This is a genomic window from Nonomuraea sp. NPDC003707 (assembly GCF_053587055.1).
The window spans coordinates 561,335-654,378 of record NZ_JBSFNK010000004.1 but is presented as its reverse complement, the minus strand read 5'-3'; the positions used below and the strand labels follow the sequence as shown (position 1 = coordinate 654,378).

Annotated in this window: 88 protein-coding genes (1 of these 88 cut by a window edge); 42 read left to right on the top strand and 46 right to left on the bottom strand. The window is 70.8% G+C overall.

Going from position 1 to position 93,044, the window contains the following annotated elements; translation table 11 throughout:
* The first annotated feature begins 386 nt into the window (after window positions 1–386).
* Together ACWDRB_RS13860 and ACWDRB_RS13855 are read left to right on the top strand one after the other, a co-directional pair.
* Window positions 387–1,976, top strand: a complete 1,590-nt coding sequence (locus ACWDRB_RS13860) for a hypothetical protein (protein ID WP_449893687.1) — start codon at window positions 387–389, stop codon at window positions 1,974–1,976.
* A 56-nt stretch (window positions 1,977–2,032) separates the two neighbouring features.
* Window positions 2,033–3,373 (top strand): ABC1 kinase family protein, encoded by a 1,341-nt coding sequence (locus tag ACWDRB_RS13855; protein ID WP_449893685.1) that lies wholly within the window; start codon window positions 2,033–2,035, stop codon window positions 3,371–3,373.
* Window positions 3,374–4,558: 1,185 nt separating this feature from the next.
* On the opposite strand, the gene ACWDRB_RS13850 is transcribed toward ACWDRB_RS13855, so the two are convergent.
* Window positions 4,559–5,278, bottom strand: coding sequence for an SDR family NAD(P)-dependent oxidoreductase (locus ACWDRB_RS13850; RefSeq protein WP_449893683.1), 720 nt, complete (start codon window positions 5,276–5,278; stop codon window positions 4,559–4,561).
* Between the two features lie 227 nt (window positions 5,279–5,505).
* Here ACWDRB_RS13850 and ACWDRB_RS13845 point away from each other — a divergent pair, with 227 nt between their 5' ends.
* From ACWDRB_RS13845 to ACWDRB_RS13835, 3 genes are all read left to right on the top strand, one after another.
* A complete protein-coding gene (locus ACWDRB_RS13845; RefSeq protein WP_449893680.1) occupies window positions 5,506–5,889 on the top strand; it encodes a DoxX family protein in 384 nt (127 codons plus the stop codon).
* A gap of 155 nt (window positions 5,890–6,044) precedes the next feature.
* Window positions 6,045–6,200, top strand: coding sequence for a hypothetical protein (locus ACWDRB_RS13840; protein WP_449893678.1), 156 nt, complete (start codon window positions 6,045–6,047; stop codon window positions 6,198–6,200).
* The gene (locus tag ACWDRB_RS13835) at window positions 6,197–7,120 is read left to right on the top strand and encodes an RNA polymerase sigma-70 factor (protein ID WP_449893676.1); all 924 of its coding nucleotides are present in this window, start codon (window positions 6,197–6,199) and stop codon (window positions 7,118–7,120) included. Before ACWDRB_RS13840 ends, ACWDRB_RS13835 begins: the two co-directional genes overlap by 4 nt.
* A 114-nt stretch (window positions 7,121–7,234) precedes the next feature.
* Here ACWDRB_RS13835 and ACWDRB_RS13830 read toward each other — a convergent pair whose 3' ends face one another.
* Complete coding sequence (locus ACWDRB_RS13830; RefSeq protein WP_449893674.1) at window positions 7,235–7,864, bottom strand: TetR/AcrR family transcriptional regulator; 630 nt, start codon at window positions 7,862–7,864, stop codon at window positions 7,235–7,237.
* 78 nt (window positions 7,865–7,942) lie between these two features.
* On the opposite strand from ACWDRB_RS13830, the gene ACWDRB_RS13825 reads away from it, so the two are divergent.
* Complete coding sequence (locus ACWDRB_RS13825) at window positions 7,943–8,542, top strand: hypothetical protein (RefSeq protein WP_449893672.1); 600 nt, start codon at window positions 7,943–7,945, stop codon at window positions 8,540–8,542.
* A 238-nt stretch (window positions 8,543–8,780) separates the two neighbouring features.
* On the opposite strand, the gene ACWDRB_RS13820 is transcribed toward ACWDRB_RS13825, so the two are convergent.
* From ACWDRB_RS13820 to ACWDRB_RS13805, 4 genes are all read right to left on the bottom strand, one after another.
* Window positions 8,781–8,945: a hypothetical protein gene (locus ACWDRB_RS13820; protein ID WP_449893670.1), complete on the bottom strand. Its 165-nt coding sequence runs from the start codon at window positions 8,943–8,945 to the stop codon at window positions 8,781–8,783.
* Between the two features lie 64 nt (window positions 8,946–9,009).
* Window positions 9,010–9,279, bottom strand: a complete 270-nt coding sequence (locus ACWDRB_RS13815) for a WhiB family transcriptional regulator (RefSeq protein ID WP_350725390.1) — start codon at window positions 9,277–9,279, stop codon at window positions 9,010–9,012.
* Between the two features lie 553 nt (window positions 9,280–9,832).
* A complete protein-coding gene (gene tesB / locus ACWDRB_RS13810; RefSeq protein ID WP_449893667.1) occupies window positions 9,833–10,702 on the bottom strand; it encodes an acyl-CoA thioesterase II in 870 nt (289 codons plus the stop codon).
* A 76-nt stretch (window positions 10,703–10,778) separates the two neighbouring features.
* Window positions 10,779–12,815 carry an ATP-dependent DNA helicase UvrD2 gene (locus ACWDRB_RS13805; RefSeq protein WP_449893665.1) on the bottom strand — a complete coding sequence of 679 codons (2,037 nt, stop codon included), beginning with the start codon at window positions 12,813–12,815 and terminating at the stop codon, window positions 10,779–10,781.
* Window positions 12,816–12,966: 151 nt separating this feature from the next.
* On the opposite strand from ACWDRB_RS13805, the gene ACWDRB_RS13800 reads away from it, so the two are divergent.
* Both ACWDRB_RS13800 and ACWDRB_RS13795 read left to right on the top strand, forming a co-directional pair.
* Window positions 12,967–13,863, top strand: coding sequence for an alpha/beta hydrolase (locus ACWDRB_RS13800; RefSeq protein ID WP_449893663.1), 897 nt, complete (start codon window positions 12,967–12,969; stop codon window positions 13,861–13,863).
* Window positions 13,864–13,962: 99 nt separating this feature from the next.
* Entirely contained in the window at window positions 13,963–14,211 is a 249-nt protein-coding gene (locus tag ACWDRB_RS13795) for a mycoredoxin (RefSeq protein WP_185068413.1), read from the top strand.
* Here ACWDRB_RS13795 and nudC read toward each other — a convergent pair whose 3' ends face one another.
* Window positions 14,212–15,186 carry an NAD(+) diphosphatase gene (gene nudC / locus ACWDRB_RS13790; RefSeq protein WP_449893661.1) on the bottom strand — a complete coding sequence of 325 codons (975 nt, stop codon included), beginning with the start codon at window positions 15,184–15,186 and terminating at the stop codon, window positions 14,212–14,214.
* 146 nt (window positions 15,187–15,332) lie between these two features.
* On the opposite strand from nudC, the gene ACWDRB_RS13785 reads away from it, so the two are divergent.
* From ACWDRB_RS13785 to ACWDRB_RS13770, 4 genes are read left to right on the top strand one after another with little or no spacing between them, the layout of a single operon-like run.
* Window positions 15,333–16,472: a siderophore biosynthesis protein gene (locus ACWDRB_RS13785; RefSeq protein WP_449893659.1), complete on the top strand. Its 1,140-nt coding sequence runs from the start codon at window positions 15,333–15,335 to the stop codon at window positions 16,470–16,472.
* The gene (locus ACWDRB_RS13780; RefSeq protein WP_449893657.1) at window positions 16,469–17,953 is read left to right on the top strand and encodes an IucA/IucC family protein; all 1,485 of its coding nucleotides are present in this window, start codon (window positions 16,469–16,471) and stop codon (window positions 17,951–17,953) included. Before ACWDRB_RS13785 ends, ACWDRB_RS13780 begins: the two co-directional genes overlap by 4 nt.
* On the top strand, window positions 17,954–19,498 hold the full coding sequence (locus ACWDRB_RS13775) for an IucA/IucC family protein (protein ID WP_449893655.1): 1,545 nt from the start codon (window positions 17,954–17,956) through the stop codon (window positions 19,496–19,498).
* Window positions 19,495–20,565, top strand: coding sequence for a type III PLP-dependent enzyme (locus ACWDRB_RS13770; protein WP_449893652.1), 1,071 nt, complete (start codon window positions 19,495–19,497; stop codon window positions 20,563–20,565). Before ACWDRB_RS13775 ends, ACWDRB_RS13770 begins: the two co-directional genes overlap by 4 nt.
* Here the strand turns inward: ACWDRB_RS13770 and ACWDRB_RS13765 are convergent.
* Entirely contained in the window at window positions 20,525–23,812 is a 3,288-nt protein-coding gene (locus ACWDRB_RS13765; protein WP_350725405.1) for an ATP-dependent helicase, read from the bottom strand. The genes ACWDRB_RS13770 and ACWDRB_RS13765 overlap by 41 nt on opposite strands.
* Window positions 23,806–26,913, bottom strand: coding sequence for an ATP-dependent helicase (locus ACWDRB_RS13760; RefSeq protein WP_449893650.1), 3,108 nt, complete (start codon window positions 26,911–26,913; stop codon window positions 23,806–23,808). Before ACWDRB_RS13760 ends, ACWDRB_RS13765 begins: the two co-directional genes overlap by 7 nt.
* A 242-nt stretch (window positions 26,914–27,155) precedes the next feature.
* Between ACWDRB_RS13760 and ACWDRB_RS13755 the strand changes: the two genes are divergently transcribed.
* Window positions 27,156–27,812 (top strand): methyltransferase domain-containing protein, encoded by a 657-nt coding sequence (locus tag ACWDRB_RS13755; protein ID WP_449893648.1) that lies wholly within the window; start codon window positions 27,156–27,158, stop codon window positions 27,810–27,812.
* A 76-nt stretch (window positions 27,813–27,888) separates the two neighbouring features.
* Window positions 27,889–28,506, top strand: a complete 618-nt coding sequence (locus ACWDRB_RS13750) for an NUDIX hydrolase (RefSeq protein WP_350725411.1) — start codon at window positions 27,889–27,891, stop codon at window positions 28,504–28,506.
* A gap of 376 nt (window positions 28,507–28,882) precedes the next feature.
* Here the strand turns inward: ACWDRB_RS13750 and ACWDRB_RS13745 are convergent, their stop codons facing one another.
* The 9 genes from ACWDRB_RS13745 to ACWDRB_RS13705 all read right to left on the bottom strand — a co-directional run bounded on the left by ACWDRB_RS13745 (window position 28,883) and on the right by ACWDRB_RS13705 (window position 38,801).
* Complete coding sequence (locus ACWDRB_RS13745; RefSeq protein WP_449893645.1) at window positions 28,883–31,630, bottom strand: CDP-glycerol glycerophosphotransferase family protein; 2,748 nt, start codon at window positions 31,628–31,630, stop codon at window positions 28,883–28,885.
* Between the two features lie 209 nt (window positions 31,631–31,839).
* Window positions 31,840–32,154 carry an MGMT family protein gene (locus tag ACWDRB_RS13740; RefSeq protein WP_449893643.1) on the bottom strand — a complete coding sequence of 105 codons (315 nt, stop codon included), beginning with the start codon at window positions 32,152–32,154 and terminating at the stop codon, window positions 31,840–31,842.
* Window positions 32,142–32,501: a hypothetical protein gene (locus ACWDRB_RS13735; RefSeq protein ID WP_350725418.1), complete on the bottom strand. Its 360-nt coding sequence runs from the start codon at window positions 32,499–32,501 to the stop codon at window positions 32,142–32,144. Before ACWDRB_RS13735 ends, ACWDRB_RS13740 begins: the two co-directional genes overlap by 13 nt.
* A gap of 22 nt (window positions 32,502–32,523) precedes the next feature.
* On the bottom strand, window positions 32,524–33,678 hold the full coding sequence (locus ACWDRB_RS13730) for a S8 family serine peptidase (RefSeq protein ID WP_449893641.1): 1,155 nt from the start codon (window positions 33,676–33,678) through the stop codon (window positions 32,524–32,526).
* The gene (locus ACWDRB_RS13725; RefSeq protein ID WP_350725422.1) at window positions 33,672–34,472 is read right to left on the bottom strand and encodes a hypothetical protein; all 801 of its coding nucleotides are present in this window, start codon (window positions 34,470–34,472) and stop codon (window positions 33,672–33,674) included. The genes ACWDRB_RS13730 and ACWDRB_RS13725 overlap by 7 nt, the downstream gene beginning before the upstream one ends.
* 207 nt (window positions 34,473–34,679) lie before the next feature.
* A complete protein-coding gene (locus ACWDRB_RS13720; protein ID WP_355197137.1) occupies window positions 34,680–35,915 on the bottom strand; it encodes a S8 family serine peptidase in 1,236 nt (411 codons plus the stop codon).
* Window positions 35,909–36,625, bottom strand: a complete 717-nt coding sequence (locus ACWDRB_RS13715) for a hypothetical protein (protein ID WP_449893638.1) — start codon at window positions 36,623–36,625, stop codon at window positions 35,909–35,911. The genes ACWDRB_RS13720 and ACWDRB_RS13715 overlap by 7 nt, the downstream gene beginning before the upstream one ends.
* A 45-nt stretch (window positions 36,626–36,670) precedes the next feature.
* A complete protein-coding gene (gene moeZ, locus ACWDRB_RS13710) occupies window positions 36,671–37,852 on the bottom strand; it encodes an adenylyltransferase/sulfurtransferase MoeZ (protein ID WP_350725428.1) in 1,182 nt (393 codons plus the stop codon).
* Window positions 37,853–37,895: 43 nt separating this feature from the next.
* Complete coding sequence (locus tag ACWDRB_RS13705; RefSeq protein ID WP_449893636.1) at window positions 37,896–38,801, bottom strand: alpha/beta fold hydrolase; 906 nt, start codon at window positions 38,799–38,801, stop codon at window positions 37,896–37,898.
* 884 nt (window positions 38,802–39,685) lie between these two features.
* Here ACWDRB_RS13705 and ACWDRB_RS13700 point away from each other — a divergent pair.
* A complete protein-coding gene (locus ACWDRB_RS13700) occupies window positions 39,686–40,063 on the top strand; it encodes a hypothetical protein (RefSeq protein WP_449893634.1) in 378 nt (125 codons plus the stop codon).
* A gap of 395 nt (window positions 40,064–40,458) precedes the next feature.
* A complete protein-coding gene (locus ACWDRB_RS13695) occupies window positions 40,459–40,785 on the top strand; it encodes a hypothetical protein (protein ID WP_449893632.1) in 327 nt (108 codons plus the stop codon).
* Window positions 40,786–41,294: 509 nt separating this feature from the next.
* Here the strand turns inward: ACWDRB_RS13695 and ACWDRB_RS13690 are convergent.
* From ACWDRB_RS13690 to ku, 3 genes are all read right to left on the bottom strand, one after another.
* Window positions 41,295–41,639: a hypothetical protein gene (locus tag ACWDRB_RS13690; RefSeq protein WP_449893630.1), complete on the bottom strand. Its 345-nt coding sequence runs from the start codon at window positions 41,637–41,639 to the stop codon at window positions 41,295–41,297.
* 339 nt (window positions 41,640–41,978) lie between these two features.
* Window positions 41,979–42,314, bottom strand: coding sequence for a hypothetical protein (locus ACWDRB_RS13685; RefSeq protein WP_449893628.1), 336 nt, complete (start codon window positions 42,312–42,314; stop codon window positions 41,979–41,981).
* Window positions 42,315–42,692: 378 nt separating this feature from the next.
* Window positions 42,693–43,559 (bottom strand): non-homologous end joining protein Ku, encoded by an 867-nt coding sequence (ku, locus tag ACWDRB_RS13680; RefSeq protein ID WP_350725439.1) that lies wholly within the window; start codon window positions 43,557–43,559, stop codon window positions 42,693–42,695.
* Between the two features lie 59 nt (window positions 43,560–43,618).
* Here ku and ligD (ACWDRB_RS13675) point away from each other — a divergent pair, with 59 nt between their 5' ends.
* The 5 genes from ligD (ACWDRB_RS13675) (at window position 43,619) to ACWDRB_RS13655 (ending at window position 46,737) form a co-directional block, all read left to right on the top strand.
* Complete coding sequence (ligD, locus tag ACWDRB_RS13675) at window positions 43,619–44,521, top strand: non-homologous end-joining DNA ligase (RefSeq protein ID WP_449893625.1); 903 nt, start codon at window positions 43,619–43,621, stop codon at window positions 44,519–44,521.
* The gene (gene ligD, locus ACWDRB_RS13670; RefSeq protein WP_449893623.1) at window positions 44,518–45,402 is read left to right on the top strand and encodes a non-homologous end-joining DNA ligase; all 885 of its coding nucleotides are present in this window, start codon (window positions 44,518–44,520) and stop codon (window positions 45,400–45,402) included. Before ligD (ACWDRB_RS13675) ends, ligD (ACWDRB_RS13670) begins: the two co-directional genes overlap by 4 nt.
* A 44-nt stretch (window positions 45,403–45,446) precedes the next feature.
* Window positions 45,447–45,653: a hypothetical protein gene (locus ACWDRB_RS13665; protein ID WP_449893621.1), complete on the top strand. Its 207-nt coding sequence runs from the start codon at window positions 45,447–45,449 to the stop codon at window positions 45,651–45,653.
* A gap of 145 nt (window positions 45,654–45,798) precedes the next feature.
* A complete protein-coding gene (locus ACWDRB_RS13660; RefSeq protein WP_313043020.1) occupies window positions 45,799–46,419 on the top strand; it encodes a TetR/AcrR family transcriptional regulator in 621 nt (206 codons plus the stop codon).
* Between the two features lie 87 nt (window positions 46,420–46,506).
* On the top strand, window positions 46,507–46,737 hold the full coding sequence (locus ACWDRB_RS13655) for a DUF3107 domain-containing protein (RefSeq protein WP_364241964.1): 231 nt from the start codon (window positions 46,507–46,509) through the stop codon (window positions 46,735–46,737).
* 341 nt (window positions 46,738–47,078) lie between these two features.
* Here the strand turns inward: ACWDRB_RS13655 and ACWDRB_RS13650 are convergent, their stop codons facing one another.
* Window positions 47,079–47,717 (bottom strand): ferritin-like fold-containing protein, encoded by a 639-nt coding sequence (locus tag ACWDRB_RS13650; protein ID WP_449893618.1) that lies wholly within the window; start codon window positions 47,715–47,717, stop codon window positions 47,079–47,081.
* Between the two features lie 137 nt (window positions 47,718–47,854).
* Between ACWDRB_RS13650 and ACWDRB_RS13645 the strand changes: the two genes are divergently transcribed.
* The 4 genes from ACWDRB_RS13645 to ACWDRB_RS13630 all read left to right on the top strand — a co-directional run bounded on the left by ACWDRB_RS13645 (window position 47,855) and on the right by ACWDRB_RS13630 (window position 53,303).
* On the top strand, window positions 47,855–49,084 hold the full coding sequence (locus ACWDRB_RS13645) for an RNA-guided endonuclease TnpB family protein (protein ID WP_449893616.1): 1,230 nt from the start codon (window positions 47,855–47,857) through the stop codon (window positions 49,082–49,084).
* 351 nt (window positions 49,085–49,435) lie between these two features.
* The gene (locus ACWDRB_RS13640; protein WP_449893614.1) at window positions 49,436–51,301 is read left to right on the top strand and encodes a DEAD/DEAH box helicase; all 1,866 of its coding nucleotides are present in this window, start codon (window positions 49,436–49,438) and stop codon (window positions 51,299–51,301) included.
* Window positions 51,302–51,487: 186 nt separating this feature from the next.
* Window positions 51,488–52,378, top strand: a complete 891-nt coding sequence (locus ACWDRB_RS13635; RefSeq protein ID WP_449893612.1) for an alpha/beta fold hydrolase — start codon at window positions 51,488–51,490, stop codon at window positions 52,376–52,378.
* 13 nt (window positions 52,379–52,391) lie between these two features.
* Window positions 52,392–53,303, top strand: coding sequence for an oxygenase MpaB family protein (locus ACWDRB_RS13630; protein WP_449893610.1), 912 nt, complete (start codon window positions 52,392–52,394; stop codon window positions 53,301–53,303).
* On the opposite strand, the gene ACWDRB_RS13625 is transcribed toward ACWDRB_RS13630, so the two are convergent.
* From ACWDRB_RS13625 to ACWDRB_RS13610, 4 genes are all read right to left on the bottom strand, one after another.
* Window positions 53,254–54,438: an MFS transporter gene (locus ACWDRB_RS13625; protein WP_449893608.1), complete on the bottom strand. Its 1,185-nt coding sequence runs from the start codon at window positions 54,436–54,438 to the stop codon at window positions 53,254–53,256. The genes ACWDRB_RS13630 and ACWDRB_RS13625 overlap by 50 nt on opposite strands.
* Before the next feature lie 104 nt (window positions 54,439–54,542).
* Window positions 54,543–55,469 carry a RecB family exonuclease gene (locus ACWDRB_RS13620; RefSeq protein WP_364241977.1) on the bottom strand — a complete coding sequence of 309 codons (927 nt, stop codon included), beginning with the start codon at window positions 55,467–55,469 and terminating at the stop codon, window positions 54,543–54,545.
* A 151-nt stretch (window positions 55,470–55,620) separates the two neighbouring features.
* A complete protein-coding gene (locus ACWDRB_RS13615) occupies window positions 55,621–56,331 on the bottom strand; it encodes an MBL fold metallo-hydrolase (protein ID WP_355197161.1) in 711 nt (236 codons plus the stop codon).
* Between the two features lie 57 nt (window positions 56,332–56,388).
* On the bottom strand, window positions 56,389–57,015 hold the full coding sequence (locus ACWDRB_RS13610) for a DUF6758 family protein (protein WP_449893604.1): 627 nt from the start codon (window positions 57,013–57,015) through the stop codon (window positions 56,389–56,391).
* A gap of 74 nt (window positions 57,016–57,089) precedes the next feature.
* On the opposite strand from ACWDRB_RS13610, the gene ACWDRB_RS13605 reads away from it, so the two are divergent.
* The gene (locus ACWDRB_RS13605; protein WP_355197165.1) at window positions 57,090–57,485 is read left to right on the top strand and encodes an NUDIX hydrolase; all 396 of its coding nucleotides are present in this window, start codon (window positions 57,090–57,092) and stop codon (window positions 57,483–57,485) included.
* A gap of 58 nt (window positions 57,486–57,543) precedes the next feature.
* Here ACWDRB_RS13605 and ACWDRB_RS13600 read toward each other — a convergent pair whose 3' ends face one another.
* Together ACWDRB_RS13600 and ACWDRB_RS13595 are read right to left on the bottom strand one after the other, a co-directional pair.
* On the bottom strand, window positions 57,544–60,312 hold the full coding sequence (locus ACWDRB_RS13600) for a hypothetical protein (RefSeq protein WP_449893601.1): 2,769 nt from the start codon (window positions 60,310–60,312) through the stop codon (window positions 57,544–57,546).
* A 304-nt stretch (window positions 60,313–60,616) separates the two neighbouring features.
* Window positions 60,617–61,600 carry a CPBP family intramembrane glutamic endopeptidase gene (locus tag ACWDRB_RS13595; protein WP_449893599.1) on the bottom strand — a complete coding sequence of 328 codons (984 nt, stop codon included), beginning with the start codon at window positions 61,598–61,600 and terminating at the stop codon, window positions 60,617–60,619.
* Between the two features lie 100 nt (window positions 61,601–61,700).
* On the opposite strand from ACWDRB_RS13595, the gene ACWDRB_RS13590 reads away from it, so the two are divergent.
* A complete protein-coding gene (locus ACWDRB_RS13590; protein WP_397373183.1) occupies window positions 61,701–62,414 on the top strand; it encodes a hypothetical protein in 714 nt (237 codons plus the stop codon).
* Window positions 62,411–62,953 carry a DUF6529 family protein gene (locus tag ACWDRB_RS13585; RefSeq protein ID WP_350725471.1) on the top strand — a complete coding sequence of 181 codons (543 nt, stop codon included), beginning with the start codon at window positions 62,411–62,413 and terminating at the stop codon, window positions 62,951–62,953. Before ACWDRB_RS13590 ends, ACWDRB_RS13585 begins: the two co-directional genes overlap by 4 nt.
* On the opposite strand, the gene ACWDRB_RS13580 is transcribed toward ACWDRB_RS13585, so the two are convergent.
* The gene (locus ACWDRB_RS13580) at window positions 62,943–63,875 is read right to left on the bottom strand and encodes an HpcH/HpaI aldolase/citrate lyase family protein (RefSeq protein ID WP_449893596.1); all 933 of its coding nucleotides are present in this window, start codon (window positions 63,873–63,875) and stop codon (window positions 62,943–62,945) included. The genes ACWDRB_RS13585 and ACWDRB_RS13580 overlap by 11 nt on opposite strands.
* 128 nt (window positions 63,876–64,003) lie before the next feature.
* Between ACWDRB_RS13580 and ACWDRB_RS13575 the strand changes: the two genes are divergently transcribed.
* The gene (locus ACWDRB_RS13575; protein ID WP_449893594.1) at window positions 64,004–64,375 is read left to right on the top strand and encodes a hypothetical protein; all 372 of its coding nucleotides are present in this window, start codon (window positions 64,004–64,006) and stop codon (window positions 64,373–64,375) included.
* A gap of 30 nt (window positions 64,376–64,405) precedes the next feature.
* On the opposite strand, the gene ACWDRB_RS13570 is transcribed toward ACWDRB_RS13575, so the two are convergent.
* Window positions 64,406–65,359: an EamA family transporter gene (locus ACWDRB_RS13570; protein ID WP_449893592.1), complete on the bottom strand. Its 954-nt coding sequence runs from the start codon at window positions 65,357–65,359 to the stop codon at window positions 64,406–64,408.
* A 96-nt stretch (window positions 65,360–65,455) separates the two neighbouring features.
* Here ACWDRB_RS13570 and ACWDRB_RS13565 point away from each other — a divergent pair, with 96 nt between their 5' ends.
* Both ACWDRB_RS13565 and ACWDRB_RS13560 read left to right on the top strand, forming a co-directional pair.
* Complete coding sequence (locus ACWDRB_RS13565; protein ID WP_355197175.1) at window positions 65,456–66,676, top strand: magnesium transporter MgtE N-terminal domain-containing protein; 1,221 nt, start codon at window positions 65,456–65,458, stop codon at window positions 66,674–66,676.
* Window positions 66,657–67,124, top strand: a complete 468-nt coding sequence (locus ACWDRB_RS13560; RefSeq protein ID WP_355197177.1) for a DUF1003 domain-containing protein — start codon at window positions 66,657–66,659, stop codon at window positions 67,122–67,124. The genes ACWDRB_RS13565 and ACWDRB_RS13560 overlap by 20 nt, the downstream gene beginning before the upstream one ends.
* Here the strand turns inward: ACWDRB_RS13560 and ACWDRB_RS13555 are convergent.
* Window positions 67,108–67,569: a MarR family winged helix-turn-helix transcriptional regulator gene (locus ACWDRB_RS13555; protein WP_449893589.1), complete on the bottom strand. Its 462-nt coding sequence runs from the start codon at window positions 67,567–67,569 to the stop codon at window positions 67,108–67,110. The two genes, ACWDRB_RS13560 and ACWDRB_RS13555, sit on opposite strands and share 17 nt — an antisense overlap.
* A gap of 160 nt (window positions 67,570–67,729) precedes the next feature.
* Between ACWDRB_RS13555 and ACWDRB_RS13550 the strand changes: the two genes are divergently transcribed.
* Window positions 67,730–68,866, top strand: coding sequence for an Mrp/NBP35 family ATP-binding protein (locus tag ACWDRB_RS13550; protein WP_449893587.1), 1,137 nt, complete (start codon window positions 67,730–67,732; stop codon window positions 68,864–68,866).
* Window positions 68,867–69,288: 422 nt separating this feature from the next.
* On the opposite strand, the gene ACWDRB_RS13545 is transcribed toward ACWDRB_RS13550, so the two are convergent.
* The 4 genes from ACWDRB_RS13545 to sigE all read right to left on the bottom strand — a co-directional run bounded on the left by ACWDRB_RS13545 (window position 69,289) and on the right by sigE (window position 73,091).
* Window positions 69,289–69,657: a sec-independent translocase gene (locus ACWDRB_RS13545; RefSeq protein WP_350725486.1), complete on the bottom strand. Its 369-nt coding sequence runs from the start codon at window positions 69,655–69,657 to the stop codon at window positions 69,289–69,291.
* 361 nt (window positions 69,658–70,018) lie between these two features.
* Window positions 70,019–71,755 carry a trypsin-like peptidase domain-containing protein gene (locus tag ACWDRB_RS13540; protein WP_449893585.1) on the bottom strand — a complete coding sequence of 579 codons (1,737 nt, stop codon included), beginning with the start codon at window positions 71,753–71,755 and terminating at the stop codon, window positions 70,019–70,021.
* A gap of 179 nt (window positions 71,756–71,934) precedes the next feature.
* Window positions 71,935–72,459, bottom strand: coding sequence for an anti-sigma factor family protein (locus tag ACWDRB_RS13535; RefSeq protein ID WP_357733431.1), 525 nt, complete (start codon window positions 72,457–72,459; stop codon window positions 71,935–71,937).
* A complete protein-coding gene (gene sigE, locus ACWDRB_RS13530; RefSeq protein ID WP_350725491.1) occupies window positions 72,459–73,091 on the bottom strand; it encodes an RNA polymerase sigma factor SigE in 633 nt (210 codons plus the stop codon). The genes ACWDRB_RS13535 and sigE overlap by 1 nt, the downstream gene beginning before the upstream one ends.
* A gap of 172 nt (window positions 73,092–73,263) precedes the next feature.
* On the opposite strand from sigE, the gene ACWDRB_RS13525 reads away from it, so the two are divergent.
* Entirely contained in the window at window positions 73,264–73,902 is a 639-nt protein-coding gene (locus ACWDRB_RS13525) for an O-methyltransferase (protein ID WP_449893582.1), read from the top strand.
* Between the two features lie 84 nt (window positions 73,903–73,986).
* On the opposite strand, the gene ACWDRB_RS13520 is transcribed toward ACWDRB_RS13525, so the two are convergent.
* Together ACWDRB_RS13520 and ACWDRB_RS13515 are read right to left on the bottom strand one after the other, a co-directional pair.
* Complete coding sequence (locus ACWDRB_RS13520; protein WP_449893580.1) at window positions 73,987–75,390, bottom strand: leucyl aminopeptidase; 1,404 nt, start codon at window positions 75,388–75,390, stop codon at window positions 73,987–73,989.
* Between the two features lie 78 nt (window positions 75,391–75,468).
* Window positions 75,469–75,636 (bottom strand): DUF3117 domain-containing protein, encoded by a 168-nt coding sequence (locus tag ACWDRB_RS13515; RefSeq protein WP_020545024.1) that lies wholly within the window; start codon window positions 75,634–75,636, stop codon window positions 75,469–75,471.
* 160 nt (window positions 75,637–75,796) lie between these two features.
* Here ACWDRB_RS13515 and ACWDRB_RS13510 point away from each other — a divergent pair, with 160 nt between their 5' ends.
* The 3 genes from ACWDRB_RS13510 to ACWDRB_RS13500 are packed head-to-tail and all read left to right on the top strand — an operon-like array spanning window position 75,797 to window position 79,676.
* A complete protein-coding gene (locus tag ACWDRB_RS13510) occupies window positions 75,797–76,594 on the top strand; it encodes a PaaX family transcriptional regulator (protein ID WP_355197185.1) in 798 nt (265 codons plus the stop codon).
* Complete coding sequence (locus tag ACWDRB_RS13505; RefSeq protein ID WP_449893578.1) at window positions 76,591–77,367, top strand: enoyl-CoA hydratase-related protein; 777 nt, start codon at window positions 76,591–76,593, stop codon at window positions 77,365–77,367. Before ACWDRB_RS13510 ends, ACWDRB_RS13505 begins: the two co-directional genes overlap by 4 nt.
* On the top strand, window positions 77,364–79,676 hold the full coding sequence (locus ACWDRB_RS13500) for a polysaccharide lyase 8 family protein (protein WP_449893576.1): 2,313 nt from the start codon (window positions 77,364–77,366) through the stop codon (window positions 79,674–79,676). The genes ACWDRB_RS13505 and ACWDRB_RS13500 overlap by 4 nt, the downstream gene beginning before the upstream one ends.
* Here ACWDRB_RS13500 and ACWDRB_RS13495 read toward each other — a convergent pair.
* The 6 genes from ACWDRB_RS13495 to ACWDRB_RS13470 all read right to left on the bottom strand — a co-directional run bounded on the left by ACWDRB_RS13495 (window position 79,636) and on the right by ACWDRB_RS13470 (window position 84,532).
* The gene (locus ACWDRB_RS13495; RefSeq protein ID WP_449893737.1) at window positions 79,636–80,157 is read right to left on the bottom strand and encodes a DNA-3-methyladenine glycosylase I; all 522 of its coding nucleotides are present in this window, start codon (window positions 80,155–80,157) and stop codon (window positions 79,636–79,638) included. The genes ACWDRB_RS13500 and ACWDRB_RS13495 overlap by 41 nt on opposite strands.
* A 29-nt stretch (window positions 80,158–80,186) precedes the next feature.
* Window positions 80,187–80,966, bottom strand: coding sequence for a hypothetical protein (locus ACWDRB_RS13490; protein ID WP_449893574.1), 780 nt, complete (start codon window positions 80,964–80,966; stop codon window positions 80,187–80,189).
* A gap of 82 nt (window positions 80,967–81,048) precedes the next feature.
* Window positions 81,049–81,633 (bottom strand): LOG family protein, encoded by a 585-nt coding sequence (locus tag ACWDRB_RS13485; protein ID WP_350725504.1) that lies wholly within the window; start codon window positions 81,631–81,633, stop codon window positions 81,049–81,051.
* A gap of 11 nt (window positions 81,634–81,644) precedes the next feature.
* Window positions 81,645–82,442: an LOG family protein gene (locus ACWDRB_RS13480; RefSeq protein ID WP_355197193.1), complete on the bottom strand. Its 798-nt coding sequence runs from the start codon at window positions 82,440–82,442 to the stop codon at window positions 81,645–81,647.
* A 201-nt stretch (window positions 82,443–82,643) separates the two neighbouring features.
* Window positions 82,644–83,699 carry a succinyl-diaminopimelate desuccinylase gene (gene dapE / locus ACWDRB_RS13475; RefSeq protein WP_449893571.1) on the bottom strand — a complete coding sequence of 352 codons (1,056 nt, stop codon included), beginning with the start codon at window positions 83,697–83,699 and terminating at the stop codon, window positions 82,644–82,646.
* Complete coding sequence (locus tag ACWDRB_RS13470; RefSeq protein WP_449893569.1) at window positions 83,699–84,532, bottom strand: 2,3,4,5-tetrahydropyridine-2,6-dicarboxylate N-succinyltransferase; 834 nt, start codon at window positions 84,530–84,532, stop codon at window positions 83,699–83,701. The genes dapE and ACWDRB_RS13470 overlap by 1 nt, the downstream gene beginning before the upstream one ends.
* A 38-nt stretch (window positions 84,533–84,570) precedes the next feature.
* On the opposite strand from ACWDRB_RS13470, the gene ACWDRB_RS13465 reads away from it, so the two are divergent.
* The gene (locus ACWDRB_RS13465) at window positions 84,571–85,392 is read left to right on the top strand and encodes a hypothetical protein (RefSeq protein ID WP_449893567.1); all 822 of its coding nucleotides are present in this window, start codon (window positions 84,571–84,573) and stop codon (window positions 85,390–85,392) included.
* 6 nt (window positions 85,393–85,398) lie between these two features.
* On the opposite strand, the gene ACWDRB_RS13460 is transcribed toward ACWDRB_RS13465, so the two are convergent.
* The 3 genes from ACWDRB_RS13460 to fdxA all read right to left on the bottom strand — a co-directional run bounded on the left by ACWDRB_RS13460 (window position 85,399) and on the right by fdxA (window position 87,638).
* On the bottom strand, window positions 85,399–86,055 hold the full coding sequence (locus ACWDRB_RS13460; RefSeq protein WP_449893564.1) for a DUF4178 domain-containing protein: 657 nt from the start codon (window positions 86,053–86,055) through the stop codon (window positions 85,399–85,401).
* Window positions 86,056–86,146: 91 nt separating this feature from the next.
* A complete protein-coding gene (dapC, locus tag ACWDRB_RS13455) occupies window positions 86,147–87,217 on the bottom strand; it encodes a succinyldiaminopimelate transaminase (protein ID WP_449893562.1) in 1,071 nt (356 codons plus the stop codon).
* Between the two features lie 94 nt (window positions 87,218–87,311).
* Entirely contained in the window at window positions 87,312–87,638 is a 327-nt protein-coding gene (fdxA, locus tag ACWDRB_RS13450; protein ID WP_080047500.1) for a ferredoxin, read from the bottom strand.
* A 105-nt stretch (window positions 87,639–87,743) separates the two neighbouring features.
* On the opposite strand from fdxA, the gene ACWDRB_RS13445 reads away from it, so the two are divergent.
* From ACWDRB_RS13445 to ACWDRB_RS13425, 5 genes are all read left to right on the top strand, one after another.
* A complete protein-coding gene (locus ACWDRB_RS13445; RefSeq protein WP_192787934.1) occupies window positions 87,744–87,974 on the top strand; it encodes a putative acetyltransferase in 231 nt (76 codons plus the stop codon).
* A 17-nt stretch (window positions 87,975–87,991) separates the two neighbouring features.
* Window positions 87,992–89,062 (top strand): ABC transporter substrate-binding protein, encoded by a 1,071-nt coding sequence (locus ACWDRB_RS13440; protein ID WP_449893559.1) that lies wholly within the window; start codon window positions 87,992–87,994, stop codon window positions 89,060–89,062.
* A 102-nt stretch (window positions 89,063–89,164) separates the two neighbouring features.
* The gene (locus tag ACWDRB_RS13435; RefSeq protein ID WP_449893556.1) at window positions 89,165–89,941 is read left to right on the top strand and encodes a class I SAM-dependent methyltransferase; all 777 of its coding nucleotides are present in this window, start codon (window positions 89,165–89,167) and stop codon (window positions 89,939–89,941) included.
* 115 nt (window positions 89,942–90,056) lie between these two features.
* On the top strand, window positions 90,057–92,351 hold the full coding sequence (locus tag ACWDRB_RS13430; protein WP_449893554.1) for a hypothetical protein: 2,295 nt from the start codon (window positions 90,057–90,059) through the stop codon (window positions 92,349–92,351).
* 4 nt (window positions 92,352–92,355) lie between these two features.
* Window positions 92,356–93,044, top strand: the start of a protein-coding gene (locus ACWDRB_RS13425; RefSeq protein ID WP_449893552.1) for a UvrD-helicase domain-containing protein. Its footprint extends 1,129 nt past the window's final position; 689 of the gene's 1,818 nt are visible here — the first part of the coding sequence; it begins with the start codon at window positions 92,356–92,358; its stop codon lies beyond the right edge, outside the window.

Below are 93,044 nucleotides of genomic sequence, written 5' to 3'. Positions count from 1 at the left end.
CCGCCCGAGACCACGTTCCGACCTCCAAGAGCTCCTCCCACACCCCAACCACCCACACCACACCATCCGACAGCCACCGCCCGAGACCACGTTCCGACCTCCAAGAGCCCCTCCCACACCCCAACCACCCACACCACACCATCCGACAGCCACCGCCCGAGACCACGTTCCCACCCCCTCCACACGGCTCACCCGCAACCGCCCCAGCCCTCCCTGGCCAACCGGGTGGGTGACCTTGCCCGTCATCAACCGGATATGCCGCCCATCGGTGCTCTGACCTGCTTGCTTCCACAGGCGCCTTCACGACCCGTAGTTATCCACAGCCATCACCGAACCCCCTTGGGATCTTGCTCCGGCATGGAACCCTTCCCGCCATGAGGCCACGTGTGAAGCCCGCCCTCCGGCGCATCATCCGCGACAAGCACACACTCCAGTACGGCGCGCACCCTCTCCGGGCCGTCATGTTGAGCGGCCTGACCGAGGCCGTCCGTCGATGGATAGAGGGCCTCGACGGCACCCGCGACCTGGAGTGCGTCCTGAGCGACGCGGCCGCCGCCGGCCTGGACGAGATCCGCGCCCGATCCCTGCTGGATCAGCTCGCCGCCCAAGGCGCTCTCCACGACGCCGCCACCAGCCCCGCGCCGATCGCCGACCTCTCCCTGGCCGAACGGGACCGCCTGCGACCGGACCTCGACGCCCTCGACCTCGCCTCGACCGCCCCCGACGGCGCGATCGGCCTCATCGCCCGCCGCCGCGAGCGGCGGGTGCGCGTCTATGGGACAGGCCGGGTGGGCGCCCAGGTGGCCGCCCTGCTCGCCGCCTCCGGAGTCGGCACCATCCGGATCCTCGACCCGGCCACGGCACGCCCGTGCGACATCACACCGGGCGGCCTGACGTGGGCGGAGGTGGGCCTCCCTCGTGAGGTCGGCGCCGCGATGGTCGCCCGGCGACTCACCTCAGGCGGCCGCACCCCCACGGCGCGGCGCAGTCCGGCCGCCTCCACCGACACCGCACCTCCCGCCCTCTTCCACACCGCCCAACCCCAGCCCACCGCCACCGCCCCACCCCAACCCACCATCGGCACCGCCACGGCCCAGCCCATGGCTACCGCCGCCACCGTCCCACCCCAGCCCACCGCCGGCACCACCACGGCCCAGCCCATGGCCACCGCCGGCGCTAATCCACCCCAGAGCATCGCCACCACCGGCACCGCCACGCCCAAACCCATCGCCACCACCGGCACCAACCCAGGCAAGCCCATCGCCATCGCCATCGCCGGCACTGGTTCCACCCGCGCAAGCGACAACCCCCGCGCCACCGCAAACGGCGCCCGCGCCGAAGGAACCCCGACCGCCCAGCCCGCCCAACCCCAACGCCCGCAAGCCGGGAAAGGTCCTCGCACCACCCGAGCTACGCAAGGCACCCGCATCCCCCGAACCGAGGAAGACGAGAGCGTGCGGCGGCCGTCCGTCAACGCGATGGCGGGAGGCCCCTACCTCGGGGATCAGTCGGACCGCCCCGACCTCGTCATACTCACACCCGTCGCCCCTCTCGACGGGGTGCTGGTCAACGAGTTGACCTCGCTCGGCATCCCGCACCTCCTGGCCTCGGCCTTCGAAGGGCACGGGACTGTGGGCCCGCTGGTCATCCCGGGGAAGACGGCGTGCCTGCACTGCCTGGACCTGACGCGGCGGGATCGCGACCCGATGTGGCCGATCGTCACCGCCCGGTTGGGCGGATATCCGCCGGGCGAGATCGCCTGCGACGTCACCCTGGCGGCGCTGGTCGCGGCGGCGGTGGCGGGCCATGCGCTTGCCTACCTTGATGGCAGAGAGTCGGCTGTGACCAACGGCACAATGGACGTAACACCTGATTGGCGCTGGAAAAGACGGTCGTGGACCATACATCCGCAATGTCGTTGTATGCGAAACAATCCATATTCGCTAAGAATGGTCATGTCTCCTAACCGCGACTGACGTGCTCAGAGGATGACCATGAAGGGGGGAAGCGGTATCTCGTCGAGGTTCCGCGCATGAGGGTGAGCGATCTTCCGCGCCGTGCTGTCACGCGTTCCGCCAAGCTGGCCGCCCTTCCACTCGGTTTCGCCGGCCGCGCCGCTCTCGGGCTGGGCAAGCGGCTCGGCGGCAAGTCTGCGGAGATCGTGGCTCAGGAGGTTCAGCAGCGTACGGCCGAGCAGATCTTCAAGGTGCTCGGCGAGCTCAAGGGCGGCGCGATGAAGCTCGGGCAGGCGCTGTCCATCTTCGAGGCGGCGCTGCCGCAGGAGATCGTCGGTCCCTATCGAGCCACGCTGACCAAGCTTCAGGACGCCGCTCCCCCGCTGCCCGTGTCCACCGTCCACAAGGTGCTCACCGAGCAGTTGGGTGACGGCTGGCGAGAAAACTTCCTGTCGTTCGACGACCAACCGACGGCCGCGGCGTCCATCGGCCAGGTGCACAAGGCCGTGTGGCACGACGGCAGGGAGGTGGCCGTCAAGATCCAGTATCCGGGGGCGGGCAAGGCCCTGCTCGGCGACTTCGCGCAGCTGGCGCGGCTGGGCAAACTGTTCGGCGTGCTGCTGCCCGGCCTCGACGTGAAGGCCGTGCTGGCGGAGCTGCGCGAACGGGTCGCGGAGGAGCTCGACTATCTCCGGGAGGCCGAGGCCCAGCACGCCTTCGCGCTGGAGTTCAACGATGATCCCGACTTCCACGTCCCCGATGTGGTCGCGGCCAACGAGCTGGTACTGGTCAGTGAGTGGATGGACGGCACCCCGCTGTCCCGCGTCATCACCGAGGGCACCAAGGAGCAGCGCGACCGGGCGGGATTACTCTTCGTACGCTTCCTCTTCTGCTCCCCCGCGCGGGTCGGGATGCTCCACGCCGACCCGCACCCGGGCAACTTCCGCATGCTGGCCAACGGCAAGCTCGGAGCCCTCGACTTCGGCGCGGTCAATCGCCTGCCCGGGGGCTACCCCAAGGCGTTCGGGCGGCTGACGAGGATCTTCAACGAGGGCGACATGGAGACCGTCACGGCGGGCCTGCGCCGGGAAGGCTTCATCCGCAGCGACATCGAGATCGATCCGGACGCACTCCGGGCCTTTCTCGCGCCGTACGTGGAGCCCACGGCGGTGGAGGAGTTCACGTTCAGCCGGGAGTGGCTGCAGGCCCAGGCCGCGAGCGTGACGGATCTGCGGCCCACCAACGTGGTCCGCCAGCTCAACCTGCCTACCTCGTACGTGCTCATCCACCGGGTCCACGCGGCGGGCATCGGCGTCCTGTGCCAGCTAGGCACCACGGCGCGCTTCCGCGACGAGGTGATCCGCTGGGTCCCCGGCTTCGCCGACGATCCCAACGACGAGGCCCTGGCCATCGGTTGATCGTCCCGGCCCTTGGGGCTGATCCGGCGGCTTGTTGGCGGGCCGCAGGGATTTTACTGAACATCAGGTTAACTTCTGACTTCGCTGTGTAATGATACGAGTGCAAGCCGTTACCAACGCGAAAGGATCCACATGCGCCGATCCGCGCGCCTGCTCACCACCTCCGCGGACCCACTCGCTCCCCCACCCCCCATGGCGCGGGTAGCACGAACGCGGTCAGGCCGGCATGAGCTCGCGCACGGTTCGGCGTCATGGTGCCTGAAGTGAGTGCGGCGCCCCGATGTCCGTGACCGATCCGGCTTCCGGAACGGCCCGTCCGGGTCCGTGACCTCCGGCCGGCTCGGTCCACAAGGCCCGTGCATGTGCCCGTGCCATGCTCGGTGATCCCACCGGCGCTGATGGTCAGCACACCCCCTCCAGGGTGCTGAGCCGGCGCCGGTGGGTGAGCAATACGGCACATCCCCCGGCGGTGTCGAACCGACGCCGAGAGCCGAGCACCAGGGCACATCTTCCGGCAGCGTCGAGCCGAGGCCAGGAGCCACGCACCAGGACACGCCTTCCGACAACACCGAGCCGAGGCCAGGAGCCACGCACCAGGACACGCCTTCCGACAACACCGAGCCGAGGCCAGGAGCCACGCACCAAGACACGTCCCCGTCTTTCGGTGCGGACATCAGGGTCAGTGGACGGGCAGCAGTAGGGCACGTCGTCCGACGATTCCGAACCCATAGCGACGAGCGGCCCGCCCAGGGCTCGATCTCCCGGACGGGCCGTTCGTGTCTTGGTGTCGTCTATGAGCGGTCGAAAGCGAGTGTGTGGGTGAGGGGGCCGCCGGTCGGCGCCTAAGATGACTTTCTCGCAGGTCAGGGCACCGGAACCGTTATGGCAATGCGAGGCGTGGCCTGTAGGCGTCACGGGCGACCGTGCCCGCGGACGCTACCTGCCGGTGGGTACCGGTGCCCGAGTCCCGGGCCGTCACCAGGCAGCCGGCACCCGAGCCCCGGCCAGTCACCACGCAGCCGTTACCCGAGTTCCGGCCAGTCACCACGCGAGGCCGCGCAGCTCCTCCGACCGGGCCCGCACGTACAGCTCGCCGACCAGCGCCCGAGCCTCGGGCAGTCACCACGCGACCGGTGCCCGAGTCCCGGTTGGTCACCACGCGACCAGCGCCCGAGTCCTGGGCAATCACCAGGCAACGGGGCCAAGGCGGTCGATGAAGATGCCGGTTGGCCCGTCGGCGTCGATCATCGCGAGCTTGACGATCGGGTCGGTGCCCTCGGTGACCGTCAGCTGGCCGGTGTGATGGTTCATGTCGGTGGCGGCGAACTTGCGGTTGGCGACTTCTCCGGGAGTGACCAGGTTGAATTTGATCTCTGGGAGCGCCTGGGCGTACCGGACGGTGATCATGTTCAGTGCTGCCTTCGACGAGCTGTAGGCGAGCTCGTGCATCTTCGAGGCGGGCTGCTCCGGATCGGTCACGACCGCGAAGGCGCCGACGGCGCTGGACACCATCACCACCCGCGGATTGTCCGCCGCCTGCAGCAAGGGAAGGAACGCGTGCGTGACCCTGATCGGTCCGTACACGTTGGTGTCGTAGACGGAGTGAATCTCGTCAGCCGTCGCGTCCGCGGGTGGGACGACGCTTCCCGGCGCGCCGGCGTTGTTGATCAGCACATCCAGTCGGTCGGTGTGCTCGCGAACGAGCCGTACCGCGTCCTTCACCGACTCGTCCGAGGTCACGTCCAGGGGGACCATGACCACGTTCGCGCCGCCATCGGTCAGCTTGGCGGCGGCCGCCCGCCCTCGCTCTTCGTCGCGCGAGCCGAGGAAGATCCTCCAGCCCTGCTCCCCGAGCCGCCTGGCCGCCTCAAAACCGAGCCCCTTGTTGGCGCCGGTGATCAGCACTGTGGTCTGTTCCGAATTCGTCATGCCCTCTGAGACGAGACACCCCGCTGAGCTGTGACACGGTGTGAGCGTCCTCACGATCGGGAGCCCTTTGCGGGCCGGTAGCGGGTATCAGCGTGCCGGCGGGGTGAGGACGTGCCCGAGATGGCCGTACGCACGCGATGTCACTGGCGGGGGTTGCTGTCTCGTCTAGGGGGTGCAGGCAATTCTCTGTCAAGGAGTGGACGATGAACCTCGCGTTGTGGATCGCTGCCGGGCTGCTGGCCACGGTGGCGGTGAGCGGCGGGATCAGCAAGACGTTCGTGCCCAGGGAGAAGCTGGCTGTGCTCCGTGGTGGGGGATGGACCGCGGACGCCAGTGCCGGCTTCGTCAGGACCCTGGGCGTCCTTGAGCTCCTGGCAGCGGTGGGCTTGGTCGTGCCCGCCGTGCTCGGCATCGCACCGGTTCTGGTGGCGGTGACCGCGGTGTGCTGGGTCCTGCTGATGGTCGGCGCGATGATCACCCACGGCCGACGTGGGGAAGCCGCGTTCGTGGTACTGAATCTGATCTATCTCGCGGTTGCGACGTTCGTCGCGTGGGGCCGCTTCGGTCCCTGGGCCTTCACCGGCTGACAGGCGACGACGCACAGTTTCCGATCTTCCGACCCCGGTCCGCAGAGGGGCCGGTGGTCGTTCACATGGGGAGATGATCATGCGAGTGTTCGTGGCAGGCGGGAGCGGAGCTGCCCCAGCTGGCGGAGCGTGCGGGAGCGAAGTGGCCGAAGTGGGTGCCCGTATGGCCGACCCGGCTGCTGGGCGGGCAGGTGGTGGTGACGATGATGGGCGAGGGGCGCGGCTTGTCCGACGCCGAGGCCAAGCGGGAGCTCGGCCGGCAGCTGCGCTGCCCCTCGTGGCGGCAGGGTTTCAAGGAGGAGTTGGCATGAGCAGGGCCGAGGAGTTTCAGGAGCTGCGGCCGCTGTTGTTCTCGCTCGCCTACCGGATTCTGGGCAGCGTGAGCGAGGCCGAGGACGCGGTTCAGGAGACCTGGCTGCGCTTCGAGGCCACCCCGACCGAGCCCAGGTCGACCAAGGCGTTCCTGTCGGCCACGGTGACCCGGATCTCCATCGATGTGCTGCGCTCGGCCCGCGTCCGGCGGGAGGAGTACGTCGGGCCATGGCTTCCCGAGCCGCTGCTCGCCGACCCGTACCAGGACCCGGAACGGTCGGCGGAGCTGGCCGACTCGTTGTCGATGGCGGCCTTGGTGCTGTTGGAGCGGCTGTCCCCGCTTGAGCGGGCGGTCTTCGTGCTGCGGGAGGTGTTCGACTTCGGCTTTCCCGAGGTCGCGTCGGCCGTGGGGCGCTCGGAGGCGGCGTGCCGCCAGCTGGCGGTACGGGCGCGGCGCCACATGGCCGCAGGCCGGCCCCGCTTCGAGGCGGACCGCAAAGAGCGGGACGAGCTGGCGTCGCGGTTCTTCGACGCCCTCCGCGAAGGCGACGTCGTCGGCCTGCAGAACCTGCTGGCTGCCGACGTGTCGATGGTCGGCGACGGCGGCGGAAAGGCCCCACAGCTGGCCAAGGCCGTCGTCGGCGCCCAGAACGTGGCCCGGCTGCTCGCCTCTGCCTTCCCTCGGATGGCTCTGATCGGCGTGACGGGCGAGCCGCACGAGGTCAACGGCCAGCCGGGGGCGATCTTCCGCGACCGGGACGGCAAGGTGCTCCACACCCTGACGCTCGACGTACTCGACGGGCAGATCCAGACGATCCGCGCGGTGATCAACCCCGACAAGCTCGGGCACCTGGGCACAGTGGCGGACGCCTGGGCAATCGACCGGGAAGTAAGACAGGCACGCCGGCCCACGGAGTAGCCGCGACCACCGACTGCACGTCGAGTGGGTCGTGAATTGTCAGCCCGCTGTGGATTTCTTGGCTGTGGCGGTCTGAGTCTTGGCCGGCCGGTAGGAGTCGGTGCCGGGGGTCGTTCAGGTGAGGCCCGCGAGGAGGGCGTGGACGCCTTCGGTGAGTACGCGTTCGCCTTCCTCGCGCGAGTTCAGGAACCAGCCCGGTAGCGGGCTGCGGAGTGAGCAGGTCAGCTCGATGCTGACGATGCCGTGGATCGTGGTCCACACCAGGTATGCCGCACGTATCGGGTCGTTCGACTGGATGAGCCCGGCCTGGGCCGCGGCCGAGGTGGCTTGGGTGAGGAGGTCGAAGGTGAGGTTGAGGGCGTCGTTCCGGCGCTGGGGTGACGGGTCGAAGTCGGGAAGCGGGCGCTCGAACATCAGCGCATAGAGAGCGGGATCCGCCAGCGCGAACTCCCGGTAGCCGCGTGCCACCGCCCTGATCCGGGCCAGCGGGTCGGCGTGGCCGTTCAGTGACGAGGTCATGGCATCGTGGAGGAGGCTGAAGCCGTACTCGTAGATCGCTTCCAAGAGGCCGGAGCGGCTGCCGAAGCAGGTGTAGATGCCCATGGTGGAGGTGCCCGCGACGTCCGCGACACGGCGGAGGGTGAGGTGGAGGGCGCCCTGTTCGCGGAGAACGCGCATGGCCGCGTCGAGCAGGCCCTGGCGCAGCGCGCCGAGTTCTTTCGGGGTGCTTACATCTCTCGGCACGCTCTCACCATATCCGGCGATAACGCGCATCATAACGAGCGTTATCGCTTGATATCACCGAGAGAAAGGGCTCCAGAGATGGGTGTCTACCGGGTCACGGCGGCGGCCGGGTTCGTGTGCGCCGTCCTGCTCGTGGTGAACTCGGCCCGGCGCGCCGGGCTGCTGCCTGAGACGGCGTTCACGCACGCCATCGCGCCGTTCGGGGCGCTGACGGGTCTCCTCGCGATCACCGGCATCTACCTGATCGTTCGGGGTACGGCAGGCGGTCTCGGACTCATCGGGTACGTGCTCAACTCGGCCGGACTGGCCGGGGCGTTCGCCATCGAGTACATCCTGCACTTCGTCTTCCCCTACCTAGGCGGGGGCACGGTCAGCGAACTGCTGGCGGGGAGCACGGGGCGGGCATTCCTCGTCACGTCGGCCGTGCTGTTGGCGGGGGTGCTGACCTTCAGCGTGGCGGCGATCAGGAGCGGGGCCATGCCTGCGGTCGGGGTGGTGCTCTATGCGGTGGGGATGGTTCCGGGGTCGTTGCGGAACGTGGTGCCGGTGCCGGTGTACCTGGCCGGGCTCGTGGTGGCGGCGGTCGGGGTCGCCTGGATGGCGGCCCGGCTGTGGCGGGCGGAGGAGGAGTTCGTCGCGCATCCGTCACGGACGATGGGTGTAGGGCCGACGGCCTGAGCGATCACCGGCGGCGGCTCCGGGGATGCGACATCCGAAGGCGATGGCGTCCGACGGGCCCCGCACTGCGGGCGCGGCCTGCGGGGTCCGGGGTGCGGGGTCCGGGATCCGGGGCGGCGAGGTTCGGGCGGCGCGGTTCGGGGCGTAGCTATACGCGGAGAGCCGGGCGCTTCGGGCGCCCGGCTCTCTGAAAAGGGATCTGCGGGGAGATCCTGCGCCGGCGGCAGGATCTCCCCGGTCAGATCTGGCGGCTCAGGGCTTGGCGGAGGCGGTCGTTCGCCCGCTGGACCTTGCGCCGCGCACGCTGCACACGGGTGACGCGCGCGATGAGGCGTTGCTCCTCCGCCTCGCGGTGGAGGGTTTGTATTCGGTCATTCACCAGGTCATGGATGAGATCCGGCACTGCTCGGCTCCTCGTGATCTGAGCGCTCATTGGTTTGTTCGCTTTCTGGTTGAAGGTGCGGTGTTCAGGCAGCGACCGGGTGCTTGCGGGGACGCCCGCGCGGACGCTTACGGGGAACGATCGCTCCCCTGAGGATGAGTTCGCCGCCCCAGACGCCCCACGGCTCCTCGCGCTCGAGCGCGCGGGCCAGGCAGGCCTTCTGGATCGGGCAGCCGCCGCAGAGAGCCTTGGCGAACTCGACGTCCTCCGGCGACTCGGCGAACCACAGGTCGGGGTCGGTACGGCAGGGGATCTTGGCTTCGTCGATCAGGTCCATGATCGTCTTCGCCCCCATCTGCTTTCTCCTTTTGTCAGATCTTTTTGATCTTGGTCGGACACCTCGTAGGTGGTCGGGAATCACGGACAAATAAGTAAGGCCGCGGATCCGTCTGCAGGATCCGCGGCCTGGGGGCTGTATACGCCGGTCAGGTTATGACCGGTGTATCCCTCCAGGGTTGCGGACCCCACAGTCCACCATTGGTGAGCTGGTAAGCCGGCAGTTCGATACGTGCGGTGTAGACAGGAGCAGCTGGCGTGGCAGCGCCGAAGTGGGCGCGCGCGCCGTAGGCGGCAGCCTGGCTACGGGCAGACTTCTCCTGGCGCAGCTTGGTGGGACCGTCAACGAGTCTCACCGAGTTACGGCATGCGGAAGCGAGCCATTGCGTGGCTGGCATCTGAATGCTGATCACGGTGACTCACCTCCACTCTCTGGATCGTCGGAACAGTAGTGTCCGACTCGCTTGACCATGACCCTAAACCGGGAAGCCGGGAAGGGGCAACATATTTTCTACCTGCGATTTTGTTACATTGACCGCGCCTGGCGGCCTATTGCACGCGGCGTGTCGGCACTATTTCGTCAGGCGGATCATGGCCTCTTGGACGACCGAGACCACGAGCTCGCCCGAGGCAGTGAACATCTCGCCGCGTGCGAGTCCCCGAGCTCCCCCCGACCAGGGGGATTCCTGAGCATAGAGCAACCAGTCGTCGGCCCTGAAGGGGCGGTGGAACCACATGGCGTGGTCCAGCGAGGCGCCGGAGACGTTGGAGGCGCCCCAGGCCATGCCGTGGGCCAGCAGGATCGTGTCGACCAGCGTGAAGTCGGACGCGTACGCGGCCAGCACCACGTGCAGGAGCGGGTCGTCCGGCAGGTCGGCGTGGTAGCGGAACCACACGTTGGTCTCGGCGCTGCGCAGGTCGGGGTTCTTGAACGCCTCCCAGGTGAGCGGCGAGACGTACCTGGCGTCCACCGGGCGGGGGCGCGAGAACCACTCGCGGAGCTCGGGGTGGTCGCCGACCGCCTCGAACATCCGGTCCCGGAACGTGGGGAGCGTCTCGGGGTCGGGCACCTGCGGCATGACGGACGCCTGATGCGTCACGCCCTCCTCGGCGATGTGGAACGACGCCGACATCGTGAAGATCGCCTTGCCGTGCTGGACGGCGACGATCCTGCGGGTGGTGAACGAACGGCCGTCGCGGAGGCGGTCGACGTTGTAGATGATCGGTATGGAGGGATCGCCCGGGCGGATGAAGTAGGCGTGCAGAGAGTGGACGTGACGGTCCTTCGGCACCGTACGGCCGGCCGCCACGAGGGCCTGGGCCGCCACCTGACCACCGAAGACGCGCTGGATGCGTTCCTCCGGGCTCCGTCCCCGGAAGATGTCGAGCTCGATCTGCTCCAGGTCGAGCAGATCCAGCAGCTCCTTCAGCGCCTCGTTCACGTGTCCGTCCCCCTTGGGCTCTCGGGTGTTGGGGACAAGTCTGACGTGCCCCTTATATGGGACTAAAGCGGGGCTGTCAGTCGGCGCGACAGAGAGACAGGACGGCCTCGCCGTACCGGTCCACCTTGATCTTGCCGATGCCCGCTATCGACAGCAGCTCCTGCTCCGTGGAAGGCGCGTGCTCCGCGATGGCCTGGAGGGTCACGTCCGTGAAGACGACGTACGGCGGGACCTTGGCCTCCTTCGCGGTGGCGGTGCGCCAGGCCTTCAGGCGTTCGAGGAGGGCCTCGTCGTAGTCCGCCGGGCACGTGGAGCAGCGCCCCAGCTTCTGCTCGGCGGCCGCCACCAGCGTCTTCGCGCACACCCGGCAGCTCACCGGCGCCGCCACCGCACGCCGTTCGCGGGGGGCGGTCGAGACGCGGGGCGGGGACGCGGAGGAGGCGCGGGAGCCGAGACCGTCGAGGAAACGGGAGGGACGGCGGGTCCTGCGGGCCCCGGGGGCGCGGGCGCCGGCCCAGGAGAGGGAGAGGTGCTCCCGGGCTCGGGTGACGCCCACGTAGAGGAGGCGGCGCTCCTCCTCGATCTGCTCCGGGGACTCGGCGTAGATGATCGGGAGCATGCCGTCGGTCAGGCCGACCAGGAAGACGGCGTCCCACTCCAGGCCCTTGGCGGCGTGGAGCGAGGCCAGGGTGACGCCCTCCACGGGCGGGGCGTGCTGCTCGGAGGCCCGGCGCTCCAGCTCGGCCACGAACGCGGGCAGGTCGGCGCCCTCGGCCGCCATGTCCTCCGCCAGGTCCGCCAGCGCCTTCAGGGACTCCCACTTCTCCCTGGCCTTGCCGCCGCCCGGCGGGGACGGGGTCAGGCCGATGCCGGTCAGGATGTGGTGGACCTCGGCGGCCAGCGGCTCCCCGGCATAGGCGCGGGCCGCGCCGCGCAGGAGGACGACCGCCTGCCGGACCTCCGGGCGGTCGAAGAAGCGCTCGGCGCCGCGCAGCATGTACGGGATCTCGGCCTTGGACAGGGCCTCCTCGTACGCCTCCGACTGCGAGTTGACGCGGAACAGGATCGCGATCTCCCGCGAGGGCACGCCCTTGTCCAGCAGCTTCCTGATCGCGCGGGCCGCCCCCGCCGCCTCGGCGGGCTCGTCGTCGTAGTCGGAGATCGACGGCTTGGGGCCGTCGGGGCGCTGGGCCACCAGGTCGAGCCGGTGCGGGGATCTGACGATCAGCCGGTTGGCCAGCTCGACCACCTGCGGGGTCGAGCGGTAGTCGCGCACCAGCTTGATGACGGCGGCGTCGGGGTGCTCGACCGCGAAGCCCGTCAGGTAGCGCGGGGTGGCGCCGGTGAAGGAGTAAATCGTCTGGTTGGGGTCGCCGACCACGCAGAGGTCGTCGCGGCCCCCGAGCCAGGTGTCGAGCAGGAGCTTCTGCAGCGGGTTGACGTCCTGGTACTCGTCCACCACGAAATAGCGGTACTGCTGGCGGATCTGCCCCGCGACCTCCTTGTGCTCGGTCATCACGGCGGCGGTCAGCTCGAGGATGGTCTCGAAGTCGACCAGGTGGCGTTCGCGCCTGATCTGCTCGTACGCCTCATAAAGGCGAGCGACCTCCTCCGGCGGGACCGGCGGCGTGCGGTGGTATTTCGCCGCGGCCGTCACGTAGTCCTCCGGCCCGATCTGGGTGACCTTGGCCCATTCGAGCTCGGCCGCGATGTCCCGCAACTCGGACCGATCCGGAGTTTTCCGGACCTGGCGGCAGGCCTCCGCCAGCACCGGGAGCTTGGACTCGATCACCGAGGGCGCCGCGCCGCCGATGACCCTCGGCCAGAAGTAGGTGAGCTGCCGCAGCGCCGCCGCGTGGAACGTACGGGCCTGCACGCCGGGCGCCCCGAGCGCGCGCAGCCGCTGGCGCAGCTCCCCCGCCGCCCGAGTGGTGAACGTCACAGCGAGCACGCTCTGCGCGTCAACCACCCCGCTGCGGACCGCGTGCGCGATGCGATGGGTGATCGCCCTGGTCTTGCCGGTGCCCGCGCCGGCCAGCACACACACCGGACCGCGCACCGCCTCGGCCACCGCGCGCTGCTCGGGGTCGAGACCGGCCAGGACGTCATCCATATTGTTCACCCGTACATACTCGCAGGTGTAGCGGACAGCCCCTTTATTCTGGCAACATGCGGGCCGACGTATGTTCATAGCCACCAGATGCAAAGAACCGGTCTCTTCCCTCACAATGGGTCCGACCATCTGCATGGGGGAAAGGAAGGCCGTGCGAACTGCGGTTTTCGCGGGCGTGCTCGCGCTCGCTGCCGTCGTGCTCACACCCGTGGCCGCCAGCGCCAACAAGGAGCCGACGCCCGGCCCCACCGATGTCATCGACCAGTACGGGCTCGGCGACTTCGCCTCCGAGACCGTCTCGTACGGCCCCCAGGCACGTCAAGCCATGGACGTCTGGTGGACGCCCGACGGCCAGCAGCGCCCCGGCGTGTTCCTGATCCACGGCGGCTGGTGGTCGGGGGGTGACAAGCGCTACATGAAGGAGATCGTCCGCCAGTACGCCGAGCTGGGCTACACGGTCTTCAACCTCAACTACCGGCTCTCCGGCGACGCGGTGTGGCCCGCGCAGCGCTCGGACGCGCTGGCCGCCATCGCGCTGGCCCGCAAGCACGCCGAGCGGTGGGCGTTCGACCCGAGCAACTACGTGGTGGTGGGCTTCTCCGCCGGCGGCCACATCGCGGCGGCCGTGGGCACGTACGGCGACGGCATCTCCGGCCTCAAGGGCGTCGTGGGCCTGTCGCCGATCATCTCGCCGCTGCGCGCCTACTCCGACGGCGAGAAGTCCGACGACCCCAACAAGCGCAAGCTCCGTACGGCCGCCATCCGCCTGGCCGGAGGCTGCGCGCCCAAGGGCAAGTGCTCGCGGGTCTGGGCCAGCATGGAGGTGGCCTGGCACGCCAGCCGCAAGGACGCGCCGATGCTGACCGTGCACTCCAAGGACGAGTTCGTGCCGCCGCTGCAGAGCCAGGTGCTCAAGACGATGCTGGGGCAGGTGGGCGTGCCCGTGACGGTGATCACCCAGCCGGGCATCAACCACAGCAACCCGCTCTATCGCGAGCCCGGGGTGGCCGAGCAGGTGCAGGCCTGGATCGCCGAGCGCATCGGCTGAGCGCCCGAGTCGGGACACCCCCGCCTCAGGAATGAACTTGCACAGTCCGGTTGTTGCATGGAGCGCCTATTTTCCTGATCTCCGGAGGGATCTCCCGACATGGCGCTCACCGTCTACAGCACCACCTGGTGCGGCCCCTGCAAGCGGCTCAAGTCCCAGCTCACCCGCGAGGGCATCAGCTTCAAGGACATCGACATCGAGCGCGACCCGTCGGCGGCAGAGTTCGTGATGAGCGTCAACAACGGCAACCAGGTGGTGCCGACCGTGGTGATCGACACCCCCGACGGCCGCGTCGTGCGCACGAACCCTTCAGCTCTCGAGGTCAAGGCCCTGCTCGGGGCAGCCTGATCACCAGTCGCCGGTCAGCTCGCCGCCGTACCAGGTCTCGATCAGGCGGCGGGCGATCGACACCGGCGGGGGCAGGCGCAGCTCGCCGGACTCCAGCGCTCGCGCCAGCTCCTCGCGCGAGAACCAGCGGGCCTCGGCGATCTCCTCGGCGTCCGGCGTGAGCTCGGTCGAGATCGCCTCGGCGAAGAAGCCCAGCATGAGGCTGCGCGGGAACGGCCAGGGCTGGCTGCCGAGATAGCGCGGGCGGACGACGGTGACGCCGACCTCCTCCGCCACCTCACGGGCGACGGCGTGCTCCAGCGACTCCCCCGGCTCCACGAACCCCGCCAGGATCGACAGCCGCCCCTCCGGCCACTGCGGGCCGCGGGCGAGCAGGCAGCGGTCGTCCTCGTCGCGGACCAGCATGATCACCGCGGGGTCGACGCGGGGGAAGTGCTGGCTGCCGTCCTGCGGGCAGACGCGGATGTGCCCGCCGGCCCGCACGTCGGTGCGGGTGCCGCAGCGCGGACAGTATTCGTGGGTCGTGTGCCAGGCCTCCAGCGCCACCGCGTAGACCAGCAGGCCGGCGTCGCGGTCGCCGAGCAGGCCCCCGACCTGGCGCAGCCCGGCCGCCACCGCCTCGCCCTCGGGCGTGTCGCGCAGGCTCATGGGCACCGTCACGCGCCCGTTGACATCGCCTCCGGGGCCGCTGGGCAGCGGCGCCGCCACCGCGAAGTAGGCCACACCGTCCTCGACCCCGAGCAGGTAGCGCTCGCCCGGCGGCGCGTCGGCCGGCGCGTAGAGCACCGCCTGCACCGTGTCTCCCGACCGCCGCACCAGCGTGTGACCGTCGTCGATCACCAGCACCCTGGTCGACGGATCGGTCCACGCCTGCTCCAGCCACTGCTCGTTGACCCGCAGCGCCGAGGATCTGTCGATGGTGCCGCGTGCCAGAAGCAGAGGCCCGATGAGTTGCTCTTCCGCGGTCGTCTCCACAGGCCGTCCCCTCCCGAAATCCCCTGTCATCCTATGACCTCGCAGTTAGCCGGCGATTACGGTATCCGGGCCCCGGGGTGATCTCTCTCGGGCTAAGATCGACGAGTTAGGTTAGCCTTACCTGATCCTTCGGGGGTGCCTTCGCGTTGCGGCTCTACCTGACCGCGCTCAAATCAACCGATTCCGTGACGGACGGCTTCCTGCCCGCGGCCGAGGCCCTGGGGCTGGAGGTCACGGTCCTGACGGATCGGCCGGAGCGGCATCCGTACGCGGTGGCGTGCGACGTGCGCGACCCGCGGGCCCTCATCGACGCCGTCGAGAGCCTCGGCAGGCCGGACGCGATCTTCACCAACTCCGACCACCTGCAGGCGGAGACGGCGCTCGCGGCAGCCTACTTCGGGCTGCCCGGGAAGGACTGGCGGGCCTGCGTGGCCGCCAAGAACAAGTTCCTGACGCGTCGCAGGCTCCTCGAGGCCGGGGTCGAGCAGGTGTGGTCGATCCGGCTCGCCCCCGGCGATCCGGTGCCCGAGCGCCTCCCCTACCCTGTCGTGCTGAAACCGCGTGAGGGCGTGGCCAGCGAGGACGTCATGCTCGTCGAACGCGACCTGGCCGGCGCGGTGGCCCTGGTCAGGAAGCGGCGGCCGGGCGAGACGCTGGTCGTCGAGGAGTACCTGGAAGGGCCGCTGCGGACGCTGGAGACGCTGGGGGACGCGTCCGCGACGCGGGTGCTCGGCGGGTTCGAGACGACGCTGGGGGCGCTGCCGTACTTCATCGAGGAACGGCTCGACTGGGCGCCGCGGGACGGGACGCACGAGCACGTGCTGGCGGCGCTGCGGGCGCTGGGGGTCGGGTTCGGGGCCTGTCACACCGAGTACGTGGTCACTCCGCGAGGGCCCCGGATCGTCGAGGTGAACTACCGGGTGATCGGCGACCATTGCGACTTCCTGCTCGGTGATGTGCTCGGGGTGCCGCTGTTCGAGTGGATCCTGCGGGTGCATCTCGGGGAGGCGGTGCCCGACATTCCGGAAATTTCGTTGTACGGGAGCGCGGTCAGCCTCGTCGCCGACCGGGCCGGGACCGTCAAGGATGCCCCCGGTGCCGAGACCTTCGTCGAAGGGGACGTCCGGCTGTGGCACCGGCCGCTGCGGGCCGTCGGGGACGTCATCTCGCTCACGCACACGAACCGGGACTATCTGGGCGTCGTACGTGCCGTCGGGCCCTCCCGGGCCACCGTGGACGCGGCCGTCGAGGCCTACCGGGCCGCGCGGCCGTGGGTGGTCGAATGAGCGATCGGGAGGCCTATCTGGCCGCCCGGGTCCTGAACGCGTTGCTGCGCGAGGACTACGGCGGGCTGTCCTCCCGGATCAGCCGGACCAAGGACGGCGCGGGGCTGCTTCTGGCGGACGGCCGGTGGGTACGCCTGGAGCCCGGCGCGCTGTTCCAGGACTTCGTGGTGGCCTCGGAGGAGCGGCTCGGGCTGGAGCAGGTGCTGGAGACGCTGGTCGAGGTGGCGGACCCGGCGGACTCGGAGGGGGTCGCGGCCTTCTTCGAGGAGTGCCTGGCGGCGCTGACCGCTCTGGAGCTGCACGACTCCCATGCCGGCGAGGTGCTCGCGCGAGGGCCGTCCTATGAGGCGCTGGCCGCCTTCGTGGACCATCCCGTCTATCCGACGTCCCGGGCGCGGGTGGGGTTGTCGGAGGAGGAGCTGCTGGCGTATGCGCCGGAGTTCGCGCCGTCGTTCGAGCTGCGGTGGGCTGCCGTGCCCCGCCGGGCGCTCGCGCCGGGCTCCGCCGAGCGTTTCCCCGCCGACGCGGGCGGGTGGGAGGTGGGGCCGGACGAGGTGCTGTTCCCCGTCCACCCGCTGACGGCCGGCGAGGTGCGGAAGATCGACGGGGTACGGCTGCTCGACGAGGCGCGGTTGACCGTGCGGCCCACCCTGTCCATGCGGACCGTCGAGATCGACCCCCGTACCCATCTCAAGCTGCCCCTCCCCATCAGCACCCTGGGCGCCCGGAACAGACGGTCGATCAAGCCGGGCACGCTGGGCGACGGGGCGAAGGCCGAGCTGCTGCTCCGGGAGCTGGCCGGCCCGGACGTGGTGCTGGCCGACGAGCAGGTCCACGCGCACGCCGGGCACGAGTACCTGGCCTGGATGCTCAGGCGGCTGCCCGAGGGCAAGATCGTGCCGGTGGCCGCGCTGGGCGCGCCCGGGGTGCTCGACGAGGTGGGCGACGTCGTCCCCGCCTACCTGCGGCTGCTGCTGCGCTGGAACGTACGGCTCTTCGTGCGCTACGGCGTCGCCCTCGAAGCCCACCAGCAGAACCTCGCCCTCGTCTTCCAAGGCGACCGGACGCGGCTGCTCGTCAAGGACAACGACGGGCTGCTGGCCTCACCCGCGAGGCTGCGGGCGGCCGGGATCGACGTGCCCGGGTTCGCCGACGAGCGGATGCTGAACGACGATCCGCACGCGCTGGCCGACGTGTTCGTGACCATCACGCTGCATCTGGCCGCCGCCGCCGTGGCGTTCGGGGCGATGCCGCACGCCGAGGCCGCGGCGCTGCTGCGCGGCACGCTGGCCGAGGCCCTCGACGAGTACGGCGAGGACCCCATGGCCAGGATCCTGCGCGCCAGGACTCTGGACGCGGCCAGGCTCACCGGCAAGTCCATGATCACCGCTGGGACGCTCGTCGCGAAGGAGCGCTCCGGCGCCCGCGACGTCAACAAGTTCTACGGCACCAGCGGGCCCAACTACCTGAGGAGAGCTTGAATGCACGCTCCGGCCCTCGACGCGCCCTCTGCCCCGGCTGAGGAAACAGCCGAGGAGGCGACGCTGGCGGCCCTGCTGCGCTGCTGCGTGCGGGAGGTGGCCGGGCCGCGCGGTCTGGTCTGGCCCGCGCCGCCGTACCTGCTGCTGCGGGTGGCGGGCACGCTGCTGCGGGTCCGCACCCACGGCGGCGCTGCGCTGCGCTTCGACGGCCGGCCTGAGCGCCTGGAGGAGGGCGCCTGGCAGCCGCTGACGACCGGCGAGCTGGTACGGATGGTCGAGTCCGACCTCCATGGGGCGAACGGCGAGTTCGCCGAGCAGGTGGCGGCCAGCCGCGAGGCGGTGGCCATGATCCTGCGCGCGCGGGAGGACGCCGTCCCGCCCGCCGATCCGTGGCTGGCCTCGGAGCAGTCGCTGGTGTTCGGCCATCCCTTCCACCCCAGCCCCAAGGCGCGCGGCGGGGACGGCTGGCTGCGCTACGCGCCCGAGGCGCACGCCGAGTTCCCCGTCCGGCTGCTCGGCGTGCGCGAGGACGTGCTGGCCGAGGGCGGCGACGCGTCGGTGCTCGACACGATGGGCGAGGCGCCGCGCGGCTACCGGCTGCTTCCGGCGCATCCGTGGCAGGTGGAGCTGCTGAGGCCCGCGTTCGGGGCCGAGCTGATCGACCTGGGGCAGGGGCCGGTGGTCCTGCCGACCTCGTCCGTGCGGACCGTGTACGCGCCCGGGGCGGAGGCGTGCCTGAAGTTCTCCCTGGACGTCCGGATCACGAACTGCGTGCGCAAGAACGCCTGGTACGAGCTGGCCGGCGCCGTGGAGCTCACCTCCCGCCTGGGCCCGATCCTCAAGGAGGTCGCCAACAGGCACCCCGCCACCCGCTGGCTCCCCGAGCCCGGCTACCGCTCGGCGGCCCTCGGCACCCGGCTCCACGAGGGCCTGGGCGTGATCGTCCGGCAGAGCCCCTGGACCGCCTGCTCCCCCGGCGTGACCCCGGTGCTGGCCGCCGCGCTCGCCCTCGGCGCGCCGGTCAAGGACCCGCTCGCCTGGTGGCGGGCGTACGTGGCGGCGGTCGCGCTGCCCGTCCTGGAGCTGTATTTCGCGTACGGCGTCGTTCTGGAGCCCCACCTGCAGAACGTCCTGGTCGGCCTGGACGCGGACGGGCTCCCCGCGGAGGCCGTCTTCCGTGACCTGGAGGGCACCAAGCTCGTCGCCGGCCGCCACGACCTCGCCGGCCTGCACCCCGAGGTGGCCGCGGCCCTCACCTACGACGCCGAGCGCGGCTGGGCCCGCGTGGCGTACTGCCTGCTCGTCAACCACCTCACCGAGATCGCCGCCACCGTCGCGGGAGCGGACGACGGGCTGCTGCGCGAGCTGTGGCGGATCGCCCGCGACCTGCTCGCCGGCCAGGCGGACGAGCTCGGCCGGCCGCTGCCCCTGTCGGACCTGCTGGCCGGCGCGCCGCTGCCCGCCAAGGCGAACCTGGGCGTCCGCTGGGCGCGGGCGGCCGACCGCGCAGCCGGTTACGTCCCGATCGCGAACCCGCTCGCATGATCACCGACCGCGTCCGGGACGCCGCGCTGCGCCTCGGTGAGGCCCCCGCCTACCTGTACGACCTGCCCGCGCTGGACGAGCACGCCGCCTCCGTACGGCGGGCGCTCGGCGGGGTCGAGCTCTACTACGCCGTCAAGGCCAATCCGGACGCCGAGCTGCTGCGCGTGCTGGCCGGGCACGTGGCCGGGTTCGAGGCGTCGTCGGCGGGCGAGCACGCGCACGTCACGACGCTGTTCCCGGGCAAGCCGGTCGCGCTCGGGGGCCCCGGCAAGACCGACGCCGAGCTGCGCCTGCCGCACCACCGCATCCACGTCGAGTCCCCGAACGAGCTGCGCCGCCTCCTCGCCACCGGCCTGGAGGCCGACGTGCTGCTCAGGCTCAACCCCGACCTGCCGGTCGAGGGCGCCGCGCTCACGATGAGCGGGCCGTTCGGCATGGACGAGCAGGGCATGGCGGAGTGCCTGCCGCTGTTCACCGAGCGGGTACGCCTGCGCGGCCTGCACACCCACCTGGCCAGCGGCCTGGACGCCCCTCAGCTCCTGACCCTCGCCAAGGCCCTGCTGGACAACGAGCACGAGGAGGTCAACCTGGGCGGCGGCATGGCGGTGTCGTACGCGGCGCCGGAGTCCAGGTTCGACTGGGCGGCGTACGGGGCGGGCCTCGCGGCCGTCCGGGGCGGGAAACGCCTGCGGATCGAGCCCGGCCGGGCGCTGACGGCGTACTGCGGCTCCTACGTGACCAGGGTCGTGGACGTGAAGCGGGTGCGCGGCGAGGCGTACGCGATCCTGCTGGGCGGCACCCACCACCTGCGGACGCCGGCGACCAAGGGCCACGACCAGCCGTTCACGATCCTGCCCACGGGCAAGGGGCCGGGCCTGGCGGACGAGCCGATCACGTTCGTCGGCCAGCTATGCACCCCAAAGGACGTTTTTTCCCGAAAAATCGTGACCTCGGCTCGCGTCGGGGACACCGTGGTCTTCGAGATGGCCGGCGCCTACGCCTGGAACATCTCCCACCACGACTTCCTCATGCATCCGAAGCCGGCTTTCCACCATCTACGAGCCTGACCCCCTCGATGAGCGCGACCAGGCCGTCGGCGTCGAGCAGGTCGACCGGGCGCACGGTGCGGTTGGCGCGTACGAAGTGGAAGGCCGCCCGCACCTTCTCCAGCGGCACCCCCGCCAGGTGCGACCAGGCCAGCCGGTACGCCGCGAGCTGCACCGCCGCCACCCGGGTGGCCTTCTTCCCCCTGGGCGGCTCGCCGGTCTTCCAGTCGACGACCTCGTAGCCGCCGTCGGGCAGCTCGAAGACCGCGTCCATCCGCCCGCGCACGAGCCGGTCGGCGATCATGGTCTCGAACGGCACCTCCAGATCGACCGGGCGACGATCGGCCCACTCGCTCTGCTCGAACCGCTCCTGCAGCTCGGCGAGGCGCACATCCGCCTCTTCGAGCTCCTCGTCGTACAGCTCCAGGTCGTCGATCAGCCGCTGCTGGTCCCACCGCGTCTCCAGCCACTTGTGGAACGACGTGCCCCGGCGCGCCAGCGGCGCGGGCTTGACCGGGACGGGGCGGCGGATCCTGCGGGCCAGCTCGCGCGGGTCGCCGGCCAGCGTGACCAGCGACGACACGGTCAGCTTGACCGGCAGCTCGACGATCGTGGCGGGCCGGCGCCGGTGCAGCTCCCGCTCGCGCAGCAGCAGGTCGGTGTCGCGCTCCCAGGCCCGCAGCCGCTCCTCCTCGAACGCCCGCAGCTGCTCGTCGTCCTCCTCGTCGTCGGCGAGCGCCCCGGCCAGGGCGTCCTCGACCAGGCGGGCGCCGTCGAGCACGGACTCGTAGCGCAGGCCCTCGGGCGTGACCGGCCAGATGGCCTCGGCGGGCTCGGCGAGCAGCGGGTTGGTGGCGCCGTCGGCCAGGTCGCCGGCCCAGACCGAGACGCGGTCGGCGGTGTCGCGGATCTCCAGCAGGAAGTCGGACGGCTCCAGCGGCTTGGTGGCGCTCCCCCAGCGGTAGCCGGAGGCGATCAGGTGGTAGTGGGCGCGGGTCACGGCCACGTACGCCAGCCTGCGCTCCTCCATCAGGTCGCGCTCGCGGCAGTGCTCGTCGAACGCGCCGAGCTCCTCCTTGCTCAGCCCGCTCAGCCTCGGCAGGTCGGCGGCGTCGCCGCGGAGCGGGTAGGGGAGCTTGCGCGGGTTTTCGGTCCAGCGGCTGTTCATGACCGGCGTGGCGGGGAAGATGCTGCCCGTCGCGATCGTCCCCTTCGAGCTGACGAGCTGCGACAGGCCCGGCACGACCACGATCGGCCACTCCAGCCCCTTGGAGGCGTGCACGGTCATGAGCTTGACGCTGTTGCTGTCGCCGACCCGGCCCGCCTCCAGCCCGAACTCCTCGCTCTCCGCCGCCTGGAGGTAGGCCAGGAAGGCGCCCAGCGTCGGGTCTTCCGCGTCGCCCGCGAACCTGGACGCGGCGTCGAGGAACGCGTCGAGGTCGGCCCGCGCCGCGAACGTGCTCGTCGTGCCGCTGCGCGCGGCCACCTCGACGTCGAGGCCGATCGTGCGCTCGACCTCGCTGATCAGGTCGGGGAGCGGCTGCGCGGTGTGCGCTCTGAGCCGGCGCAGCTCCTGGGCGAGCGCCACCAGCCTGGTGCGGGCCAGCGGCGAGAACGCCTCCAGCCACTCCTCCCGGTCGGGCAGCTCGTCCAGCGCGTCCACCAGGCTGCCGCGCTCCTCGGCGAGGTCGGCCACCACCTGGTCGAGTGGGTCCTCCTCCCGGCCGCTCTCGCTCAGCTCGCGGGCCAGCAGCCTGGCGTGCTCGCCCAGCACGCGCAGGTCGGCGGGCCCGATCCGCCAGCGGGGCCCGGCCAGCAGCCTGGCCAGCGCGTCGCCGGCCGTCGCGTCGTACAGGACGCGCAGGGTGGCCACGATGTCGGTCACCTCGGGCACGGTCAGCAGGCCGCCGAGACCGACCACCTCGACCGGGATGTCGCGCTCCTCCAGCGCCCTGCGCAGCGCGGGGAACTGCGAGCGCTTGCGCGCCAGGATCGCGACGTCCTGGGGCTGCACGGCGAGCGTCTTCTTGCGCTCCTTCTCGCCCCAGGGCAGGCCGTCGGGCGCCGTCTCCGCGCCGAGGATCCTGGCGATGCCGTCGGCGACCCACTTCGCCTCATCCTCGGCCGTCTCGTGGAAGGCGCAGGTGACCCGGCCGCGGTCGACCCGGTTGGGGCCCGGGACCAGGACCGGCACCTCGCGGGCCTCCATGCGTAGCGGGAGCTGGACGCGGGCGGCGACGTCGAGCACCCGGTCGCCGTTGCGGAAGCTGACGCTGAGCTGGCGGACCTCGGCGGGGTCGCCGGAGCTGTCGCGGAAGTCCTGGGGGAAGCGGCGGAGGTTGCCCGCGGAGGCGCCGCGCCAGCCGTAGATGGACTGGCAGGGGTCGCCCACGGCGGTGACCGGGTGGCCGCCGCCGTAAAGGGAGCGCAGCAGGACGAGCTGGGCGTGGCTGGTGTCCTGGTATTCGTCGAGCAGGACCACGGAGTAGCGGCCTCGCTCGATCTCGCCGACCTCCTTGTGGTTGGCGGCGATCCTGGCGGCCAGCGACATCTGGTCGCCGTAGTCGATGACCTCCCGGCCGCGCTTGAGCCGTTCGTACGCCTCCACCATCGGCAGCAGCTGCTCCCTGGCGGACTGGACGCCGAGCGGCTTGCGCTGGGCCACGGTCGTCCTGCCGGGCAGGAGGTCGAGCCTGCCCCGCAGCCACTCCCCCATCCGCCGCACGTCGCCGGCCGAGCGCAGGTGCTCCGACAGCTCGCCGGCCAGCTCCAGCACCGCGGCGGTGACCGACGGCGGGCCCAGCTCGATCCGGTCCATCGGCCCGTCGTACATCGCCACCACCCGCGACGCGAGCTGCCACGACACCGCCGGCGTGACCAGGCGCATGGTGGGCTCCAGCCCTTCGCGCAGGGCGTGGTCGGTGACCAGGCGAGCCGCGTAGGCGTGGTAGGTGGACACGGTCGGCTCGTTGTCGAGCGCGCCCGGCTCCACGAGGCCCGCCTCGGCCAGGCCGTTCAGCCGCTCCCTGACCCGGTTGGCCAGCTCGGCGGCGGCCTTGCGGGTGAAGGTCAGGCCCAGCACGTTTTCCGGTTTGACCAGGCCGTTGGCGACCAGCCAGACCACGCGACCGGCCATGGTCTCGCTCTTGCCCGAGCCCGCGCCGGCCATGACGACCATGGGCTCCAGCGGGGACTCGATGACCGTGGCCTGCTCACGGGTGGGGGGCAGGATGCCGAGCTTGCCGGCGAGTTCGGCGGGGGTCAGCACACCTGGCCCCCGTTGTCGTTGACCGGGCAGCTCGCCCTGGCCGCGCACGTGCGGCAGCCGTCGTTGACCTTGGCCTGGAAGAACGGGCCCGACATGCCGGTCGCCACCGTGTCGACCAGGTCCTTGGCCCAGCCCGGGTCCTTGTCGTCGGCCAGCGGGGGCTGCGCCTGCTCCAGCGCGTCGTTCTTGCCCGCCGCCTTGCCGACCTGGACGAGCGCGGCGCCGCCCGGCTCGGTCATGCCGTGGCGCGCGAAGGCCCCGAGCAGCGCGGCGAGCTGGTAGACGCCGAGCTGGGGATGGCGGTCGAGGTCGCCGGCCTTGGGCTTGGAGCCGCCGGTCTTGAGGTCGATGATCACGGCGCGGTTGTCGGAGTCGCGCTCGACCCGGTCGACGCGGCCCTTGATCTGGACGCCCTCGGTGACCATCGCCGTGAACGCCTCCTCCATGGCCACCAGCTCGCGCGGATTTTCCTTGTGCCAGCGCAGGAACTTGCCGATCATCTGCTCGGCGACCTGGCGCTGCTTGCGGTTGTACCAGACGCCGCCGAAGTCGAGGTCGTTCCAGACCTGGTCGAGGCGGTCGCCCAGGAGGTCCTCGCTGGGCAGGTCGGTGGCCGCCAGGACGGCCAGGGCGTGGATGATGTTGCCCAGGCCCTGGGCGGTGCTGGTGCCCGCGGCGCCGACGGCCGTCTCCAGCAGCCAGCGCAGGCCGCACTTGGTGAAGCTCTCGACCGCTGAGGGCGAGATGCTGACGACGTCGTCGGGCCAGCTCAGCGGGCGGTCGTCGGAGATGGGCGTGAGGGCGTACCAGTCGTTGGGGTGGGCCCCCTGGACTCCCGCGGCGGCGAGGCGGGCGAGCTGCCTGGCCGCCTTCTGCCGCATCTTCCTGGGCTTGGTGGGGTCGGTCACCGCGCTGCGCAGGTCGGCCACCAGGGCGGACATGTTCAGCCAGCGGGCCCGGTCGTCCACCGTGGCCGACTCCACCGCTCCCGGCATCAGCTCCGACAGGAACCTGGACGGGCGCTCGTCGGTGTCCTCGCCGCCCACCGCGGTCACCACCAGCCTGCGCCTGGCCCTGGTGGCGGCCACGTAGAACAGCCTGCGCTCCTCGGCCAGCAGCTTGGAGACCAGCGAGGCGGCGTTGGGCTTGGTGCCCTCGACCACCTCGACGAGGTCTTCCACGCCGAGCAGCGACCCGCGCAGCCGCAGGTCCGGCCAGACGCCCTCCTGCACGCCCGCGACGACCACGACGTCCCATTCGAGGCCCTTGGAGCGGTGGGCGGTCAGCACGCGTACGGCGTCGCCGTCGGGGGCCCGGTCGGCCAGCGTGTCGCCGGGGATCTCCTGGGCGGCCAGGTCGTCGATGAACACCTCGGGGCCCGCCTTGGGCATCCGGTCCACGAATCGGGCCGCGTGGTCGAACAGGGCCACCACGGCGTCGAGATCGCGGTCGGCCTGCGCGCCCCTGGGGCCGCCCTGCAGGCTCTGCTCGGACCAGCGCCCGGCCAGGCCGCTGGCGTGCCACACGGCCCACAGGAGGTCCTCCGCCGTCCCCTCCTGCTGCGCGGCCTCGCGGGCGGCGGCCAGGAGCTTGGCCACGCGCTCGGCGGGGACGGCGACGTGGTCTTCGACGCGGATGAGCTCCCTGACGTCCTGCACGGCCGCGACCAGCAGCTCGCCGGACGAGCGCGTGCCCTGCGCCTCGTTCTCGGCGATCTTGAGTGCGCGGCGGAGGCGGCGTACGCCGATCATGTCCGTGCCGCCGAGCGGCCCCGTCAGCAGCTCCTCGGCCACGCCCTCGTCGAGCTGGGCGGGGTCCATGGCCACGCGGAGCATGGTGAGCAGCGGCCGCACGCCGGGCTCCTGCGCGATCGGCACCTCGTCGCCCGCGATCATCGTCGGCACGCCCGCGTTGACCAGCGCCCGGCGCAGCAGCGGCACCTGGCGCTTGGCCGAACGGACCAGCACCGCCATCCGGTGCCACGGCACCCCGTCGATCAGGTGCGCGCGCCGCAGCGTGTCGGCCACGATCGCCGCCTCCTGGCTGGTGCTGTCGGCCAGCAGCACCCGCGCGTCGCCGGCGTCCGCGTCGGGCAGCGGCGCCAGGTCGCGGTGGTCGTGCTCGTGCCCGTACGCGTGGTCGGGCATGGGCGCCACCGGCAGCCTGGCCGCCAACCGGCGGGAGGCCTCCAGCAGGTCGGCCCCGCTCCTGCGGCACACCCGCAGCGCCAGCACCGGCGCCTCGCGGCCGTCCCTGGTCTTGAACCGCTCGGGGAACTTCATGATGCCCTGCACGTCGGCGCCCCTGAAGCCGTAGATCGACTGGTCGGGGTCGCCGACGGCGACCAGGTCGGCCCCGTCGCCGGCGAGCTGGGCCAGCAGGAACTCCTGTGCCGGGTCGGTGTCCTGGTATTCGTCCACGAACACCACGTCGTGCGCCGCCCGCTCCCGCTCGCGCACCTCCGGCCGGGCCAGTAACGCCGAGGCGGCCCCGATCAGCTCGGCGTAGTCGTAGGTCTCCTCCGGGTCGAGGTCGAACCTGTCCTGGTAGCGCTCGGCGAACCTGCCCGCCGCCGCCCAGTCGCCCCTGCCGTGCAGCCTGCCGAGGGCGATCAGCCGCTCGGGGTCGAGCCCGCGCTCACTGGCCCTGGACAGGAAGTCGCGCAGCTCCTCGGCGAAGCCCCGCGTCTTGAGCGGCTCGCGCAGCGACACCGGCCAGTCGAGCGCGCCGCTCTCCAGCTCGCCGTGGAGCAGCCGCCGGATCTCCAGGAGCTGCTCGGGGCCGGTCAGCAGGCGCGGCGGGGCCTTGCCCTCGAGCACGGCCTCGCGGCGCAGGAGCGCGTACGCGTAGGAGTGGAAGGTGAGGGCCAGCGGGGTGCGGGTGGTGCGGCGCAGGCGGGCGGTGACCCGCTGGCGCAGCTCCTCGGCGGCCTTGCGGCTGAAGGTGAGGATGAGCACGCGCTCGGGGTCGACGCCGCGGCGCTCGATCCTGTCGACGATGCTCTCGACTATCGTGGTGGTCTTGCCGGTGCCCGGACCTGCGAGGACGAGCAGCGGGCCGCTCCGGTGGGCGACCACGGCACGCTGGTGCTCATCGAGCACAGGGGGCGCAACAGGTCCACTGTTGCCGCGTCGCACCAACCGCCAGGTCTGACCACTCACAGCACTAGATTCCACCAGACCACAGGGACAGATCGTGCCGACTTGCCCGGTCTCCCCACGCGATCCGCCTACCGTATCGGGGCGAATCTCCACTTTCTCGCGCGACACGCCGCCCTCATGTTCGCCGACGGCGTTGCCGCGATATATCTTGACTTCTCTTAGACGCGACATATCGTGTTTCTATGACTGACAAGGGATACAAGGGCGTCGGCATGGAGGGCGCGATCGCCCGCTGGTACGCCGCGAGCAACGACAGGTCGCCCGACCGGTTCTCCGACCAGGTCGAACGCGTGCGCGAGCTGGCCGAGCCGGGCAGCGAGGTGTTAGAGGTGGCCCCCGGGCCCGGCAACCTGTCGATCGCCCTGGCCGCGACCGGCGACTACACGGTCACGGGGCTCGACATCAGCCAGACGTTCGTCGAGATCGCCCGCGCGAAGGCCGCCGAGGCCGGGGTCCGGGTGGACTTCCGCCGCGGGAACGCCTCCGCGATGCCGTTCGAGGACGGGAGCTTCGACTTCGTCGTCTGCTGCGCCGCGTTCAAGAACTTCTCCGACCCCGTCGGGGCGCTCCACGAGATGCACCGGGTGCTGCGGCCCGGCGGCCACGCCCTCGTCATCGATCTGCGCAGGGACGTGCCCAAGGACGCCGTGGACGCCGACGTGGCCCGGATGGGGATCAGCGGCCTGTCCAGGCTCTTCACGAAGTTCGCCCTGCGGTCCTTCCTGCCTCGGCGGGCGTACACCAAGCCGGAGTTCGAGGACTTCATCGCGCGGACGCGCTTCCGTACGTACGACATCCACACGTCGCCTCTGGCGCTCGACATCGAACTGCGGAAGTGATCGACAACCTCGCCCACGGAGCGTTCCGGCTTGTAACGTAGGGTCAACATTTCGCCTCGGTGTGGGGGTTGATCGCATGCGGTGGCAGGTCCACTCCGAGAGGTCGCTGTACGCGGACCCGTGGCTGGACATCCGGGTGGCGGATGTGGAGCTGCCCGACGGGCGCCGCCTCGACCACCGGCTCGTACGCATCGCACCCGGCGCGGGGGCGGTCGTCACCGACGACCAGGACCGGGTGCTGCTGATCTGGCGGCATCGCTTCATCACCGACACGTGGGGCTGGGAGATCCCGCTGGGCCAGGTGGACGAGGGCGAGATGCCTCAGGCGGCGGCCGCGCGCGAGGTCGAGGAGGAGACGGGCTGGCGTCCCGGCCCCCTGCGCCCGCTGCTGTCGATCCAGCCGACCAACGGCTTCACCGACAGCCTGCACCACATCTACCGCGCCGACTCGGCCACCCGCATCGGCCCGCCGTCGGACCCGTACGAGGCGGAGCGGGTGGAGTGGGTGCACGCCTCGCGCCTCCGCAAGCTCATCGAGAGCGGCGAGATCGTCTGCGGCACCACCATGTCATCCCTTCTCTACCTCCTGGTGGAGAACCTCCCGAACGGCGGATTCCACCGCACCGAAGACCTCACCTCCGACTACGACCCCAACCGCCGCTTCCTCCTCCCCGACCTCCCAAACCTCTTCTGACGCCACCGCCCAGGACGGCCAGGACGGGGTGAGGCGCCGTACGGAGAGCTCGCGTTGAAGGGGCTGGACTCCGTATGGCGAACGGGCGCTGACGGGGACGGTCCCCGGGCGGGCGTCCGGACGGGGCCGCGTGCCACGCGATGGGTCCGACGGCGGGCGGGTGGTGCGGGGCGGCGGGTGAGTGGGGGCGGAGAGCGGCGCGTCCTTGACCATGGAGCCGGTCAAGGATGCGCGTCGTCACGGCGAGCAGCCCGTGAGCCTTCACGACCGGCCATGACGGACGGCCACCGACGTCGGCGCGTGCGGCCCACCGTGCGCAGCCGTAAAGGATGAAGGCCTTAACGGGCGGGGAAGCGACCCGCCCGTTAAGCGGCGACTAGGAAAAGAGGTGATCGACCACGCGCGCCGTGGCCTTGCCGTCGTCGCGGGGGGCGAAGGTGGCGCGGAAGGCTTCGTAGCGGTCGGCGTGGGCCGCCGACACGGAGTCGATGTCGCGCAGGGCCTCGATCACGTCGGCCGACGTCGACAGCACCGGCCCCGGCGCCTGCTCGGCCAGGTCCAGATAGAGCCCCCGCTTGGTCGAGTATTTGGCCAGGTCGTAGCCGTAGAACACGATCGGCCGGCCGGTGCACACGAAGTCGAACATGACCGACGAGTAGTCCGTCACCAGCACATCCGTCACCAACAGCAAGTCAGCAATATCGGGATAAGTGGTGACGTCGTGGGCGATGTCCGGGACGGCCGGGACCGCCTGCATCGGATGCGCCCGCACCAGGATCTCGTGATCGGCCCCGAGGGCCTCGCGCGCCTTGGCGAGGTCGAGCTTGACCATGGCGTTCTTGCGGTCGTAGTCCCGCCACGTGGGCGCGTACAGGATCACCCGCTTGCCCTCCACGAGCCCCAGTCGCTCGCGCACGGCGGCGGCCAGCGCCTCGCGGTCGGGCGAGTTGAGGACGTCGTTGCGCGGCAGCCCGCTCTCCAGGATCTCGCCCTTGTAGCCGAACGCCTTGCGCAGCACCGGCGTGGCCCACGGCGACTGCGAGAGCAGCAGGTCCCAGCCGCGCACCTCCGCCGCCTGGCGGTGCCAGATCGGCGGCCTCGGGTCGCGCGCCATGTGGGACTGGTCGTTGCCGATGTGCTTGGCCGGGGTGCCGTGCCAGGTCTGCAGCACGACCTGGTCCTCGCGGGCCCTGAACCAGACCGGCAGGAACGAGTTGGTCACGATGTGGCGGGACCTGGCCAGCGCGGCGTGGTGCTCGCGGCTGCCCGCGCGGATCACGGTCGCGCCGCCGGGCGGCACGAAGGCGCCGTCCTTGACGACCCAGATGTGCTCGCGGTCGTCGCCCCGCCGCAGCCGCTCCTCGTAGATGGCGCGGACGCTGTCGGCGTAGAGGCGGCCGTCGTTGACGACGTAGACGGTCGCGTCGTTCAGCGGCTCGGTGCGCTGGGCCGGGTAGAACACGCGGCGCAGCACGTGGGTGCCGGCCACGCCCCGCTCGTCGGCGGGCCGGGCCTCCTCGACCGTCACGACCGGCACGTCGAAGCGGGTGGAGATCATCCGGTACGTGTGCCCGTCGAGCGTGCGCGGCTCCTCGTCGAGCCCCGGCAGGGCCGCGTGGTCCATGCGCAACGGCACGATCTCGCCCGACGGGTGCCGGATCGACATGTTCCAGGTGCCGGAGGCGAGCGGCACGGGCTCGCCGAAGCGGTCCATGGCCGAGGGCTCGACGCGTACGGAGAACTCCTCGCCGGAGCGCTCCATAGGAAGCAGATAGGACAGCCCGGAGCGGTGCCGCAGCGTCAGCGTGCGGGAGCCCGGGGCGTCGGGATAGTGGCCGCGCAGCAGGAGCGCGGAGCCCTCCCAGACGGCCGAGGTGATCACCGGCCGGATGCGGTGGGCGGAGACGACCACGCGGTCACGGCGGTCGCCGAGCACGGTGATCTCGCGGTCGCCCACCGGCGTGCGGGTCTCCACGAGGTCGGCGAGCATGACGGAGGCCGCCGGGTCGCCCTTGGGCTCGACCCAGAGCCGCCGCCCGTCCTTCTCCTGCAGCAGGGTGGGCACGGCCAGCCCCACCGTGACCTCCGTGCCGTCGCCGGCCGGGGTGAAGTCGGCGGCGATGCGGTGGCCGCCCAGGCGGGCGTGACCCTTGGTCACCGTGCGGCCGGGCAGGGAGATCTTCAGCTCCAGGCGCTCGCCCTCGACGGACACGCCCTTCAGCTCGGCCCGGTTGGGCTGGAGCACGATCTGCAGCGCCCGGTCGGACGTCCACACCGGCCGGATCCACAGGCCCGGCTTCAGCTTGAGCCCGGTGGGACGCTCGGGACGGCCGACCGAGGAGCCGCGCAGCAGGCCCGTGGCCCGCGCGCCCCGGCTCCAGAACACGATCTCGGCCCGCCAGGTGGTCGTGTCGGGCACGGACGGGCGGTGCCGCATCCGCCGCCGCACGGCGGACACCACATCGCGTACGGCGCCGCGCCAGCGCAGCGGCCACGGGCTCAGTTCGGCGCTGAACCCGGACCAGTCGTAGTTGCAGCCGGGCTCGCGCGCGCCATGGGTGGCCTCGGGCGCGAGCACGCGCCGCGTGCGCATGCGGATGGGCGGCAGCCAGCGCGGCCCGCGCAGCACCACGGTCGCCCAGTTGAACCTGCGGCTGCGGACGGAGAGCCCCGCCAGGTACGCGAACCCGGTGACGCGCAGCTTGCCGTCGACCCAGACGATGTCGTCGATGTGGGTCACCGGCACCATGTCGGCACGCCGCAGCCGGTAGAGGTCAGGTGAGAGCTCGTCGCGGAAGGGCAGGTCCGCGTACCAGCGCAGGCCCTTGCGGATGCGCTTGGACGGTTCGGCGGCGGCCGTCACGACTTTGGCGAGCGTCTCGCCCTCGACGAGTTCCTCGTCGGGCCGGTGCTCGATCAGGTGACATATGACACGCCGCGCGACCGGCAGGTCGTGCTTGACGCGCGCGTCCACGGCCGCGAGGTAGGGCCGGACGAGGTCGAGCATCTCGCGCCGCCGTGCCGCGCCGCGCTTGACCGCGAGGTCCATGCGGGACCCGAGTGGGCCGCTCAGCACCTCGGTGTCGTACGCCGCGTCGCGACCGCCGGGGCCGACGGCTCGCATGACCGCTTCGAGGGGCTCTCCACGATCGCAAAGATCCTGGACAGCCTTGAGGCGGTCGGCGAGCGAATCGCCGCCCTGGCTCTGGGCTGTGACGCCGGTGGCCATTGGGGTGGCACCGCCTTTCGGGCCGCCATTCAGTGTTCTGCCCATGGTAATGCGAGTCACATGTCACAAATTCGCCGGTTCGGCGAAACGGCAGGTCATGACCCTTACTGAAAATCCGCTGAAGGCCCGTCCCAGCGAGCTTCTCTCATGTTCACCCGTTCGCCCCGTAACGGGGTGCCTTCCTCGCGCCAATGGGCCAGGCAGCGTTGCAGGTGGTCAGGGGCCGCGCAGGTGCCGTCGGCGTGGACGACGCGCCACCACGGCACGCCGCCGCCCCACGTCGACATCACCTTGCCGACCTGGCGGGGGCCGCCCTCGCCGAGGCATTCGGCGATGTCGCCGTAGGCCATGACCTTGCCGGGCGGGATGCGCTCGACGAGGTCGAGCACCCGCTCGGCGAAGGGGTTCAGGGGGTCCATGCCGCCGGGCCCGCTTCGATGATCTCTTCGAACTTGCCGATCTCCATCGCGCTGCCGCCCGTCACGACCTCGATGACGCCGTCGCGCAGCGCGTAGACCTCGCCGTCCTCGCCCACGAGCCGGGCGCCGAGCGCGGCCGAGAGCCGGACGAGTTGCGCGACCTGCCAGTCGGAGCCGGGCTCGCCGACCAGGTGGCCCTGCCAGCGCGCCACCGCGTGCGTGCCGCCCCTGTGCGCGGCCACGATCTCATCATCTCCGCGCAGCCCGAAACCGGCCGGTGCGATGGCCCTCGCGAGCTCCGCGAAGGCGAGTGGCGACTCGCGCACCACCCGCAGCTCGTATCCCATGACGCGGGACCATAGCGGATCTTTACTGTTCCTTGCGCTGATTGAGCACGATGATCGCGCCGCAGAACATGACCAGCGCGACCAGCACGCCTCCCCCGTACAACCACAGCCGCAGCGGATCGGGCCCCGGCCTGGTCGGCACGGGTGAGTCCTCGCCCTGCCCGAAGTGGTCCTGACCTGACATGACGCTGCGCTGTTCCCCGGTCAGCCGCTCGGCGGCGTTGAGCGCCGCGGCCGCGTCGACCACCCCGAACCCGGTCTGGTCGTCGTATCCCGGGGCGGGCCGGCCCCGCGCGCTGGAGGCCAGCGCCTGGGCGACCTGTTCGGGCGGCAGGTCCGGATAGCGCGACTTGACGAGCGCGGCCACGCCCGCCACGAGCGCGGCGGCCGAGCTGGTGCCCTCGGAGAGCTCGTAGCCGCTCTTGCGCTTGACCACCGGCACGCCCACGCCGGGCGCGGCGACCAGCACGGAGAGGTTGTCGCTGCTGAACGTGGCCCGTTTGCCCTGCTTGTCGGTGGCCGCCACGCCGATGACCCCCGGATAGCCGGCCGGGAAGCTCCAGTAGGAGGTGCCGTTCTCCCTGGCGTAGTTGGTCAGGCCGTCGTTGCCCACGGCGGCGACCAGGACGACGCCCTTGCCGAGCGCGTACGAGACGGCCTCGCGCTCGGACCTGAGCGGGCCGTAGGAGCCGATGGACATGCTGATGACCTTGGCGCCGTGGTTGGCCGCGTACCGCAGGGCCCGCGCGAGGGGGCTCTCCGAGGTCTGCTCCTCGTCGTCCAGCGGCGGGACGCCCAGCTCGGGGTTGTCGTCGGTGACCATGGGCAGCGACAGGATGCGTGACCCGGGGGCGACGCCGACCAGCCCGTCGTCCTGCCCCGATGCCGCGATCAGCCCGGCCATGGCGGTGCCGTGCCGGCCCGGCGCCGTCTCCTTGGCCACCGCGCCCGCGGTCATGTCGGGGCCCGCGGTCACCCGGCCCTTCAGCTCCTTGACCTGGTCGTCCACGCCGCTGTCCACGACGGCGACGGTGACGCCCTCGCCCTTGGTGACGGTCCAGGCCTGTTCGACGTTGAGGGCGTCGAGCACCCACTGCTGCTGCTCCCGCACGGGGTCGGCGGTGGGTCCCACCAGTACGAGGAGGGCCGCGGTGAGCGCGCGTACGGTCGCTAGCACACGTTCCCCTGGGTGCAGGGCGGCACCTTGGGCGGGTCCGCGAGGAAGTAGGCGATCTGGTTGCCGACGGACTTCGCGGCCGGCCACAGCTCGGAGTGCAGGATCTCCTCCGGCGGGATCGCGGCCCTGGTCCGGCCGTCGGCGTAGCCGGCCGTGGAGAACACGATGTACGGCCCGGCGCCCACCCAGCCGGTGCGCTGGCGCTGGTCGGGGCCGAAGCGTTCGGTCACCGTGCCGGGGAAGGCGACGGGCAGCACGCCCACGCGGTCGTCCTGGGTGAGCTCCTCGCTCGCCGAGACCCTGGACGCCTCGTCCTTCAGCACGGCCACCCCGACCGTGATCACGAACGAGGCCGTCTGGTCGACGTACGTGGCCCGCAGCACCGTGACGCAGCCGTGGTTCTCCAGGACCCCGGCCACGGAGGCGTCCACGCCCTTGCCGCACTCGGTCTCGGGGGCGATGCCGACGCGCCTGGCGTACTGCTGGGCCCGGTCGAGCCCGAGGTACTTGACCTCTTCCGGGAAGACGCCCGTCGCCGGCCACGCCTGCCAGCGCCTGGCGATCTCCTCCTGTTTGTACTGGTTCTGCTCGGAGGGAGTCAGGGGGCGCGAGCGGGTCTCGGCGAACAGGCCGACCGTGCCGAGCAGCACGACCACGGACGACACGACCACGATGACGCTCAGCAGCATCACGAAGATGCGCCGGTACCGGACGCCCTGCTGGAGCGCCTCCCTCTCGACACGGTCCCTGGCGGCCGCACGCGTACGTGAACCCGCGGCCGGCCACGTACGCACACGCGACCGCCGGCCGGTGGTGGCGCCGAGCGGATTCCTCCGTTCCGGCGTGGCCCCGCCCTCGGAACGCGGTAGCCCTGAAGTCGACCTACGAGCCCTCACCACCGCCTCATCCTCGCCGTCCTCCCTGCCCGTTGCCTCACTGCGTGGGGCGGGCTGGGGAGCCGTTGGCGTCCCGTGTCTATTTCGTCCCCCTTAGTAGGCGGATCATGCGTCTTGTGAGCTGTACACCCGACGTACGCGCCTGACCAGGATGAATATGACGCCCAGGGAAGCGAACGCGCCGACGGCCGCCGCGGCGGCGACGGCCGCGTAGACGGTGACACGCCTCTCGTCCCTGACGATGACCTGGATGGGGGCCGTCCGGCCGCCGGCCAGCGGCGCGGCCGGGTCGTGGGCCTGGTCGCCCGCGGCGGTCTCGGTGTAGCCGGCCAGCTTGCGGGCCTCGGACAGGGCTCTGGCCGCGTTCACGACGCCGAAGCCGGTGCCGGTGTCATACCCGCCCGGGGGCCTGTCGGTGGCGCTGGCCGTCAGGGCGCGAGCCACCAGCGGCGGCGACATGCCCGGATATTTGGCTTTGATGAGGGCGGCTATGCCCGAGACCAGCGCGGTCGCCTGCGAGGTGCCCCTGCCGACCCAGTACTCGTCGCCCGGACCCGCGCCCATGATGTCCACGCCCGGGGCGGCCACCAGCACGGAGGAGTTCCAGTTGGAGAACGTGGCCCGCCGCAGCCGCCGGTCCGTCGCCCCCACCGAGACCACCCCGGGGAACGCGGCCGGATAGGAGTAGGGGGCGAAGTCGCCGTCGATCTTCCGGTCGCCGTCGTTGCCGGCGGCGGCCACGAGCACGACGCCCTTGGAGATGGCGTAGCGGATGGCCGCCCGCTCCTCCCTGGTCGCCAGCTCTTTGGAGATCGACATGTTGATCACGTCCGCACCCTCGTCCACCGCGTAGCGAATGCCCTGGGCCACCACGTCCTCGAAGCGCTCCGCCGAGTTGAACTCCCGGAAACCCGGCTCCTCGTCCTCAAGGATGACTCTTACTGACAGTACGTCCGCTTCGGGCGCAACGCCGATGATCCCCAGATTTCCCCCATCGCCGTGGCCGTGCCCGGCGATCAGAGAGGCCATGTACGTGCCGTGCAGGCGGCTCGGGGCGACCCCCGGCGGGTTCGCGCCCTCGGTGAAGTCCTTGCCCACCCGCACCGAGCCGGCCAGGTCGCGATGGTGCGGATCGACGCCGGAGTCGAGCACCGCCACCGTCACGCCGCCGCCCTTGCTGGTGCGCCACGCCTGGGTCAGCGCCAGCGTCTTGATGACCGGCCGCTGCCCGCCGCGTACGTCGTCCGCCCACGCCGGCGCGGCGGCGTACAGCAGCATCCCGGCCGCCACGGCCGCCGTTCCCCGCCTGAGCATGACCCCCGTACTGCCCCGGCTCAGCACCGCCACTCCTCGGCCGTGCAGTCGGGCATCCGCGGCGTGCTCAGGTCGGTCAGCACCCGCTCGGAGATCTCGGTCGCGAAGGCGAAGATCGAGGGCCGCTGCTCGTCCGCCGCGTCCGCGGGCCGGCCGTCCACCTGGCCCGCCGTGGTCAGCACCAGGTACGGCCCCGCCTGCCGCACCGAGCCGGCCTGGCGCACGCCGAGGGTGAAGCGGTCGGCGACCGTGCCGCTGAAGGCCAGCGGGTACAGGCCCGGCACGGGTTTGCCGCTGTCGGAGAAGGCGGCTTTCGCGCGTACGGCATCCGGCTCGTCGCGCAGCGCGACCACGCCGATCGTGACGAGCACGCCGCGCAGCGCGTCGATGTAGGTGGCCCGCAGCAGGCCCTTGCAGCCCGCCTTGCGCAGGGCCCTGACCGCCTTGGGGTCGACCGGGTCGCAGGCGGTCCCGGGCGAGATGCCGATCCGGCTGGCACGTTCCCGGCCGCCCTGCTCGGCGGAGTACGGCAATGTGGCGGGGAAGATACGTCCGCCGGGCCAGGTGCGCCAGCGCTCGGCGACCTCGCGTCTGGCCGCCGCCTGGAGCTCGGCGGCGCTGGGGCCCCGGGTGAGCTCCGTGCCCGCCGCGCTGCCCGACACCCCGGCGGCCACCGCGCAGACCAGGGTCAGCGCGGAGGCCACCACGAGCGTCGGCCACGGACGGGCAGTGTTCACGCCACCGACCTTAACCGGGCCTTCCGGATAACACTCCGGAAACCATCAGTAGGAGGGCAGGCTCGGGTCCACGGTCTTGACCCAGCTCAGAACGCCGCCGCCGACGTGCACGGCGTCGGAGAACCCGGCGTTCTTGACGATGGCCAGGGCCTCGGCCGAGCGCGCGCCGGACTTGCAGTGGAGCACGATGCGCTTGTCCTGCGGCAGCTTCTCCAGGGCGGAGCCGTTGAGGAACTCACCCTTGGGGATCAGCGTGGCGCCGGGGATCGAGACGATCTCGTACTCGTTGGGCTCGCGGACGTCGACGAGGAAGATGCTCTCGCCGCGGTCCTGCATGCCCTTGAGCTCCGCCGCGGTGATCGTGGAGCCGCTGGCCGCCTCGGCGGCCTCGTCCGAGATGGCGCCGCAGAAGGCCTCGTAGTCGTCGAGGAGCTGCGTGACCGTCGGGTTCTTGCCGCACAGGACGCACTCGGGGTCCTTGCGGACCTTGACGTCGCGGTACTTCATCTCCAGTGCGTCGTAGATCATCAGCCGCCCGACCAGCGGGTCGCCGATGCCCGTCAGCAGCTTGATGGCCTCGTTGACCTGGATGGAGCCGATCGACGCGCACAGCACGCCGAGCACGCCGCCCTCGGCGCACGACGGCACCATGCCGGGAGGCGGGGGCTCCGGGTAGAGGCAGCGGTAGCAGGGCCCGTGCTCGGCCCAGAACACGCTGGCCTGGCCGTCGAACCGGTAGATCGAGCCCCAGACGTACGGCTTGCCGAGCAGCACCGCGGCGTCGTTCACCATGTAGCGCGTGGCGAAGTTGTCGGTGCCGTCGACGATGAGGTCGTAGCCGGAGAAGATCTCCATGACGTTTTCCGTGGTCAGCGCCGTGTTGTGGATGACGACGTCGACCAGGGGGTTGATCTCGCGGACGGACGCCGCGGCGCTCTCGGCCTTCAGCCTGCCCACGTCGGACTGGCCGTGGATGATCTGGCGCTGCAGGTTGGACTCATCGACCACGTCGAAGTCGATGATGCCGAGGGTGCCGACGCCCGCCGCCGCGAGGTACATCAGCGCGGGCGAGCCCAGGCCCCCGGCGCCCACACACAGCACCTTGGCGTTCTTCAGCCGCTTCTGCCCCGCCATACCCACATCGGGGATGATCAGGTGGCGCGAGTAGCGGCGCACTTCGTCGACGGTCAGCTCTGCGGCCGGCTCGACCAGCGGTGGCAACGACACTTTCTACGCTCCCGTTCCAGGGGGTCCTATCTCACCTTGAAACCTAGCTGGCGAGTGGGGCATTCCCCAATCGAGTCTCACGGATCAGACGGCGTGCTTCCGCCGCCACGACCTGCGGCATCTCCATCATCGCCACGTGACCCGCCGTCGGCAGCAAGACAAGCCGGACCTGCGGGAACGTACGGTATGCCTTCGCGGCCATGGCGGGCCGGACCAGCCGGTCATGCCTGCCGTGCACGATCAGGGTCGGGGCCTTGACGTTGGCCGCCTGGCGCCACAGGTTGTCCTCGCCGCGGCGGAAGTATTCGGCCACGATGCCCCTGGCCGACCCGATCATGGCCTCGCCGGAGTAGGGGAGGTCGTCGCGCCTGCGGAGCTCGTCGATCGCGTCGCGCAGGCGTACGGGATGGACGGAGTCGGTGTCGGCCCAGACCATGGCCACGGAGGCGTTGACGCGGTGCTCGGCGGGCACCAGGCGGAGCCTGCTCGCCACCCATTCGCCCAGTACGGGCACCGCGGCGGCGGCCACCCGGACGGGGCCGTACCTGGGGAGCAGGTCGGGCAGGGCCGGGGAGACGAGGGTGAGCGAGTGGACCAGGTCGGGGCGGGTGGCGGCCACCCGGACGGCGACCGCGCCCCCGAGCGAGTTGCCGAACAGGTGGGCCGGGCCCGTGTGCTCCATCAGCTCGGCCACGGCCCTGGCGTGGCCGGCGACGGTGTAGTCGCCGTCGGCCGGGGCGGGCGAGAAGCCCGCGCCCGGAAGGTCGAGGGCGTGGCCGGTGACCGTGTCCTTGAGCTCGTCCATGAGGTCGGTCCAGTTGGTGGCCGACCCGGCCAGGCCGTGCACGAAGACGGCCTGCTCGCGTTGTCCCCTGTGGTCACTCGTCGATCGGACGTGCACCGAGCCGATCATGCGACCCGGCCAGTCCGGGACCGGCTTCGCCATCATGCGTCCTCCCCCCCGTTCCTTCTCGTTCTCTCAACGATAACCACCCCGTCTGGGTGAGGTCTGTATTCCGTACAGAAGCCCGCTTACATCACCTTTTCCGGCATCAGGTACACACCGTCACACATGCCTCAAACACCCCGCTGATGCGATCCCCGGCGGCGGCGATGGCGTCTCGGGGCCCGGCGCGGCACCCGGATCCGGGCCGGCGGGCGGATCGGTGGCGATCATCGCCGTGTTCGGACATATCGCCATATATCGCGGCTTAGAGGTCTAATCGATCTCATCGCATGCCAAGAGTGTGGCAAAAGGCACCGTTCATCGTTTATGGCGCACCAAGGTCGGAAAGCATGACAACCAGCAGCACTTAGCGTGACGGTCGAGGAACGCACCGTTAATGGCGGGACAGACCAGCCTCGAACGCACCACCGCCGGGTGCCGCAAAAAGCGGGAGACATTTTCGGAGGACGCACAATGGCGTCCTCCGAACAATGACGCCGGGCGTCGGCGAAGCGTCCGGGGTAATGGCCATCGATATGTTCGCGGACTTTCATCGGTCCGGGGGCGGCACCGCAGCAGGCAAATCACCACTCGCAGAACCGGCATGGCCGATGACGACAGGCCAGGCCGGCGCGCGAGCATTGCCATGCGTGGCCGCCTTATCAATTGCGCCACAATCGGACATATCATGCCATTTCATTGGATAGATCTTTAATGCGAGCAATAAGATTGTTAATGCATAGCAAAATAGGGTCTCTCCAGTTTGCCCGCCCGTCGCCCCGGAAATGACATTCAATGGATGACTCTTCAGCAGCCGTCCAAGACCTGTTTTCAGGTACCCGGAAACGTCGAGAACGGGGCAATCGATCCTTTAGGGGGAAAACGCAATGCCCAAGCTCAAGAGTGTTATCGCAGGCCTCGCCGTCAGCACGGCGCTGACCGGCGGCATGGTCAGCGCGGGCGCGGCCACCACTGCGGTCAGCGCCGACGCCATCAAGCTCAACACCTCATCCATCCTCATCGACGACGGCATCGACGGCATCGACGACGGCCTTCTCGATGACGACCTCGGCCGCAACATCGTCATCGACCGTGGCGACCGCGACCGTCACCGCCGGCAGTGCCGCCGTCACCACGGCGGCTGGGGCGGCGGCTGGGGCGGCGGCTGGTGGGGTCGCCACCGCCGTGGCGGCGAGGTCTGCGTCGTCATCCGCAACGACAACGTCAACGACAACAGGCCGGAGCGCCGCCGGCGTACCTGGTAACAAAACCGTGTGTTAATGGCGGGAGGATGAACGTCCGCACCTTCGGGTGGGTCCAATCTTCTCGTCTTCCGCGGGGGGCTCAGTGAGGGCTCTCCCGGCCTTTGGCCGGGGGAGCCCTCACTGCGTTGTACGGCGAGGCGGCGGTGCCGGCGGACTTATACCAGTACGGCAGAGGACGGGGCTATGCGGGGTGGAATCTTTTGTTTCGGCCATGAGGAAGTCTGCGGTCCGCCAAATCACGGCAGTCCCTGTTTGCTGGTGATTTGTCCGGAAATATGCAGTGTGCGGGAGATTTCCTAGGAATCGTCCGTAGCGTTTCGCCGATGCGGCCGGATCTGTATCCGCCTGCGCCGGGGGGCGTGAAACAGGGCAATCGAACCTTTAGGGGGAAAACAATGCCCAAGCTCAAGAGTGTTATCGCGGGTCTCGCCGTCAGCTCGGCGCTGACCGGTGGCGTGGTAGCCGCGGGCGCGGCCACGTCGCCGGCCGGCGCGGCCGTCCAGGTCAAGTCCGCCGCCCCCGTCCTCGCCGGCAACTGCCGCGGCGGGGGCTGGCGCCGGTGCGGCGGGGGCTGGGGCGGCCGCTGGGGCGGCCCCTGGGCCTGGGGCGGTCGCGGCTGGGGCGGCGGCTGGGGCCGTCACAACAGGGGCGCCCGGGTCCGGATCGTCATCGTCAACCAGAACCACAACATCAACGGTGGCCACCGTGGTGAGGAGTGGTAGGACTCAGACACTGAGCTGAGCATTGGCGCGCCTCTGAGGCCGCCGTAGCGGGCGGAGTCCCCGAGCAATCACACTCCACCCAGCCAAACGAGTGTCCGTATTCATCGGGACCGGCGCCACCCTCCGACCGGCGCCGCCCAAGCGAATACGGGCACTCACTTCTGTTTTCTACGGTCATCGCCCCGTCTCATGCGCCCCCCCCACAAGCCGAGCGCCCCTGTCCCCCGGCGCCGGCCGTCATCGCCGTGGACCGTCCGTTCCCCGAGAAGAGGGCGGTCCGGCCCTCTTCGGGGGTGGCCCCCCACTGGCCACGACCGGGACCGTCTTCGGGCGCCGGCGGTAGGAGACACGTCGAGTGCCCGTATTCGGTGGGTCGACGTCGTCGCTGTCGGGGCAGACGTCGGGACCCGGTGAATACGGGCACTCGATCGGCGTGGCCGGAGCTTCATCGCTCAGGGGACTCCTGGTGTGGCGCGGCCCGCGCCACGGGTTCGCCTGTGCGGTGAGCTCTACTGCCACGTGGGCTGGTTGTTGTCCTCGTGGTGGTCCATCTCGTTGCGCTCGTCCATGCGCTGCTGCACGTTGCGGTTGCGGTTCGTGTTGATGATGATGATCTTGATGCGGGGCATGCGGTGGTGGCGCCAGTTGGCCCAGCGTCCGCCGCCCCAGCCGCCGCCCCAGCCACAGCGGCCCCAGCCCCCGCCGCCGCCGCAGCCCTTGGCCAGGACGGAGGTGGCGGTGCCGACCTGGGTCGCCGCGTCGGCCGCGGACATGGCCGCGCCCACGCCGACCACGCCGCCGGAGAAGGCCGTGCTCAGGGCGAGGCCGGCCATAACACTTTTGAGCTTGGGCATTGCGTTTCCCCCTACAGGTTCGATTGCCCCGTTCCTCACGTTCCCGGCCAATCCCAAAAACCCGATCGACTAGGAAACGCCCCGGATGATCCTTAACGAATCATCCGCATCATGCATATTTCCGGCTGAAACAGCAAGCAAACTGGAATTGCCGTCATTTGGCCCACCACAGACATCCCCATGATTCTGCGCAAACGCCGCACCCTCACATAGATCCGGACACAGCAAGGGCTCCCCAGCCCTGAGGTCTGGGGAGCCCTTTTCGAAAGGCCGCCGTGGAGGCGCGGGGAAATCCCCCAACCGCGAGAACGCGGTCATCCCCGCGCCGTCAGCACACGGCTATGACCAGCTGTCGCCGTTGTTGTGGTGGTGGTCGCGCTCGCGCTCGCGCTCGAACCGGTTGATGTTGATGTTCCGGTTGTGGACGTTGACCCGCACGCGGCTGTTCTGGTGGTGACGACGCCAGCCCCAGCCGCCGCCCCAGCCGCCGCCGCCCCAGCCGCAGCGGCGCCAGCCCCCGCCGCCGCAGCCATTGGCGAGGACGGAGGCGGCGGACTTGACCTGAGCGGCGGCGCCGGCGCTGGCCGAAGTCGTGGCCGCGCCCGCGGCTACCACGCCACCGGTCAGCGCCGTGCTGACGGCGAGACCCGCGAAAACAGTCTTGAGCTTGGGCATTGCGTTTTCCCCCTAAAGGATCGATTGCCCCGTTCTCGACATTTCCGGTTATCCCGGAAAGAGGTCTTGGACGCCTGCCGAAGAGCCATCCATGATGTGTCATTTCCAGACAGCAGCCCAACAAACGGCACCTAGCCGGTTTTGCTATGCATTAACAATCTTATTGCTTGCATTAAAGATTTATAGAGCGAAATGACATGACTTATCCGGATATGTCCCATTCGGCGATGGCGTCGAGGAGACCCTGAGGGCAGCACGAAAACCCCACCTGGCGGCTAGAAAGGCGGCCCGGGGCTCAAAGTGAGAAGCGTCGGCGAGGCCGTGGAGCGCCTCCCTTACGGAGGCATGCGGAACCGCTGAGAGAGGTTCTGAAAGTGTTCAGGCCGTCTTGCGGGGCTTGCGCTTGGCGGGAGCCTTCTCCTCGTCCTTGGGCTTGGCGGCGGCCTTCTTGGGCTTGGCGGCCCCGCCCTCCCGCTCCCGCTTAGCGGCCTCCACGCTGGCACGCAGCGCGGCCATGAGGTCGACCGCCGGTCCGGCTTCCTCTTCCTCGCGGGCCGGGATGACCTCCTTGCCCGCCACCTTCGCCTCGATCACCTGCTGCAGCGCCTCGCGGTACGTGTCGTGGTACTCGCCCGGGTCGAAGTCCGACTCCATGGTGCTGATCAGGGACTCGGCCATCTGGAGCTCCTGAGCCCGTACCTCGATGTCCTCCTCGAGGAAGCCGAAGTCCGGCGTGCGGATCTCGTCGGGCCAGAGCATGGTCTCCAGGACGAAGACGCCGTCCCGTACCCGCAGCGTGGCCAGGGACTCGCGCTGGCGCAGCGCCACCTTGACCACCGCCACCTGGCCCGAGCTCTCCAGGGCGTTGCGCAGCAGCACGTACGGCTTCGCTCCCTGCGCGTCGGGCTCCAGGTAGTACGACTTGGCGAAGTAGATCGGGTCGATCTGCTCGGCCGGGGCGAACTGGAGGACGTCGATCCTGCGGGACGTGCTCAGCGGCAGATCCTCGAAGTCCTCGTCGGTGAGCACGACGATCTCGCCCGTCGGCAGTTCGTAGCCCTTGGCGATGTCGGAGTACGGCACCTCTTCGCCGTCCTGCGTGCACACGCGCTTGTAGCGGATCCGGCCGCCGTCCTCGCGGTGGACCTGGTGGAACGTCACGTCCTTCTGCTCGGTGGCGGAGTAGAGCTTGACGGGTATCGTGACCAGGCCAAAGGAGATCGCACCCTTCCAGATGCTGCGCATGGTCGCTCCTCAGCTCTCAATCGTTCGCCAATGGGCACATACCCGTCATGGGGCAACCAATGCCATACCCCGTCGAACCGATGCTGGCCGTACCTGGGGAACTACCCTCCGATCGCGAGAGGTACGGACTGGAGGTCAAGTGGGACGGCATCCGCGCCGTCGTCCATCTTGACGGCGGACTGAGGGTGACGGGGCGGCACGGGGTCGAATACACGCGGAGGTATCCGGAAATATCCGGTTTCGGGATCAAGAACGCGATCATCGACGGCGAGGTCGTCGCGCTCGACAAGCGCGGCCGGCCCAGCTTCGAGCGGTTGCAGCACAGGATGCACCTGACCGATCCCGAGCCGGTCATGCTGGAGCTGTACCCCATCACGTACATGCCGTTCGACCTGCTCTATCTGGACGGCACGCCGATGTTCGACCTGCCCTACCGCGACCGGCGGGCGCTGCTCGACGAGCTGGACGTCGGCGCGCCCCCGTACTTCCCCGGCGACTCCGACCTGCTCACGGCCACCTCCGAGCAGGGCCTGGAGGGTGTGGTCGCCAAGCGGCTGGACTCCCCTTACCGGCCGGGCACCCGGTCCCCGTGGTGGATCAAGGTGAAGCACCTGCGCACCGGAGAGGTCGTGATCGGCGGCTGGAAGCCCGGCAAGGGGCGCCGGGCGGGCGGGATCGGCTCGCTGGTGATGGGGATGTTCACCGATCGGGGGCTCGCGTACGTGGGGCACGTCGGGACCGGGTTCACCGACACCGTGCTCGACGAGCTCCACCGGCGGATGCGGCCGCTGGAGATCCCGCACAGCCCGTTCAGCAACGCGGTCCCGTGGCGAAATCGGTGGGTTAGGCCGGATCTGGTCGGGGAGGTGGCCTACACGATGTGGACCGACGAGCAGCGGCTGCGCCACCCCGTGTGGCGTGGTCTGCGCCCCGACAAGCTCCCCTCGGAGGTGACGCTGTGAACAGCCCGGCGAAGGTGCCGGTAAAGGTCGACGGGCGAGCGCTGACGCTGAGCAACCTGGACAAGGTCCTCTACCCCGAGTACGGCTTCACCAAGGCCGAGGTCATCGACTACTACAGCCGCGTGGCCCCCGTGCTCCTCCCCCACCTCCGGGGCAGACCCCTGACCGTCAAGCGCTACCCGAACGGCGTCGGCGGCCAGTCCTTCTTCGAGAAGAACGCCCCCGACCACACCCCGGACTGGGTCAGGCGGGTCAAGCTCCCCGTCCCCGGCAGCACCAAGAACCGCGAGGCCATCGACTTCGCCGTCATCGAGGACCTGCCCACGCTGGTCTACTACGCCAACCTGGCCGCGCTCGAGCTGCACGTGCCCCAGTGGCGCGTCGACGAGGACGGCGAGGCGCTGCCGCCCGACACGCTCGTGTTCGACCTCGATCCCGGCCCGCCCGCGACCGTCGTCGAGTGCTGCCGGGTGGCCCTCATGCTGCGCGAGGTGCTGGCGGCCGAAGGGCTCACCGCCCTGCCGAAGACCAGCGGGAACAAGGGCATGCAGCTGTACGCCGGCTGGGACGGCCGCGAGGAGCCCTCCGCGTACGCCAAGAGGCTGGCCCAGTTCCTCGAGAAGGAGCACCCCCGGCAGGTCGTCAGCGTGATGACGAAGAAGGCCAGGCCCGGCAAGGTGTTCATCGACTGGAGCCAGAACAACCCGGCCAAGACCACCGTGGCGCCCTACTCGCTGCGGGCCAGGGAACTGCCGACCGTCTCGACACCGCTGAGGTGGACGGAGGTCGAGGGCTGCGAACGGCCTGAGGAGCTGGTGTTCACGGCGGCCGACGTACTCGCCAGAGTGGAGAAACGCGGCGACCTTTTCGGCCGGGCGTAGGCTGGTGCCGTCCACACCAAGAGGGGGACCAGAAGATGTCGGAGATGGACACACGCGCGGACGAGCTCTCCTACGACCAGGACGAGGCAGAGCTGTCGATCGAGACGCCCGAGGCCGACGCCGCGGAGCAGCATTTCGAGATCCGCCAGAGCGCCGGAAGGCAGCGCCGCGAGCTGCCGCTCGACGTCGACCCCGCCGACGCGGCCGATCAGGACCGCGTGGTGGATCTCGACGACGACGAATATCGCTGAGTACGGCTCCGCGGCGACCGAGCCCGCCTCGTGGCGCTGAGGAGCGCCGTTGCCCGGACCGGGGAGCGGAGCAAGGCAATGAACATCTGCTCTGCCCGCACGTAGGATGTCCGCACAGCCCGCTGAGAGACCTATGGAGACCCGCGTGACCGCAACCCCGGACGCGAAGCCCCGGGGCACCCGGCTGCCCCGACTCGCCCGCCGCCGGCAGCTCCTGAGCGCCGCGCAGGAAGTGTTCGTGGAGAACGGCTATCACGCGGCCGCCATGGACGAGATCGCCGATCGTGCGGGGGTCAGCAAGCCGGTGCTCTACCAGCACTTCCCCGGCAAGCTCGAGCTCTACCTGGCGCTGCTCGACCTCCACGTCGACGACATGGTCAACCGCTGCCGGGAGGCGCTGGCCTCCACCCACGAGAACAAACTCCGCGTGCAGGCCACGTTCAGCGCGTTCTTCGACTTCGTCTCGACGCAGGGCGAGGCGTTCCGGCTGGTGTTCGAGTCCGACCTGCGCAACGTCGCGCCGGTGCGGCAGCGCGTGGAACGCTCGCTGCAGGAGTGCGCGGAGATGGTCTCCGTGCTCATCCAGGAGGACACCGGCTGCACCAGCGACGAGGCACACCTGCTCGGTGTGGGGCTGGTCGGCATGGCCGAGGTGAGCGCCCGCTACTGGGTGACCCAGCACGGCTCGATCCCGAAGGACGCGGCCGAACAACTCATGGCCCGGCTGGCCTGGCGCGGCATCAGCGGTTTTCCGCGTACGGCATAACCCGTTCGCTGGGCGCGATCATTTGCCCCTTTCCCGGGTTCGAGCCGCCACGATGGGAGTGAGCCAGCCCGTCGACTAGGGAGCCACATGGAAGTCAAGATCGGCGTACGCTCCGTACACCGCGAAATCGTTGTCGAGACCGAACTCTCCGCTGAGCAGGTCGAAGAGGAGATCAGGAACGCGTTGTCGGTCGAGCGTGGCGTGTTCGCCCTGACCGACGTGAAGGGCAGGCGGGTGGTGGTGCCGGTGGCCTCGATCGGTTTCATTGAGATCGGTGAGGACCAGGCCCGGCCCGTCGGGTTCGGCGGCACCCTCTAGGAGTTTCCTGACCTGGGGGTACGGCTCACCCGCCGTACCCCTCCCAGGGCTTGCCACCACCCCCGGCGATCGCCCCGCACCCGTGGGGCGATGCGGCTGCGAGAGGTCGGCGCATGGCGACCGCGCCCGATCGCCCCGGGCTCGCGGGGCGGTGCGCACCACCGGCCACCCCAAAAGCACGCCCTCAGCGCTGCGTCGGCGAGAAGGCGTGCGGGGAGCGGCGCAACGGCCCCACAGCCACCTCGGCGCCACTGGAGCGGCCGGGATGGCGCAACGCTAGCCGTGGCCCGCATGGCAACCATCGCCGTCCCGGTGGTTTCGGGGGCCGTGTTCGGGGACGGTCAGAGGCCCAGGGTGGCCATGCGTTTGTTGTGGGCCTCCGTCAACGTCGCGAAAAGTCGGGAAATATCGGCGGCACCCTCCCCCGACACCAGCAACAGCGCCAGCTCGGGCCGTGCCGAGGCAACCTGCTGCCCCTGGCTCAGCGCCTCGCCGACGAGCCGGCGCGCCCACAGCGCCAGCCGTCCGGCGACCGCGGGCGACGCCTCGATCCCGGCCCTGACCCGCTCGACCGCGAACTGCGAGCGCCCCTCGTCCACCAGCACCTCGTCCACCAGCTTGGCGATCGAGGGATCGAGGTGTCTGGCCGCCTCGCGGTAGAAGTCGAGCGCGATCCCGTCCCCGACGTACGTCTTGACCAGCGCCTGCAGCCAGTCGGCCGGCCTGGTCTGCGTGTGCCAGGCGTCGAGCGCGCCGACGAACGGCGACATCGCCTCGTCGGGATCGGCCCCGAACTCGGCCAGGCGGTCACGCAGCAGGCGGAAATGGGCGTACTCGGTCACGGCCAGCTCGCTCAGCGCCGCGCGGTCGGCCAGCGAGGGCGCCAGCGTGGCGGCGTCCTCGGTCATCCGCGCGTACGCACTGAGCTCGGCGTAGGCGAGCACCCCGAGCAGATCGACTACTCCTGGAGATTCCGTCATTTGAATTGTGGCGCCCGAGCCCGGACCTTCAGGACCGGAAGGAAGCGCCACCCCTCCTTTCGAAAAGATTATGGAGAACGTCGGTAACAGGAAGTAACATGACTGGTACGTGAGGTTGCGGTGACAGGAGGTGTCCGATGGCCATCCGCCGCTCCACCACCAAGTGCGAAGGCTTGCCCTCGGTGGTTCAGCTCCGGATCGCGCCTACCCCACCCCAGGCCAACGCCCTCACCGCCGCCATCCGGCTGTGCAATCAGGCGGCTACCTTCATCTCGCGTCTGGCTTGGCACGGCCACACCTTCACCGTGCTCGACCTGCACCGGCTCGCCTACCACCCGGCCCGAGCCCACTTCGCCGGGCTTGGCGCCCAAGCGGCCGTGCGGGCCGTCGCCCGAGTTGCGGGAGCCTACGCCAACCGGTGCGCAACCAAGAAGCGCGCCCATATCTTCCGCCCGCACGGCGCCGTCCCCTACGACGCGCGCATGATGAGCTGGAACCGTGACGCCCGGACCGTGTCGCTGTGGACCCCCTCCGGCCGCGTGATCGTGCCCTACACCGGGCGACCAGAGGATCTGAAGGCCATCGGGACCCTTCCCGTTGGGGAAGCCGACCTGATCTGCCGGCGCGGCGTGTGGCTGTTGCAGGTCGCCGTCACCCTGCCCAAGCCACCGGTGAGAGAGCCGGTCAACGGCTTCCTGGGGGTGGATCAAGGGGTGGCGAATCTGGCGGTCACCAGCGATGGTGTGGTGCTGCCCGGCCCTGCGCTGGCCGGTCCGATCGCCGGCAATGGCCATGTCCGCACGCTGCGGGAGCGGCGGCATCGGCAACGCCGACGGTTGCAGAGGAAGGGCACGAGTGCGGCGCGGCGGGTGCTGCGCCGCCTGGCCGGGCGTGAGCACCGGATGATGACCGACCTCAACCACCAGCTCTCGACACACGTGGTGCGCGAAGCCGAACGCACCGGCCGCGGGATCGCCCTGGAAGATCTCCGGGGCATCCGCGGGCGGGTAAGGGCTCATCGGTTCCAGCGGCGCACCCTGCACGGCTGGGCGTTCGCCCAGATGATCGCGTTCACCCGTTACAAGGCCGCGCGGGCCGGGATCGCCTTCCTCCTGGTCGACCCCGCCTACACCTCGCAGGCCTGTCCGCAGTGCGGGTGCGTCGCCAGAGCGAATCGGCCCGCGCGGGGCCGGTTCGCCTGCACCGGGTGTGGCCTCGCTGGGCACGCCGACCACATCGCGGCCCGCAACATCGCCGCACGCGGCGCTGCGGGCTGGGCTGCTGTCAACCAGCCACACGCTACCGGCCTCCCTTCAGCCAGACGGGACCGTGAGAGCAAGCCACCGGCCTCGGCCGGTGGTAGTTGATGAGTGGCAGCGTACTTCCGTGAATCTTCGGGAACATACGTAAGCTCGGCCAGCGTTGTGGTATCGAGTACACTGCTCTGTGAAAGTGCGACCGCACTGTGTAAATTCGGGGGTTTCTCCCGAATACCCCCACTTCCGGGTGCGCGGTCGCTGATGACGCGAGAGGGCTGGCTCTACCGCGAGGACCCACGTAACGAGGGCTATTTCATGCCCGTCGGTCCCGGCAGGCCCGCCTTCATTTGAGAACTGAGGCAGGCCACGCTGACGACTTTCCGAGACCTCGGAGTCACACCTGAGATCGCCGATGCCCTCGAGACCGAGGGCATCGTCACACCGTTCCCCATCCAAGAGATGGCTCTCCCGCTTGCCCTGAGCGGCCAGGACCTCATCGGCCAGGCGCGCACCGGCACGGGCAAGACCTACGCGTTCGGCATCGCCATGCTCCAGAGCATCGGCAAGCCGCGCAAGAACCGCAAGAAGCCCCGCGGGCTCGTCGTCGTACCGACCCGCGAGCTGGCCACACAGGTCAGCGAAGACCTCGTCACCGCCGCCGGCAAGCTCGGGTCCCGGGTTCTGACCGTTTACGGCGGGCGCGCGTACGAGCCGCAGATCGAGGCGCTCAAGGCCGGGGTCGACGTCATCGTCGGCACCCCCGGACGCCTGCTCGACCTGGTCAAGCAGAAGCACCTCGACCTGAGCCAGGTCACGACCCTGGTGCTCGACGAGGCCGACCGCATGCTCGACCTGGGCTTCCTGCCCGACGTAGAGCGGATCTTCAACCTGATCCCCGGACAGCGGCAGACGATGCTGTTCTCGGCGACCATGCCGGGCGAGATCGTCACGCTGTCCCGTAAGTACCTCAACCGCCCGACGCACGTACGCGCCGAGCACGAGAGCGGCGAGGGTGAGACCACGCCGCAGGTGCGCCAGCTCGTGTGGCGCGCGCACCGCATGGACAAGATCGAGATCCTCGGGCGGCTGCTGCAGGCCGAGGGCCGCGGGCTCACGATGGTCTTCTGCGAGACCAAGCGGGCCTGCGACATGGTCGCCGAACAGCTCGACACGCGCGGCTTCGCCGTGGCGGCCGTGCACGGCGACCTCGGCCAGGGCCAGCGCGAGCAGGCCCTGCGCGCGTTCCGCAACGGCAAGATCGACGTGCTGGTGGCCACCGACGTGGCGGCCCGTGGCATCGACATCGACGACGTCACCCACGTGGTCAACTACGACTGCCCCACGGACGACAAGACGTACGTGCACCGCATCGGCCGCACCGGCCGGGCCGGGCGCACGGGCATCTCGGTCACGTTCGTGGAGTGGGAGGAGCTGACCCGCTGGAAGATGATCAACCAGATGCTCGGGCTCGAGTTCGCCGAGCCCGAGGAGACCTACTCCACCTCGCCGCACGTCTACTCCGAGCTGAACATCCCCGAGGGCACCAAGGGCGTCCTGCCGCACGCGAGCCGATCGCGTGCGGGGCTGTCCGCGGAGCGCCTCGAGGATCTCGGGGAGACCGGCAGGGCACGTGTTCGTGGCGGCCGTCGCCGCGACGAGCGCGAAGAGCGCGAACAGCGCCCTGCCCGTACGCCGCGCCAGCGCCGCCGCACCCGTGGCGGCAAGGAGCTGGCTGAGACCGCAGCCGTCGAGACTCAGGAGGTCGAGCTCGTGGATGCCAAGACGGAGGAGACTCCCGCGATCTTCTCGACGGACGAGATCGAGGCGGCCGCCGAGCCGAAGCGGACGCGTACGCGGAGGGGGGCGGCTTCGTCTGCCATCGAGCAGGCGCTCGCCGAGGCCCCCGAGGCGCCCGTCAAGGCCACCCGGTCGAAGCAGGCGCTCGCGGAGGCACCCGAGGCACCCGTCAAGGCCACCCGGTCGCGGCGGGCCGCCGCCGTCACGGCGGCCCCTGAGGCCGACACCGTCGAGGAGGCGCCGGCGAAGAGCACCCGCTCCCGCCGCGCCGCCGACCCGGTGCCGGTCGCCGAGGCCCCGCCCGCTCCTCCGGTCAGCGAGCCGGCGCCGAGCTTCCTCTCGACGCCGCCTCCGCCGGTGCGCACGGAGCAGGAGCGGATCGTCCCGCCGAACCCGTTCACGGTGATCTTCCAGTCGCCCGACCTGGCTTCGGACGACGACGACATCGCCCCGTCGGCGGCCACGGAGCGCAAGCAGCAGCGCCGCCAGCCCCGTGGCGGGGGCGGCAACCGCCGCCGCACGGGCTGAGCGCCGTCTGAGCACCGCCTGGGAGGCGCGTACCCGCATCGGGTGCGCGCCTTCTGGGTAAGAGGCCCGCGGGCCCTCCTGAGGCGCTCTGGGCGCGTCCGGGGGGCTTCCGGCAAGGGCCGCGTTTGCCCTGCGTGATGCCCATGACGGTGTCGAGCCGCTGACCTCTGGGTATTGTTGCCCCACGTGAGTACGCCGCGATTCCTCGATCTGCCTCCTGGCGTCGCACCACAGAAGATCGAAACGCCACAGGGCACGTTCGCGGTCCTGGAGGCCCTCCCGGTCAGTGGTGTGATTGAGCGCTGGCCCGCCCTCCTGGTCCCCGGCCTGACAGGCAGCAAGGAGGACTTCCTCGCGGTGCTGATGACCCTGGCCCACTCGGGACGCAGGGTGATCGCCGTCGATCTGCGCGGCCAGTACGAGACGCCGGGCCCCGACGACCCCACCGCCTACACCTGCCCCGCGCTCGGCGCCGACGTCGACGCGCTCGCCCAGATCATCGGCGGCGGCGATCCCGTTCACCTGGTGGGCCACTCCTTCGGCGGCCTGGTGGCCAGGGAGGCGGTGATCGACGGGCGCACGAGGTTCGTCTCGTTCACGCTGATGGGGTCCGGGCCCTCGGGCATCGAGGGCAAGCGGGCGGTCAACGGCCGCAAGATCATGGAAGAGGTCCAGGCGTTCGGCCTGGAGCACGTGTGGCACCACCGGCTGGAGCCCGAGGCGCTGTCCAACGACGTGTCCGACGAGATCCTGGCGTTCCTGCGCAAGCGCCTGCTCACCAACTCTCCGATCGCGCTGGCCTGCATGGCCGAGCAGGTGCTGGGCATGCACGACCGCACCGACGAGCTGCGCCAGGTCGAGGTGCCCACGCTGGTGCTGTACGGCGAGCACGACGACGGGTGGCCGCCCGAGGCGCAGTCGGAGATGGCGGCCAGGCTCGGGGCCGAGTCCGTGGTCGTGCCCGGCGCCGTCCACTCGCCCGCCGTCGAGGCGCCGGAGACGACGGCGGCGGCGCTGGTGAGGTTCTGGAACGCGGCCGAGAAACACTATTTGGACACCAGGTCCAATGCCATGTAATTCTTTACTTACTATGGCGAACATCGAGGACATCGTCGCGCAGCCACCGCAGAGCGCCACGTGGCAGGTGCATCTCGACCGGTCGATGTGGGTGGGTGGCGTACGCGGTCTCATGCTGCAGGCGCTGCACCCGCTGGCCATGCGCGGTGTCTGGCAGAACTCCAACTTCCAGGAGGACCCGTTCGGGCGGCTGCGCCGCACGGCCGACTTCGTGGGGCGGGTGACGTTCGGCAGCCCGGAGCAGGCCGACGAGATCGGCAGGCGGGTGCGCGGCATCCACAAGGCGCTGCGCATCCACGATCCCGACACCGGCCGGACCCATCGGGTGGACGATCCCGAGTTGCTGCTGTGGGTGCACTGCGCGGAGGTGTCGTCGTACCTGGAGGTGGCCAGGCGCGGCGGGCTGGGCCTCACCGAGGGCCAGGCCGACCGCTACCTCCACGAGCAGCGCAAGAGCGCCGCGTACGTCGGCCTGCACCCCGAGGACGTGCCCGGCTCGTGCGCGGAGATGGACGCCTACTTCAAACAGGTGCGCGCCGGTCTGCGCGTCACGGAGGAGGCGGCCTCGGCCGTGCGCTTCCTGATGTGGCCGAGGCTGCCGCACGAGCTCAGGCTCCTGTCGGCGGGCAAGCCCGCCTACTTCCCGTTCGGCGCGCTGTGCTACTACACGCTGCCTGACTGGGCCAGGCGGATGTACGGGGCGCTGCCGGAGGTGCCGCGCTCGACCGTCACGGCCGCGCTGAGGGCGTTCAGGCTGGGGATGAACTCGCTGCCGGAGCCGGTGCACGACCACGCGTTCATGCCGGCCACGAGGGAGATGCTGCGGGCCGCCAGGGAGCGTCTCGGCGCGGCCGGGTACGACGTGAGCAAGGGGCTCAAGGGCCTGACCGATCCCCGCCGGTGGCCGCGGGAGCCGGCCGCCTGACCGGCAGGAGCGCGCCGCCCACCAGCACGACCGCCGACACGGCGGCCATCGTCCATCCGCTGCGGCCCATGCCCCCGCCGTCGAACAGCACGCCGAGCAGGGTAGACGCGGTCGCGGCGCCCACGTACCTGGACGACTGGAAGAACCCCACGGCGACCCCGGTCTCGCTCCTGCCGGCGTGCACGAAGACCAGCGAGTTCAGCCCGAACTGGCTGAGCGCCGACGCCACCCCCAGCAGCCCCGCCGCCACCAGCACCAGCCAGACGGGGCCGACGGCGGGGACCAGGCAGGAGCCGGCGAGCAGCAGCGCCGCGCTGGCCACCAGCACGGTCCGCATCCCCGCCCGCGCGGCCAGCGCCACCGCGACCGGCGTCATGACGATCGCCAGCCCGGCCATGGGGAGGACCAGCAGGCCGGCAATGTGGGCGGGCAGTCCCGCCGAGCGCTGCGCCCACAGCGGCACCACGAAGAACGCCGAGTAGAACACCACGTTGACCAGGGCGAACTGGCCGCACGTGGCCAGCAGCCCGGGCCTCAGCCGGGGCAGCAGGGCGTGGTTCGCGCCGTCCACGCGGACCTTGGGCAACCAGCGCAGCGCCGCGGTGAGCGCGATGGCCGCGAGCGGGACGTTGACCAGGAAGATCGCCCGCCACCCCCACAACGAGACCAGGAACCCGCCGAGCACCGGACCGGCGGCGGCGCTGGCGGTGAGCACCATGGAGATCGTCGCGATCACGCGCGGCGGCGGCCTCCCGTCCTCGCCCGGCATCACGGCCTGCACGATCGCCATCCCGGCGGGCATCGTCGCGCAGCTCCCGAACGCCTGCAGCAGCCTGATCCCGACCAGCGCCGGGTACGAGGGGGCCAGTGCGGCCAGCACGCCCGTGACGGCCATCGTCACCAGCCCGGCGCAGAACACCAGCCTCGGGCCCAGCCTGTCGGCCAGCGTGCCCATCACGGGCGGAACGAGGATGCCGGCCAGATAGAACCCGGCGGCCAGCCATGTCACGGCCGCGATGCCCACGTGGAACTCGGCCTCGATGCTGGCCAGGGCCACGGCGATCATGGACGAGTTCAGGGGGTTGAAGAGTGTGCCCAGCGCCACTGCCGCCGGTAACCGCCCGATAGGTGCCACTTTCCCGTCATTACCACTGTTCTCTGCGGGAAACTGGGCATCCCTCGGCAAAAGCCATCAGCCGAGGCGAGCGGTCCCCTCCGCCGCTCGCCTCGGCAGGCGGGTCACTCGGCGAGGCCGTCCCACGCGTTGCGGTCGGGGGCCGCCGACCGGCCCTCCGGGCAGTGGCGGCGGAAGTCGCACCAGGAGCAGATCGGGCCGGGGCTCGGCGCGAACAGCTCGTCGATCTCGTCCGGCACCGCCGCCGGCCCGACGGACGGCCGCTCTCCCGAAGCGGTGCGCGAGGCGGCGGAACCCTTTTTGGCGGGCGCGGGCACGAGCGCGCGGTAGCGCTCGTCGGCCGCCGACGCCTCCGTGGCGACGTCCTCGGCGCGCCCGATGTGGCGGGCCAGCGACTCCTCGGTGTGCCGCCACTCCAGGATCTCGCCGGTCGGCAGGTGGTGGAGCTCGACCGTACGGCAGGGCGTGCGCATCATCGTGGAGGCCGCGACCGCGTACACGGCCAGGGCGAGGGACGAGCGGGCGTCGTCCTCGGTGAGCGGCCGGCGGCCGGTCTTGTAGTCGACCACGACCAGCTCGTCACCCCGCCGGTCGAGCCGGTCGATGCGGCCGGAGAGGGCCATGACCTTGGTACGGGTCGCGACCGTGCGCTCGACGCCCACCGGATCGTCACCGGGATCTAAGGTCGCGACGTATCCGGAGACGAGGTCGCGGGCCCGGCCCAGCCAGTGGGCCGACTGCTCGACGTCCCTGAACCCCTCGGCGATCCACCCGTTCGTGACCAGGATGGCGGCGGTCAGCGGGGTCCTGCGGTCGTACGGCTCCCGCCACCACCCCGCCAGCGCGTTGTGCACGCTCGCCCCGACGCTGTTGTGCGCCCACGCGGGGCCCTTGGACGGCTGCGGCCGGTCCAGGTAGCTGAACCGGTAGCGGCGGCGGCAGTCGAGCCACGCGTTCAACCGCGACGGCGTGCACGAGTAGAGCCGCCGCGGCATCCCGTCCAGCGGAAGCTGCCCCTGAGCCGCGCTCATGGCCTCCACCTCGTGAAGGCTCTCCCGCGCGTGTTCATGGCCTCCACTCCGTGGAGGCGGGCTCGGTCGCTCCGGAGCCGCCGCCTTCCCTCGTCGCTCCAGTCGCTGCGCTCCCTCCGCTCCTCAGTCCAGGCGGCGGCGCTCCCTCGCCTCACTCGTCGTCGGGGTCGAGCTTGATCCCGGAGAGCTTGGTCCCGTCGGTCAGGGGGCCGTCGTCGGCGCTTTCCGTACGGGTCAGCGAGCCCGACACCCAGTCGTCGAAGTGCGGCTCGAGGTCGCCGATCGTGACCTCGTCGCCGTGGGCGGCCAGCACCCGCGTGTCGGCCGGCAGCGTGAACAGCCGCCCGCCGATCGAGGTCAGCTGGTCGGGCAGGGCGGGGTATTCGCCGCCCAGCTTGCCGGGCCCGTCGGCCTGCAGGGCCTTGCCGGTGAAGACGGCCCCGAGCCCCTCGCAGTAGAGCGACACTCCGCCGGGTGAGATGCCGGGCGTCTCCATGACGTCGAGCTGGACGTCGGCCACACCGAAGATGCCGTCGTCCTCCATGTCGATGTCGGGCCACGTCTCCCGCCAGGTCTCCCGCCACAGCGGCTTGTCCTTGGGGTGCAGGGCGACCACGGCCTCGTCCCGGCTGGCCACCTCGATGGCCGCGGAGACGTGGTCGGGCAGGCCCGCCGTGCAGATGACGGCCAGCACTTCCCGCTCGCCCACCTGCTCAAGGATCTTCTCGGCGTCACGCGCCGGGTCGATGACGATGACTTCGTCGTCGTCACCGATGATCCAGGTGTTGTTCTCGACCTTGTGCTCGGTGCCGTCGATGTCGACGACGCCCTCGGTCACCACTCGCTCGATACGCGCTGTCACGCCTCCGAACTCTAGCCCGTCTGCATCAGAGCGCGAATCAGGAGCGTGAAAGCGGGCCTAATCCTCGAGCCGGGGCGAGAACGCACCGAACGGCACGTCCAGCTCGTGATCGCGGACGTCGAGCAACGACAGCTCGGCGAGCGCGATCATGCAGCCGGCGTCGGCCGGCCACGCGATGGCCCACAGCCAGTTGCCGAGCGCCTCGCCCGCGTAGACGGCCCGGTCGTCGGCGCCGTCCACGCACCACAGCGCGGTGGGATGCCCGAGCACGCCGATCTTGGCGTTCGGCGGCCCCGAGTCGAACCCCTCGCCCGGGTCGGGGCCGTCCAGCCCGGCGAACGCCGCGCCGAGCCCGATGCCCGGCTCCTCCGCGATGACGAGCAGGTCGGCGGGGCCTTCCGTCAGCGACGGCCCCGTCAGCGCGACCACGCTGGCCCGGGCGCCGGTGCGCTCGTCACCGACCTCCCCGAAGCCGGTCACCAGCCAGCCGGCGGGCAACGGCCACGGCAGCCACACGGGCACCACGGCGCTCTTGCGGATGGCCTCCAGCGCCGTACCGGTCGGCGGCAACGGAGGCTGGTAGGGCAGGACATCACCGTGCGCGTCGCATCGGTAGGCGCTCGACCACGCACTCGGCCCGTGAAGCGGGCCAAAGCACCGTGGACAGGTTGGAGCCGCTCTCACAACTACCCACGGTGCTTTCTCCGGCACCGGCCCGTCAAGGCCGCTTCCCGTTGTCCCGTCGTAATCTTGGTCATGTGCGCGTAAATTGTGTCGGCGCGATTATTTTCGACTCCTCTGACCGGTTGCTCCTTATCAAGCGGGGACGTCCGCCGGGCAAGGGGCTGTGGTCCATCCCCGGTGGCCGCCTGGAGGCCGGGGAGACGGACGCCGACGGCGTGCGGCGCGAGGTGCTGGAGGAGACCGGGCTGCGCGTGGAGGTGGGCCGCCTGGCGGGCACGGTGGACCGCCCCGGCCTGGGCGGGGCCACGTACGTGATCCGCGACTACCTCGCCACCGTGACGGGAGGCGTGCCCGTGGCCGGGGACGACGCCGACGACGTGCGCTGGTGCGGCACGGACGAGCTGGCGCGGCTGCCGCTCACCGCCGGCCTCCTGGAGTCGCTGACCGACTGGGGCGTGCTGCCCCGCTGACACGGCCCCATCCGCCCGGCCCCGGCTGGAGCGGCGCCCCAAGTGGCGCCGCTCGGTCCTACCGGTTCGAGGTGAGGCTGGAGGTCCAGAGGATCAGGTGGTCGGCGTTGTACGTGGTGGACCGCCCGAGCGCCACGACCTCCGACCCCGACACTGCCACCGCCGTCAGCCACTGCGCCCCCTGCCCGGCCAGCCGGTCCTTGGTCAGCGCCATGCGGTTCCACGTCAGGCCGTCCTGCGAGGTCCAGGCCGCGCTGTCGCCCTCTCCCGGCACGCCGTGCCAGCCCACGGCCACCAGCCCCTCGTCCGCCGCGGCCAGGTCGTACACCGCCGCCGCCTGGTCCGCGGGCAGCCAGGCCGTCTGCCAGGTCGAGCCGTCGTCGTCCGAGACCGCCGCGAAGGCACGCCGCGAACCTCCCGACACGGCCGTGCCTACGGCCACCAGCTTGTCCTGATAAGTCGTGACCCGTCGTAGCCCGGCCGACGTGGCGTCCGGCGGGACCACGCGCTTGCGCGCGCTCCAGTTCACGCCGTCCGAGGAGTGCCAGACCACGCTGCTCTCCTGGTCGGCCCCGCCCGAGCCGCCCACGGCCACGTAGCCGCCGTCCCCGGTGGCGACGGCGTCGTAGATCCGCACCCCGGAGCCGCCCTGCGGCAGCTTCTTCGACCTGGTGAACTTGCGCAGATCGGGGGTGAACCACATGGCGGCGCTCGCGGTGCCCATCTGGTCCTTGGCCTCGCCGGCCAGCACGTAGCCCTCCTTGCCGGCCGTCACGACGTGGGTCTCCAGGGAGGGGGCGTTCGGGTCGCGGGCCAGGTCGCCGGTGACGTTCACCTTCTTCCAGCTCTCCCCGTCGGCGGAGGTGACGAGGAGCGGGTCGGTGAGGGCCACGTTCGTCTCGGTCGAGCCGACGGCCAGCCAGCCGCGGCTGCCGTGCGCCACGTCCTCCAGCGTCTGCTTGCCCGGGCCGCCGAGGCTCATGGACTTCCAGCTCACCCAGTCCCTGATCGTCCACAGGCCCGCGTCGCCGGAGGCCGAGCCGACGGCGACGTACCGGCCGGCGAAGCCGGCCAGCGCGTTGGTCTCGCGGGCGATCCTGGTCAGGCCCTCGACCTGGCCGAGCTGGACGCGTGAGGCGCCGTCACGCGGGGGCGCGGCCATGAGCACGAGCTGGTTGTCGACGTCGGACACCGCCTGGTCGCCGCCGGCGAACAGGGTGCCGCCGTCGGCGATCGTGAACCCGCGCAGCGTCGCGCCCGGCAGGTTGCCGAGGTCGGTCCGCTTGCTCCACGAGCGCCCGTCGGCGCTGGTCAGCACCGAGTAGCGGCCCAGGCCGGCCTGCGTGATCGCCGCGATGCCCGACGGGTAGGAGATCAACGTCTCCACGCCCGTGCTCTCGCCGCTCAGGCCGCCGATGGAGCCGCACTGCGACCACTGCGCCCCGGTCGGCGAGCAGTAGACGCGCAGGTCACCGGTGAACGTGGGAAAGCGCGTCGGCACCAGCACGAACCTCTTGGGCGACACGGCCACCATCCCGGTGTGCGGCGCGACCTCGGGCAGCTGGAACGCGGTCACCTGCCAGTCCCGCCCGCCGTCCGCCGATCGGAGCACCCGCGATCCCTCGCCGACCGCGGGGTCTCCGATGGCGACGACCGTGTCGCCCTTGGCGACCACCGCCTTGATCTCGCGTACCTCCAGCTCCCGGGTCTCCACCCGCTCCCAGGTCCGGCCGTCGGCGGAGCGCCAGGCCGCGGGGCCCGAACCGCCGTCGTCTCCCGTCGTGCGTCCCACGGCCACGAAACCGGAGGCGGTCCTGGCGATGTCGTTGATCTGGTCACCGGCCCTGAACGCGGCCAGGCCCGCCGCCTCCACGGCCGTCCAGCTGAACCCGTCGGTGCTGGTCCACAGGCCGCGTTCGCCGGACACGCCGTCGCCGCCGCTGGCCAGCCAGCGCCCGCCCCCTCCGACGACCCGCTGGACCGTGGGGGTGGAGGCGCCGTTCACCTGGCCGAGCTGCCAGGTCTTGCCGCCGTCCGGCGAGAACAGGAAGAGCGGGCGCGGGGTCGGGCTCGTCGTGTCGCTGCCGACCGCCACGACCGCGCGGCCCACGGACGTCATGTCGTTGAGCTTCTGGTTGGCGCCCTCGCCCGCGGCCGGCACGGTGAACAGCTCGTCCCCCGAGCGCCCCGTGCCCGCCTCCAGCCGCAGCCCCGGGGCCTCGTCCGAGGTCCACTGCCACACGAGCACGCCGGCGGCCACCAGGATCGCCACGGCCAGGGTCAGGGCGACGGGGGTGGACCTGTTTCGGCGGCGTACGGGACTGGACCTGCGCACGGCGGAGGGTGCCGGGCCTCTGTGGTGCCGGCCGCTCGACCCCTGGCGCGCCCCGTCGGTGGCGACGAGGAGGTCCGGCCTCGTGGGGCGGCCCGCCGGCGGGCGCCCGACGCGCCGCACCTCGGGCTCGCCGTCCTGCTCCGGGGCCTCGGGGACCTCTGGGACCTCTGGGGTCTCGTCGTACTCCGTCGGCTCCTCCGCGGGCGCGGCGGCCTCGGCGGGCTCGGGGACGGGATACACCAGCCGGTACGGCGGCGCGGGCCGGGACGACCGCTCGGGGGCGGGCTCCGCGTCCGGCTCGGCCCGTTCGGGCGCCTCCCGCGGCGGATGGAGCGGGGTGCCCGCGACGAGCTTGTCCGGGCGGTTGACGACGCGGCGGGGGCGGCGGCGCGGCTCGACCTCGGGCTCGGCCGTCGGCGAGCTGTACGGCCGGCGCCCCTTGGGCGGCTCCTGCGGCTCCTCGTCCGGGATGGGGGCGGCGAACGGCGGCATGCCCCAGGGCGAGCTCAGCGGTAAACCCCTGGCCCGATCGTCGGTGGGACCCGGCGGCGAATGGCTGATCCTCGGTTCTGCGGAGGAATGCGGTTCAGAGGCGCCCTCGGGACGAGGTTCGTCGTCTTCCGGCGGTCGCCGTGGCGGTTCGCTGGGGCCGGAGGCCACGCGCCGTACCTCCTATGGGGTCGAACGTCGTACGGGTGGAACCAGGACGCTGGTCCGTTCCACAGGACCAGACCAGCATGACTCAGCCGGAATAGCGAGACCTCTCTAGCGAGATTCCCGGCACCCCAGGACCGATTTATTCCGAGATAGTCTTAATTGACTGTTTTTTGGCTAGATACAACACACCAAACGCATACACCCCGAGCTGCACCACCGTTCCGGACAACGCCTGCCAGGGCACCGGCACTTTCCCCTGGTCCAGCGCGTCGGCCAGATGCCCGGCCGCGGCGGCCTGCCCGAAGGCCAGCAGGTTGTTCAGCACGTGCAGGGAGATCGCCGACTCCAGCCCCCCGGTGCGCACCGTGAGAAAGCCCATCACGACCCCGAACCCGAACACGTCCACGAGCCCCGCCCACGAATAGCCGTGCAGCGACATGAACAGCGCGGAACCGAGCACGATGGACCAGGCCGGATTCCGTATGTGCGCCCCGACGGCCTGCACGAACCAGCCGCGGAAGACGTACTCCTCGGCGGCCGCCTGGAACGGCACCAGCAGCACGATCACGACGAGCGCGGGCAGGAACCCCGACCATCCGCCCCAGCCGAACAGGTCGGCGTCCTCGCCGGCCGCCGTCAGCGCGAGCGCCTGCGCGCCCTGCCCCAGCAGCAGGGCCAGCACCGCCAGGCCCGCGCAGGTCAGCAGCCAGCGCCAGCGCAGCCGCCCGGCCACGGACGAGAGCGTGCCGGGGCGCCTGCGCTGGACGAGCGCCGCGGTGCCGTACACGAGGGGCAGCACGGGCGCGAGCGACAGCAACACCACGACCAGCGAGAACACCGGATCGCCGAACAACTGCCCCTCGGCCTCCAGCGGCGCGGGGATCCCAAGGAGCAGCGACATCACCACGCCGGCCCACACCACCACCGCGCCGATCACGACGAACCCGGTGGCGACGACCAGCGTGCCCACGATCGCCCGCCACGGCCGGGTCGCGGCATTCCGCGCCAGGTGGTCGTAACTCGCACCGATGGGCGTCGGCAGGAACCAGGGCGGCGGCTGATACGGGTGGACCGGCGGCTGCATGCCGTAGACGGGCGGCTGGTGCGCTGGATTCTCCTGCATCTATCCATTCTGTCCGCGCGATGCGCAATAGTTCACAGACGGCCCACCGATTTAGGCGGATGCTCGGAGACGTACGGCATTTCGACCCTGGGAGCAGTCCATGTCAAGGCTGGGACCTGTCATCACCCTCGCGGCGGGAGCAGTGCTCGCTGTGGGGCTGGGTGTCGCCAGCGTCACCGCGACACCGGCGGCCAACGACGAAGCCGCCAACACGGCCGCGGAGGCACCGTCGGCGGGCGAGACCACCGCGGCCCCGTCACGCTCATCGGAGGCCGAGGCGGACGCCACGCCCTCGCCTCAGCGAACAGAACCGAAGAAGATCGCGAAGGCGGACTACGGAGGCTACGTCAAGGGCAACGGCGGCCTCATCGCGATCTCGATCAGAGACGGCAAGGCCGTCGCCTACTTCTGCGACGGCAAGGCCGAGGCCTGGTTCAAGGGCAGCGAGTCCGACGGCGAGCTGCAACTGACCGGCCTCGGCAGCGCCAAGGTCACCGCCGAGCTGGGCGGCGGCCGGGCCAGGGGCTCGGTCGCGTTCGGCGGCAAGAAGTGGACCTTCGTCGCGCCCACGGTGGTCAAGCCGTCGGGCCTCTACCGCGCCACCGCGCTCGTCAGGGGCGCCAAGCTCCGGGCCGGCTGGATCGTGCTGAAGAACCCGGGAGGCGGCTACACCCAGGTCGGCGCCGCGTTCGAGGGCGACACGCAGGTGCCGATCCCCCAGCTGCGGGACGACCAGCCCACAGCGCCCGTGACCGTCGGCGACACCACGATCCAGCCTGAGGACGTGGACGGCTTCATCGAGGAGATGCAATGACCGCCGTACCCCAGCAGTCCCGCGGCCTGACCCCGCTCCTCGTTCCGCTGCTGGCCGGCGGCCTGGCGGCGCTCGCGCTCGGCGTCTACGGGCGCGTGCACACGCCCACCGGGTTCGCCGTGGGCGTGGCCGGGTTCTCCGGCGCGCTGCCGATGAAGGCGTGGCTGACGACGGGGGCGTTCGTGCTCGCGATCGTGCAGGTCGTCTCGGCCCTGTCGATGTGGGGCAGGCTCGGGGTCACGATCCCGCCCGGCGTGCACCGCTGGTCGGGGCGGATCGCGTTCCTGCTCACGATCCCCGTCGCCTTCCACTGCCTCTACGCCCTGGGCCTGCAGTACGACGTGCCGCGGGTGCTCGCGCACTCGCTGCTCGGCTGCTTCTTCTACGGCGTGTTCACGGCGAAGATGCTGGCCCTGCCCAAGCACGACGCGCCCGGCTGGACGCTGCCGGTGCTCGGCGGGCTGGCGTTCACCGCGCTGATCGGGCTCTGGCTGACGTCGTCGTTCTGGTTCTTCACCGCCATCGGCATCAAGGTGTGAAGCTCTTCGTACGCCGCAGCCCGGCGGCCCGCCCCTTGGCCGCCACGACGAGCGCCATCTTGCGCGAGGCCTCGTCGATCATCTCGTCGCCCAGCATGGCCGCGCCGCGCTTCTCGACCGAGGTGTAGTACTCGTACGCCTCCACGATGAGCTCGGCGTGGTCATAGTCGTCCTGCGACGGCGAGAAGACCTCGTTGGCCGCGTCCACCTGGGCGGGATGCAGCACCCACTTCCCGTCGAACCCGAGCGCCGCCGACCTCCTGGCGGCCCGTTTGAAGCCCTCGACGTCCTTGATCTGCAGGTAGGGCCCGTCGATGACCTGCAGGTCGTGCATCCTGGCCGCCATGAGCAGCCGCATGAGGATGTAGTGGTAGGCGTCGCCCTCGACGTAGCCGGGCGGCTGCTCGCCGACGACGAGCGTCCGCATGTTGATCGACGCCATGAAGTCCGCCGGCCCGAAGACGAGCGCCTCCAGGCGCTTGGACGAGCCGGCGATGGCGTCGGCGTTCACCAGGCCGCGGGCGTTCTCGATCTGCGCCTCGATGCCGATGCGGCCCACCTCGTACCCCATGGTCTTCTCGATCTGGGTGAGCAGCGTGTCGAGCCAGACGACCTCGGTCGGGTCCTGCACCTTGGGCAGGATCAGGCAGTCGAGGAACTCCCCCGCCCCCTCGACGACCTCGATCACGTCCCGGTACGTCCAGTGCGTCGTGAGGTCGTTGACCCTGACCACGCGCGTCTTGCCGGACCAGTCGCCCTCGCGGAGCGCGGTCACGATGTTCTTGCGCGCCTCCTCCTTGGCGAGCGGCGCGACCGCGTCCTCGAGGTCGAGGAAGACCTCGTCGACGGGCAGGGTCTGGGCCTTCTCCAGGAACCTGGGGTTGCTGCCTGGCACGGCGAGCACGGAACGGCGTGAGCGCATGCGCACACGCTACTGGCCCGGCCAGGTCGCTCCCATGCGGGCCTCGATCTCGCGGGAAACCTGGGAGATCGGCTCGTTCGACTCGGAGCGGCTCGGGTCCTCGCGCTGAACGGACTACAGTCGAAGCTGTGAGCGACGACACCGCGGCCATCGAGGAGGGCGCCAAGAAGTCCGGCATCCTCTGGCTCACCCTCGACCGCCCCCGCCTGGCCTGGCACACCTGGCACGACGGCGCGATCTACCTGGTGACGGGCGGCGAGGAGCAGGCGCTGCCCGGCATCGACGCGCTCGACCGGGTCCACGTCACGCTGCGCAGCAAGGACAACGGCGCCAGGCTGGTGGAGTTCGAGGCCGCGGTCGCGGTCGTCGACCAGGCCACGGCGGCCGACGCCGTGGCCGCGCTGGCCAAGGAGCGGCTCAACGCCCTCGACAGCGAGCACCTCACCGAGCGCTGGGCCCGCGACTCCACGGTCCTGCGCCTCACCCCCGACCGCCCCTGACGAGGCCGGCTCCTGGCCGCGCCTTGAGGGTCAGCTTCTGACGGCGACGGGCTCCGCCTCGACCTCCGCCGCCGGTGACGGCGAGGGGCTCGCCGTGGCGGTCTGGGCGAGCAGCGCGCCGGACAGCACGAGCAGGCCGCCCACGATCTGGAAGACGCCCAGCGTCTCGCCGACCAGGGCCCAGGCCACCACCGCGCCGCCGATGACCTCGAGCGAGGCGACCGTGGCCCCCACCGCGGCCGACAGCCGCCGCACGGCGTTCACACCCAGGATGTACGCGATCACGGTCGCGACCAGCACCATCCACAGGTACGCGCCCAGCACCGGCAGCGTCCGGCCGCCCTCCGGCGCGACGGTGGCCGTGAAGGCCGCCCACGGGATGTCCCACGGCCGGGCGAACGGGATCAGCACCACGGCCGCCCCCGCCATCCCCCAGGCGATGAGGCCGAGCGGGTCAACGTCGTCGCCGAAGCTATCGTTCATCAGGAAATATCCGGCGCAGCACGCCCCAGCCAGCAGGCCGAGCACCAGGCCCAGCGCGTCCAGCCGCATCCCCTGCCACGCCTCGACCACGATCCCGAGGCCCAGGACCGCGACGACCGCCCCGATGTAGGCCGCCCGCGCGAGCCGTACTTTCCGTACGAACCGCACCCAGGCCACCACCATCACCGGCGCCATGAACTCCAGCAGCAGCGCGATCCCCACCGGCAGCCGCGTGATCGCCACGAAATACAGCGACTGCACCCCGGCCACCGCCATCACCGCGTACAGCCCGAAGAACGGCAGCCTGGACCTGGGGATCCGCAGCGCCTTGGGCTTCACCACGGCCAGCACGGCCAGCAGCAGCAGCCCCGCGCCCGCCATCCGCGTCCAGACGGCCTCGATCGGCGCCAGCCCAGCGGTGATCAGGTACTTGGCCATCGGCCCGGAGAACGCGAAACACCAGGAGGACACGAAGGCGAGCCCGAGCCCCGCGTACCTCATCGCCCACTACCTGGGCAGTAATCACCGTTAAGCACGTTTGATACTGACATGAGAGGCGTCCGGGGCGCAATGGGGCAGCACTGTTAGCCTGGCCACGTGAAGATCTTCGTGGCCCGGCTGCCGGGCACCCCGGTCTTCGACCCCGCGGGCGACCAGATCGGCCGGGTCAGGGACGTGGTGGTCGGCCTGCGCATCGGCCTCCGGCCCAACGTGCACGGCCTGGTGGTGGAGGTGCAGCCGCGCCGCAGGGTGTTCCTGCCCATCACCCGGGTACGCCGCATCGAGACGGGGGCCGTGGTCTTCACCGGGCGGCTCAACATGCGCAGGTTCGAGCAGCGCGCCACCGAGACGCTGGTGATCGGCGAGATGCTGGACCTGGGCGTCACACACGAGGGCGAGCCCATGACCGTCTACGACGTGGCCATGGAGGAGATCAAGCCGTCCCACTGGGAGATCACCCAGGTGGCCCTCTACAAAGGCAGGCGGCGCGACCCGCGGATCGTCGAGTGGGAGGAGGTCTCCGGGTTCGACAGGCTGCAGAAGGACCAGGGGGCGGCCGGGCTGATCTCCGCGTTCGAGTCGCTGCGGGCCGCCGACATGGCCAGCGCGCTGCACGAGCTGCCGAGCAAGCGGCGCATCGAGATCGCCCGAGCCCTGAACGACGTGCGGCTCGCCGACGTGCTCGAAGAGCTTCCGCCCGACGACCAGATCTCCATCCTCGGCACGCTGGAGCCCGAGCGGGCGGCCGACGTGCTGGAGGAGATGGGCCCCGACGACGCGGCCGACCTGCTGCACGACCTCCCGGAGGACCAGGCGGCCAAGCTGCTGGCCCTGATGGAGCCCGGGGAGGCCGCCCCCGTGCGGCGCCTGCTGACCTACCCTGAGACCAGCGCGGGCGGCGTGATGACCAGCGAACCGGTCATCCTGCCCCCCACCGCCACGGTGGCCGAGGCGCTGGCCCACATCAGGCAGCAGGACCTGACGCCCGCCGTGGCGGCGCAGGTCTACGTGGCCCGGCCGCCCACCGAGACGCCGACGGGCACGTACCTGGGTGTCTCGCACTTCCAGCGGCTGCTGCGCGAGCCGCCGTCGACGCTGCTCGGCGGCGTGATCGACCCGTCGATCGACCCGATCAGGCCGGACTTCACGCTGCGCGCGGTCACCCGCTACCTGGCCAACTACAACCTCGTCGCCGCCCCGGTCGTGGACGAGCTGGGCCGGCTCGTCGGCGCGGTGACGGTGGACGACGTGCTCGACCACATCCTGCCCGAGGACTGGCGTGAGGGGACCGACGATCATGACGACCGAACGGCTTGACGAGCCCCGGGCCCTGCGCCGCTCGCTGCGGCCGCACTACGACCCGGAGGCGTTCGGCCGCCTGTCGGAGCAGATCGCCCGCTTCCTCGGCACCGCGCGCTTCATCGTCTACATGACCGTGGTCGTCGCGATCTGGGTCATCTGGAACGCGTTCACGCCGCCGAACCTCAAGTTCGACCCGTATCCGTTCATCTTCCTGACGCTGATGCTGTCGTTGCAGGCCAGCTACGCCGCGCCGCTGATCCTGCTGGCCCAGAACCGCCAGGGCGACCGGGACCGCATCCAGTACGAGCAGGACCGCGAGACCGCCGACCGCAACCAGGCCGAGATCGAGTATCTGACCCGCGAGATCGCGGGGCTGCGCCTGGCGCTGAACGAGCTGGCCACGCGCGACTACCTGCGCGCCGAACTCGGACGCCTCGCCGAGGAGCTCAAGGAGAGTCGCTGAGGTCCAGCTTGGCGACCATCGCCCGGACGCGGGTGATCTCCTCCGCGCCCAGCAGGTCGAGGAACTGGGTCCGGACGCCGCGCAGGTAGGTCGGGGTGGCCTCGGCCAGCCGCTCCGCGCCGGCGTCCGTCAGCACGGCGAACAGCCCGCGGGCGTCATTCGCGCAGGCCTCCCGCGACACCAGCCCGTCCCGCTGCAGCCGGTCGATGAGCCTGGTCAGGCCGCTGCGGGAGAGCAGGACACGGCCCGCGAGATCGTTCATGCGCAGCCGCCGCTCCGGCGCCTCGGCCAGTTGCACGAGCACCTCGTACGAGGCCAGCGGCAGGTCGTGGGCGACGAGCAGCTCCGCCTCCAGATGCCGGGTGATGCGCACCTGGGCGCGCTGCATCATCCGCCAGACCGCCAGCTCCTCGGCGGTCAGGCGCTCGTCGCGCAGAAGAGTCACGGAGTAACCTTAGGACGTTGTTGCACAGACATCTAACAGCACGGATTAACTCAGTGAGGCCGCCGGTTTATACCATGGAGGGGCATCCTCACTGGCGTCCTGCGCCTGTCACACATATACCGACAAAGGAGGGACGGCACTCCCTCGTGCCGAGACTTCGATGGCACCTACCCAGGAACAGGTGACGGCGGCTCTCGCCAACGTCATCGACCCCGAGATCCGTCGCCCGATCACGGACCTCGACATGGTCAAGAGCATCGATATCGCTCCCGACGGCGTGGTGCGCGTGGGCATCTTCCTCACCGTGGCGGGCTGTCCGCTGAAGGACACCATCCGCCGCGACGTCACCAACGCCGTCGCCGAGCTCGACGGCGTGGCGGGCGTCCAGATCGAGCTTGATGTCATGAGCACCGAGCAGCGCAAGCGGCTGCAGACCAAGCTGCGGGGCGACCGGGGGCCGGAGAAGGAGATCCCGTTCAACCAGCCGGGCTCGCTGACCCGCGTGTTCGCGGTGGCCAGCGGCAAGGGCGGGGTCGGCAAGTCGTCCGTGACGGTCAACCTGGCCGCCGCGATGGCCTCCAGCGGCATGAAGGTCGGCATCGTCGACGCCGACATCTACGGCCACAGCATCCCGCGCATGCTGGGTGCCGCCGAGCGGCCCACCAAGGTCGAAGACATGATCATGCCGCCGGTGGCCCACGACATCAAGGTCATCTCGGTCGGGATGTTCAAGCCGGAGGGCAACACGCCGGTGGTCTGGCGCGGGCCGATGCTCGACCGGGCGCTCCACCAGTTCCTGGCCGACGTCTACTGGGGCGACCTCGATGTCCTCCTCCTCGACCTGCCCCCGGGCACGGGCGACATCGCGATCTCGGTGGCGCAGCGGCTGCCGACGGCGGAGATCCTGGTCGTGACGACGCCGCAGATGGCCGCCGCGGAGGTGGCCGAGCGGGCGGGGTCGATCGCCGCGCAGACGCACCAGCAGATCGCCGGCGTCATCGAGAACATGGCCTGGCTGCCGTGCCCCCACTGTGACGAGCGCATCGCCGTGTTCGGGGAGGGCGGCGGCCAGACGGTCGCCGACGCGCTCACCCGCACGCTGGGCGCCCGCGTCCCGCTCCTGGGCCAGGTCCCGATCGACCTCCGGCTCCGCGAGGGCGGCGACGAGGGCAAGCCGCTGGTCCTGACGGAGCCCGACGCACCGGCGGCGGCCGAACTCCGCAATATCGCCTCCACCCTCAGCAAGCGCTCCACCAGCCTCAAGGGCCTCCAACTCGGCCTCTCCCCGAACCGCTGATTTTCGGCGCTTGCCTGATTTCCGGCGCCCGTCCTCTGGGCGGGCGCCGTTTTCAGCGCCCGTCCTTCGGATCCTTTACGGCTGCGACGGCGAACATCATCCGCGCCGCTCTCGGTGCCCGTCCTTCGGGTCCTTTACGGCTGCGCACGGTGGGCGCCACCCGCCGACGTGGGTGACCGGCCTTCCAGGGGAACGCTCACCGGCTTCCCCGGCGCGCCGCCGCAACGGGCAGGCGTGACCGGCTGGGTGGTCAAGAGCGTTGACCAGGCGCGCCCGAGAGGGCGTGGAGGACCCTCAGAGGGCCATATGAGCGCTTGTGGGCGACGCCGGCCCCAGGGGACGGGCGGCGGGTTGTTTGAGCCCTCGTGTGCCGTCCGGGAGGCGGCGGGCCGTATGGACGGCGACGAGCCTTCCCTGGCCCGTCAGGTGGCCTCTGAGTCGTAAGGGGGAATCTCCCCGTAGCCGAGCTCGTCCACCGGCTCGGGCGAGTACGGAGCCGTCGTGGCGGGCTCCAGCTCCCGAGGCCGGTTGTTGTCGTTCCAGTCGTCCTCGAGGTCGTCGAGCAGGTGCTTGCGGACGAAGTTCCTCGGGTTGAGGTCGGCGGGGTCGAAATTGGCGAACTCCGGGCCCAGCCCGGAACGCAGATCGTCACGCGCGTTGTTCGCCATCCGGCGCAGGTTGCGCAGCGTCTTGCCTGCCTGAGATGCGGCCTGAGGCAGCTTGTCGGGACCGAAGACGAGCAGCGCGATGACGATCAGCGCTCCGATCTCCATCCACCCGAGTCCGAACACCGTGAGCTCCTACCGCAGTCCAATCACTCCGAGGACAACCCCGGCCTATCCACAGACTAAGGGCTCCCGGGGGTAGGTCGGTCGTCCCCCCTCGGTCATATCACCAACATTCCCCGCATACACCCCTCCGGCCCTGGTCAACGCGTCTACCACCCAGCCGGTCGCACCGTCCGTTACGGCGGCGCGGCGGGGAAGCCGGTAAGCGTCTCCCTGGAGGGCCGGTCACCCGGGTCGGCGGGTGGTGCCTGCCGTGCGCAGCCGTAAAAACCAGAAGGACGGAAACCAAAGGCGGCGCGGGTGGTGAGCACCCGCGCCGCTGTGAAGAAACGCACAGGGCCGCCGCCAAGGACGGCCGGGCGGATCAGGACGGCGTCGGGGTGGGCTCGTCGTCGGCGACCACGGTGAGGGTGGCGGTGCGTTCTTGGCCGGCGCGCTGGTACTTGATGGTGATCTTGGCGCCCGGCGCCTTGCTGCGGATCAGGGCGATCAGCTCGTTCCCGTCCTGCAGGGTCAGCCCGTCGATCTCCAGGATGACGTCGCCCGCCTTCAGCCCGGCCTTGTCCGCCGGCCCGTTGACGTCAACCGGCTGGCGGCCGCCGCTGGGAGACGACGCGATCTTCACGCCCTGGCCCTTGTAGTCCTTGTCCAGGACGACGCCGATCCTGGGCCGCTTGGCCTTGCCGGTGGTGATCAGCTCTTCGGCCACGCGCCGCGTCTGGTTGACGGGGATCGCGAAGCCCAGGCCGATGCTGCCGCTCTGGCTGTTCACCGAGCGGCCGAGGGTGGCGATGGCCGAGTTCACGCCGACGACCTCGCCCTTGCCGTTCACCAGCGGGCCGCCCGAGTTGCCCGGGTTGATGGCGGCGTCCGTCTGGATGGCGCTGATGTAGGCGGGCTCCTCCGTGCCGGAGCCCGTCTCGTCGCCAGCGATGACCGGGCGGTTGAGCGAGCTGACGATGCCCGTCGTCACCGTGCCCGTGAGGCCCAGCGGGGAGCCGATCGCGATGACCGGGTCGCCGACCACGACCTGGTCGGAGTTGCCGAGGGTGATCTCCGGCGTCCCGAACGTGTCCTCGGGCTTGATCACGGCCAGGTCCGAGCCGGGGTCGCGGCCCACGATCTTGCCCGGGGTGGTCTTGCGGTTGTTGAACATGATCCGGATCTCGCCGCCCTTGGCGGCCAGCGCGACGACGTGGTTGTTGGTCACCACGTAGCCGTTCTTGATCAGGAAGCCGGACCCGGTCGCGCCCTCGGTGGTGGTGCCGGCCTCGATCGAGACCACGCTGGGCAACACCCGCGCGGCCACGCCCGCCACCGATCCGGGCTCCCGGTTACCGGCGCCGCCGGTCGGCAGGGGGCCGAGGCTGTAGCCGGGGTCGTTGCCGTCACTCGGCTTGGTGAGCAGGTAGGTGCCGACGCTGCCGAGCAGCGAGGCCACCAGGGCGATGGCCACGGCGGTCGAGACGAGCAGGACCGTGCTCGGCCCGCGCCTGCCCCCCGAGGAGCCCGCGTCCGCGCCGGGAGGCGGCGGCGCCCAGCCCGCGCCCAGGGGAAGCGCCTGACGGGGCGGTGGCGGCGGAGTGTTGCCGCCGGTGGGACCGGACGGGGACGGGCTTCCGAACAGCGGGCTCTCGTAGGCACGCGTCCCGTTGTCCGGCCCGCCGCCATACGTCGGACCGCTCCCATACGACGGACCGCTCCCGTAGGACGGAGCGCTCCCATACGAGGGGCCGCTCCCGTAGGAGGGGCCGGTGCTCTCGTAGGAAGGGCTTCCGAACGCGGAGCCGCTGTCGTAGGAGGCGCTGAACGACGGGCCGCTGCCCTCGTGACTGTACGAAGGGCTCTCGTAGGAGCTCGGGGAGCCGAACGAGGGACTGGTGAACGTGGGAGCGCCGGAGGTCGGGCCACCGTACGGGGGGACACCCGAAGAGGGGCGACCCGACGGGTCGCCCCAAGAGGTGCCGAACGAGGCGGGCGGCTCCGGCAACCGGCCGGCCTGGTCAGGCGAGTCGTCCGCGGGCAGGAAGTCCGGCCGCCCCTGTGGTTCGGGGTAGTCCGACGGCGTGCGTCCTTCGGTGGGGCGCGTCTCGTCGGTCATCTAAGTCTCACCACTCCTTGGCTCGGCCACCGCAATCCTCGCTCTTGCGGCATACGAGGGTCATAAAGCATTTGTCAGGAATCGCTTGTGACAAATCCCGAACCCAGATCGTATGCCCAGCGCGCTGCCAAGTACGCCAAGTCCAAGTCTCCTAGGCATGACCGGAGGTCAACCCCAGGTCAAGGAGTGGCCGTCGAGGGCGCGCCCGCCGGCGAGGTGCGCGGCTGCTGGAACAGCTCCACCGGCGGCGCCGGGTTGTTCTGTCCGACGCCGGTGGCCGCGAAGAAGGTGCCGAGCGCGACGGCCGCGGAGACCACCCCTACGGCCACGTAGGCCGAACGCCGCCTACCGCCGCGACCAGGGCCCGAGGCCCCACCAGTGGCGTCCCTCCGCGGGCGGTTGTCCAGCGGAGCGATGGTGTGCGGCCCAGGGATGGGCACCCCGCCGAAGGTGCGGGACGGAAAAGGGCGCTCCCTCGGCGGCAGCGGGCCGCCCGGCTCCGCCATCCGGAGCAGGGACATCGTCAGATCGGCCGGCATCGCCGGCCCCTCCAGGGAGCGCAGGCGCGACTTCAGCGCCCGCACCGACTCGACTTCTTGCCGACAGTCGGCACAGAAGGTCAGATGAGCCAGCGCGCGCTCGCGCTCGGTGTGGTTGAGCTCGCCGTCCACGAGCGCGGACACGCGTTCTCCAAGATGAGCCATCAGAATTCCTCCCCACGGATCACGGTCGGGGGGAGTTGAGAATTACGGGGGGCTCGATGATCGAGCGCCTCCCGCAACTGCGCCCGGCCACGGTGAATACGGCTTCGGACCGTACCCAGCTTGACGCCGAGCGTGGCCGCGATCTCCTCGTAAGAAAGGCCCTCGATGTCACACAGCACGATCGCGGCCCGGAACTCGGGGGCGAGCGCGTCGAGGGCGGCCTGGATGTCGGGCTCCAGGTGGGCGTCGTCGAACGCCTGCGCCGGGGACGGCTCACGGCCACGCAGCCGCTCGGCGGCGTCGTCGGCCAGCCCCTCGAACCTGATGCGCTGCTTGCGCCGCGCCATGTCGAGGAACAGGTTCGTCGTGATCCGGTGCAGCCACCCCTCGAACGTGCCCGGGGTGTAGCTCGACAGCGACCTGAAGACGCGGACGAAGACCTCCTGGGTGAGGTCTTCCGCGTCGTGGACATTGCCGGTCAGCCGGTATGCCAGCCGATACACGCGTGCGGAGTGAGTCCGCACCACTTCCTCCCATGTGGGAGGTGTCCAATCAGACGACACGGGAGCATCCGCCTGGTGGTCGCTTTCGTCCACCAGAACTCCTCTCTTTGGGACCACCGCTACCGCCATAGTGCCTGGTTTCGTCCCTTCGTGCGCACTGCCTGCCTTCCGGACCGGCAAAGCCCGTTTAAACCTGCAACGCCTTAGGTCCCTCCTGAGTTCCCGTCCTGGCGTGTCTCCCCTAGGCTGCGATCGGTGCCAATCACGTGGACCAATCGCACGAAAGCGGGGGAGGCGGCCGATGACCAACCCGGTGGAGGCCACTCTGGCCTATGCGGAGCAGTTCCATCAGGAAGATGAGCTCCTGCATACGGCGCGACAGCGCGGGCTGGAGATGGGGGCCACACCCATCCTTCCCGGCGGCGGGGCGGCACTGTGCTTCCTCGCCACCGCCGTCAACGCCAAATCCGTCGTCGAGATCGGCACGGGCTGCGGCGTCTCGGGACTGTGGCTGCTGCGCGGCATGCGTATGGACGGGACGCTCACGAGCGTGGACGTCGAGCCCGAGCACCAGCGGCTGGCCAGACAGGCGTTCGCGGAGGCGGGCTTCTCCGGCGGGCGGGTGCGGCTCATCTCGGGCCGGGCGCTCGACGTGCTGCCGCGGCTGTCGGACGGCGGCTACGACATGGTGTTCGCCGACGGCGCGAGGCAGGAGTACGCCGACTACCTCGCCGAGGCGGTCCGCCTGCTGCGCGTGGGCGGCATCGTGGCCTTCGGCAACATGCTGTGGCACAACCGGGTGGCCGACCCCGCGCAACGCGACACCGACACGGTGGCGCTGCGCGAGGTGGGCAAGCTGGTGCAGTCGGACGACCGCCTGCGCTCGGTGCTCATGCCGCTGGGCGACGGCCTGCTGGCCGCCATCAAGATCGCCGACTAGCCGCGGGCGAGCCACTCGGGCGGAGCGCCGCCTGCGCGAGCCGGCCGGCCCCGGTGGGCCGCCCAGCCGCGAGCGAGCCGGCTGCTAGGCGCGGGTGAGCCACTCCAGCAGGAGGCGGACGCCGAATCCCGTGGCGCCCTTGGTCAGGGTGCCCTCGTCCACCGTGCTGCGCCCGACGCCGGCGATGTCGAGGTGCGCCCACGGCCGCCGCCCCGCGAACTCGCGCAGGAACAGCGCCGCCGTGATCGACCCGGCCCCGAACCTGGACCCGGCCTCGACGTTGGCCAGGTCGGCGATCGACGACTCCAGCGCGGGCGTGTAGTCCTCGATCAGCGGCATCCGCCACAGCCGGTCGTCGCTCACCTGCCCGGCGTCCAGGAGCCGCTTGGCCAGCGCGTCGTCGGAGGCGTAGACGGCGCCGACGTTGCGGCCGAGCGCCACCGTGATCGCCCCGGTGAGGGTGGCGATGTCCACGACCTCGTCGGGGTCGAGGACGGCGTCGGCGTAGGCGAGGGCGTCGGCCAGCACCAGCCGGCCCTCGGCGTCGGTGTTGAGCACCTCGACCGTGCGCCCGCCGTAATGCTTGATCACGTCGCTGGGCCGCTGCGCCGTGCCCGAGGGCATGTTCTCGGCGGAGGCGATCAGCCCGGTGACCCGTACGGGAGCGCCCAGCTCGGCCAGCGCGCCGAGCACGGCGATCACCACCGCGCCGCCCGCCATGTCGGTCTTCTGGGTCTTCATGTTCTCGTTGGGCTTGAGCGACAGCCCGCCCGAGTCGAACGTGATCCCCTTGCCCACCAGCACCACGTGCCGGTCGGTGGGCTCGGCGGGGGTGTAGGAGAGCTGGATGAGCCGGGGCGGGCTGGCCGAGCCCCTGCCGACCGCGAGGATGCCGCCGAACCCGTCGGCCTGTAGCTGCTCCTCGTCCCAGACCCGCGCGGGCACCCCGACCTCGGCGGCCCGCTCGGCCAGCCACGCGGGGTTCTTGACGGAGGAAGGCGTGTTGGCCAGGTCGCGGGCGAGCGCCACCGCCTGCGCCACGACCTGCGCGCGCCGCACCTGCGCCGCGTCCGCGCCCGCGAGGGCCAGCGCCCGCACCGGTTTCTTGCCCCCGTTGCCGATCTTGAACGAGTACGCCGCGAGCAGCGCCGCCTCGGCGAACGCCGCCACGTCGCCGTCGGGCGCGACCACGGTCAGCGTGTCCCTGCCCTTGGCTCTGCGGGCGAGCGCGGCACCGGCCTTGCGCAGGGCACGCGGCGAGCCGTCGCCCACTCCGTAGAGCAGGACGCGGCCGACACCGCCGCCCCTGGCCACGGGAACCTCGACGATCTCCCCCGCCTCCCCCTTGGCCTCGTAGTGGGCCAGCAGGTCGGACACCGGCAGGTGCAGCTCGACCTCGGGGCTGAGGGTGGAGTCAAAGGGAACGGCCAGCAGCTCGGCTCCGTCGGGAACCTGGGCGACCACCGACGCAGTGGTCTCAATGGGCACGGATTCTCTCCTCGAACGTCAGCGACCCTGGCGCCGGATTACGCCAGGGTCGTGGAAAAGGTGGTCTTTCGGGAGCTCTCAGCCGACGACGTTCTTCAACGCCTCGCCGAGCGCCTTCGCCTCGTCGGCGGAAATCTCCACGACGAGCCGGCCGCCACCCTCCAGGGGGACCCGCATGACAATGCCGCGCCCTTCCTTGGTGACCTCGAGCGGACCATCGCCGGTCCGCGGCTTCATCGCCGCCATGCGTGCATCCCTTCCTGCCTTGGGCTCCCGCGGCCCGCGATTTCCGACCGCCCGTGGGGGGTGGTCGGCGCATTCACGTCTTCTGTGATGTCCTATTCTCCCGCATCGAGAGCGCTCATGGGTAACGATCTCCTCCCAGAATGCGTTGTCGAGCCGCGCGATGGCGTCCAAACTGGACTTCGTGCACGCTCGCGCCGCTCTGTTCGATCTCTATGGAGACCACCTGCGCTCGCGCGGTGGACAGGCGTCCGTCGCCTCGCTCGTAAGGCTCATGAAACCCCTGGAAATAGCCCCTCCCGCCGTCCGCACCGCTGTGTCACGAATGGTGCGCCAAGGGTGGCTGCGGCCGGTGAAACTGCCGCAGGGAGCCGGCTACGGGCTGACCCCGAAATGCGGCCGGCGCCTGGACGAGGCCGCGCTCAGAATTTACCGAGCCGGGACGCTGACCTGGCACGGCCGGTGGCACGTGATCGTCTTCGCGCCGGTGAAGGAGCGGCCGCGCAGGGAGCGGCTCAGGGCCGACCTGGCCTTCCTCGGGTACGCGTCCTTGTCCGAGACGACGTGGATCGGTCCACGATCCTCGATCGAGCTGGACAACCTGCTCGACGGCGAGGGGGTGCGGGCCGACAGGTTCGACTCGGCGCTGGAGGGCGACCCGCGGGAGCTGGTGGCCAGGGCGTGGGATCTGACCGCCATCGGCGAGGCGTACGAGCACTGGCTCGCCGAGGCTGTCACGCTGATCAGCACGCTGCCCGAGAGAGCACCGGCGGACCAGGTGTTCGCCACCAGGAGCAGGCTCGTGCACGGCTGGCGCAACTTCCTGTTTCGCGACCCGGGCCTGCCGCCGGAGCTGCTGCCCGCGGGCTGGCCGGGCGAGAAGGCCAGGGCGTACTTCGAGCAGGAGGCCGCCCGGCTGCTGCCCGCGGCCGCCGCGTTCGTCGAGAGGGAGTTACTTTGATCCGCTATGACGTGGCCGACACGGTCGCCACCATCACGCTCGACCGCCCCGACGCCATGAACTCGCTGACCGCCGAGACCAAGGACGCGCTCCTCGACGCGCTGCGCCGCGCGGCGGGCGACGCCGCGATCAGGGCCGTGCTGCTGACCGGCTCGGGCCGGGCCTTCTGCGCGGGCCAGGATCTGCGCGAGCACGCCGGCAACCTGGAGGCGGGCCGCGGCCTGGCCGGCACGGTCCGCGTCCACTACAACCCGATCGTGGAGCTGATCACCACCATGGCCAAGCCGGTGGTGGCCGCGGTCAACGGCGTCGCCGCGGGCGCGGGCGCGTCCCTGGCCTTCGCCTGCGACCTGCGGGTGGCCTCGGAGAAGGCGAAGTTCGCGCTGGCGTTCGCCGGCATCGGCCTGGCGCCCGACTCGGGCGCCTCCTGGACGCTGCAGCGCCTGGTCGGCCGGGGCCGCGCGGCCGAGCTGCTGCTGCTCGGCGAGCCGCTCGACGCGGCCCGCGCGCTGGAGCTGGGCCTGGTCACGCGCGTGGTGCCCGCCGACGACCTCCTGAAGACCGCCCACGAGCTGGCCGTACGCCTCGCGCACGGCCCGACCCTCGCCTACGCCGCCACCAAGCGGGCGCTGGCCTACGCCGCGACCCACTCGCTGCCCGACTCGCTCGCCATGGAGGCCGACCTCCAGGACGAATGCGCCGCCACCCTGGATCACCTGAACGCCACCCGCGCCTTCCTCGCCAAGGAACGCCCGACGTTCCGCGCCGAGTGACGTCCGCACCGGACCCGGCCGCGCAGGAGGCCGCCGCCGGAAGCGTGCCCGCGGCCGCGCAGGTGACCGCCGCCGCCGGAGGCGTGCCCGCGTTCGACGTTCTCCGCGCGGGCGCGCTCGGCCTGCTCACCGGCGGCGGGATCGACGTCTCCGATCCGGTCTACGCCGGGCCGCTGGCCAGGCTGAGCGGGGCCGCCGACGGCCTGCTGGCGTCGATGGCGCCCGGAACCCTCTGGCCGGACCTGCCGCCGGCCGGCGGCCCCGGCAACGTCACGGGCAGCTACGGCCGCCTTCGGCGCATCGCCACGGCCTGGGCCACACCAGGCACCGCGCAGCACGGCGACGACGCCGTCGCGGCCCGGGTGGTGGACGCGCTCGACGTGCTCCACGAGCGCCACTACAACGAGCGGCTCCCCGAGACGGGCAACTGGTGGTTCTGGGAGATCGGCACGCCCGCCCACCTGACCCGGTTGTGCGTGCTGCTCGGCGACCGGCTCGACGGCGCCAGGCTCGACGCCTACCTGACGGCCGTGGACCGGTTCTGCCCGGACGCCGACCGCCGGGCCGGCAACCCGCAGGCGGGCGAGAGCGGCGCCAACCGGGCCGACAAGGCCTCCATCGTCGCCTTCCGCGGTATCGCGGGGCGCAGCGCGGACAAGCTGGCGCTGGCCCGCGACGGCCTGTCGGACGTGCGCGACGGCGGGCTCAGGAGCGTCTTCCGCCACGTCGAGTCCGGCGACGGCTTCTACCGCGACGGGTCGTTCATCCAGCACGAGTGCGTCGCGTACACCGGCTCCTACGGCCTGTCGCTGATCATCGCGGTCGCCGAGGCGCTCGCGCTCCTGGACGGTTCGCCGTGGCAGGTCCGCGATCCGGGCCTGCCCGTGGTCCTGGACGCGGTCGAGCGGTCGTACGCGCCGTTCGTCCATGACGGGCTGCTGATGGACACGGTCAGGGGGCGGGCGGCCACGCGGCAGGCGTTCTCCGACGCCGTGGCCGGCCATGGCCTGATCGGCGCCGTCCTGCTGCTGGCCCAGAGCGCGCCGGAGCCGTACGCCGGCCGCTTCCGGGAGCTGGCCAAGGGGTGGATCGAGCGCGGCAAGGCCCACCCCTACCTGGAGCACGCGGACGTGCCGGAGACCCGGCGGGCGGTCGCGGTGCTGCGCGACGTGAACGTCGAGGCCGCTCCCGGGCCCGTCGGGCACTTCGTGTTCCCCTCGATGGACCGGACCGTGCATCGGCGGCCCACCTGGTCGTTCGCGCTCAGCCTCTCGTCGCGCCGGATCGCCGCGTACGAGGCGATCAACGGCGAGAACCTGCACGGCTGGTACACCGGCGACGGCATGACCTACCTCTACACGAGCGACCTGGGCCAGTTCGGCGAGGGCTTCTGGCCGACGGTGGACCCGTACCGGCTGCCCGGGACCACCGTCGACGACCGCGAGCGCGCGGACCTCTCCTTCCGCGCCCACTGCCCGCCCGGCGCGTGGGCCGGCGGCGCGGTGCTCGACGGCCGGTACGGGGCCGCCGTCATGGAGCTGACGAGCGAGGGCGCGAGCCTGCGGGCGCGCAAGTCGTGGTTCTTCCTCGACGCGGCCGTGGTGGCGCTCGGCAGCGGCATCACCGGCTCGGACGGGCGCAGGGTGGTGACCGTGGTGGAGAACCGGGCCACGGACGCGCGGCCGCACGTCGGCGACGGCTGGGCACACCTGCCCGGAGTCGCGGGCTACGTGCTGGACGGCGCTCAGTGCGCCGTGGAGACGCGTACAGGCAGGTGGCGCGACATCAACGCGGGCGACGACACCGGCGGCGCGGTCGAGCCCGTCACGCGGCGTTACGCGAGCCTCTGGATCGACCACGGCATCGACCCCGTGAACGCCTCCTACGCGTACACGGTGCTGCCGGGTGCGGCGCGCGAGCAGACCCGCAGGTACCGCGGGCGGCGTCCCGTGCGGGTGGCCGCCAACACCGCCGAGCTGCAGGCCGTGCGGGCGCGGGGGCTGCTCGCGGCCGTGTTCTGGACGGCCGGGACCGTCGGGGAGATCGCGGTGGACGCGCCGTGCGTGGTGATCGTGCGGCGCGCCGGCGGGCGGGTGGCCGTGGCGGTGGCCGACCCGAGCCGGACGGTGGACGTCGTGACGATCACGTTCGACCACCCGCTGGGCGGGCTCATCAGGGCCGACGACACCGTCACGGCGCGGGCCGGGGAGACGACCGCCGTGACCGTCGAGCTCGGCGGGTCACTCGGCGCGACCCACACCTTCGAGCTCAGCGCGAACGGGCCACGCAGCCCTCGATGTGATCGTTGACCAGGCCGATGGCCTGCATCAACGCGTAGGCCGTGGTCGGGCCGACGAACCTGAAGCCGTGCTTCTTCAGCTCCTTGGCCAGCGCCTTGGAGCCGGGCGTGGTGGCGGGTACGTCGGCCATGCTCTTCGGCGCGGGGGCCTCCGGGTCGGCGTAGCGCCACACCAGCTCCGACAGGCCCTCGGAAAGGTCCATGGCGGCCCTGGCGTTGCCGACCACGGCCTCGATCTTGGCCCGGTTGCGCACGATGCCCTCGTCGCCGAGCAGGCGCTCCACGTCCTGCTCGGTGTACGCGGCCACCTTGGCGATCGAGAACCGGTCGAAGGCCGCGCGGAAGTTCTCCCGCTTGCGCAGGATCGTCAGCCACGACAGGCCCGACTGGAACGCCTCCAGGGCCACGCGCTCGAAGACCGCGTCGTCACCCGTGAGCGGGCGGCCCCACTCGTCGTCGTGGTAGGCGATGTAGGCCGCGTTGCCCGCCATGCCCGTCCAGGAGCACCGGATCAGCTCGGTCACGGGCGCCCGTCCCCGTCCTTGGCCAGTGGCGCGGCCTGCGTGGTCTCCGCGCCGTCCTTGGACTCGTCCACCGGCTCGGAGACCACGTCGTGCTCGCCGACCTCGACGGTCTCGTCGGGCTTCTCGTCCGGCTTCTCATCGACGGAGGCCTCCATGACGGCGGCGGCCTCCTCGGCCGCTGCGGTCTCGGCCGCTGTGCTTTCGGCCGCTGGGGCCTCGCCGTCGGAAGCCTCCGCCTGGGCCTGCTCGTCCGGAGCGGCCTCCGGGGCCGGCTCGCCGTCGCCCGACGGGATCCGCCACTCCGGGTCCTCCGGCGCCCGCCGCAGGTCCGGCGTGCTGTCCCAGGACACCGTGGCGCCGCTCACCTCCACGGGATCGCCGGACTCCGGCAGCTCGCGCGCCACCGCCGGGGCTTCTGGGGCGTGGTCGGTACGCAGCCCCGCCCCGGGCGCGGCGTAGATCTCCTGGCGCGCGTGCAACCGGCTCGACAGCAGCTCGGAGACCCGCTGCTCCAGCACCGCGATCCGCGTGTCACGCGCGCTGATCGCGTTGGCGGCCCTGCGCAGGGTCTCGTCGACGCTCGCCGTGTGATAGCCGACCAGATTGACCGGAAGTTGGAGCGCCATGAAGTCGACCGCCGTCAACTGTCCGGGCTCGGGCAGGTCGAGAGGCGGCACATCCGGCGGGAACTCGGTCAGCTCACCGCCCCTACCGAGGGAGACCAAGACCACACACGCCAAGATGGCGATGGCGGCGATGGCGAGAATGACCAGCACATTGGCATCGTACTCACACCATCGGGGCATGAGGTCCCGCACTTGCCGCAGTCCGTGCGTCTCCGGGCGGTGAGCGCGCCGGTCAGCCGACCGCCTCGCCGAGTTCGGCGACGCTGGGCCGGACCGGTTGCGGACGCGCCTCCAGGTGGGCGAACGCCTCCTCCACCGTGGAGGTCCACGAGATCGCGTCGAAGACGTCGGGCCGGGTGAAGCCCTCGTCGTACAGGTGGTTCATCAGCTGCTTGAGCGGGTCGTACAGACCCCAGGGGTCGAGGATCACCAGGGGCCGGTCGTGGATGCCGAGCACCCGCGCGGTCCAGATCTCGAAGAGCTCCTCCAGCGTGCCGATGCCGCCGGGCAGCACGAGGAACGCGTCGGAGCGGGCGTCCATGATCCCCTTGCGCTCGCGCATGTCGGTGGTGACGATCAGCTCGTCCGACTCCTCGTCCGCCACCTCGACGTCCACCAGCACCTGCGGGATCACGCCGATCGTGCGGCCACCGCCAGCCCGGACGGCCGAGCCGACCGCGCCCATGCAGGAGACCGTGGCGCCGCCGCTCACCAGGGTGTGACCCCGCTTGGCGAGCTCGGCGCCCACGTGTCCGGCCAGATCGATGTACTTCTTGTCGATGTTCAGGCTGGAGGCGCAGTAGACGCAGATATTCACATCCAGGAAGCCTACTGGGGCTCGGCGTACTGGACCGCGGCGGCTTCCAGCTCCTCTTCGCGCTGCCTGGAGCGGGCCAGGTCGGCGTCCACGATGATGCGCACGGCCTCGTCCACGTCGTCGGTGAGGGTGATCAGGTCGAGGTCCTGGGCGGCGATCTTGCCGGTGCCGAGCAGGGTGCTCTTGATCCAGTCGAGCAGCCCGCCCCAGAACTCCGAGCCCATCAGGACCACGGGGAAGGAGGTGACCTTGTGGGTCTGCACCAGCGTCAGCGCCTCGAACAGCTCATCCAGCGTGCCGAAGCCGCCGGGCAGGGCGATGAAGCCGCACGAGTACTTGACGAACATCGTCTTGCGCACGAAGAAGTAGCGGAACTCGATGCCGAGGTCGACATAGTCGTTCATGCTCTGCTCGAACGGGAGCTCGATGCCGAGCCCGACCGACATCGCGCCGTCCACCTCGCTCGCACCGCGGTTGGCGGCCTCCATGACGCCCGGGCCGCCGCCCGTGATCACCGCGTAGCCCGCCTCGGCCAGCGCCTGGCCGAGCGCGCGGCCCTGCCGGTAGTCGGGCGCCCCGTCCGCGGTGCGCGCCGAGCCGAAGACCGTGACCGCCGGCGGCAGCTCGGCGAGCTGACCGAACCCCTCCACGAACTCGGCCTGGATCCGCAGCACCCGCCACGGGTCCATGTGGACCCAGTCAGAGGACCCCTGGCGGGCGAGCAGGCGCTGGTCGTGCGTGGAGCTGGGCACCAGGCGGCCGCGTACGACCGCCTGGCCCTGACGGCGTTCAGGACGTGACTGTTCCATGTTGGTCACGCTAGCCCTCTTCGGGCGAGATGGGCGTCCTGAGCGCGAACACCGCAGGTCAGACCGGTGAACCCAGGCTCCAAAAAAACTTGGAAAAACCAGGGAACCGTATTTCGACCCCCCTGCGTCTAACTGCACGAGGGTGCTGCTCGGGACTGAAAGTGGTCTTCCCCGCCAAATGGCCGGCGAGGAAGGCCACTTTCATTTTGTGAGCCAGTTGAGCATGGCCCGCTCGCTCTCGACGATCTTCGACAGCGACACGTACTCGCCCTGCTGGTGCGCCAGGTTCGGATCCCCGGGACCGTAGTTCACGGCGGGCACCCCCAGCGCGGAGAAGCGGGCGACGTCCGTCCAGCCCAGCTTGGCGCGCGGCGTGCCGCCGACCGCCTCGGTGAAGGCCGCCGCCACCGGGTGCGTCAGCCCCGGCCTGGCCCCGGGCGCGGCGTCGACGAAGCTCACCTCGAACCCGTCGAAGACCTCGCGTACGTGCTCCTGCGCCTGCTCGATCGTCAGATCGGGAGCGAACCGGTAGTTGACGGACACCACGCACAGGTCGGGGATGACGTTGCCCGCGACCCCGCCCCGGACGCCGACCGCGTTCAGGCCCTCGTGGTATTCGAGGCCGTCGACCACCGGCAGCCGCGCCTCGTACGCGTTCAGCCTGGCCAGGACCGGCTCGATCCCGTGAATGGCGTTGACCCCGAACCACGACCTGGCGCTGTGGGCCCGCTTGCCCCTGACGGTGACCTCGGCGCGCAGCGTGCCCTGGCAGCCGCCCTCGATCGTCCCGTCGGTCGGCTCCATGAGCACCGCGAAGTCGGCCGCCAGCCAGTCGGGGTGGTCCCTGGCCACGCGGTTGAGGCCGTTGCGCTCGGCCTCGACCTCCTCGCAGTCGTAGAAGACGTACGTGACGTCCTGGTTGGGAGCGGGGACGGTGGCCGCCAGCTTGAGCGCGACCGCCACGCCGGCCTTCATGTCGGACGTGCCGCACCCGTAGAGGAGGTCGCCCTCCACCCGGCTGGGCAGGTTGCCGGCGATGGGGACGGTGTCGAGGTGCCCGGCGATCAGCACCCGCTCGGACCGGCCCAGCTCGGTGCGGGCCACGACCGTCTCGCCCGACCTGTCGACCTGCAGGTGCGGCAGCGCGGACAGCGCCCGCTCGACCGCGTCGGCCAGCGCCCGCTCGTCGCTGCTCACCGACTCGATGTCCACGATCGCCGCGGTCAGCGCGCGTACGTCCTGCGTGAGATCAAGCATCAGGTGTTCACTCCGTGTTCGCGCAGCACGTCGTTGAGCGCCGCCTTGTCGTGTCGCTGCCCCGGCTCCAGGCGCTTGAGCACCAGCACGCACGGCAGGCCGAACGTGCCGCCGGGGAACTCCTTCTGCCGGGTGCCGCCGACGGCCACGCACCACGCGGGGACGTGGCCGCGGGCCAGCTCCTCGCCGGTCTGCACGTCGATCACCGGGATCGAGCCGGACAGGATCGTCCCGGCGCCGACGACCGCGCCCTCGCCGACCCGGGCTCCTTCGACGATCATCGAGCGGCTGCCGATCAGCGCGCCGTCCCCGACGACGACCGGCACGGCGTTGGGCGGCTCCAGCACGCCGCCGATGCCCGCCCCGCCCGACAGGTGGACGTTCTTCCCGATCTGCGCGCACGAGCCGACGGTGGCCCAGGTGTCCACCATGGTCCCCTCGTCCACGTACGCGCCGATGTTCGTGAACGACGGCATCAGCACCACCCCGGGCGCCAGGTACGAGCCCCAGCGGGCGATCGCGCCGGGCACCACGCGCACGCCGTCGAGCGAACTCTTGAGCGGGACCCGGTCGTGGTGCTGGAAGTCGCCCACCTGCGAGCGCGCCATGCCGAGCACCTTGAAGCTGAGCAGGATGGCCCGTTTGGCGCGTTCGTCCACGACCACCTCGCCACCCTCCAGGCGCGCGGCCCTGGCCTCGCCCCTGTCGAGCAGGTCGACGGCGCCGACGATCAGCCGGCGCGCCTCGGCGTCGGCCGGCGACAGCTCCGTCCGGCGCTCCCACAACTCGTCCACCACCGGGGAAATCGGTGAGGTGGTGCTCACGTCACTCATGGCCACGGAGCTTATCCGCCACGGGTAGGTTCTTCAGGGTGCGCCTGCGCTTCTCCCGTGGAGTCATCACCATCGCGATCATCGTCGTCGTGCTCGCCGTGGGCATCTCCGTGGGGCTCTTCCACCTGCTGAAGAAGACCAAGCCGCTGGCGGTGGCGCCGGCGCCGCACTGCACCGTGCGCACCCCGCTCGGCGAGCGCGAGCTCGACTTCGAGCAGGCCGAGATCTCCGCCACCATCGCGGCCGTCGCGGCCCGCCGCCGGCTGCCCGAGCGGGCCGTCGTGATCGCGTACGCCACGGCGCTGCAGGAATCCAAGGTCTACAACCTCGACTACGGCGACCGTGACTCGGTGGGCGTGTTCCAGCAGCGGGAGTCGCAGGGCTGGGGCACCAAGAAGCAGCTCATGGACCCCGTCTACGCCACGAACAAGTTCTTCGCCGCGCTGGAGAAGGTCAAGAACTACCGCAAGATCCCGGTGGCCGAAGCGGCCCAGGAGGTGCAGCGCTCGGCGGGCGGCTACGCGTACGCGCAGCACGAGACGGAGGCCAAACTGCTCGCCGCCGCCTTCACCGGGCGTGTCCCGCGCGCCGTCCACTGCTGGTACCCACCGGCCAAGAAGACCCCGGCGCCGCAGCCCCGTACCGCCGAGGCCCGCAAGCAGCTGGCCAGGGCTCTCGGCAGCACGGCCGTCACCTCGGAGCGGCGCGGCTGGCTGATCGCCGCCTGGTCGGTGTCCTTCTCGCAGAAGTACACGCTGCGCCAGGTCGGGTACGCGGGGGCGACGTGGAAGAACGACGTCAAGCTCGAGAACTGGCAGACCGCCGGCAAGGCCGGCACCACCCAGGTCGAGCTCTCCTGAGCAGGGTCAGGAGGCGCGGCGGACGATGGTGATCGAGCCCGGCGGCAGGGGCTGGGCGTAACTGGCCGTCCACGACTGCCCCTGGATGCGTTCGAACGACAGCAGCCGCCCGTCCGAGGCGCGATAGTCCGCGAAGTCCAGCAGGCCCCGGTCAGGATGGCCGGTGTCGCCCTCGCTCCGGAACGCCGCCGTGCCCCGCTCGATCGGGGAGAACTCCACGCCTTCCATCACCAGCGTGCTCTTGGCCGGGACCATCCCCTGCGTGGGCACGTCCGTCCAGAGCTGGACCTCCAGATGGGGCGTATCACCCTCGTGCGCCTCGACGGAGAGCCACTGGAAGCGGCGGGCGCTGTCCCGGAGGAGGTATTCGATCCACTGCTGTCCCTGCCAGGAGACGAACAACGCGCCGAGCACCCGGCGGGGAGATCCATGCACCTCGATCCGGTCGCCGACCCGGATCGTGCGAGGGTCGGTGTAGTCGGTGCCGGCATGCCCGGGCGCGCTCACCGGCGCCGGCAGCGGGGTCTCGATGGGGGCGACCTCGACCGGCGGCGCGCTGGTACGGCCCTTCCTGTCCTGCCGCATGGTGGCCAGAAAAGCCCCAAGCAACAGAAGGACGGTGGCGATGCTCAGCCCGAGTACGACCATGGAGGTCATGCTCATCGATCAGCTCGCTCCACTCGCGGTCTGCCTCGGCAAAAGCCCTTATCAATTTATGCGTGTCAGCCGGATTGCCCGGCTATGACGCGCGATCCTACTGGAGGCGGCGCACCGCCGCACCGATCCGCTCATCAGTCGCGGTAACCGCGATGCGGATGTGCCGCTCACCTGCCGATCCGTAGAACTCGCCGGGCGCGACCAAAATGCCGATTTCGGAAAGCTTCCCGACCTGATCCCAGGCGCTCTGCCCGTTCGACGCCCAGAAGTAGAGACCGGCCGTCGAATGGTCGATGTGCCACCCCGCCCGCTCCAGCGCGGGCCGCAGCAGGGCACGGCGGGCGGCGTACCGTTCGCGCTGCAGGTCGGCGTGCTCGTCGTCGCCGAACGCGACCGTCATGGCGGCCTGTACGGGCTGGGGCATGATCATGCCGGCGTGCTTGCGCGTCTCCAGCAGCCGCTTGACCAGGACGGGATCTCCCGTCACGAACCCGGCGCGGTAGCCGGCCAGGTTGGAGCGCTTGGAGAGCGAGTGGACCGCGAGCAACCCCTCGTGGGAGCCACCGCAGACGTCGGGATGGAGGATCGAGATCGGCTCCTCTTCCCAGCCGAGCTCGATGTAGCACTCGTCGGAGGCCACGACGGCGCCGCGCTCACGGGCCCAGGAGACCACCTTGCGCAGGTGTTCGGCGGGCAGCACCCGGCCCGTGGGGTTACCCGGGGAGTTGACCCAGATGAGGTCGACGCGCTCGGGACCGAGCGCGAGCGTGCTGTCGGAGGCCGTGCCCACCGCCCCGGCCAGCCGGGCGCCCACGTCGTAGGTGGGGTAGGCCAGCTCGGGGAAGACCACCCGCCCGGCGCCCAGGTAGGTGGGCAGCCAGGCGACGAACTCCTTGGAGCCGATCAGCGGGAGCACGTCCTGCTGATCGACGGAGACGCCGTGCCTGCGCCGCAGCCACCCGGCCGCCGCCTCGCGCAGCACCTTGGTGCCGTGCGTGAACGGGTAGCCGGGGCTGTCGGCCGCCTGCGCGAGAGCGTCCTGGACGATCTGCGGCACGGGATCGACCGGCGTGCCGATCGAGAGATCGACGATGCCGTCGGGATGTGCGAGCGCGCGCTCCTTGTACGGCTCCAGCCGGTCCCAGGGGAAGTCGGGCAACTTGTTCACGGTTCTCCAGGGTTGTGCGTGCCGTACTCAAAAAGCGCACGCCGACGGGGCGCATCCGGCCCGGATGCCCCCGTACCCGGCGCGACAGGATCGGCTAGTGGTCCTCACCCTGCGGCGGCAGGGCGGCCACCACCGGGTGGTCCTTGTCGATCTTCCCGACCTTCGAGGCGCCACCGGGCGAGCCGAGGTCTTCGAAGAAGTCCACGTTCGCCTTGTAGAAGTCCTTCCACTGCTCGGGAAGGTCGTCCTCATAGAAAATCGCCTCGACGGGGCATACAGGCTCACACGCGCCGCAGTCCACGCACTCGTCGGGGTGGATGTAAAGCATGCGCTCGCCCTCGTAGATGCAATCGACGGGGCACTCCTCGATGCACGCCTTGTCCAGGACGTCCACGCAAGGCTGCGCGATGACGTAGGTCACCTCGAGCTCCTTCTTCTCCGCACCATGGCATGTCTCTGACCGCGGTTTGCTACGCCCTAGTATTGCCGTGCTTGCCAGCTGGCCGAAACGGAGGGTGGCAAAGTCGTGGCCGCACGTCTCATCATCGCGATCACAAGTCAGGATATAGGGGCACGCATCACCACCCGTAGGCGCGTTCCCGGGGGATTTCGAGATGCGGTGGGCATCCTCGTGTCGTGGGAGAACGGACTACTCAAAGTTCGCAAACGAGACGGCACTGTGGTGGAGATCCCGGAGGAGACGCTGGTGGCCGCCAAGGTCGTTCCGGCCGCGCCTCCTCGACCTGAACGAATGTAACGGTAAGTATTCGTTGTGTGACTGTACGTACCTGCGCCGCCGCAGCAGCCATCCTCGCCAGCGCCGGATGCGGCGCGTCGTCCACCCACTCCACCTCTTCCCAGCCCAAGAACCTGCCGCCGGTCAACGTCCAGGCGAGCTCCATGAAGGCCGGCTTCGCCACCATGGACCGGCTGGTCGAGGCCGCCAAGCGTGAGGGCCGGCTCAACGTGATCGCGCTGCCCCACGACTGGGTGAACTACGGCGAGATCATCGAGACGTTCGCCGACAAGTACGGGCTCAAGGTCAACGAACTGGAGCCGGCCGCCGGCAGCAAGCGCGAGCTCGACGCCGCCGCGCAGCTCAAGCCCGACGTCTTCGACCTGACCCTGGACGTGGCCGTCTCCGGGGCCGACCGGTTCGCCCCGTACAAGGTGCAGGGCTGGCAGGACCTGCCCGACGACGTCAAGGACCCGTCCGGCGCCTGGTACGCCGCCTACGGCGGCTTCATGTCCATCGGGTACGACCCGCGCGAGGTCAAGCCCCCCGCCTCCTTCGCCGACCTGCTCAATCCCGGCTACCGGGTCGCGCTCGACGGCGACCCGCTGCGCTCGGACGGGGCGTTCGACGGCGTGATGGCCGCCTCCATGCGCTCGGGCGTGCCGCAGCCGTCGCAGGGGGTGGCGCTGTTCGCCAAGCTCAAGCAGGCCGGGCGGCTCACCGACCTGGCCAAGGCCAACACGGTCATCGCCTGGGACCACCTGAACGCGGCCCGCAGCGCCGCCCACTCCGACGCGTGGAAGGTCACGATCCCCAAGGACGCGCCGCTCGGCGGCTTCCACATGCAGGCCATCAGCAAGGCGGCCCCGCATCCGGCCGCGGCCCGTCTCTGGCAGGAGTTCCTGTTCTCGAACGAGGGCCAGAACCTCTTCCAGAAGGGTTTCGCCCGCCCGGCGCGCAGCGAGGCGATGCTCATGAAGGGCACGCTCGACGCCGAGCAGGCCGCGAAACTTCCCAAGGCTCCGGGCCCGCCGGTCCTCATGACAATCCCGCAGGCAGACGCGGCGAAGGCGTATCTCAGCCGGGAATGGACGAAGAGTGTCGGATGAGTCCGATGTGACTTGATATGTCGTAGGGACGTTCAGGCTCTAAAGTGAGCAGACAGCACGGCCAGGGGGGCCCGTTGTCTGATCGAATGTGAGCTGATCGTCTTGCGATATGACACACCGAGCTTGGAGCGGTGGAACAGTCGCGCCTACGACAGCAGCTTCGGCTACGTCTCCACTCAGGGCGCGCCGCTGGTCGACCTGCTGGATCCGCGGCCCGGCGAGCGGGTGCTCGACCTCGGCTGCGGCACGGGCGTGCTCACCTCGCAGATCGCCTTCAGGGGCGCGGACGTGCTGGGCATCGACGGCTCCCCCGCGATGATCGAGAAGGCCCTCGCGCAGTACCCGGGGATCAACTTCATCGTCGGCGACGGGCACGACTTCAACGTCGTGAACCCGTACGACGCGGTGTTCTCCAACGCGGCGCTGCACTGGATGAGCCGCGACCCCGGGCTGGTGATCGCGCGCGTGCGCGAGGCGCTGACGCCCGGCGGGCGTTTCGTCGCCGAAATGGGCGGGGCCGGCAACTGCGCCGAGCTGACCGCCGCGATGCTGACGGCCTGGCGCGAGTACGGCCTGCGCGAACCCGATCTTCCGTGGTACTTTCCCTCGCCTGCCGAGTACGCCCGCCGCCTCGAGCGGGAGGGGTTCGTGGTCAGGCTGCTGGAATACTTCGACCGGCCGACCCCCCTGGACGAGTGCCCCGGCGGGGCCGCCGACTGGGTGCGCATGTTCGCCTCGTCGGTGCTCGAAGGACTCCCGCCGGAGATCGTGGAGCCCCTGCTTCATCGTGTGAACGAGTTGGCCGCGCCCGCGCTTCGCAGGGAGACTGGCTGGATGGCCGACTACGTGCGTCTACGCTTTGCCGCCGTTCGGCGTTGATGCGTTGTACATGATGCGTAGGGCTGATTTGCCGGACTATGGTCTGTTCCGTGGGCGGCGAGATTATGGCTGCACCGCTGCGGCGGCGGCGTGAGGGGCTGGTGAACGGAACGGGATGAACTTCTGCCTGAGCGACCTCGTACCACCGTTGAGGTGGAGCGACGCCACGACGATCACGCTGCTCACCGGGCAGCCGGAGCTGCCCGACGCGTGGTGGCGCAGTCTGCCCATACCGCACGTCCTGGCGGCCATCGGCCCCGAGTCGTTGGGCGAGCTGCTGACGGAGATCGCCCTGGAGCACTGGCCCGCTGCGGCGGTGGGTGACGTCCTGCCGGCGCTGTACGTGCTGGACCCGGAGGAGGCCGACGAGCCCGCCGTCGCGATCGCCCTCGACCGGGCCGGATCGTGGGCCGGGCTGCTGAAGCTGACCAGCAGGGAGCTGGTGGACCAGCCCTTCATCCAGGCCCGTCCGGTGCTGAACACGCTGTTCTCGGCGGTCCTGGTACGCCTGGCGCACCCGCGGACGGCCGAGCCCGCGCACCCGGCGCCGGTTCCCGCCGCGAGCGAGCAGGCGGCGTCGGCCGAGCACCCGCCCGCCGCGGTGGCCGAGCCCGCGCTCGTCCCCGCCGACGCGCCGTCGTCGCATTCCGCTGAGGAGCCGGCCCCCGAGCCGGTCGAGGAGCCCGACCCCGTGGTCCGGTTCGCCGCCGTCGGGTCGGTGATCGACGACCCCGAGCCCGTCGCCCACTTCGTCCCCGCAGGGTCCGTCATCGACGACCCCGAACCCGACGAGGACGCGGCCGCTCCCGAGCCCGCGGAGGCCCCGCACGCCGCCGAGGCCGAGCGCCCGGCGGACGAGGAGGCCGTGGCGTCCCACGAGGGCGCACCCGAGGACGTCGCTCCCCAAGATGACGAGCCCCAGGCCGTCGCGCCGCACGAGGGCACGCCGGAGGACGCCGAGGCACACGAGGACGTGCCCGAGACCGCCACTCCGCAGGAGGACGCCTCCGAGGCCGTCGCTTCGCACGAAGGCGCGCCCGAGGCCGACGCTCCCCACCAGGACGAACCCCAGCAGGACGCGCCCGAGGCCGCCTCGCATGAGGAGGCACCCGAGGCCGTCGCCTCGCACGAGAGCGAGCCCGAGGGCGTCGCTTCGGAGCAGGGCGCGGCCGAGGTCGCTGAGCCGGTGCCGGCCGCCGACGCCGAGCCGGTCGCCGACGAGGCGCCCGCCCCTGAGCCGCAACCTGAACCGCAGCCCGAGCCGCAGTCCGTGCTCGACGCCGCCGAGGAGCCCGAGCCCGCTCCCGAACCGGCCGCCCAGGAGGCGCCCGAGCCGGAGCCCGCCCAGGCGATCGCCCCCGAGCAGGAGCCCGCCCCGTCGCAGGGGCAGCTGCCGGACCTCATCGAGGCCGCGTTCGCCGGGCTCGACGACAAGAGCTGGGCCGTGGCCCAGAACCGCGTCTTCACCGACGAGCCCTCCGCCGTGGACCAGCTGGCCAAGCTCTTCGCCGTCCCCCCGGCCGAGATCTCCGCCACCGAGGACGAGCTCCGTACCCGCCTCGACCACTGGCTGACGAGCGAGGAGGCGGCCCCGTACCGGGCCCATCTGGAGGAGTTGCGCAGGACCCTGGGACCGGCCGCCCACAAGGAGCAGCTCATCGGCGCGGCCGAATGGCACAACGTGGAGATCCGCGCTCTGGAGGTCCCGGCCTGGCAGTTCGTGCTGGCGACGCTGTCCCCCCAGCCGCAGCCCCAGTTGCAGCCGCAGTCGGCGTTCGGCTCGCCCCAGATGCCGCCGCCCTCTCCCCCGGGCCCGCCGCAGTTCCAGGCGTTCACCCCGGCCCCCTCGCAGGTGGAGGAGGCCAACGGCGACTCCGGGGAGCACAAGCCGTACCAGCCGCTGAAGGACGTCTCGCAGACCAGGCGCTGCTTCAGGCAGCCGGACGGACGCTGGTGGCTGCGCATCGACGTGACGGCCGAGCAACTGGGCGGCGGCGAGTGCACGCTGCCGACGGGGTTCGCCTCCTACCTGGGCCTGTCCCCCGGTGAGAGCCGGACGGTCAGGAGCGCCGCGGGCGAGCTGACCATGACGTGGCACGGCAAGCCGGTGCTCGAATCCATCGAACGCCTCCTGGTGGACGTGGGCGCGCGAGAGGGCGGGCACCTGTTCCTGACGCTGTCGGACGAGGGCGTGCTCAGGGCCCGGCACCTCCCGGTCGCCGCACAGGGCGCCGAGAAGATCACCAAGGCGCTCCGGCTGGTCGGGTACACGGCCCCCGGCGGCACCCGAGATCAGGCGGCCAGGGTGATCGCCACCAGGATCGGCATGACGGGACCGGTCGCGCTCCCCGACCTGCTCACCAGGCTCCGCGAACGCGGGGACCGCGACCTGCTCGCCCTCCTGGACTGAGCCGGTGCCGCGGCTCGCGATCGGCCCTGAGTTTCCCAGGGAGCTCAGCGCACTGGCCCAGCCGGTGCGCAGGGACGCCGTTGTCGCGCTGCGCCGGTTCCTGCTGAACGTGGCCGGCGCCCCGCACCCCCAGCGGGTCAGGGGCTGCCGGGATCCGCGGGTCGCGACGCTGCGGCTGGCCGAGGGCCATCGCGGGGTGGTGGTGCGGCAGCGGGACGTGTACTGGCTGCGTACGGTGCTGCCCGACCCCGAGGCCTGGTCGTACGCGCGACGCTTCAGGTTCGGGGTCAACCCGGTGATCGGCGTGGTCGAGGAGTGGGACGCCGAGGCGCTCGAACGCGTCGAGCCCGCGTTACGCCGATCGGCCAGGTCGTCCGGACTGTACGACCCGATCTGCGACGGCGACCTGATGGGGCTCGGCCTCGACGTGCACGCGCTGCCGCTGTTCAGGCTGATCACGACCGAGGCCGACGTGGCCGCGCTCGAACCGCTGCTCCCGCCGACCCAGCACGTCCCGCTCGCCGTGCTGGCCCGCGGCGGCACGCTCGCCGAGGCGTGGCGGGAGCTGGACGCCTGGCGCGCCTCCGACGAGGACACCGGGCCGATCGACCCCGAGGACCTGCACGCGGCGCTGCGCCGCAGCCCCGACCGGGCGGCGTTCGTCGCGGACAAGGTGGAGCTGGACCGGGTGCT

Bases quoted from the DNA above. Each gene is read 5' to 3' on its own strand.
- ligD (WP_449893625.1), top strand. From the start codon at position 43,619: ATGCCATACCCCGTCGAACCGATGCTGGCCGTACCTGGGGAACTACCC.
- ACWDRB_RS13770 (WP_449893652.1), top strand. From the start codon at position 19,495: ATGATCACCGACCGCGTCCGGGACGCCGCGCTGCGCCTCGGTGAGGCC.
- ACWDRB_RS13855 (WP_449893685.1), top strand. From the start codon at position 2,033: ATGAGGGTGAGCGATCTTCCGCGCCGTGCTGTCACGCGTTCCGCCAAG.
- ACWDRB_RS13755 (WP_449893648.1), top strand. From the start codon at position 27,156: ATGACTGACAAGGGATACAAGGGCGTCGGCATGGAGGGCGCGATCGCC.
- ACWDRB_RS13510 (WP_355197185.1), top strand. From the start codon at position 75,797: ATGGCGTCCAAACTGGACTTCGTGCACGCTCGCGCCGCTCTGTTCGAT.
- ACWDRB_RS13825 (WP_449893672.1), top strand. From the start codon at position 7,943: ATGGGTGTCTACCGGGTCACGGCGGCGGCCGGGTTCGTGTGCGCCGTC.
- ku (WP_350725439.1), bottom strand. From the start codon at position 43,559: ATGCGCAGCATCTGGAAGGGTGCGATCTCCTTTGGCCTGGTCACGATA.
- ACWDRB_RS13690 (WP_449893630.1), bottom strand. From the start codon at position 41,639: ATGCCCAAGCTCAAAAGTGTTATGGCCGGCCTCGCCCTGAGCACGGCC.
- ACWDRB_RS13805 (WP_449893665.1), bottom strand. From the start codon at position 12,815: ATGGATGACGTCCTGGCCGGTCTCGACCCCGAGCAGCGCGCGGTGGCC.
- ACWDRB_RS13645 (WP_449893616.1), top strand. From the start codon at position 47,855: ATGGCCATCCGCCGCTCCACCACCAAGTGCGAAGGCTTGCCCTCGGTG.
- ACWDRB_RS13570 (WP_449893592.1), bottom strand. From the start codon at position 65,359: ATGAGGTACGCGGGGCTCGGGCTCGCCTTCGTGTCCTCCTGGTGTTTC.
- ACWDRB_RS13745 (WP_449893645.1), bottom strand. From the start codon at position 31,630: ATGCGAGCCGTCGGCCCCGGCGGTCGCGACGCGGCGTACGACACCGAG.
- ACWDRB_RS13845 (WP_449893680.1), top strand. From the start codon at position 5,506: ATGAACCTCGCGTTGTGGATCGCTGCCGGGCTGCTGGCCACGGTGGCG.
- ACWDRB_RS13630 (WP_449893610.1), top strand. From the start codon at position 52,392: ATGGCGAACATCGAGGACATCGTCGCGCAGCCACCGCAGAGCGCCACG.
- ACWDRB_RS13540 (WP_449893585.1), bottom strand. From the start codon at position 71,755: ATGACCGACGAGACGCGCCCCACCGAAGGACGCACGCCGTCGGACTAC.
- ACWDRB_RS13705 (WP_449893636.1), bottom strand. From the start codon at position 38,801: ATGATGGCGAAGCCGGTCCCGGACTGGCCGGGTCGCATGATCGGCTCG.
- ACWDRB_RS13560 (WP_355197177.1), top strand. From the start codon at position 66,657: ATGACGACCGAACGGCTTGACGAGCCCCGGGCCCTGCGCCGCTCGCTG.
- ACWDRB_RS13750 (WP_350725411.1), top strand. From the start codon at position 27,889: ATGCGGTGGCAGGTCCACTCCGAGAGGTCGCTGTACGCGGACCCGTGG.
- sigE (WP_350725491.1), bottom strand. From the start codon at position 73,091: ATGGCGGTAGCGGTGGTCCCAAAGAGAGGAGTTCTGGTGGACGAAAGC.
- ACWDRB_RS13515 (WP_020545024.1), bottom strand. From the start codon at position 75,636: ATGGCGGCGATGAAGCCGCGGACCGGCGATGGTCCGCTCGAGGTCACC.
- ACWDRB_RS13430 (WP_449893554.1), top strand. From the start codon at position 90,057: ATGAACTTCTGCCTGAGCGACCTCGTACCACCGTTGAGGTGGAGCGAC.
- ACWDRB_RS13525 (WP_449893582.1), top strand. From the start codon at position 73,264: ATGACCAACCCGGTGGAGGCCACTCTGGCCTATGCGGAGCAGTTCCAT.
- ACWDRB_RS13795 (WP_185068413.1), top strand. From the start codon at position 13,963: ATGGCGCTCACCGTCTACAGCACCACCTGGTGCGGCCCCTGCAAGCGG.
- ACWDRB_RS13535 (WP_357733431.1), bottom strand. From the start codon at position 72,459: ATGGCTCATCTTGGAGAACGCGTGTCCGCGCTCGTGGACGGCGAGCTC.
- ACWDRB_RS13700 (WP_449893634.1), top strand. From the start codon at position 39,686: ATGCCCAAGCTCAAGAGTGTTATCGCAGGCCTCGCCGTCAGCACGGCG.
- ACWDRB_RS13775 (WP_449893655.1), top strand. From the start codon at position 17,954: ATGCACGCTCCGGCCCTCGACGCGCCCTCTGCCCCGGCTGAGGAAACA.
- ACWDRB_RS13470 (WP_449893569.1), bottom strand. From the start codon at position 84,532: ATGAGTGACGTGAGCACCACCTCACCGATTTCCCCGGTGGTGGACGAG.
- ACWDRB_RS13590 (WP_397373183.1), top strand. From the start codon at position 61,701: ATGTCAAGGCTGGGACCTGTCATCACCCTCGCGGCGGGAGCAGTGCTC.
- ACWDRB_RS13495 (WP_449893737.1), bottom strand. From the start codon at position 80,157: ATGGCGGGCAACGCGGCCTACATCGCCTACCACGACGACGAGTGGGGC.
- ACWDRB_RS13640 (WP_449893614.1), top strand. From the start codon at position 49,436: ATGGCTCTCCCGCTTGCCCTGAGCGGCCAGGACCTCATCGGCCAGGCG.
- ACWDRB_RS13650 (WP_449893618.1), bottom strand. From the start codon at position 47,717: ATGACGGAATCTCCAGGAGTAGTCGATCTGCTCGGGGTGCTCGCCTAC.
- ACWDRB_RS13685 (WP_449893628.1), bottom strand. From the start codon at position 42,314: ATGCCCAAGCTCAAGACTGTTTTCGCGGGTCTCGCCGTCAGCACGGCG.
- ACWDRB_RS13595 (WP_449893599.1), bottom strand. From the start codon at position 61,600: ATGCAGGAGAATCCAGCGCACCAGCCGCCCGTCTACGGCATGCAGCCG.
- ACWDRB_RS13695 (WP_449893632.1), top strand. From the start codon at position 40,459: ATGCCCAAGCTCAAGAGTGTTATCGCGGGTCTCGCCGTCAGCTCGGCG.
- ACWDRB_RS13480 (WP_355197193.1), bottom strand. From the start codon at position 82,442: ATGGAACAGTCACGTCCTGAACGCCGTCAGGGCCAGGCGGTCGTACGC.
- ACWDRB_RS13460 (WP_449893564.1), bottom strand. From the start codon at position 86,055: ATGAGCATGACCTCCATGGTCGTACTCGGGCTGAGCATCGCCACCGTC.
- ACWDRB_RS13740 (WP_449893643.1), bottom strand. From the start codon at position 32,154: ATGGACCCCCTGAACCCCTTCGCCGAGCGGGTGCTCGACCTCGTCGAG.
- ACWDRB_RS13815 (WP_350725390.1), bottom strand. From the start codon at position 9,279: ATGGGGGCGAAGACGATCATGGACCTGATCGACGAAGCCAAGATCCCC.
- ACWDRB_RS13780 (WP_449893657.1), top strand. From the start codon at position 16,469: ATGAGCGATCGGGAGGCCTATCTGGCCGCCCGGGTCCTGAACGCGTTG.
- ACWDRB_RS13655 (WP_364241964.1), top strand. From the start codon at position 46,507: ATGGAAGTCAAGATCGGCGTACGCTCCGTACACCGCGAAATCGTTGTC.
- ACWDRB_RS13580 (WP_449893596.1), bottom strand. From the start codon at position 63,875: ATGCGCTCACGCCGTTCCGTGCTCGCCGTGCCAGGCAGCAACCCCAGG.
- ACWDRB_RS13585 (WP_350725471.1), top strand. From the start codon at position 62,411: ATGACCGCCGTACCCCAGCAGTCCCGCGGCCTGACCCCGCTCCTCGTT.
- ACWDRB_RS13620 (WP_364241977.1), bottom strand. From the start codon at position 55,469: ATGAGCGCGGCTCAGGGGCAGCTTCCGCTGGACGGGATGCCGCGGCGG.
- ACWDRB_RS13735 (WP_350725418.1), bottom strand. From the start codon at position 32,501: ATGGGATACGAGCTGCGGGTGGTGCGCGAGTCGCCACTCGCCTTCGCG.
- ACWDRB_RS13665 (WP_449893621.1), top strand. From the start codon at position 45,447: ATGGACACACGCGCGGACGAGCTCTCCTACGACCAGGACGAGGCAGAG.
- ACWDRB_RS13550 (WP_449893587.1), top strand. From the start codon at position 67,730: ATGGCACCTACCCAGGAACAGGTGACGGCGGCTCTCGCCAACGTCATC.
- dapE (WP_449893571.1), bottom strand. From the start codon at position 83,699: ATGCTTGATCTCACGCAGGACGTACGCGCGCTGACCGCGGCGATCGTG.
- ACWDRB_RS13600 (WP_449893601.1), bottom strand. From the start codon at position 60,312: ATGCCGCCGTTCGCCGCCCCCATCCCGGACGAGGAGCCGCAGGAGCCG.
- ACWDRB_RS13835 (WP_449893676.1), top strand. From the start codon at position 6,197: ATGAGCAGGGCCGAGGAGTTTCAGGAGCTGCGGCCGCTGTTGTTCTCG.